This is a genomic window from Zunongwangia sp. HRR-M8, assembly GCF_027594405.1.
GTDB lineage: Bacteria > Bacteroidota > Bacteroidia > Flavobacteriales > Flavobacteriaceae > Zunongwangia.
In genome coordinates this window covers 2084050-2199392 of the sequence record NZ_CP115161.1, presented here as the reverse complement: position 1 = coordinate 2199392, position 115343 = coordinate 2084050, and the positions used below count along the sequence as shown (strand labels likewise).

Annotated in this window: 102 protein-coding genes and 2 riboswitches (2 of these 104 only partly in view); of the genes, 54 read left to right on the top strand and 48 right to left on the bottom strand. The window is 34.1% G+C overall.

Going from position 1 to position 115343, the window contains the following annotated elements; translation table 11 throughout:
- The 4 genes from PBT89_RS09545 to PBT89_RS09530 all read right to left on the bottom strand — a co-directional run.
- Positions 1–766: the start of an ABC transporter ATP-binding protein gene (locus tag PBT89_RS09545; RefSeq protein WP_270061695.1), read on the bottom strand. 1064 nt of this gene lie to the left of the window's left edge; the window shows 766 of its 1830 coding nt (coding positions 1–766); its start codon is at positions 764–766; its stop codon lies off the left edge, out of view.
- 15 nt (positions 767–781) lie between these two features.
- Complete coding sequence (locus PBT89_RS09540; protein ID WP_270061694.1) at positions 782–2512, bottom strand: phospho-sugar mutase; 1731 nt, start codon at positions 2510–2512, stop codon at positions 782–784.
- A gap of 68 nt (positions 2513–2580) precedes the next feature.
- The gene (locus PBT89_RS09535; protein ID WP_270061693.1) at positions 2581–3540 is read right to left on the bottom strand and encodes a glycosyltransferase family 2 protein; all 960 of its coding nucleotides are present in this window, start codon (positions 3538–3540) and stop codon (positions 2581–2583) included.
- A gap of 13 nt (positions 3541–3553) precedes the next feature.
- Complete coding sequence (locus PBT89_RS09530) at positions 3554–4093, bottom strand: DUF4199 domain-containing protein (protein WP_270061692.1); 540 nt, start codon at positions 4091–4093, stop codon at positions 3554–3556.
- 146 nt (positions 4094–4239) lie between these two features.
- Between PBT89_RS09530 and PBT89_RS09525 the strand changes: the two genes are divergently transcribed.
- Both PBT89_RS09525 and PBT89_RS09520 read left to right on the top strand, forming a co-directional pair.
- Positions 4240–4494, top strand: coding sequence for a type B 50S ribosomal protein L31 (locus tag PBT89_RS09525; RefSeq protein WP_270061205.1), 255 nt, complete (start codon positions 4240–4242; stop codon positions 4492–4494).
- A gap of 184 nt (positions 4495–4678) precedes the next feature.
- Complete coding sequence (locus tag PBT89_RS09520; RefSeq protein ID WP_270061691.1) at positions 4679–5851, top strand: GlmU family protein; 1173 nt, start codon at positions 4679–4681, stop codon at positions 5849–5851.
- Positions 5852–5922: 71 nt separating this feature from the next.
- Here the strand turns inward: PBT89_RS09520 and PBT89_RS09515 are convergent, their stop codons facing one another.
- The 3 genes from PBT89_RS09515 to PBT89_RS09505 form a co-directional block, all read right to left on the bottom strand.
- The gene (locus tag PBT89_RS09515) at positions 5923–6186 is read right to left on the bottom strand and encodes a hypothetical protein (protein WP_270061690.1); all 264 of its coding nucleotides are present in this window, start codon (positions 6184–6186) and stop codon (positions 5923–5925) included.
- A gap of 150 nt (positions 6187–6336) precedes the next feature.
- Positions 6337–6720, bottom strand: coding sequence for a DUF3037 domain-containing protein (locus PBT89_RS09510; RefSeq protein ID WP_270061689.1), 384 nt, complete (start codon positions 6718–6720; stop codon positions 6337–6339).
- Positions 6698–7492 carry a HipA family kinase gene (locus PBT89_RS09505; protein WP_270061688.1) on the bottom strand — a complete coding sequence of 265 codons (795 nt, stop codon included), beginning with the start codon at positions 7490–7492 and terminating at the stop codon, positions 6698–6700. Before PBT89_RS09505 ends, PBT89_RS09510 begins: the two co-directional genes overlap by 23 nt.
- A gap of 316 nt (positions 7493–7808) precedes the next feature.
- Here PBT89_RS09505 and mtaB point away from each other — a divergent pair, with 316 nt between their 5' ends.
- The gene (gene mtaB, locus PBT89_RS09500; protein WP_270061687.1) at positions 7809–9140 is read left to right on the top strand and encodes a tRNA (N(6)-L-threonylcarbamoyladenosine(37)-C(2))-methylthiotransferase MtaB; all 1332 of its coding nucleotides are present in this window, start codon (positions 7809–7811) and stop codon (positions 9138–9140) included.
- Here the strand turns inward: mtaB and PBT89_RS09495 are convergent.
- Both PBT89_RS09495 and PBT89_RS09490 read right to left on the bottom strand, forming a co-directional pair.
- Entirely contained in the window at positions 9137–9442 is a 306-nt protein-coding gene (locus PBT89_RS09495; protein ID WP_270061211.1) for an N-acetyltransferase, read from the bottom strand. The two genes, mtaB and PBT89_RS09495, sit on opposite strands and share 4 nt — an antisense overlap.
- Before the next feature lie 64 nt (positions 9443–9506).
- Positions 9507–10223, bottom strand: coding sequence for a pirin family protein (locus tag PBT89_RS09490; RefSeq protein WP_270061686.1), 717 nt, complete (start codon positions 10221–10223; stop codon positions 9507–9509).
- A gap of 193 nt (positions 10224–10416) precedes the next feature.
- Here PBT89_RS09490 and PBT89_RS09485 point away from each other — a divergent pair, with 193 nt between their 5' ends.
- The 3 genes from PBT89_RS09485 to PBT89_RS09475 are packed head-to-tail and all read left to right on the top strand — an operon-like array spanning position 10417 to position 13027.
- The gene (locus PBT89_RS09485; RefSeq protein WP_270061685.1) at positions 10417–11130 is read left to right on the top strand and encodes an alpha/beta hydrolase; all 714 of its coding nucleotides are present in this window, start codon (positions 10417–10419) and stop codon (positions 11128–11130) included.
- Position 11131: 1 nt separating this feature from the next.
- A complete protein-coding gene (locus PBT89_RS09480) occupies positions 11132–12076 on the top strand; it encodes a lytic transglycosylase domain-containing protein (RefSeq protein ID WP_270061684.1) in 945 nt (314 codons plus the stop codon).
- A gap of 27 nt (positions 12077–12103) precedes the next feature.
- Positions 12104–13027: a M28 family metallopeptidase gene (locus PBT89_RS09475; protein ID WP_270061683.1), complete on the top strand. Its 924-nt coding sequence runs from the start codon at positions 12104–12106 to the stop codon at positions 13025–13027.
- Between the two features lie 26 nt (positions 13028–13053).
- Here PBT89_RS09475 and PBT89_RS09470 read toward each other — a convergent pair whose 3' ends face one another.
- A complete protein-coding gene (locus PBT89_RS09470) occupies positions 13054–13791 on the bottom strand; it encodes a TlpA family protein disulfide reductase (RefSeq protein ID WP_270061682.1) in 738 nt (245 codons plus the stop codon).
- Positions 13792–13919: 128 nt separating this feature from the next.
- Positions 13920–14435 carry a DUF2892 domain-containing protein gene (locus tag PBT89_RS09465; protein WP_270061681.1) on the bottom strand — a complete coding sequence of 172 codons (516 nt, stop codon included), beginning with the start codon at positions 14433–14435 and terminating at the stop codon, positions 13920–13922.
- Between the two features lie 152 nt (positions 14436–14587).
- On the opposite strand from PBT89_RS09465, the gene rpmH reads away from it, so the two are divergent.
- From rpmH to PBT89_RS09445, 4 genes are all read left to right on the top strand, one after another.
- The gene (gene rpmH, locus PBT89_RS09460; RefSeq protein WP_013071475.1) at positions 14588–14746 is read left to right on the top strand and encodes a 50S ribosomal protein L34; all 159 of its coding nucleotides are present in this window, start codon (positions 14588–14590) and stop codon (positions 14744–14746) included.
- Between the two features lie 103 nt (positions 14747–14849).
- The gene (gene carB, locus PBT89_RS09455) at positions 14850–17702 is read left to right on the top strand and encodes a carbamoyl-phosphate synthase large subunit (RefSeq protein WP_270061680.1); all 2853 of its coding nucleotides are present in this window, start codon (positions 14850–14852) and stop codon (positions 17700–17702) included.
- A 118-nt stretch (positions 17703–17820) separates the two neighbouring features.
- Positions 17821–18225: a DUF423 domain-containing protein gene (locus PBT89_RS09450; protein ID WP_270061679.1), complete on the top strand. Its 405-nt coding sequence runs from the start codon at positions 17821–17823 to the stop codon at positions 18223–18225.
- Between the two features lie 178 nt (positions 18226–18403).
- Positions 18404–19195: a penicillin-binding transpeptidase domain-containing protein gene (locus PBT89_RS09445; protein WP_270061678.1), complete on the top strand. Its 792-nt coding sequence runs from the start codon at positions 18404–18406 to the stop codon at positions 19193–19195.
- Positions 19196–19245: 50 nt separating this feature from the next.
- On the opposite strand, the gene PBT89_RS09440 is transcribed toward PBT89_RS09445, so the two are convergent.
- The 8 genes from PBT89_RS09440 to PBT89_RS09405 form a co-directional block, all read right to left on the bottom strand.
- Positions 19246–19698, bottom strand: coding sequence for a hypothetical protein (locus PBT89_RS09440; RefSeq protein WP_270061677.1), 453 nt, complete (start codon positions 19696–19698; stop codon positions 19246–19248).
- A gap of 71 nt (positions 19699–19769) precedes the next feature.
- Positions 19770–20732, bottom strand: a complete 963-nt coding sequence (locus tag PBT89_RS09435) for a bile acid:sodium symporter family protein (protein WP_270061676.1) — start codon at positions 20730–20732, stop codon at positions 19770–19772.
- A gap of 2 nt (positions 20733–20734) precedes the next feature.
- A complete protein-coding gene (locus PBT89_RS09430) occupies positions 20735–21286 on the bottom strand; it encodes an acyl-CoA thioesterase (RefSeq protein ID WP_270061675.1) in 552 nt (183 codons plus the stop codon).
- The gene (locus PBT89_RS09425; protein WP_270061223.1) at positions 21283–21651 is read right to left on the bottom strand and encodes a 6-phosphogluconate dehydrogenase; all 369 of its coding nucleotides are present in this window, start codon (positions 21649–21651) and stop codon (positions 21283–21285) included. The genes PBT89_RS09430 and PBT89_RS09425 overlap by 4 nt, the downstream gene beginning before the upstream one ends.
- A 90-nt stretch (positions 21652–21741) precedes the next feature.
- A complete protein-coding gene (gene rmuC, locus PBT89_RS09420) occupies positions 21742–23181 on the bottom strand; it encodes a DNA recombination protein RmuC (RefSeq protein WP_270061674.1) in 1440 nt (479 codons plus the stop codon).
- 323 nt (positions 23182–23504) lie between these two features.
- Positions 23505–24305, bottom strand: a complete 801-nt coding sequence (locus tag PBT89_RS09415; protein ID WP_270061673.1) for an ABC transporter ATP-binding protein — start codon at positions 24303–24305, stop codon at positions 23505–23507.
- Positions 24306–25337: an iron ABC transporter permease gene (locus PBT89_RS09410; protein WP_270061672.1), complete on the bottom strand. Its 1032-nt coding sequence runs from the start codon at positions 25335–25337 to the stop codon at positions 24306–24308. It abuts the gene before it with no gap.
- Positions 25337–26476 (bottom strand): ABC transporter substrate-binding protein, encoded by a 1140-nt coding sequence (locus PBT89_RS09405; RefSeq protein ID WP_270061671.1) that lies wholly within the window; start codon positions 26474–26476, stop codon positions 25337–25339. Before PBT89_RS09405 ends, PBT89_RS09410 begins: the two co-directional genes overlap by 1 nt.
- A gap of 69 nt (positions 26477–26545) precedes the next feature.
- Positions 26546–26775, top strand: a riboswitch (cobalamin riboswitch).
- Between the two features lie 32 nt (positions 26776–26807).
- On the opposite strand from PBT89_RS09405, the gene PBT89_RS09400 reads away from it, so the two are divergent.
- Together PBT89_RS09400 and PBT89_RS09395 are read left to right on the top strand one after the other, a co-directional pair.
- Positions 26808–28643 (top strand): TonB-dependent receptor plug domain-containing protein, encoded by a 1836-nt coding sequence (locus PBT89_RS09400; RefSeq protein WP_270061670.1) that lies wholly within the window; start codon positions 26808–26810, stop codon positions 28641–28643.
- A 16-nt stretch (positions 28644–28659) separates the two neighbouring features.
- Entirely contained in the window at positions 28660–29772 is a 1113-nt protein-coding gene (locus PBT89_RS09395) for a YncE family protein (RefSeq protein ID WP_270061669.1), read from the top strand.
- Positions 29773–29948: 176 nt separating this feature from the next.
- On the opposite strand, the gene PBT89_RS09390 is transcribed toward PBT89_RS09395, so the two are convergent.
- A complete protein-coding gene (locus PBT89_RS09390; protein ID WP_270061668.1) occupies positions 29949–31391 on the bottom strand; it encodes a S41 family peptidase in 1443 nt (480 codons plus the stop codon).
- A 126-nt stretch (positions 31392–31517) separates the two neighbouring features.
- Between PBT89_RS09390 and PBT89_RS09385 the strand changes: the two genes are divergently transcribed.
- From PBT89_RS09385 to PBT89_RS09370, 4 genes are read left to right on the top strand one after another with little or no spacing between them, the layout of a single operon-like run.
- Positions 31518–32027 (top strand): RNA polymerase sigma factor, encoded by a 510-nt coding sequence (locus tag PBT89_RS09385; RefSeq protein ID WP_270061667.1) that lies wholly within the window; start codon positions 31518–31520, stop codon positions 32025–32027.
- Positions 32014–32475, top strand: coding sequence for a hypothetical protein (locus PBT89_RS09380; RefSeq protein WP_270061666.1), 462 nt, complete (start codon positions 32014–32016; stop codon positions 32473–32475). The genes PBT89_RS09385 and PBT89_RS09380 overlap by 14 nt, the downstream gene beginning before the upstream one ends.
- 10 nt (positions 32476–32485) lie before the next feature.
- Positions 32486–33016, top strand: coding sequence for a DUF4252 domain-containing protein (locus tag PBT89_RS09375; RefSeq protein ID WP_270061665.1), 531 nt, complete (start codon positions 32486–32488; stop codon positions 33014–33016).
- A gap of 11 nt (positions 33017–33027) precedes the next feature.
- A complete protein-coding gene (locus PBT89_RS09370; RefSeq protein ID WP_270061664.1) occupies positions 33028–33654 on the top strand; it encodes a DUF4252 domain-containing protein in 627 nt (208 codons plus the stop codon).
- 62 nt (positions 33655–33716) lie between these two features.
- On the opposite strand, the gene PBT89_RS09365 is transcribed toward PBT89_RS09370, so the two are convergent.
- The 4 genes from PBT89_RS09365 to PBT89_RS09350 all read right to left on the bottom strand — a co-directional run bounded on the left by PBT89_RS09365 (position 33717) and on the right by PBT89_RS09350 (position 39821).
- Positions 33717–34364, bottom strand: coding sequence for a helix-turn-helix domain-containing protein (locus PBT89_RS09365; RefSeq protein ID WP_270061663.1), 648 nt, complete (start codon positions 34362–34364; stop codon positions 33717–33719).
- A 231-nt stretch (positions 34365–34595) separates the two neighbouring features.
- Positions 34596–36467 (bottom strand): mucoidy inhibitor MuiA family protein, encoded by a 1872-nt coding sequence (locus PBT89_RS09360; RefSeq protein WP_270061662.1) that lies wholly within the window; start codon positions 36465–36467, stop codon positions 34596–34598.
- 212 nt (positions 36468–36679) lie between these two features.
- Positions 36680–38458, bottom strand: coding sequence for a Xaa-Pro dipeptidyl-peptidase (locus PBT89_RS09355; protein WP_443089616.1), 1779 nt, complete (start codon positions 38456–38458; stop codon positions 36680–36682).
- 169 nt (positions 38459–38627) lie between these two features.
- A complete protein-coding gene (locus PBT89_RS09350) occupies positions 38628–39821 on the bottom strand; it encodes an MFS transporter (protein ID WP_270061660.1) in 1194 nt (397 codons plus the stop codon).
- Positions 39822–40016: 195 nt separating this feature from the next.
- On the opposite strand from PBT89_RS09350, the gene epsC reads away from it, so the two are divergent.
- From epsC to PBT89_RS09335, 3 genes are all read left to right on the top strand, one after another.
- The gene (gene epsC, locus PBT89_RS09345; RefSeq protein ID WP_270061659.1) at positions 40017–40811 is read left to right on the top strand and encodes a serine O-acetyltransferase EpsC; all 795 of its coding nucleotides are present in this window, start codon (positions 40017–40019) and stop codon (positions 40809–40811) included.
- Entirely contained in the window at positions 40804–41691 is an 888-nt protein-coding gene (gene cysM, locus PBT89_RS09340) for a cysteine synthase CysM (RefSeq protein WP_270061658.1), read from the top strand. Before epsC ends, cysM begins: the two co-directional genes overlap by 8 nt.
- Before the next feature lie 95 nt (positions 41692–41786).
- Positions 41787–43301: a DEAD/DEAH box helicase gene (locus PBT89_RS09335; RefSeq protein ID WP_270061242.1), complete on the top strand. Its 1515-nt coding sequence runs from the start codon at positions 41787–41789 to the stop codon at positions 43299–43301.
- 66 nt (positions 43302–43367) lie between these two features.
- Here PBT89_RS09335 and PBT89_RS09330 read toward each other — a convergent pair whose 3' ends face one another.
- Positions 43368–44123: a hypothetical protein gene (locus PBT89_RS09330; protein ID WP_270061657.1), complete on the bottom strand. Its 756-nt coding sequence runs from the start codon at positions 44121–44123 to the stop codon at positions 43368–43370.
- 279 nt (positions 44124–44402) lie between these two features.
- Here PBT89_RS09330 and PBT89_RS09325 point away from each other — a divergent pair, with 279 nt between their 5' ends.
- The gene (locus tag PBT89_RS09325; protein WP_270061650.1) at positions 44403–45599 is read left to right on the top strand and encodes an IS256 family transposase; all 1197 of its coding nucleotides are present in this window, start codon (positions 44403–44405) and stop codon (positions 45597–45599) included.
- A gap of 105 nt (positions 45600–45704) precedes the next feature.
- On the opposite strand, the gene PBT89_RS09320 is transcribed toward PBT89_RS09325, so the two are convergent.
- Complete coding sequence (locus tag PBT89_RS09320) at positions 45705–46013, bottom strand: hypothetical protein (protein WP_270061656.1); 309 nt, start codon at positions 46011–46013, stop codon at positions 45705–45707.
- A 140-nt stretch (positions 46014–46153) separates the two neighbouring features.
- Entirely contained in the window at positions 46154–46990 is an 837-nt protein-coding gene (locus tag PBT89_RS09315; protein ID WP_270061442.1) for an OmpA/MotB family protein, read from the bottom strand.
- A 416-nt stretch (positions 46991–47406) separates the two neighbouring features.
- Here PBT89_RS09315 and PBT89_RS09310 point away from each other — a divergent pair, with 416 nt between their 5' ends.
- A complete protein-coding gene (locus PBT89_RS09310) occupies positions 47407–52416 on the top strand; it encodes a translocation/assembly module TamB domain-containing protein (RefSeq protein WP_270061655.1) in 5010 nt (1669 codons plus the stop codon).
- Positions 52413–54728: a translocation and assembly module lipoprotein TamL gene (gene tamL / locus PBT89_RS09305; RefSeq protein ID WP_270061654.1), complete on the top strand. Its 2316-nt coding sequence runs from the start codon at positions 52413–52415 to the stop codon at positions 54726–54728. The genes PBT89_RS09310 and tamL overlap by 4 nt, the downstream gene beginning before the upstream one ends.
- Positions 54729–54733: 5 nt before the next feature.
- Here tamL and upp read toward each other — a convergent pair whose 3' ends face one another.
- On the bottom strand, positions 54734–55393 hold the full coding sequence (upp, locus tag PBT89_RS09300) for a uracil phosphoribosyltransferase (protein ID WP_270061247.1): 660 nt from the start codon (positions 55391–55393) through the stop codon (positions 54734–54736).
- A gap of 183 nt (positions 55394–55576) precedes the next feature.
- On the opposite strand from upp, the gene PBT89_RS09295 reads away from it, so the two are divergent.
- The 3 genes from PBT89_RS09295 to PBT89_RS09285 all read left to right on the top strand — a co-directional run bounded on the left by PBT89_RS09295 (position 55577) and on the right by PBT89_RS09285 (position 58354).
- Complete coding sequence (locus tag PBT89_RS09295; RefSeq protein WP_270061653.1) at positions 55577–56197, top strand: hypothetical protein; 621 nt, start codon at positions 55577–55579, stop codon at positions 56195–56197.
- Positions 56198–56348: 151 nt separating this feature from the next.
- Entirely contained in the window at positions 56349–57878 is a 1530-nt protein-coding gene (locus tag PBT89_RS09290; RefSeq protein WP_270061652.1) for an FMN-binding glutamate synthase family protein, read from the top strand.
- Positions 57879–57895: 17 nt separating this feature from the next.
- Positions 57896–58354, top strand: a complete 459-nt coding sequence (locus PBT89_RS09285; RefSeq protein WP_270061651.1) for a universal stress protein — start codon at positions 57896–57898, stop codon at positions 58352–58354.
- A gap of 76 nt (positions 58355–58430) precedes the next feature.
- Here PBT89_RS09285 and PBT89_RS09280 read toward each other — a convergent pair whose 3' ends face one another.
- Positions 58431–59627, bottom strand: a complete 1197-nt coding sequence (locus tag PBT89_RS09280) for an IS256 family transposase (RefSeq protein ID WP_270061650.1) — start codon at positions 59625–59627, stop codon at positions 58431–58433.
- Between the two features lie 80 nt (positions 59628–59707).
- Positions 59708–60190, bottom strand: coding sequence for a ferritin-like domain-containing protein (locus PBT89_RS09275; RefSeq protein ID WP_270061649.1), 483 nt, complete (start codon positions 60188–60190; stop codon positions 59708–59710).
- Between the two features lie 112 nt (positions 60191–60302).
- Here PBT89_RS09275 and PBT89_RS09270 point away from each other — a divergent pair, with 112 nt between their 5' ends.
- Positions 60303–60845: a DUF1697 domain-containing protein gene (locus PBT89_RS09270; RefSeq protein WP_270061648.1), complete on the top strand. Its 543-nt coding sequence runs from the start codon at positions 60303–60305 to the stop codon at positions 60843–60845.
- Here PBT89_RS09270 and PBT89_RS09265 read toward each other — a convergent pair.
- A complete protein-coding gene (locus PBT89_RS09265) occupies positions 60840–61433 on the bottom strand; it encodes a DUF6134 family protein (RefSeq protein WP_270061647.1) in 594 nt (197 codons plus the stop codon). The genes PBT89_RS09270 and PBT89_RS09265 overlap by 6 nt on opposite strands.
- 45 nt (positions 61434–61478) lie before the next feature.
- On the bottom strand, positions 61479–62237 hold the full coding sequence (locus PBT89_RS09260; RefSeq protein WP_270061646.1) for a helix-turn-helix domain-containing protein: 759 nt from the start codon (positions 62235–62237) through the stop codon (positions 61479–61481).
- Between the two features lie 287 nt (positions 62238–62524).
- Here PBT89_RS09260 and PBT89_RS09255 point away from each other — a divergent pair, with 287 nt between their 5' ends.
- The 10 genes from PBT89_RS09255 to rfbD all read left to right on the top strand — a co-directional run bounded on the left by PBT89_RS09255 (position 62525) and on the right by rfbD (position 77309).
- Positions 62525–62920, top strand: a complete 396-nt coding sequence (locus tag PBT89_RS09255) for a CesT family type III secretion system chaperone (RefSeq protein ID WP_270061255.1) — start codon at positions 62525–62527, stop codon at positions 62918–62920.
- An 11-nt stretch (positions 62921–62931) separates the two neighbouring features.
- Positions 62932–63645, top strand: a complete 714-nt coding sequence (locus PBT89_RS09250; protein WP_270061256.1) for a PspA/IM30 family protein — start codon at positions 62932–62934, stop codon at positions 63643–63645.
- Positions 63646–63650: 5 nt separating this feature from the next.
- Entirely contained in the window at positions 63651–64355 is a 705-nt protein-coding gene (locus PBT89_RS09245) for a hypothetical protein (RefSeq protein ID WP_270061645.1), read from the top strand.
- 16 nt (positions 64356–64371) lie between these two features.
- Positions 64372–66450: a flotillin family protein gene (locus PBT89_RS09240; protein WP_270061644.1), complete on the top strand. Its 2079-nt coding sequence runs from the start codon at positions 64372–64374 to the stop codon at positions 66448–66450.
- 176 nt (positions 66451–66626) lie between these two features.
- On the top strand, positions 66627–71495 hold the full coding sequence (locus tag PBT89_RS09235) for a DNA repair ATPase (RefSeq protein WP_270061643.1): 4869 nt from the start codon (positions 66627–66629) through the stop codon (positions 71493–71495).
- A 402-nt stretch (positions 71496–71897) separates the two neighbouring features.
- A complete protein-coding gene (locus PBT89_RS09230; RefSeq protein ID WP_270061642.1) occupies positions 71898–73703 on the top strand; it encodes a hypothetical protein in 1806 nt (601 codons plus the stop codon).
- 272 nt (positions 73704–73975) lie between these two features.
- The gene (gene rfbB, locus PBT89_RS09225) at positions 73976–75004 is read left to right on the top strand and encodes a dTDP-glucose 4,6-dehydratase (RefSeq protein ID WP_270061641.1); all 1029 of its coding nucleotides are present in this window, start codon (positions 73976–73978) and stop codon (positions 75002–75004) included.
- Between the two features lie 23 nt (positions 75005–75027).
- Positions 75028–75885: a glucose-1-phosphate thymidylyltransferase RfbA gene (gene rfbA, locus PBT89_RS09220; RefSeq protein WP_270061640.1), complete on the top strand. Its 858-nt coding sequence runs from the start codon at positions 75028–75030 to the stop codon at positions 75883–75885.
- Positions 75885–76448: a dTDP-4-dehydrorhamnose 3,5-epimerase gene (gene rfbC, locus PBT89_RS09215; protein ID WP_270061639.1), complete on the top strand. Its 564-nt coding sequence runs from the start codon at positions 75885–75887 to the stop codon at positions 76446–76448. The genes rfbA and rfbC overlap by 1 nt, the downstream gene beginning before the upstream one ends.
- A gap of 6 nt (positions 76449–76454) precedes the next feature.
- Positions 76455–77309, top strand: a complete 855-nt coding sequence (rfbD, locus tag PBT89_RS09210; protein ID WP_270061638.1) for a dTDP-4-dehydrorhamnose reductase — start codon at positions 76455–76457, stop codon at positions 77307–77309.
- A 77-nt stretch (positions 77310–77386) separates the two neighbouring features.
- Here rfbD and PBT89_RS09205 read toward each other — a convergent pair whose 3' ends face one another.
- The 4 genes from PBT89_RS09205 to PBT89_RS09190 form a co-directional block, all read right to left on the bottom strand.
- The gene (locus PBT89_RS09205; protein ID WP_270061637.1) at positions 77387–78121 is read right to left on the bottom strand and encodes a Bax inhibitor-1/YccA family protein; all 735 of its coding nucleotides are present in this window, start codon (positions 78119–78121) and stop codon (positions 77387–77389) included.
- 90 nt (positions 78122–78211) lie between these two features.
- The gene (gene purB, locus PBT89_RS09200; protein ID WP_270061636.1) at positions 78212–79549 is read right to left on the bottom strand and encodes an adenylosuccinate lyase; all 1338 of its coding nucleotides are present in this window, start codon (positions 79547–79549) and stop codon (positions 78212–78214) included.
- 59 nt (positions 79550–79608) lie between these two features.
- Positions 79609–80142, bottom strand: a complete 534-nt coding sequence (locus PBT89_RS09195; protein WP_270061635.1) for a hypothetical protein — start codon at positions 80140–80142, stop codon at positions 79609–79611.
- Positions 80142–80828: an SIR2 family NAD-dependent protein deacylase gene (locus PBT89_RS09190; protein WP_270061634.1), complete on the bottom strand. Its 687-nt coding sequence runs from the start codon at positions 80826–80828 to the stop codon at positions 80142–80144. Before PBT89_RS09190 ends, PBT89_RS09195 begins: the two co-directional genes overlap by 1 nt.
- A 166-nt stretch (positions 80829–80994) precedes the next feature.
- Here PBT89_RS09190 and PBT89_RS09185 point away from each other — a divergent pair, with 166 nt between their 5' ends.
- Together PBT89_RS09185 and PBT89_RS09180 are read left to right on the top strand one after the other, a co-directional pair.
- Entirely contained in the window at positions 80995–81648 is a 654-nt protein-coding gene (locus PBT89_RS09185) for a TrmH family RNA methyltransferase (RefSeq protein ID WP_443089615.1), read from the top strand.
- Positions 81649–81680: 32 nt separating this feature from the next.
- Positions 81681–82208: an SRPBCC family protein gene (locus tag PBT89_RS09180; protein WP_270061632.1), complete on the top strand. Its 528-nt coding sequence runs from the start codon at positions 81681–81683 to the stop codon at positions 82206–82208.
- Between the two features lie 3 nt (positions 82209–82211).
- Here the strand turns inward: PBT89_RS09180 and PBT89_RS09175 are convergent, their stop codons facing one another.
- The 4 genes from PBT89_RS09175 to rlmH all read right to left on the bottom strand — a co-directional run bounded on the left by PBT89_RS09175 (position 82212) and on the right by rlmH (position 85970).
- On the bottom strand, positions 82212–82976 hold the full coding sequence (locus PBT89_RS09175; protein WP_270061272.1) for a carboxypeptidase-like regulatory domain-containing protein: 765 nt from the start codon (positions 82974–82976) through the stop codon (positions 82212–82214).
- Between the two features lie 66 nt (positions 82977–83042).
- Positions 83043–84845 (bottom strand): DEAD/DEAH box helicase, encoded by a 1803-nt coding sequence (locus PBT89_RS09170; RefSeq protein WP_270061631.1) that lies wholly within the window; start codon positions 84843–84845, stop codon positions 83043–83045.
- A 72-nt stretch (positions 84846–84917) separates the two neighbouring features.
- On the bottom strand, positions 84918–85490 hold the full coding sequence (locus PBT89_RS09165; RefSeq protein ID WP_270061274.1) for a non-canonical purine NTP diphosphatase: 573 nt from the start codon (positions 85488–85490) through the stop codon (positions 84918–84920).
- Positions 85491–85496: 6 nt separating this feature from the next.
- Positions 85497–85970 carry a 23S rRNA (pseudouridine(1915)-N(3))-methyltransferase RlmH gene (gene rlmH / locus PBT89_RS09160; RefSeq protein ID WP_270061275.1) on the bottom strand — a complete coding sequence of 158 codons (474 nt, stop codon included), beginning with the start codon at positions 85968–85970 and terminating at the stop codon, positions 85497–85499.
- Positions 85971–86021: 51 nt separating this feature from the next.
- Between rlmH and nadC the strand changes: the two genes are divergently transcribed.
- The 5 genes from nadC to priA all read left to right on the top strand — a co-directional run bounded on the left by nadC (position 86022) and on the right by priA (position 91376).
- A complete protein-coding gene (gene nadC / locus PBT89_RS09155) occupies positions 86022–86879 on the top strand; it encodes a carboxylating nicotinate-nucleotide diphosphorylase (RefSeq protein WP_270061630.1) in 858 nt (285 codons plus the stop codon).
- Between the two features lie 3 nt (positions 86880–86882).
- Positions 86883–87812, top strand: coding sequence for a YihY/virulence factor BrkB family protein (locus PBT89_RS09150; RefSeq protein WP_270061629.1), 930 nt, complete (start codon positions 86883–86885; stop codon positions 87810–87812).
- A 29-nt stretch (positions 87813–87841) separates the two neighbouring features.
- Positions 87842–88402 carry a chalcone isomerase family protein gene (locus PBT89_RS09145; RefSeq protein WP_270061628.1) on the top strand — a complete coding sequence of 187 codons (561 nt, stop codon included), beginning with the start codon at positions 87842–87844 and terminating at the stop codon, positions 88400–88402.
- A gap of 6 nt (positions 88403–88408) precedes the next feature.
- Entirely contained in the window at positions 88409–88840 is a 432-nt protein-coding gene (locus tag PBT89_RS09140; protein WP_270061627.1) for a DUF2147 domain-containing protein, read from the top strand.
- An 82-nt stretch (positions 88841–88922) separates the two neighbouring features.
- Positions 88923–91376 carry a replication restart helicase PriA gene (gene priA, locus PBT89_RS09135; RefSeq protein WP_270061626.1) on the top strand — a complete coding sequence of 818 codons (2454 nt, stop codon included), beginning with the start codon at positions 88923–88925 and terminating at the stop codon, positions 91374–91376.
- A 58-nt stretch (positions 91377–91434) separates the two neighbouring features.
- Here priA and PBT89_RS09130 read toward each other — a convergent pair whose 3' ends face one another.
- The gene (locus PBT89_RS09130) at positions 91435–92076 is read right to left on the bottom strand and encodes a LytR/AlgR family response regulator transcription factor (protein ID WP_443089593.1); all 642 of its coding nucleotides are present in this window, start codon (positions 92074–92076) and stop codon (positions 91435–91437) included.
- A 237-nt stretch (positions 92077–92313) separates the two neighbouring features.
- Here PBT89_RS09130 and rpsF point away from each other — a divergent pair, with 237 nt between their 5' ends.
- From rpsF to PBT89_RS09110, 4 genes are all read left to right on the top strand, one after another.
- Positions 92314–92652, top strand: coding sequence for a 30S ribosomal protein S6 (gene rpsF / locus PBT89_RS09125; protein WP_270061282.1), 339 nt, complete (start codon positions 92314–92316; stop codon positions 92650–92652).
- A gap of 2 nt (positions 92653–92654) precedes the next feature.
- Complete coding sequence (rpsR, locus tag PBT89_RS09120; RefSeq protein ID WP_270061283.1) at positions 92655–92954, top strand: 30S ribosomal protein S18; 300 nt, start codon at positions 92655–92657, stop codon at positions 92952–92954.
- Positions 92955–92966: 12 nt separating this feature from the next.
- Positions 92967–93416, top strand: a complete 450-nt coding sequence (rplI, locus tag PBT89_RS09115) for a 50S ribosomal protein L9 (protein ID WP_270061284.1) — start codon at positions 92967–92969, stop codon at positions 93414–93416.
- A gap of 67 nt (positions 93417–93483) precedes the next feature.
- Positions 93484–93957: a DUF6495 family protein gene (locus PBT89_RS09110; protein WP_270061624.1), complete on the top strand. Its 474-nt coding sequence runs from the start codon at positions 93484–93486 to the stop codon at positions 93955–93957.
- 115 nt (positions 93958–94072) lie between these two features.
- Here the strand turns inward: PBT89_RS09110 and PBT89_RS09105 are convergent, their stop codons facing one another.
- Positions 94073–95314 carry an ABC transporter permease gene (locus PBT89_RS09105; RefSeq protein ID WP_270061623.1) on the bottom strand — a complete coding sequence of 414 codons (1242 nt, stop codon included), beginning with the start codon at positions 95312–95314 and terminating at the stop codon, positions 94073–94075.
- A gap of 212 nt (positions 95315–95526) precedes the next feature.
- Between PBT89_RS09105 and hisS the strand changes: the two genes are divergently transcribed.
- On the top strand, positions 95527–96897 hold the full coding sequence (gene hisS, locus PBT89_RS09100; RefSeq protein WP_270061622.1) for a histidine--tRNA ligase: 1371 nt from the start codon (positions 95527–95529) through the stop codon (positions 96895–96897).
- Positions 96898–97062: 165 nt separating this feature from the next.
- On the opposite strand, the gene PBT89_RS09095 is transcribed toward hisS, so the two are convergent.
- Positions 97063–98010: an aldo/keto reductase gene (locus tag PBT89_RS09095; RefSeq protein ID WP_270061621.1), complete on the bottom strand. Its 948-nt coding sequence runs from the start codon at positions 98008–98010 to the stop codon at positions 97063–97065.
- 218 nt (positions 98011–98228) lie between these two features.
- Here PBT89_RS09095 and PBT89_RS09090 point away from each other — a divergent pair, with 218 nt between their 5' ends.
- Both PBT89_RS09090 and PBT89_RS09085 read left to right on the top strand, forming a co-directional pair.
- The gene (locus PBT89_RS09090; RefSeq protein ID WP_270061620.1) at positions 98229–98660 is read left to right on the top strand and encodes a hypothetical protein; all 432 of its coding nucleotides are present in this window, start codon (positions 98229–98231) and stop codon (positions 98658–98660) included.
- 29 nt (positions 98661–98689) lie between these two features.
- A complete protein-coding gene (locus tag PBT89_RS09085) occupies positions 98690–99262 on the top strand; it encodes a hypothetical protein (protein WP_270061619.1) in 573 nt (190 codons plus the stop codon).
- Between the two features lie 13 nt (positions 99263–99275).
- Here the strand turns inward: PBT89_RS09085 and PBT89_RS09080 are convergent, their stop codons facing one another.
- Both PBT89_RS09080 and PBT89_RS09075 read right to left on the bottom strand, forming a co-directional pair.
- Entirely contained in the window at positions 99276–100823 is a 1548-nt protein-coding gene (locus PBT89_RS09080) for a PepSY-associated TM helix domain-containing protein (protein ID WP_270061618.1), read from the bottom strand.
- A gap of 1 nt (position 100824) precedes the next feature.
- Positions 100825–101127 carry a hypothetical protein gene (locus tag PBT89_RS09075; protein WP_270061617.1) on the bottom strand — a complete coding sequence of 101 codons (303 nt, stop codon included), beginning with the start codon at positions 101125–101127 and terminating at the stop codon, positions 100825–100827.
- 558 nt (positions 101128–101685) lie between these two features.
- Between PBT89_RS09075 and PBT89_RS09070 the strand changes: the two genes are divergently transcribed.
- From PBT89_RS09070 to PBT89_RS09055, 4 genes are all read left to right on the top strand, one after another.
- On the top strand, positions 101686–102555 hold the full coding sequence (locus PBT89_RS09070; RefSeq protein ID WP_270061616.1) for an SDR family oxidoreductase: 870 nt from the start codon (positions 101686–101688) through the stop codon (positions 102553–102555).
- A gap of 110 nt (positions 102556–102665) precedes the next feature.
- Entirely contained in the window at positions 102666–104087 is a 1422-nt protein-coding gene (locus PBT89_RS09065) for a phytoene desaturase family protein (protein WP_270061615.1), read from the top strand.
- 297 nt (positions 104088–104384) lie between these two features.
- Complete coding sequence (locus tag PBT89_RS09060) at positions 104385–108878, top strand: ATP-binding cassette domain-containing protein (RefSeq protein ID WP_270061614.1); 4494 nt, start codon at positions 104385–104387, stop codon at positions 108876–108878.
- A 253-nt stretch (positions 108879–109131) separates the two neighbouring features.
- Positions 109132–110241, top strand: coding sequence for a GAF domain-containing protein (locus tag PBT89_RS09055; protein WP_270061613.1), 1110 nt, complete (start codon positions 109132–109134; stop codon positions 110239–110241).
- 530 nt (positions 110242–110771) lie between these two features.
- On the opposite strand, the gene PBT89_RS09050 is transcribed toward PBT89_RS09055, so the two are convergent.
- The 3 genes from PBT89_RS09050 to PBT89_RS09040 all read right to left on the bottom strand — a co-directional run bounded on the left by PBT89_RS09050 (position 110772) and on the right by PBT89_RS09040 (position 115053).
- Positions 110772–113705 carry a DEAD/DEAH box helicase gene (locus PBT89_RS09050; protein WP_270061612.1) on the bottom strand — a complete coding sequence of 978 codons (2934 nt, stop codon included), beginning with the start codon at positions 113703–113705 and terminating at the stop codon, positions 110772–110774.
- Positions 113706–113830: 125 nt separating this feature from the next.
- Positions 113831–114685 (bottom strand): IS3 family transposase, encoded by an 855-nt coding sequence (locus tag PBT89_RS09045; RefSeq protein WP_270061611.1) that lies wholly within the window; start codon positions 114683–114685, stop codon positions 113831–113833.
- Positions 114682–115053 (bottom strand): transposase, encoded by a 372-nt coding sequence (locus PBT89_RS09040; protein ID WP_270061610.1) that lies wholly within the window; start codon positions 115051–115053, stop codon positions 114682–114684. Before PBT89_RS09040 ends, PBT89_RS09045 begins: the two co-directional genes overlap by 4 nt.
- Positions 115054–115270: 217 nt before the next feature.
- Positions 115271–115343: riboswitch (TPP riboswitch) on the top strand; it runs 21 nt beyond the window's last position.

Genomic DNA, 115343 nt, shown 5'->3' with positions numbered 1-115343 from the left:
TCAATTTAAACTTTCCTTCAGCATTAAAACCTTTTATAATTTTTAGGCTGGAAAGTGTTTCTTCAACAATCGATAAAAAATGCGCATTTTCTTGTTGAGCGCTGGTTGACTTTGCTTTGAGCTTTTTCCCAATAGAAGAAATAATTAATCCAGAAATAGGTAAGAAAATAAGCACAAAAAGTGTGAGTTCCCAACTAATAATTAGCATTCCTATTAATGTAAAGAGCAATGTTAGGGGCTCTTTTACAAACATTTCTAACATACTAAGAAAAGAAGACTGAATTTCCTGTACATCGCTCGTAATTCTAGAGATAGTATCTCCTTTACGTTTTTCAGAAAAAAAAGAAATAGGAAGTTCTGTAATCTTATCGTAAATGCGATTACGTATATCACGTAACATTCCGTTTCTTAATGAGGCGATAAAGTACATCGCCATATAATTAAATAGGTTTTTGATAAAAAATAGAATAATTATCAAAATACAGATAGTAATAAGGGCAGAAATCTGCCCATATTGTTCTATCCTTTGGTTTAAAAAAAAGTTCGCATACGTTTCAGCAAAATCTTTTAATGTTCCCCAATTGCCATCCCAAATTGGTTTTTCAGTTACGGGATCATTTACTTGAAATAGCACTTGCAGCATCGGTATAAATGCCAAAAATGATAAGGTGCTAAATAGTGCATAAAAAACATTACTAATAATATTCAGAATTGCGTAACGCTTATATGGTTTCGCAAACTGAAGAACTTTTTTTAAATAACTCATAAAATTTCAAAGGTCTTACCCCAGTTGTAATTCAGCTTTAATTCGGCTGATCTTATCTTTTAATTCCTGATTCTTTTCTTCAAAATCACTCACGCTATCTAAAGAAGTATTTACGCTGAAATAGAATTTAATTTTAGGCTCAGTTCCACTTGGTCGTGCCGCAATTTTAGTTCCGTTCTCAGTGTAATAAATAAGTACATTAGATTTTGGTATACTGATTTCACTTTCGGTATGGTCGTTTTGGTTTTTCGCAATAGAAGATTGATAATCCTCAACTAAAACCACTTTTTCTCCATCAATAGTTTCCCAAGGTTTTTCTCTTAGGTCGATAAGCATTTGTTTGATTTCCTGCTCACCTGATATTCCTTTTTTAACCAAAGAAATTAATTCTTCTTTATACAAACCGTAAGTAGTATAAAGTTCTAATAGCTTTTTGTAGAACGAGCTTCCCTGAGCTTTTAGAAATGCTGAAATTTCGCAAGCAAGTAGGGTAGAGGTTACTGCATCTTTATCACGTACAAAATCTCCAACCATATAACCAAAGCTTTCTTCGCCACCGCCAATAAAATCTAATTCTGGATGATCTTTAATAAGTTTTGCGATCCATTTAAAGCCGGTTAACACTTCTTTATATTCTACGCCGTAAGCTTCAGATAAATTCTTAAGCATTGGTGTCGAAACGATGGTAGAGGCAATAAACTCATTACCATCCATTTTATCTGCTTTCTTCCATTGCTCTAATAGGAACCAGGACATCACTAACATGGTTTGGTTTCCGTTTAAAAGCTCTAGTTTATTTTCGTTATTTCTAACTGCAATTCCAAGTCTGTCGCAATCTGGATCTGTTCCTATCACGATATCAGCTCCTTTTTCTTCAGCAATATCCAAAGCCATTTTTAAAGCTTCCGGCTCCTCTGGATTCGGTGATTTTACCGTAGGAAAATTCCCGTCTGGTTCTCTTTGCTCTTCAACTATAGTAACATTAGTAAAACCAGCTTTTTCTAATACCGGCGGAACCATGGTAATCGAAGTACCGTGTAAAGAAGTAAAAACAACACCAAGATCTGCTTTAGCTTCAGCAGAAGTATTAAAACTTCCATTAGCTACGGAAGCTTCAATAAAGGCTTCATCTACATCTTTATCGATTTTATGAATCAAATCGCTTTTAGCATCAAAGCTAATCGCTTCGTACTCCAAACCATTAATTTCTTCAACTAAATCTTTATCTTGAGGCGGAACCAATTGGCCACCATCTTGCCAGTAAACCTTATAGCCATTATATTCTGGCGGGTTATGGCTAGCGGTTAAAACAATTCCGCAGTGGCAATCTAAATGCTTAACAGCAAAAGATAATTCTGGTGTAGGGCGCAAATCTGAAAATAAAAAAACTTCAATATCATTTGCAGAAAAGACATCGGCAACAACCTGTGCCAGTTCTTTACTATTGTTTCTACAATCGTAAGCAATTGCCACTTTTAGTGCCTCGCCTGAAAATTCTCTTTTAAGATAATTAGAAAGCCCTTGTGTGTTTTTTCCTAATGTATATTTATTGATTCTATTAGTACCAACGCCCATCACTCCGCGCATCCCTCCTGTACCAAAAGCTGCATTTTTATAAAAACTATCTTCTAACTCAGAAGGGTTGTTTTCTATAAGTTCATTGATTTCTTTTTTGGTATCTTCATCAAATACATCGGTAAGCCAGGTTTGGGCTTTCGCTAAAATTTCAGGTTTTACTTGTGACATAATTTTGGTTTTAGTTTTAGTAGTTCACACAAAATAGATTTCAAAAATAATATATTCTGTATTCAAACTTAATAATTCTCGGTAGTTTTAGTAATAAGATAACGTTCTTTGTCGCGCTTGCTTCTTAAGATGAGTTCTCCTACAAAGCCCGCAAGAAATAATTGCGAACCTATAATCATCACGGTAAGTGCAATGTAGAACCAAGGATTTAAGGCGACAAGGGTATTAGGCACGCCATGATACATTTTGTATAGTTTGGAGAATCCTACAAATCCAGCCGTAAAAAATCCTATGATAAACATCAAAACTCCCAGCGAACCGAATAAATGCATGGGTCTACGACCAAATTTAGATAAAAACCAAATGGTTAATAAGTCCAAGAAACCAAAAATAAAGCGTTCTGGGCCAAATTTAGTTTTGCCATATTTTCTTGCCTGGTGTTTTACTTCTTTTTCAGTTATTCTATAAAATCCGGCGTTTTTAGCTAAAACAGGGATATAGCGATGCATCTCTCCATACACATCTATATTTTTTATTACATCTTTTTTGTATGCTTTTAAACCACAATTAAAATCGTGTAATTTTAATCCTGAAGTTTTTCTTGCAGCCGCATTAAATAATTTTGAAGGCAAATTTTTAGCCAAAACCGAGTCGTATCGTTTCTTTTTCCAGCCGGAAACGAGCTCGTACCCATCTTTAGTTATTTTTGAGTATAACTCGGGAATTTCGTCTGGATTGTCCTGAAGATCGGCATCCATGGTGATTATCACATCACCTTCGGCTTTTAAAAATCCGGCGTGCAAAGCCTGAGATTTGCCATAATTGCGATTAAATTTTATGCCTTTAACCGCTTTGTCATTTTCAGCAATGGCAGCAATGGTCTTCCAGGAACCATCGGTACTGCCATCGTCAATAAAAATGATCTCATAAGAAAAGGAATTGGATCGCATTACTTTTGCGATCCAATTATATAATTCTGCTAAAGATTGCTCTTCGTTAAGAAGAGGTATTACTACGGAAATCTGCATTTAATTTTATTTTCTAATAAGCCTGAGGATCTTTTTTTCTGAAAATTAAAGCCAGAATAAGACCTATTACTGCCCAAAATGCTAATTGAAATATATACGTTTTAAGTTGATTGAGAATTGTAAATTGATTGCTGTTCATAATTTCTGCCACAGCTTTTGCTATTTCAGCTTCCGGAAGACCAAATCCTTCCATCATGTTTTTAGTCATTTCAGCAGTTAATTCGACAACTGTCTGGGCTGCTTCAGGATCTACAAAGTTAAAGATAATTATAGATACTAATGTACTTATTAATAAACCTATTGCAACTGGTATAAAGGCGGCAATAAATGCATCTTTAAAAGAAAATGCAGGATTAGCAACAGCTTTTCTTGTTTTAATTTCTGAAATTACTAAGAATACAATGATAATTATGAAATTAAAAACACCAAGGTACCAACTCGTAAAAAGTTCTAAATTAAATGCATAAGCTAAAACAGTAATTAGTGAGAGTACAATTCCTAAATAAATTCCGAACGGAGCGGCAACCGATTTAACTGAAGTAGTGTTTTCCATTTTTTGATTAATTTTGTTGTTTATCGGTTAGTAAGCAAATATAGTAATTCGTTACAAAGCTGTTAAATAAAAAATAATTTAAATTATAATTGGATTTATAAACAAATTGGTTAAATTTGCACCCTGAAAAATAAAAGATCAAAGCGATGAAACAAGGAATCCATCCAGAAAATTATAGATTGGTAGCATTTAAAGATATGTCTAACGATGATGTATTCATTACAAAATCTACCGCAAAGACAAAAGAAACTATCGAGGTAGAAGGTGCTGAATATCCATTAATCAAATTGGAAATTTCTAGAACTTCTCATCCTTATTATACTGGGCAGACTAAACTTGTGGATAGTGCTGGTAGAATTGATAAATTCAAAAACAAATACGCAAAATTCAAGAAGAAATAATTTTCTCGAATTTGAAAAATATATTAAGGCTGCATTTTTTGCAGCCTTTTTTGTTTCTAATAATTTTAGTTTGACATCTTAAGGCAAAAAACTAGTCTAGAAATAGCTATTTTAAATTGATTTTAACTTCAATTTCTTTAATCTTTCGCATTTCGCTTTAACTTTATAAAAATTTTGTGCGGAAATGAATTATATACTTTTTGATGGTTCGGTGAGAAACCAGTTGCTTCCATTTACCTTTACAAGACCTGTAGCCGATATTCGTTTTGGTATTTTGACCATGCGAGAGCGTTGGGAATATATTTTAGGTTATACCACTTCAACCATTACTGAAGATTATTTGAGTGAAAAATGGCCTTTAGTAGAATTTGAGGAAAATATAATGATCAATTCGGCTTATTTTCCTTCTGCGGAATTTATTCAGCAAATTAAAAATTTAAATAAAAAGGAAGCAATTTTTGATGGCGAAGAAATCGTTGCTTTTTATACTGAAGAGGATCAGGAAGTCGATTTTTCAGCATATAAACAATTGGAAATTAAGGGTGATGTCTTAAAATTAGAGCATACCTGGGATATATTTTCGAAAAACGGAAAAGCCATCAAATTTGATTTTCAATTAATTACAGAAGATCGCGAATCTCAGCCTATAGATTCTTCAAATTATGTAAAAAACGCTGAAAATGTTTTTATAGAAGAAGGTGCGGTAGTAGAAAATTGTTCACTAAACGCCAGTTCTGGTCCAATTTATATTGGTAAAGATGCATTGGTGATGGAAGGCTGTTTTTTTAGAGGACCTATAGCTATTGGCGAAGAAGCCATTGTAAAAATGGGAGCTAAGATCTACGGAGCAACAACGATTGGCCCTGGAAGTAGAGCAGGAGGAGAAATCAATAATTCTGTATTATTTCAAAATTCAAATAAAGGTCACGAAGGTTATTTAGGAAATTCGGTCTTAGGGGAATGGTGTAATTTGGGTGCAGATACTAATAACTCAAACCTTAAAAATAATTATGCTGAAGTCCGTTTATGGGATTACGAAACTGAAGGATTTGCGAAAACCGGACTCCAATTTTGTGGTTTAATGATGGGCGATCATAGTAAATGTGGCATTAATTCCATGTTTAATACCGGTACTGTGGTTGGTGTGAGTTGTAATATCTTCGGAACTGGATATCCACGGAATTTTATCCCAAGTTTTAGTTGGGGTGGAAGCGCTGGAATGACAACCTATCAAACGAAAAAGGTTTTTGAAGTTGCCAGGCTTGTTTTAGAACGCCGTAAAATGGAATTCACCGAGCAGGATGAAGCAATTTTAGAACATGTTTTTGAGGAAACATTAAAGTATCGTAGGTATTAGATTAAATCATAGATCGCTACGCTTTTAGATCTTATCGGTTAGTCGTTAGAATTTTTAAAAAAGCTTTATTTCTAAAACATAAAATACCAGAAAATACAAATCAAAACAATCATAATTATAGCGGTAAGGACGATTACTCTTTGCCGCTTTTTGTTGTTTTCTGCTTTAATTTTTTGGCCTAGCTTATCTAATTCTTCTTTTGGTAATTTTTTGTAATCATCTAGATTGCTTAAACCAGATCCTGTATTTTTAGCATATCGTTCTAATTGAGAAGAACGTTTTCTTTTATTATTTTTCAAGCTAATTATAGCTCCTATTGAACTTCCAAAACTCATATTTTTAATTTAGAAAATGAAAATAGAAGCTAGAGTATAGACTCAATTATTATTAATTTTTGCAATAGAAAAATATAAAGAATATTGAATTAGTTACTAAAAAAACACTTCGTCTGGTATTTATAATTTTCGCTATTCTAGTCTCTAGTCTTACAAAACCAACTCTTTAAATAAACAATCTAAGGTTTTTTCTAAATCTTTACTGAATCCGGGGTGTGTTTGTGAAGTTTGAATGACCGAACTTCTTGTTGCCGTTAACCATCTAAACCTGGAAGCGGCATCCATTTGCCCAATCGGGCCTGCATTCTTTTCAGCTTTACAAATGCGTTTAAAACTTTCTAAATTCTTCTCGATTTCCTCTAGATCACAATCAGGGCAAATTGCTTTTAATTTTTCCTTGTTAAGATGATAGCGCATATTGATAAATCGTGTGCTTTTAGAAAAAATTCCTACGCCCACATTTATAAATTCTTCACGTTCTACTTTAGGAACGATCCTAATTACGGCATACTCATATAAGTGATTCTCTTGCATCTTGCGCTTGTTTTGTGAAAATTTCAGAATGAGTTAATCGTATTTTTAAGAAGTTAAAGTAAACTTTTCTAATCTCTTCAGGAGATTCATCGGCACCCTCCCAAAGTAACCAATTTTCAGGAATTAAGTTCACGATGTTTTGTAAAACTTCGGGAGTTATTTTCTGCTTAAACTCGCTATTGGCTTTTGCAAGTTTACTGGCTTGTGGCAGTAAAACATGATCTTTTATAAAAATAAACGGAGTTTTTGCAGTTTTTTCCCAGTTGGTCCAAGAGTGATGAAAATACAAAGAAGCACCATGATCGATAAGCCATAATTCTTTATGCCAGCTTAGCATATTTGTGTTTCTAAATGTACGATCGATATTGGTTAAATAGGCATCCAACCAAACGATTTTAGAAGCCGTTTCCGCGTCAATTTCAGTAACTACAGGATCATAGTTTATTGCTCCAGATAAAAAATGAAGTCCGAGATTTAAACCCTGACTCCCTTTTAGTAAATCCTGAATTTCTTCGTCACCTTCAGTTCTACCAAAAGCCTCGTCTAATTCAGCAAAAACGATTTCAGGAACATTAAAGCCCAAAAAACGTGCAATTTCACCCCCAATCAAGTCGGCAATCAAAGCTTTACTACCATGCCCGGCGCCTCTAAATTTAATCACATATTTAAAATCGTCATCGGCATCGGCCAATGCTGGTAGAGAACCGCCTTCTCGTAAAGGCGTGATATACCGCATCACATTAACCGTACGTAATTCCAGAGCTTTGCTCATAGCTTTTATTTTCAGCAAATATAAATTATTCTGAATTTTCATATCACTAAGATTGTTCAAAAATGGCAGTAGTTTTTGTATTTCAGTCTTAGATATATCTATGCTGAAATTAGATGTTTTGAAGTCCTTTTTTTTAAGAATTCTTCAGTAATTATTCTTTCCTAATAATCGATATTGGTTAAAATATGTGGATAATTTTTAAGCGTTTGATTTACAAAGACTAAAACTAAACGGCTAATTTTAGTAAACCAATTTTAGATAGTATATTTGCACCCCAAATAAGGTAAAACGTGTTTTTGCTGAAAAGAGCAGGAAAATGATGGATAAAAAAGTTGCTTTTTATACGCTAGGATGTAAATTAAATTTCTCTGAAACTTCAACGATTGCAAGGTCTTTCCAGGATGAAGGATTTCAGAAAGTTGAATTTAACGAGCATGCAGATATCTATGTGATCAACACATGTTCGGTTACAGAAAATGCAGATAAGCGCTTTAAAACCATTGTAAAACAAGCTCAAAAAAACAACCAAGATGCTTTTATTGTGGGTGTTGGTTGTTACGCGCAATTAAAGCCAGAAGAATTGGCCGCAGTAGATGGCGTCGATTTGGTTTTGGGAGCTACAGAAAAATTCAAAATTACAGATTATCTAAACGATCTTTCTAAAAACGATTTTGGAGAAGTACATAGCTGCGAAATTCAGGAAGCCGATTTTTATGTAGGATCCTATTCTATTGGCGATCGTACTCGCGCTTTTCTAAAAGTACAGGATGGTTGTGATTATAAATGTACTTATTGCACTATTCCATTAGCAAGAGGGATTTCACGAAGCGATAAATTGGAAAATGTTTTAAAAAATGCTGCTGAAATTTCTGAACAGAACATCAAAGAAATTGTACTTACAGGCGTAAATATTGGTGACTACGGAAAAGGTGAGTTTGGAAATAAAAAACATGAGCATACTTTTCTTGATCTTGTAAAAGCCTTAGATGAAGTTGATGGTATCGAAAGACTTCGAATTTCTTCTATAGAGCCAAATTTACTTAAAAATGAGACTATCGATTTTGTTTCTGAAAGTAATACGTTTGTACCGCATTTTCATATTCCGTTACAGAGTGGGAGCAATGATATTTTAAAATTGATGCGTCGTCGTTATTTGCGAGAATTGTATGTAGATCGTGTTGCGCAGATTAAAAAAGTGATGCCAGATGCCTGTATCGGGGTAGATGTGATTGTTGGTTTTCCTGGAGAGACGGATGAGCATTTCCTGGAAACTTATAAATTTTTGACTGAACTTGATATTTCTTATTTGCACGTTTTTACGTATTCTGAACGTGATAATACTCCAGCAGCGGAAATGAGTGGAGTGGTGTCTACCAAGGTTCGTAAGAAAAGAAGTAAAATGTTACGTGGCCTTTCAGCTAAAAAACGTAGAGCATTTTACGAAAGTCAGTTAGGGACAACGCACACCGTTCTTTTTGAAGGTGAAAATAAAGAAGGATATATTCACGGATTTACAGAGAATTACGTAAAAGTAAAAGCTCCGTGGAATCCGGAGCTTGTAAATACACTTCATCAAATTCAGCTTACAGAGATTGACGAAGATGGTTTGGTGCGTTTTGAATATGCTAAAGCAGCAGTAAGCGCTTAAATATTAATTCCAACCGGTAATAGATCTTTATATCTTCTACGATTGCGCCGCATAAATTTAGCAATGTCTGGATGTGTTGGCATTACACGAGAATTGCTGTTTTCTTTAATTTCAGCTAATACAGCCTCTATAAATTTGTTGGTGTTTTCTTCATCCTCAAAATCTTTAGGCATTGTAAGTTTTGTTAGAAAAACCTTTCGATCCTGATCTGAATATTCGATAACTGCTAATTCTCCGTTTAGTGTTGTTTCGAATTGTCGTAAAAATTCATTTTTGGTAATTTTAAATTCCTCATCATTCATCTTATAAATATTTAATCCTGAATTCGGCAAATATAAACTCTACCGAATTCAGAAAATGTTATGCTTACTCCATTGGTACTTCAATAAGTAATATTTTACTGTCCTTACTGAAGGAAACATCAAAAGATGTTGCATCAGAAATTCCCATTGCATCTCTTTTGTTTAGCTTTTCGCCGTCGATGCTGGCTTCGCCTTCAATCAAAAAGGCATAAACGCCACTATTTTTTCCTTTTATAGTATAAGCAAAAGTTGTGCCTTCTTCAAAATTACCAAGCGATAGATAAGCTTGTTGATGAACCCATAGCGCATTTTCGAACTCATTTCCTTTAGGACCAACAACGGTAACCAGTTTATTGGAAATCAATAAGTCTGAAAAGTTTTTTTGGTCGTATCTTGGTTCTACATTTTCTTTTTCAGGAAAAATCCAGATTTGTAAAAGGTTAAGCGTTTCAGACTGATTTGGGTTAAATTCACTGTGCTCTACGCCGGTCCCGGCACTCATCACCTGAACTTCGCCGGTATTAATTGTTGATGCATTTCCCATAGAATCTTTATGAGCAATGGCACCCTGTAAAGGTATACTAATTATTTCCATATTTTGGTGTGGGTGCGTACCAAAACCCATTCCACCTTTTACTAAATCATCGTTTAAAACCCTTAAGAGTCCAAAATGCACATTATTCGGATTAAAATAGTTTGCAAAGCTGAAAGAATAGCGGGCATTAAGCCATCCAAAATCGGCTTTTCCTCTTAGATCTGCTGGGTAAATTGTTTTTTTCATTTTCCTTTTTCTTTTATGTAAGCCAATAATTAAGTCTTATTTTTGAAGGTAAATTTTTTCTGGGCAATCCCGAGAGACATTTACCAAAAAATAATTATTTCGAGTTATCCTGATAGCTATCGCGATCGTAACATTAAATCTCGAATTTAGAGTAAAATTACAATTTCTAAGCCTGAAAAGCCGCCTTACTAACATGAGTGATACTGCTAAAGATTTGATTCACGTATACTTTATGCCGGGAATGGCCGCCAATCCTAGTATTTTTGAATTTATAAAATTTCCAGAAGACCGGTTTGAAGTTCATTGGTTGCAATGGCTAATTCCGATTAAAAAAGAAAGTATTAAAGAATATTCGCTACGAATAATAGAAAATATTCACCACAAAAATATTGTATTAATTGGGGTTTCATTTGGCGGAGTGATTGTTCAGGAAATCGCAAAATACATTAAGGTTAGACGATTAATTATAATTTCTAGTATAAAATGTAGAGATGAGTTGCCTAAGAATATGAAATTTGCCAGTAAAACAGGTGTTTATAAATTACTGCCCATAGGTTTGATGGATTATGTTGATCAATTAGAAAAAATAGCGGTAAACGATTATCTTAAAAAACGTGCAAAATTATATAAACAATATTTGTCGGTTCGGGATAAATATTATCTTTCGTGGGCCATAGAAAATATGGTGAACTGGGATTGTAGTACGGTAAATCCAGAAATAATTCATATTCATGGTAATAAAGATGTGGTTTTTCCTATTAAATATATTAAAGATGCTATTCTTGTAGAAGGTGGAACCCATGTAATGATTATTAATCGATTTAGATGGTTTAATAAATACCTCCCAGAGTTAATTTTGAAAGGAAAAGAAGCAATAAAAAATAATCCGAAAATTATTAAAATATAATATGAAAATCTTAAAAACAGGGCTAATTGTAGTAGGCGCAGCAACAGTTTTTTTTGCCATTACAGAGGCGGTTCAAACTCCCGATATACAGGAAGAACATAAAGAAGTTTATCAGGAAACATTCGATAAAAACGTGGCTAAAGTTTATACAATTAAAGCTTTGAGTGTTCCTGAAAATATAAATTTTGCGGGAGAGTCTGTACCTTTAACAGATCCAGATGTTTACGAACGTTTAGATCGTGAATTATTAGTAAATACCTATTGGCAATCTAATGCTTTATTGCTAATGAAACGTGCGCATAAATTTTTTCCAATAATAGAACCTATTTTAAAAGAAGAGGGGGTTCCAGATGATTTTAAATATTTAGCGGTTATAGAAAGTGGCCTAACTCAGGCTGTAAGTCCTGCAAATGCGGTTGGTTTCTGGCAAATACTAAAAGGAACAGGGCGCGATCTTGGTCTTGAAATAAATAGTAATGTAGACGAACGTTATCACATTGAAAAAGCAACCAGAGCTGCTTGCCAGTATTTAAAAGATTCTAAAAAAGATTTTGGAAGCTGGACTTTAGCTGCATCAGCATATAATGCCGGTAGGGCAGGAATTGCCAGGCAGCAGGAACGTCAAAAAGTAAAAGATTATTATGATCTTTTGTTAGGAGAGGAAACTGGTCGTTATGTTTTTAGAATTTTGGCTTTAAAAGAAATTATGTCTAATCCTTACGAATATGGTTTCAAATTTGAAGAATCAGATCTTTATCAGCATATTCCAACAAAAAAGGTAAAAGTAGATAGCGTTGTAAACGATTTCCCGGATTTTGCTGCAAAATTTGGAATTACCTACAAGATCTTAAAAATTCATAATCCCTGGCTGCGCGAAGCTCATTTAAATAATTCCTCTGGAAAATCATATTATATCGATATTCCAGAAGACGGTTATTATAAATAATTTATTGATTTATCCCTACATTTTATCATGATCCCAAAATTAAATTTTTCAATAGCTTTAATCTTTTTATTCATTATAAATCCATTTAGCGATGTTTTTTCTCAGGAAGAAATAACCAAGCAAGAATTGAAAGATCATATTCAATTTTTAGCACATGATTCGCTAAAAGGACGATTTCCTGGAACTGCACAAAACAAGATTGTAGTAGACTATATAAAAAGTGATTTTATTGCAAACGGAATTACTTCTGAATTTCAGGAATTTAAAGCAAAATTGAAAGTTGATAGTTCCGAAGTAAAAACCTGGAATGTTATCGGGTTTATTGAAGGTAATGATCCTAAATTAAAAAATGAGATTATTGTTTTAGGTGCGCATTATGACCATTTAGGAGAAAGTGAAGGATCCATTTTCAATGGAGCAGATGATAATGCTAGTGGTACTGCCGCTTTGTTAGAAATAGCAGAAAAGGTAAAGACCAATCACAGATTATTAAAAAGAAGCATTTTATTTATTGCTTTTGGCGCGGAAGAACAAGGCTTGTTGGGAAGTTCTTATTTTGTGAATCATCCTACGGTATCTTTAAATGATATTAAATTGATGATTAATATGGATATGGTAGGGCATTTAAATGCAGAAAATCATGTGTATATGGGTGGCGCCGGTACTTTTCCTGGTGGCATGCAATTAATGGATAGTTTAGGTATGCCCAACCATGTTAAACCAGTTGTTCATGCAGGATCTATCGCAGGATCAGATCATGTTTCATTTTACAAAAAGGGAATATCTGTTCTTGGTATTCATACTGGTGGTCATGATAATTATCATAAGCCTACAGATGTTATTGAAAATTTAAATCTTGTGGGTGAGGTAAAAGTCGCAAATTATATTTACAGTGCTTTAATGGCAATTGCGACATCTACGCGAGAAATGAAGTTTATAGCTCAAGATTAATACAGTAGGTATTTTTAAATGAAATCTTATTCTTCTTCCTCCTCATGGGAAGCAGCTAGATCGGCTTGTGGCCTCGCTTCAACATCCTTCATCAAGAAGGAAACAATACCTTCATTAATCTGATTATAATTCTTTTTAAGAGCATTTTCAATGCTTGTATCGTATGCTACAGCTGTGTAGCGCGAAATATCCATGATTTTATGATCAGAATCTATTAAAAAACAGGTAGGTAGACCTAAAGAATGTTTCAATTGTTTTACTACATAGGAAGAATGATTTTGAGTTTCATCTACATACAAAACCTTTACATTTTTATTGAATTCTCTACTTACTCTTTTAACTTTCGCTTTGGTGTCCCAAAAAAGAACAACCAATTGAACATTATTTTTATACTTATTGGCAATATCGTTTATAGCTGGAATAGCTCCTTTACCGGGAATACACCAAGAAGCATAGGTTATTAAATAAATTGGCTTCTTTATATCGTGTAATCTTACTTCTTTGTCTCTAAGATTGAAAAGTCTAAAATCATCAATGTACGATCCAGACAGGCAGTTGTTAGTTAAGGAATCGAATAAGCGTTTTCCTTCTTTAAAATTTCTTTGCTGGTATGCCTTATTTGCTTTATCGTTATATTGAGGAAGGTGTAGGGCTAGAGCTTCCGAAAATAATAATCGATTCTCTTCTTTTTCCTGTTCTTGAGAAATTCCAGTAAAGAAGGTAAAAAGCAGTAAGGTCAATATTAAAAATAATGATCTCTGCATTGGTCGTGGTCTACATGGTTAGTGCATACCAAATTTAGTGAAAATAAACAAGCTAATTAAATATAATCGCTTAAAAGTGAATATTTTAGATAAAGAGTTTGTTGAGGCTTAAATGCTTGGAAATGAGCTTAAATCTTCTTCATTTGCTGCTTCATCATTCTAATCTGGTCATTTAGCATACCGTGTTTATCTAGTTTTTTAGCTTCGGTAAGTAAATTTGTAGCCTCGCGTTTTCTTCTTTTGGTCATTGCAATACCCGCAAGATTCAATTTAGCCATTGCTAAGTCATGATCCATGGCCAACCCTAATTTTATAGCTCTTTTAAAGAATTTTTCAGCTTGTGTAATATTGGTTTGTGAAACCATAAGTCCATGTAAATACCAGTAATAGCCCTGTTGTTTTTTGGTTAAAGCAGCTTCTGGATTTTTAATTTTATCCAACCATTTTTTCGCACCGGGAAAATCTTGTTTTCTTAATCTTAAAAATGCAAGAAGAATAATTTCATTTTTAAAATATAAAAATATAAAGATTCCTGCTAAAAGAACAAGCATAATACCATTACCAATATACCCTTCGATAAATTGCCAAACGGCCGCAGCTAAAACTAATCCTGCTAAAACTAACTTTATATTTTTATTGAACATAATGCATAGATTTTTGAGCGGCCAAAGGTAATAAAAAGATTTAAAAATAATTTAATTTTCTATTTGGAAGAGTTAAAAAGCTTTGTATATTTGCACGCAGTTTTAAAAAGAGCAATAAAAAAGATTTCACAGAAGTTTAAAGATACAGTAAAATGAAAAGAACGTTTCAACCATCTAAGAGAAAAAGAAAAAACAAGCACGGATTTAGAGAGCGTATGGCTAGTGTGAACGGTAGAAAAGTCCTTGCTAGAAGAAGAGCAAAGGGAAGAAAGAAATTATCTGTATCTTCTGAAAACAGACATAAGCACTAATGAAAATTAGTAAGTTAAAATATTAAAGGTGTTACTTTTTAAGTAACGCCTTTTTTTATATCTAATAGCTTCTTACATTTATAGCACCACAACACAATTTAAAATGCCCAAAAACAACAATCTTAAAAGTATTTTGATTATTGGTTCTGGACCGATTGTGATCGGACAGGCCTGTGAATTCGATTATTCAGGAACGCAATCCCTTAGGTCTTTGCGTGAAGACGGTATAGAGACGATTCTTATCAACTCTAATCCCGCAACAATCATGACAGATCCTTCTATGGCAGATCATGTATACCTGAAGCCACTTACCACAAAATCTATCATCGAGATTCTGGAAGCTCATCCAAATATCGACGCCGTTTTGCCAACCATGGGAGGGCAAACTGCATTAAATTTATGTATCGAGGCAGATGATAAAGGCATCTGGGAAGATTATAATGTAAAACTTATTGGTGTAGATATCGATGCCATTAATATTACTGAAGATAGAGAGCAGTTTAAACAATTAATGGGACGTATAGGCATTCCTGTAGCTCCTGCTAAAACAGTTACATCTTATTTGCAAGGAAAAGAAGTAGCACAAGAATTTGGTTTTCCTTTAGTAATTAGAGCCTCTTTTACATTAGGTGGAAGTGGAGCAGGTTTTGTTCATAAAGCCGAGGATTTTGACGAAATGCTTACTCGTGGTTTAGAAGCATCTCCAATTCACGAAGTTCTTATAGATAAAGCCTTACTTGGATGGAAAGAATACGAATTAGAATTACTGCGAGATAAAAATGATAACGTAGTAATTATCTGTACCATAGAAAATATGGATCCTATGGGAATCCATACCGGAGATTCTATTACTGTAGCTCCAGCCATGACGCTTAGTGATACTGCATTCCAGAGAATGCGAGATCTTGCTATAAAAATGATGCGTAGTATTGGTGATTTTGCCGGTGGATGTAATGTACAATTTGCAGTGAGTCCAGATGAAAAAGAAGAGATCTATGCGATTGAAATTAACCCACGTGTATCACGATCTTCCGCATTAGCCTCAAAAGCAACTGGATATCCAATTGCGAAAATTGCTACCAAATTAGCTTTGGGATATACCTTAGACGAATTAGATAATCAAATTACTCAATCTACTTCAGCTTTATTTGAACCATCTTTGGATTATGTGATCGTTAAAATTCCACGTTGGAATTTTGACAAGTTTGAAGGTTCAGATAGAACTTTGGGGCTTCAGATGAAAGCCGTTGGTGAGGTAATGGGTATTGGACGCTCTTTTCAGGAAGCTCTACATAAAGCAACTCAATCTTTAGAAATTAAGAGAAATGGGTTGGGTGCAGACGGAAAAAGTTATACGAAATATGACGAGATCATTGAGAAGCTAACTTATGCCAGCTGGGATCGTGTATTTGTAATTTATGATGCCATACAGGCTGGTATACCTTTAAGCCGTATTCACGAAATTACTAAAATCGATATGTGGTTCCTTAAGCAATACGAGGAGCTTTACATGTTAGAGAACGAGATCACTAAGTACGATATAAATTCGCTTCCTAAAGACTTGATGCTAGAGGCAAAACAAAAAGGTTTTGCAGATCGACAAATCGCTTTTATGGTGAAATGTCTAGAGAGTGAAGTGCATAAAAAACGTAGTGAGCTAAATATTAACCGTGTATATAAACTGGTTGATACCTGCGCTGCAGAGTTTAAAGCGGAAACTCCGTATTACTATTCGACTTTTGAAGCTGAAATCGAAAAGCCTAACGGAGAAAAATATACTTCTAACGAGAGTGCAGTAACCGACCGCAAAAAAATTGTGGTATTAGGTTCTGGTCCAAATAGGATTGGCCAGGGAATCGAATTTGATTATAGTTGTGTACACGGCGTTTTAGCAGCATCTGAATGTGGTTACGAAACCATTATGATTAACTGTAATCCAGAAACGGTTTCTACAGATTTTGATGTTGCAGATAAGCTTTATTTTGAACCAGTATTCTGGGAACATATCTATGATATTATTCAGCATGAAAAGCCAGAAGGTGTTATCGTTCAGCTTGGTGGGCAAACGGCTTTAAAACTTGCTGAAAAATTAGAGCGCTACGGAATCAAAATTATGGGAACCAGTTTTGAAGCTTTAGATCTTGCCGAGGATCGTGGTAGTTTCTCTACATTGCTTCAAAATAATGATATTCCTTATCCTGAATTTGGAACAGCTGAAAATGCGGAAGAAGCCCTTAAATTAGCAGATCAATTAGATTTTCCAATTCTGGTTCGTCCTTCTTATGTGCTTGGTGGGCAGGGAATGAAAATTGTGATCAATAAACAGGAATTAGAAGAAACTGTAGTAGATCTATTACGAAAGATCCCGAATAATAAATTATTACTAGACCATTATTTAGATGGAGCTATAGAAGCTGAAGCTGATGCCATCTGTGATGGTGAAGATGTTTATATCATTGGTATAATGGAGCATATTGAGCCTTGTGGTATTCACTCAGGAGACTCCAATGCGCTACTTCCTCCTTTTACTTTAGGGGATTTAGTTCTTCAGCAAATTAAAGATCATACGCGAAAAATCGCTTTAGCACTTAATACAGTTGGTCTAATTAATATTCAGTTTGCAATTAAAGATGACAAGGTATTTATTATTGAAGCAAATCCTAGAGCTTCCAGAACCGTGCCTTTTATCGCGAAAGCTTACAAAGAACCTTATGTGAATTACGCAACCAAAGTAATGCTCGGTGAGAAGAAGATTAAAGATTTCAACTTTAATCCGCAATTAGATGGATATGCGATCAAACAACCGGTATTCTCTTTCGAAAAATTCCATAAAGTTAACAAGCAATTGGGACCAGAAATGAAGAGTACAGGAGAAAGCATCCTTTTTATAAAAGATCTAAAAGATGATGATTTCTATAATCTTTATACAAGAAGAAAAATGTATTTAAGCAAATAAATTAGGTTGCTTTTAAAAGATAAATCCTCTGTAGTATTTTAGCTGAAAAACAAAATACAACAGAGGATTTTAATTTTTGATACTGAAATTAGCTAATTTAGAGTAGAATATTTAAAGAATGAAAGAACTATTTTTAGTTACAGGTGGAATTTACGGTGGCTTAGCGGTAGTCTTAGGAGCTTTTGGTGCCCATGCTTTAAAAAAGAAATTGTCTGAAGATCAACAAAAAAGTTTTGAAACCGGTGTGCGATACCAGATGTATCATGCGCTAATACTCATAATTACAGCAATTGCCTTTCCGTTTAGAGAAGTTTCGCAGCAAATTACCGGTTGGTGTTTTGTGATCGGAGTGCTGCTTTTTTCCTTCAGTATCTATGGATTGGTATTAAGTGATGCCAACGGAAAGAAAATGAAATTTCTGGGACCTGTTACCCCTCTAGGAGGAATTATTCTAATTATTGGTTGGATTCTTTTTACCATTAATATTGCTGAAATTGCTGCTTATTTAAATCCCACTCAGTAAATAATTTTTGCATTAAAATCTTTATTTAATTAACGTTTTTTGCTAAGAATTTTTTGAAACATGCTATTTTACTATCTATCAAATAGATAATATTTAAAAGAAGTATTGTAGAAATGCGCACTTAAGTTAGCAGGAATTATACCTATTTTCGCACCCCAAAAATTGACAATCTTTTCTCATGAGAATTTTAAGCGTATTTTTATTGATATGCACTTCTACTTTATTTGCGCAAAATAAATTTCAAGATATCTACAATCGTTTAGATCTTCAGGGAAGTACAACGATCTATGATTACAATAAAAAGGAATGGATCTACACCAATAAAAAAGATGCGCAGGTCACAAGCTTACCAGCATCTACTTTTAAAATTCCGAATTCGCTTATTATTCTTAGTAATGATGTTTTAGAGGATGAAAACGAGATCTATAAGTGGGACGGCGAACCTAAATTTCATTTTGGTTTCGAATTTAAAGTGTGGGAGCAAAATACAGATTTAAAAAAAGCGTACAAAAATTCAACAATTTGGTTCTACGAAAAAGCTTCCAAGCAGCTTAATAGAAAGGTGTACCAAAATACACTGAAAAAAATTGGCTACGGAAATAACGATTTAAGTGAAAAAGGTAGCGATTTTTGGAATTATGGAAGTTTTGCTATTTCACCAAAAAACCAAGTTGAATTTCTTATTAAACTCTACGAAAACAAGCTTCCTTTTTCTCAATCAACCATAGAGAAGGTGAAACAAATTATGATTTCGGAAAAAACTGATCATTATATATTTCGGGATAAAACGGGATGGACAAGACAAAACGGAAAAGATATTGGCTGGTGGGTAGGATATTTAACAACGACCGATAATATTTATTTTTTTGCCACTCGTCTTACTAAGAATATCGAAAATGAAAATCCCAACTTTTTAAGTGGTCGAAAAGAAGTAACGAAGGACATTTTAAAAGATTTGGGAGCTTTTTAAAGTAGAACTTCTAAATTACTGGCTAATCTATCGATAAAGCGTATAGGTTATTAATTTACACCACAATTGGTTCTGGTAAGCGGGAAGCTTTCATTGAAAGTATAGTGAATGCTGTCTTTAGTGGCAGTACCTTCAATTAATTGATTGTCTTTTTGCAAAAAAAAGATAGGTCTCACTGAATTTTTTCCTTCGCTCATAAAAGAATATTCTGCGAATAACGTATCTCCTTTCATCTCGCCATCGATGCGCCCACGATTTACGTCTTTTTCCTGAAGCATATATACTAAACTTCCGGTTACCGACTTGTCGAGTTTCTCTATATTTAAACTAATGGTATCTGTTTCAGAGGCGTACATATAACACATCATTACAGGAATTTCTTCTTCTGCTTGTATGGACTCTTCGACAATAGTTTCAGTAGGTTTAGCACTTTTTGTTTCATTATTTTTACATGAAAAAAATAAGATTCCGCATAAGCCTAAAATAATCGGTCGAATTTTCATTTTTTTTATTTTTTATAAAGGTAGTTTGTCTTTTTAAAAACTCAAATCGCTTAACAATTTTTTATTTGTTATTAGACTTCAGCGGTATGTAAGTTGCGTTTACGGTACTTTTCAGCAAAATATGCAATGATTACTAGCTGAGAAGAATGGAAAAGCATTATAGGGAGTAGGAGTAGACCTGTATTTGCTGCATTCCCAAAAATCACCTTTACCATTACCGAACCGTGAACAAGAGATTTTTTTGTTCCGCAGAACTGAGCCGTAATTTTATCTTCTGTAGGTAATTTTAAAAGCTTACTCACTAAAGCCGTTCCGTAATACACTACAAAGAAAAGTACTAAAACACCTAATATTAATTTTATAAATCCAACGGCATCAATGCTGCTAAATAAATTTGAGGTAAAGGAATGGCTAAAACTACTGTAAACGATAACAAGTATTATTGCTTTATCAAACAAACCTAATTGTTTACTATGTTTTCTAGCCCAATTGCCAAAATACTGTTGTAAAACCAAACCTAAAATTAAAGGAAGCATAATTTGCCATCCCAACTTAATGAGTACATCAAGAAATTGAAAATCGGCATTTTTACCTAAAATAAAACTTAGCCATATTGGTGTAGCAAAAATGCCTATAAGTCCAGATAAGCTTGCATTAAAAATAGCCGTAGGTAAATTTCCTTTGGCAAGAGCAACCATTACAATAGAACTACTTACAGTAGAAGGCAGTGTAGCCAAAAAGAATATTGCAGTCCATAGTTCAGAATCTGTTCCCTCTTCAAAAAAAGGTAAATAGGAGAGCGCTAAGAGCGGAAAAACTACAAAGGTTGTGAGTTGTACAATTATGTGCACTTTGTAATTTAAAAGCCCTTGTTTTATTTCCTTCGGTGCGAGTTTGAGTCCGTAGAAAAAGAATATGAATCCAATGCCAATATCAGTAATTGTTTTTAAAGGCAGTAAATCATTTCCCTGCGGAAATAAATAAGCCAATAAAATAATACCAAATAACGAAACAATAAAACCGTTGAATTTCACAGCTAGCGCTCTATTTTTACTTTATAATCCTCTAACATGTGCAGGTAGTTTTCTGAAGCAAAATCGGTTTCTTTAAACTCGTTTACTCGCTTTTTTTTCATTTTATTTCTTTTAAGACTCTTAGTGAATCGTCTTATATCGTGATCATTGTCGAGAATAAGTCCTGGGACGCTAACCGATTTACCTTCTTTATCTTTAGCAACCATTGTAAAGTAAGAAGAATTACAATGTTTTTTCTCTCCGGTTTGTATATTTTCGGTTTCCACACGAATACCTATAACCATAGAGCTTCTCCCAACATAGTTTACAGATGCGCGCATGGTTAATAGCTCGCCAACTTCTATAGGTGCAAGAAAATCTACCGTGTCTACACTAGCGGTAACGCAATATGTGCCAGAATGTTTAGAAGCACAGGCAAATGCAATTTGGTCTAAAAGTGATAAAACATAGCCACCATGAATTTTTCCATTGAAATTAGCTCGGTTGGGTAACATTAATTCTGAAATAGTTACCTGTGAATCTTCTACTCGTTTAAATTCTTTTGAATTGGTCATCGATCTCTAAAATGTGGGGATTTAGCTTCTTCAACTTCGGTGACAAAATATTTACTGTCACCCCAAAAAAGAAATGTGGCGTAACGCTCAATATAATACAGCTTTACGTAATTTCCTTCGTTTTCCTGAAGCGCTTTTACAACGTCTTTATCTTTATTTAAAACTGAAAACTGAAAAATCTGGGCACCACTAATACCCTGGCTTATTTCACCTTCCCAGGTTTTATACACAACTCCTTTTTTGCTGAATTTTATAAGTTCACCCGTTCGAGTTCCTTCACTATATGTAGCAAAATAGGCAAATGCATAATACAGCAAAAATAACAGGAAAATACCGCCAAGGATATAAAATAAAACTTTTTTCATATTTAATTTTTTGTAAGCTTCATAAAATCTAAACGAATTATTCAGTGAAATTTTATGAATAAAATAAATCGGTTTCAAGAAATAATTATCTTACGATTCATCCTCAGATTCTTCAAATATACCAAGATTTTTTTCAGGATGTTGTTCTATTAAGTTGTTAGAATTTTTTACCAGTTTACTATCAATCTGCTTGCTTGCTTTAGCACCTAATTTTTTCAATTTTTCTACTCTAGAAATCAAGTTCCCTTTTCCGGTAAGTTTTTTCATGGCACCATCATAACTATTTTGCACGGTTCCTAACTGTTTACCAATTTTCAGAAATTCTTCGGTAAGATTGGTAAATTGATCGTATAATTTTCCCGCTTGTGTGGCTATTTCTATAGCATTTTCTTTTTGTTTTTCGTTTTGCCACATGCTATCGATGGTTCTTAGCACCGCTAAAAGCGTTGTAGGGGTCACTAAAATGATATTTTTATCAAAGGCTTCGCTGTATAAATTTGGATATTCGTTAGAGGCCACAGCAAAGGCAGCTTCGATAGGGATAAAAAGTAAAACAAAATCTGGACTTTCAACATCATATAATTGGTGATAATTTTTTCGGCTTAGCTCAGTTATACGATTTCTTATCGCGATTAAATGATTTTTAAGATGCGTTGGTTTGTCGTTCTCCTCGGTTTCGTTTGCATATCGCTCGTAAGCATTTAGTGAAACTTTAGAATCTACGATCATTTTTTTATTACCAGGAAGATTAATAATTACATCGGGTAAAACGCGTTTACCATCATCTGTAGTAAAAGATTGCTGCACACTGTATTCTCTACCCTTTTGCAATCCGCTTTTTTCCAGTACACGTTCCAAAATCATTTCACCCCAATTCCCTTGCATTTTTGTATCGCCTTTTAAAGCTTTCGTCAAATTATTAGCTTCTTTGCTCATTTGTAAATTCAAATCTTTTAGGCCAATAATTTGCTCGCGAAGCATGGCATGTCTATCGATACTTTCTTTATTTCCTTCTTCAATTTTCTTTTCAAAAAGTTGAATTTTTTCCTGAAGTGGAGAGAGGATATTTTGAATATTTTCTTTGTTTAAATTGGTGAATTTTTCCGACTTAGTTTCGAGGATTTTATTGGCTAAATTTTCAAACTGAATACTGAATTTTTCCTGAAGGTTTTCTAGCTCTTTTTTTTGCTCGGTTTGGCGTTCTAAAAGATGCTCGTAATCTGCATTTTTTCGCGTTAATTCGTTATGGAAAAAATCTTTCTCTTTCCTAATCTCTTCTCGCTCTTGTTTTACCTCTGCTAATTTTATTAGCAATTCATGTTTGGTGTTTTCAATGTTTCTTTCGTATTCTTTTAAGTTTTTAAATTCCAGTTGTTTAAGTTTATCTATTTCAAGTGTAAGTTGATTGTTTTTTTCTTCTTGAATAGCTAATTTATTTTTGGATTTTAGTCCAGAAATTAGCTTACCAAGAACAAATCCTAAGGCTAACGCAACGATAAATACAACTAAAAAAGGCAAAATTTGGTTCATGGAATAAGCAGGTTTATTTCAAATATAATCATAAGTTTTTTAAGACTTGAAATCAGTAAAATTTAAAGCGATTTTTTAATCAAAATGACATTCATTTTAGAGAAACATTTATAGTGATAATTAGTCTAAAAATATACCAGAATTACCACTCAAAAAGATATCATCCTGAACGTGATTTTAGGGGTTTATTAAAGTAGATTACAATATGAATTTTGAATTAATTTTCGGGATGACAAGATTCTTATTTTTCGAAGCAATAAATAATTAAATAGAAAAGGATAACTTTTAATTTTCGATAAAACCAAATGTGTTTTTATCGAATTTTAGTCTTCATTTTTGATACGAAAAGCTCCTAAAATTTTATCAAATTGAATGAGATCTTGAGGAAATAGATCTTGAAAAGCACCAGACGAAATTAGATTTTCGGGTGTATCGATTTGTGTTTTTTCGGGATGCATTAAAATAATTTTATCGCAAATCTGAATCGCTAAATTAATTTCGTGAGACGCAAAAATGATTGTCTTTCCGGTCTGCTTTACAAGCTTTCTAAGCAGCTTAAAAACATTAGCTTTATAATACATATCCAGATGCGTAGTGGGTTCATCTAGAATAATAATTGGCGTATCTTGGGCAATTGCTCGTGCAATTAAAGCGCGTTGTAATTGGCCATCACTAAGCTCGTAACATTTACGATTTTTTAGCGCCTCTATAGCAGTAAGTTTAATGGCATTTGCGATTTTTTCAGTATCGTTTTTAGAGAGCTTTCCCAACCAATTTGTGTACGGTTGGCGACCCAGTGCGATCAATTCAAAAACACTAAGATTCTTTGAAATTGGTTGGTTGGTAAGCACTAAACCAATTTGCGTTGCGCGCTGTACATTGTTCAGATCCTTCAGGTTTTTGTTTTCAATTTCAATAGTTCCTGAAATAGGTTGCTGAATTCCTGAAATGCTACGCAAAAAGGTTGATTTTCCGATACCGTTTACACCAATCACCGCAATTAATTCAGATTTGTGAACCTCAATATTAATTTTTTCGGCAACCGATTTTATTCCGTGCTTATCCTGATATCCAATTTCGAGATTCGTGGTTTTTAAGGTTATATTTTCAGGATTGGATTGCATTTAAAACTGAAATTTTTGTTTTTTGATGAGTAACCATATTACTACTGGTGCACCAATAAGCGATGTTATTGCGTTAATTGGCAGTGTAAATTCTGTACCCGGTAATTGCGCCACAATATCACAAATAAGCATTAAAATGGCTCCACCTAAAACCACCGCCGGTAATAAAATAAGATGATTATTTATGGGTGAAATTTGCCTAATTAAGTGCGGAACTGCCAATCCTATAAAAGCTATTGGTCCACAAAACGCGGTTATGCTACCCGCCAGTAAGCTGGTAGCGATAATAATTAGCATTCTATTTTGGCTAATATTAACTCCCAGGCTCCTTGCATATTCTTCGCCAAGCAATAAGCTGTTTAGGTTTTTTATGCAGAAAATGGCTAGACTAATTCCTAAAAACCAGAAAACAGAAAGGATACCTACTTCTGCCCAAGAAAGATCGCCAAGACTCCCAAAAGACCAGAAAATATATTGTTGTAATTGCGCAGCCGGGCTAAAATAGCTTAAAATGCTAACTACTGCGCCAGTTAAACTTGCAAACATTAATCCTATAATCAAAATTGCCATCGTGTCTCGTAAACGAACTGAAGCTAATACAACGGCAAAAAGTACAATTAAACTGCCTATACTAGAGGCGATCACTAAACTCCATTTGGAAAGTGCTAGTGCAATAAAACTACCACCAATTAAAGTGGATCCCATTATAAGGATAGCAACGCCCAAACTCGCCCCGCTACTTAATCCTAAAACATAGGGCCCCGCAAGCGGATTTCGGAACATGGTTTGCATTAAAAGACCACTTATACCTAAGCCCGATCCGGCGATTATTGCAGTAAATGCTTTTGGAAGCCGATAATCTAAAATGATATATCGGTAGGTTTCTTTAGAAACTTCAGCATTAAAAAGTGAGGAAAAAATGTCTCTCGCAGGGATATGTACCGATCCTAAACTGATATTCAGTAAGGCTAGCGCACATAAAACAAGCACTAAAATTACCAATATCGATACATATTTTCCTGTATGTTGCATTATTTATTTAAAGCTTTAAAAAATGTAGGTTCATAACTTTCTAAAAGCTGTGGATGAAATATCGAAATTAGATCTTTAAGGATTAGATCTGGACGTTGTGGACCAAGTTCGTAAAAAATCACACCGCCGGTTTCGCCTTTGCTCATGCTTACCGAATAAACTCTTTTATCCTGAACTGCTTTAAATTGGGAGTAATGTTGCGATTGTTCTAACATACCGGAATAGGAAGTAAACTGCCCTGCACTTATCCAAAAATCGGCATTTTGTGCTTTATCTAAAACCGATTCGAACGAAAGCGAAAGACTCCCAGATCCTTCGGTATCTGCCCAAAGATAATTTGCATTTGCATCTTTGATCATTTGCGCCTGCCAGCTATTTCCGTAAGGTACATACCATTGATCGTTATACATAGAGCCGCTAAGCACCGTTGGTTTATTTTCGATACTTTCAGCTAGCTTTTTAGCTTCATTGTAATTATTCTCAATACCTCGAAAAATTGAATCTGCTGCTTTAGATTTATCGTAAAGCGCTCCAAAAAACTTAATCCACTCGGCTTTTCCAAGTGCTGAAGATTCGGTCCATTCGCCATTATAAATTACAGGAATTCCTGTTTTTTCGATCGTGCTAAAACTTTTATTATCAGCGTTAATAGCAAAGCCTATTACAACATCTGGTTGAAGGTCGATCAAAACCTCGGTATTTAAACTTTCGTTTTTCCCCACTTCTTTTATTGCTCCTGAATTTATTAATTTTCTGGTTTCTTTAGACGAGATATAATCTAACCCAGGGAATCCTTTTAAAGATTCAATTTCGTTAAGTTCTTCTAAAGCCGGAATATGAGTAGTAGAGGTCACTACAATTTTCTTTACAGGAATATTCACTTTTTGGTCGTACTCTAAATGATCTGGAAATTGCGCATTCCTTTCAGCTAATAAATATTTGAAAGTTTTATCAGCTTCCGGCCATGGAGAGTTGACTTCGATAATGCTGTAATCTTCAAATTGAGTGATCGAAAATCCGTTTGCATATTTAATTTCAATTTCCTGACCTTGCAGGTTTGTGGTTTTTTTTTCAGACTTTTCTGTGTCTTTACAGGAAAAGCTCAAAAGAAAAATTAAAAGGATTCCGAGTTTCTTCACAAGATTGGATTTTGACTTCAAAAGTAATATTATTTAGAAATTAAGATGCTTTAGAACAGGAAATGATTAAATTCGCACCGAAATTTTGGTTCGGCATTGCCGATTAAAAGGGAATCAGGAAAAGCTAAAATAGTTTTTTAAAACGCAGATTTTTAGTTAAAACCTGAGCTGTTCCCGCAACTGTAAGCTTTGTTCCTTTTAGGAATGCTTGTAATAAACTTCAAAACCACTGTCTTTTAAGATGGGAAGGTAATTTACAAGACGCTAGCCAGGAGACCTGCCAGAGCATAATAAAAAACGGATTGACTTTCGGGATAAAAGTCGCTGGTGTATGGAGAATAAACTACTTTTTTTAATTGTAGCCTTAGGGCTTTTTACGTCTAAAATTTTTTCTCAAACCGATAATATTACGGTTTTAGATACAGTTTTGTTAAGTGACGATAAACTCGAAAAATTTTCGACGGGGCAGCATATTACATCATTATCAGATTCGCTTCTTACAAGAAATAATCCATTACTTACCGAGGTTTTAAGCTTTAACACTCCAATTTATTTTAAAGAAAACGGTCTCGGGATGGTTTCATCACCATCGTTTAGAGGAACTTCAGCTTCACAAACCGCGGTGATCTGGAATGGGATTAATATTAATTCTCAGTTTAATGGTCAATTAGACTTTAATACAGTAAATAGTGGTGCTTACGATCAAATATCGGTACGTGGTGGCGGTGGTAGCGTTGTTTACGGTACGGGCGCGATTGGCGGAAGTGTACATTTAAACAATAGTTTATCCTTCAAAAAACAACAGGAACATCATCTTTTACTGCGTTACGGTAGTTTTAATACATTAGATACTCGTTATACTTTTAAAGTATCCAATCGAAAATGGAGTCTTAATCTTGCGGTTTCCAGAAATAGTAGTGATAATGACTATGATTATCCCAATGATCGCGGTAAGAATCTAAATGGAGAATTTTATAATACTTCAGCCAATGTCACGCTGGGATATCACTTCAATTCAAAAAATACATTGAAACTTATTAGTGAAGTTTACGACGGTGAACGTCATTTTTCGCTTATTCGACCTTCAGAAAACCGTACTAAATACATCGATCGTTCTTATCGAAATCTGTTAGAATGGAATAGTGAATTTTCGAATTTTACTCAGATTACTAGGTTAGCATTTATAGAGGAAAAATATCAATATTACGGAAATATCAATAGTGATAATTTTACCTTCGGAAATGCACAAAGTTATATTGCAAAATATGATCTAGCCTATGAAGCTTCAAAAAATATTCTGTTTAATACAGTGATCCAGAATACCTATACTGAAGGCGAGGGCAGTAGCATTGCAGAAAATAAACGTAATATTTTTTCAGCAGCAGTTTTAATGAAGCATAGTCTTACTAAAAAACTGAAGTACGAAATTGGCTTGCGAAAAGAAGCAACGGAAAATTATGATAGTCCGCTTTTATTTTCTTTTGGAGCCGATTATAGATTTAGTGATTTTTATACCTTAAAATTTAATGGATCCCGAAATTTTAGAATTCCAACCTATAACGACTTGTATTGGGCATCTGCTGGAAATCCAGATTTAAATCCAGAAACCTCAAATCAGGCAGAAATAGGGAATGTTTTCAGTATCAAAAATTTTGAGTTAGGGCTTACTTTATTTTACAATCAAGTAGAAAATATGATTCGTTGGTTGCCGGGAGCAGATGGAGTTTGGCGACCGATGAACGAAGATAAAGTAGAGATTTACGGAGTTGAATCATACATTAATTGGAGAAAGAAATTCTCGAGAAATCAAATCGTAGAGGTCAATTTCAATTATGCTTATAATGTTTCAGAAAATGCTGAAAACAACCGCCAGTTGATTTATGTTCCCTTTCATAAAATAAATGGAAACATAACCTACCAAATTCATCGTTTTACGCCCTCTATTCAGTTTTTACATAACGGAAAAGTTTTTACCAGAACCGATCATAGTGATGAACTCGATGGTTATTTTTTAACCAATCTCGGACTTTCTTACGCGATTGATAAAAGGCAGCATTGGCAGTTAGGCGGAAAAGTAAACAACCTATTTAATAAGGAATATCAAAATGTAGAAAACCGGTGGATGCCGGGAGTTAATTTTAATATGTATCTAAATTTTAAATTTTAATAGTCAACCAATGAAAATGAAAAAAATTTTAGTCTTTGGAGCCATTGCTGGTTCTTTATTTTTTAGCTCGTGTAGCAGTGATGATGATTTTATTGTCGGTAGCGGTAATGATAATGAAGAGCCTGTGGAAGAACCTGAAGAGCCTGTGGAAGAACCTGAAGAACCTGTGGAAGAACCTGAAGAACCAGAAACTCTCCCTTATGAAGATGGTGTAATTGTTTTAAACGAAGGGAACATGGCTGCTGGATCTGTTTCGTTCTTAAATGAAGATTTATCCACTGTTGAAAATAATATTTTTAAAACAGTAAATCCTGATTTGGAACTAGGTGGTTATTTACAGTCTATTTTTTTTGATGGAGATTTAGCCTATATTATCTCTAATGCTTCTAATATAATTACTGTAGTTAATCGCGAGACTTTTGAATATAAAGGTGTGGTGGATAGCGGTTTAAATGTTCCTTATTACGGAGCGGTATATAACGGAAAAGCCTATGTTTCTAACCTTGCAGATTTTAATACCGGTGAGGATGACTTTATTGCGGTAATCGATCTGGAGACATTAGAAGTAGAAGAAACAATTGTAGCAGGAACTTATCTTGATGGGATTGAGGAAGAAAATGGACTTATTTACGTACAGGGATCTTCTTTTGGTAATGGAAATTCAATTCATGTTTTTGATCCGGCCACTAATTCTATAAGCAATACATTTACTACTAATGCCGGTTTAAATTCTTTTGAAATTGAAGATGATCATCTTTATGCTTTATCAAAAACTGAACTTCAGGTATTTGATTTGAATACTAATGAAGAAATAAGAACTATAGATTTCCCAGAAGAAATTACAAGTGCTCAAAATCTAGTGATTGAAGATGATACGATTTATTTTACAGCGGTCGGGGCCGTTTATTCGATGGCAAAGGATGCAATCGATTTGCCTGAGACTAGTTTGTTTAGTTTAGATGGAGTAACAACTCTATACGCATTTGATGTTGAAGATGATATGATCTGGACTGGAGATGCTAAAGATTATGTTTCAGGAGGTGCAGTAAGAGTATATTCTTTATCCGGAGATATGATGCATGAATTTAATGTTGGCTTAATACCTAATAGCTTCTATTTTAACGATTAACCTTTTTTGTACCAAATATTGAGAAAACTTTAATAATCTATATAGAATTATAATAAAAAGTTTTCGTTTTAAAATAGTATCTATAATTAGCGAAAGCTGATAAGATACTATCACCTATGAAAAAGCCCCGGATATCCGGGGCTTTTATTATTATAAGAGGGAAATCTATCAGCTAATCAATTGTTGCTCCTTATACGCGGAACTTTATCGATATACATTCTTTTATAATCAGGTTTTGAAGCACCACGTTCTTTAAATTCCTGATAATTTATCTGCATTTTTTTAGCTGCAAAAGATTGCGCTTGTGAATTTCCAGTAATCTTGGCAATGGCTGCGGCTAAAAGTGGCTCAGATGGATCGCCAAGAATGCCAAAATTATCTAGTTCTTCAGCAATTTCTACATCTGGATCTATACCAGTGTATGGAACCACAATATCATTTGCATTTACAGATTCGTAAACTAAAGGTTGTATGGCATAGGTGTGATTAGGACTTGCATTTTGTCTTGAAAAATCTTCTGAATCATACAAAGTTACCGAAGCTTGCGACTTCCCTGTAGTTCTAGTGCCTATAGTTACAACATTTATGTATGGTTTTAATCCATTAATTACTAATTCGCTAGCAGAAGCTGTGCTAGAAGTTCCTATAACATATAGATTACCTAAATTCAATTTATTGATAGGTATATTATTGTCGATTTTATCTGTAAAATAATCAAACAGACGATCTGGATTAGTAGCTAAAAAGTAATTTTGATAACTGTCGTTCCATTGTTGCTTTGCAAAAATTTTACCGGTATTAGAGCCTGTTATCATACTTGCTAAACGGGTCGCCGAGCTAACGCGGCCACCGCCGTTGTATCTTAAATCTAAAACTAAATCATCAATATTCTCCGATTTAAAATAAGCGAAAGCATCATTAAGCTCATCATCAAAATCGGCAACAAAACTATTGTACATTAAATAGCCAATTTTTTTACCGTCTGTTTCTATAACCTTTTGCAGTAGAATAGGATTTTCTGTTATTTGAGAAGCAGCTATGGTCACTTCTTCTCCTGTCTCCTCAATAGTATTGCCATTAATCTTCGCTAAAGAAAATGTTACAGAAGGACTTGCCAGAAGCGATTGATAGTTACTTAGGTTTAAAGGTTCTCCATTTATCTGCATAAATAAATCTCCTCTGTCTATTCCCATATCTTCAGCATTACTACCCGGCACAATATATCGTACAATTCCAACCAGATCGTTAGAATTTAAAAGATATAGCCTATAATCTACACCAGTAGTCTTAGAAATACCGCTAAAACTATTTTCTAGCTCAATATAATCATCAGTAAGAAAACTAAATCTGTCTAAAGGAACTGTTAGGCTGTCAAATAGTTCTTCAGGACTTTTCATACTTTTTAGATAATCCTCATAATTTTTATTATTGGTAAAATAATCATCAGCCAATTGAGGAATACCGGGCTTGTAAAGGTAAATCTCATTCATACCACGATAAATGAAATCTGCGATTTCCAGATATTGTGGATCTCTAATTTCATCGTCCATATCATCAGCACAAGAGATAAATAAAATACTACAAAGTAATGATGATATAAGTAAGCTTCTTTTTTTCATATAAAATTTTTTAAGTAGGTAAAGTACTAAAATACTTTAAATTAAAGTAAATGAATTTTTTTTGTAACAAAATAAATAGTTGTCCGTCGTAAGTATGAAAGGGTAGTTAAAACCAACCATCAATTCATGAAAGAACGAACATTTTTAAATATTATCAACCCTTTTAAGGATAAGATTTATCGTTTGGCGCTAAGATTGCTTACATCTAAAGAAGCGGCACAGGATGCTACTCAGGATGTAATTATTAAACTTTGGAACCAGCAGGATAAAATAAATGATTATGCCAACATAGAGGCGTTTGCAATGACGGTTACCAAGAATTATTGTTATGATCAATTAAAGCTTAAGCAAAACAATAATCTTAGGATAGTACACACTAATTATGATAATAACGAAATCTCTGGCCAACGGCAATTAGAACTGAAAGATGAAATGCAATGGATAAACGAAATTTTAAAAAGTTTACCTGAACAACAGCAAGTGATTTTTCAACTAAGAGATGTTGAGCAATATGAGTTTGAGGAGATTTGTAAAATAATGAAAATGAAAAACACCGCTGTGAGAGTCGCACTTTCACGCGCAAGAAAAAAAATAAAAGAAAGCCTTATAAAACAACACAGCTATGGAATTGGATAGAATAGACATGCTTCTAAAAAAGTATGATGCAGCAGAAACGAGCTTGGCAGAAGAAAAAGAACTTCAGGATTATTTTGATAGTGAAGCAGTAGATGCGCGGCACCGGCCTTACAAAATAATGTTTAGTTTTTCAGCTTTTAACAGGAAGGAAACTTCAGGTGAAATACTCCAATTAAAACCGGAGAAACGGAAGACGAAACTAAGGCCACAATCATGGATGTATGCTGCGGCGATGATTGCACTTATCTTCAGTATATTTTTCTTTCAGAATAAGGATTCTGAATTGAATTCAGAAAATATGGGCCAATTATCTCAGGAAGAAATAACCTACAGGAAAACCAAACAAACGCTGCAAATGATTTCAAATTTAATGAATGAGGGTAAACAAGATTTAAAGTATTTAAAGGAGTTTAGTAACCCTACAGAAAAAATAATCAATAACAAATAACGAACAGAAAATGAAACGAATAATAGCAATTATAGCCCTTTTTATGGCTCCGTTTTTAGCACAATCACAGGATTTTGCGAAGTATGAAAACATGAAAGATGTCGATGCGATGGTTATGACCAGTAAGATGTTTAAAATGTTATCTAAAGTAGATCTTAGCGAGGGCGATCCCGAAGCTAAAAAATACATGGAAATGATCGAGAATCTTAGTGAGATAAGATTATACAAAACCAACTCATCTTCTATAAGAAGCCAGATGTCTAAAGATTTCGACTCGTATTTAACTAAAGGCTCTTTGGACGAACTTATGCGAATTAAAGATTCTGGTAAAAACATTAAATTTTACTCAAAATCAGACGGAAAGAATGATGATATTGTAAAAGAACTTTTAATGTTTATGGATGGTGATGACGAGGGTAAGCCAATTTCAGTAATCTTAAGGATTACCGGTCAAATCGATCTAACACAGCTTTCTAAATTAACTTCAGATCTTAATGTTCCCGGGGCAGATCAATTAAAAAACGCAAAATCTAAGAACTAAAATTAAAAATTATGAAAATCATCAAAACCATCAGTTTTGCGGCAATATCTCTTTTAATGTTAGCCTGCAATAACGAAAAGACACTACAGCAATATTACGTAGAAAATCAAGAAGATAGCAAGTTTATCGCTATTGATATCCCAACCAGCTTGTTTGCCAATATGGATAATTTGGACTCGGAACAGCGCGAAACTTTGGAAAGTGTGCGAAAAATAAATGTTCTGGCTTATCCTTTAAATGACGAAAATGATACGTTTGTTGCTGAAAAAGCTGAATTAGAAGAAATTTTTAGCAATGATGAATATCAATTGCTTATGAAGTACGGAAGCAATGAAAGAAAAGGGGCACTTTATTTTACAGGAAAAGACGACGCGATAGACGAAATCGTAGCATTTGGTTATGATAATGGACGTGGAATGGGAGTTGCAAGAATCTTAGGTAATAATATGAATCCCCAAAAAATCATGGAGCTCATAAAATCTTTGGATTCTGAAGATATCAATGTCGATGGATTAAAAGGAATCGCCGGAATGATGGGAGGACATTCAGATAAAATAAAAGTTTCGAAGGATTCTACAACGGTAAAATCTGGTATTTCGATCGATGTTGAAGTAGATACATTATCTACAGAAAATTAGTTTACTGTTTTAATTTAGTTGAAAAAAAGGGAATGCAACTGCATTCCCTTTTTCTATTTTGGTTATTTAATAAAGTTTATTTTTAAAAAAGATCTTAATTTTTCTTTAGAGTGAACTTTAAATGTATTGATTAATATTAGAAATACGTTTAATAAAATAATTCCTCCCCAAATATAATTATTATTGATATCTAGGCTTGAATCATAGGAATCAAACTTCAAAAATTGCATTAGGGGAGGTAGTAAGAATTTGAATAGAATATCATTAATAAAGAAATTAGCTAAAAATGCAAAAATAGTCCAGGTAAGCTGAATATTAATAATTTTTTTAGAAAGCGCATCTATTCCTTCAATCTGGTCTTTCTTCCAAACCCACATGATAGCGGGTATAAAACAACTTAAAATTAAAAAGACGGGAAATGTAGTGCCGAACCAAAAGACAAAAATCAGTGAAGATAGCGCCGAAAGATTTAAAGCTTTAAGGTATTGTAAATCGCTAAGTGACTTCGTGTTTTTAGAAAGTTTTTCAATAGGAATTTTTAAAGCCTCAGCCACTTTTTTAAGAGAATCTGCATTTGGCATACTATCATTATTTTCCATACGCTGGATCGTACGAACACTTAATCCCGAATGTTCAGCGAGTGCTTCCTGAGAAAAACCTTTTTGGATTCTGAAGTTTTTAATACGGCTTGATAAATTTTGATTTTCCATAATGCTCGATTTTGATTGATTAAAAATTAACTCGATCATGAATACAAATTTACCAGTCAAATTCACGAAACCGCTGGTCATTTTCACGACAACTAACCGTCAACTTTATGTAATCTTTATTACAAATGGCTTATTCTTAATTAGTTTATAACTTATGTTTTCTATTTTGGTGTAGTTATTTTTATTAATCTAAAAACTGATAGTTTACTAAAACCAACAACATTTAAGATCTTATTCCAAAATTAAATTTCTGTTTTTAGAGTACTTTACAGAATATTCCAGATTGAATTTTATTTCTCGGGATGGATCGAGATTAAATTCCCATTTAATTTCGCCATTTTCTTTGTTCAATTTAGCATTTGATAATTGCTCGATTTCAACTGAAATATCTTCAGTAGTAGAAACAGGAATTTGATCCAGCACAATCATATTGATAGCTTCGTTCTTATTGTTTTTTACTGTAATTTCCCATTCTTTGATCTTTTCTCGCTTGTTACCTATAAACTGCTTTTCAGTAAAATCATTTAATTTTTCACGATTAACAGATACTTTTTTATCCGTTCCCAAAGAAACTTCTAGAGTATCGGTTATATATCGTACATCCATTAGTGATTTACCAATATAAGTGCCTTCAAAAAAGATATTAGCTTCTCCTTCTAGAAGATTATATTTTTCCCAATCTGTAATATTGGCGATTAGAAAAGCTTCTTTTTTTATCTTCGGAACTGCGTAATATTGATATTGTGCCGGTAATTCGTAAGCCGTCATTTCTACCACATAGTTTTTATTATCAGATTTGATGGTATATGGTGTTTCAATTTCAAAATCTACAGTGGTTTGATTTTCTGTCTGAACGCTTGGTACGGGTAAACTTTTCTTTTTACTTTTTGAACCTATAGAAACACCATTGGCTCTTCCGACAAGTGCTTCTGCAGTGCTCTTATTTTTTCCGCCATAACCCACAACAACAACTTCCTCTAAAGCATTAGTATCTTCTTGTAAAACAACATCAATTTTGTTTCGATTAGCTCGTCGAACCTGATTTTTAAAGCCGATAAAAGAGAACTCCAAATTACTTTCCTGGTCTGGGATTGTGATTGAATAGTGACCATCAAAATCTGTAACAGTACCAATCGTAGTTCCTGCAATTACGACGTTTACTCCTGGTAGCGCTTCACCTTGCGGATCAACAACTTTACCTTCTACTGTATTGTTAGTAAGATTATAGGAGGGAGGTAAGGTATTGTAATCTAAATAATAGGTTTGTAACTTAGGAGCCATGCCTGAATTGGATGGATTAGCCGAAGAAAATTTTAATTTTACGTTATTCCAATCGATTTTGGTGTCTTGTTTTACGTTTGCTTTATAGGCAAGAGTAATTGGGTTATTAATATTTAAAGCTCTAATGTCGTAAGAAGGAAACCATCCTGCATTCCCTACAATATAGTTTAATTCGACAGGAAAAGAAGTGCTTTGTTTTGCATCGATTTTTACTAATATTTCGCCATTAGGATAATCTTTTTTGCTATTAATGCTCGTAATCTGTCTTTCAACTTTTGTTCTTTCAACCGTAAGTTCTTCAATAGTTCTTTTTCTATTGAGCTCATTTAGCATCAACTCAGTTAGCTTTTTTCCGTAGAAATCTGCCGTTTGTTGTAGATTGGCAACATTTACCTGTTCATTTTTACCAACAACATTTTTGTTTTCCTTTAGAAAGGCAATTTCTTCCTGGATTACAGTTAAATATGTTCTTTCAACTTCTATTTTTTGAACGATTTTATCGAGTTCAGCTTCTAGAGTTTTTAATTCTGAAGATTTTTCCAATTCATTTAAATAATCTTGTTGATGATTTACCGCGAGAACTGTTATGTTTCCTTCGGCTTTTACCTGAAGACTTTTTCCATCGATAAACGGAGATAGATCGGTAAATTTTAAAACTGTAATTCCACTATTTACAGAAACATTCTTTTTTCTGGTAATCTGGGCGCCATCAAGAAATACAGTGACTTCGCTAACTTCAGTAGCGATTTCTTTTTCATTGATGGTTTGTGCGTTAAATGTGGAGGTGGTTAAGACAATTAAAAGTAAAATTATTTTTCTCATAATTAAGAGCAGATTATCGATCCAAAATTAGATTTACAGGAAAGATAATTAAAAATAGATCACATAACTCTTGAAGATAAAATAGAAGTTATAAAAATATTTAAAAATGAATAGTTATTACTGAGATTGTAGTCTTATCCAATAGTTTATTCATTTTAAAGCAAAAAAAAATCGGCCAGAAAATACTAGCCGATTTTATATAATATTGATTGTTATTTTATAGCCTTTTTAATTGCTTCTTCACCGCCAACGACAGGGATACTAATCGAGGTTTCGTCTAAATCTATTGTAAGCTCGGTGCCTGGTTCTGGATGTAACGTAAAATTCTTGTCGCTAGAAAAAATCATTAAACCTATTTGCTGTCCTTTTGGAATAATTTGATCGTCTGGAATTAAATCGAACTTCAGCTTGTAGAATTTACCTGGTTTTAGAGGTTCACTTTCGCTAATCGATTTGTGATTTTGTGGATCGGCCCAACCGCGTGTAATAATGTTATCGGTTATTTTAGAATTTCGACCGTCTGTCCACGGTAAAGAAACCATCCAAACCGAAAGATTGGCTGCCGGTTTACTACTAGATAATTTTATATTTATTGTCGAAATTCCTGAAAGATGAAGATCTTCTTTTAAAGTAGGTGTAACGAAAAGCAATCGATTATTGGTATATTCAGCTTGCGCTAGTGTTTCTCCGCTAAAAGAATAATTATCAACTAAAGTTTCTTTTCCTTGATTACTTTGTTTTTCTAGAGTAAGACCGCCCGTTGTCGGCGCACCTTTAGTTAGATACATCGTAATTTTCTTAGCCTCAGGATTTGGATAATCTTTATAAGGTGTTGGATTATTCGGGGCATCATTTTCTCTTACAATCCAAGCCTTAGGATCGTCTTCAACTCCATTTTCAATTCCGAATAAAAAATGAGTAAACCAACGATTCATCATACTTATTGGTGGAGGACCACCATGCCCGTTTTGGTGATAATAAATTTGTGTTGGTAATCCCATTTCTTCCGCTTTCTTATAAATACGGTAACTATGCTCTGGCATGACATTCCAGTCATTAAATCCGTGAGACATAAGTAATGCAGCTTTCATTGGTTCCATGTCGTTTAAATAATCACGGCCGGCCCAAAATTCATTATAATCGCCGGTAGCCCTATCGATATTATTCCGCATTTCTGTATCACGAATTGTCTTATTGCTGTAGGCTCTTTTAGATTCGTCTCCGCTATGAATAAAATCATAAAGAACATCGATATCTTCCCCAAGATAACCACCTGGAGATCTTACCAATCCATTAGAGCGATAATAATGATAATACGATGTATTTGGCGCTACAGGGATTATTGCTTCTAAGCCATCAACTCCGGTTGTAGCAGCGGCAAGTGGAATAGTTCCATTATAAGAAGTCCCCGTCATCCCTACTTTTCCGGTAGACCAGTAGGCTTTTACTTCTTCGTTTCCGGTACGTTCTTTATATCCTTTTGCGCGACCATTAAGCCAATCGATTACAGCTTTTGGAGCCAAAGATTCGTTGTCGCCTCCAACGGTTGGAGAACCATCAGATAATCCCGTTCCGGGAGACGAAGAATGAACTACGATATATCCTCTTGGAACCCAAGTTTTAATTTGTGAGTTTGAAATAATTGGACGCTCACCACGTCTTTCAACTTCAGGATGTACGCGTTCTTTTGGTTCTTCGCCAAGTTCGTGATTTACATCCCAAAAAATACCTTCAGCAAAACCTGCAGTTCCAGCGTAATATGGACTAGACTCGTAGATTACTGGAAGTTTTAAACCTTGGCTTTCGGTTTGCTCTGGTCGGGTAACATCAACATGCATACGATCGGGTTTACCGTCTCCATCGGTATCAAATTCGGTTTCTACCCAAAGATCATGACGTATCCATTTAGATTCATCTTCAAATTCAGGAACAATTTGGGCTTCTCCGTCTTTAAAAATAGGGGTAACTTTGGCTGTTTCTTGGGCAAGCATCACGTTTAAAACAAAACATGCAAACAAGAAAAGCGAGTTTTTTCTTATAATCATTTTAAAATAATTAATGAAGTTTAGGGATTAAATTTCAGATTTCGATAAATATAAACATTTCTGCTTATTTGTTTTTCTGAAGTTAATTGAATGAATTAAAATCTTCTTTGCAAAATCAAATGCTATTAATTCGTTGTGAATTTATATTAACTGACATTAACAGAATACTTAGTATCAAAAGAATAGCAGAAACTGAAAAATCGTTATCGATTAAAAATCCAACTATCAATGGTCCAAGAGCAGTACTAATTACCATAAACATGGTAAAAATACTTCGTATGGCGCCAAGATTTTCGGTTCCATAAACTTCAGCAATAATAGCGGTTTTTACCGTTCCTGAAATTCCTGTGGTAATCCCCGTCAAGATTAGAAATGCAAGTGCGCCTATGATGCTGTCCATAAAAGCAAAGGGTAAAAGACCAATATTAAGTGGAATTAGATAAAATCTGAATAGTTTTTTTGCGGTGTATTTATCCACCCAAACGCCACCAAATAATGAAAATACAAGTCGGGTTATGGCATAAGCCGTAAAAAATGAAGCGTAAAGTGTCGCCGACCATTCTTTTTGTTCCACGAAAATATATTGATAAAAAAACACTGCGGTATTGATAAAGCTTACTGCTAAAACCGCCGGCATTAGTATTCCAAATTTTTTATCGAAGATGATTTCTTTATAATTTTTAACCAGTTTTTTTGTGGTATTTCCTTTTATAGAAATCAGCTTATCATCAAAATGCTTAAGATTGGTGAATTTCAGTTTAACGAGGTATAATAATAACAAGACACCACTGCCAATCGCCGCAACTCGCCAGTTATAAAAAGCGATAATTGTTGTAATTAAAATAGGGAGAATAGCTTCGCCAATAGAAAATCCTAGCGAAGAAAAACTAAGTGCTTTTCCACGATTTTCATCAAATATTTTAGAAATTAATGTCATGCTTATATGCGTAAGCAAACCCTGACCAAATAGCCGCAATATGATTATGGCAATAATCAACGGAATAAAATAATAACTAAACCCCAGCAAAATAGTCGCAATGGCGAGTCCGGTAATACTAAAAGCGGTTACGGTTTTAGCCGGTTTATGATCTACAGTGTGGCCCACAGTTAACATTATTACTGATGCGGTAACCGTACAACCGGCGTAGATGGCGCCAAATGTACCTTCAGAAATAGAGAAGGCTTTTATAATTTCTGGTACGTAAAGAGAAATAAGAAACGTTTGTCCAAAACTAGATAAAAATGTAAGAATCCAGCCGAAGCTAAGTTTTCTAAAATTAGTGATGATAAATTTATAGAAATCCTTCAAACGCAGCGTTTTTACAAATATATAATTAAGAGTGCTTTAAATAAATCGCTGTAAAATTTTATTCAATTTCATTATCAAAAACTTTTATTTTGGCATAAAACCAATAAATCCCATAGGTTATTGTGAAAGCTTTATAATATTCTTCGACTATTGTAATCTTAATCCTTATTTTTGGTTTTAAATAGCAAACAAGTAATGAATCTGGAGACAGTAATCAAAGAAATAAAAAACCATAAGAAATTACCTAATCTTAAGTTCGAGATTAAGGAAAAAACGGAAGCTTTTACCAAACATTTATTTTACACGTTGTTTGATGAAGATACCGAGGTTGAAACAAACCTTAAAGCCTTAGAAGAAGAGTTTGAGGCACTTGCCGATCTTGTTTGCTGGAAACCAAATACGCCGTGTAGAAATATTTGGAAAGAGTATATTGAAAAGTTACCCGAGATTCTTCAGAAATTAAATGCTGATGCCCGGGCAATTGCAGAGAACGATCCCGCTGCAAATTCGGTAGAAGAAGTTTGTCTTTCTTATCCAGGTTTTTTTGCTATAGCCATTTATAGATTAAGTCACGAATTTTACAAATTTGGTTTGCCGTTAGTACCACGTTTAATGACCGAATGTGCCCATAATCTCACCGGTACAGATATTAATCCCGGAGCAAAAATTGGAGTTCCGTTTTTTATAGATCATGCTACAGGTGTAGTTATAGGAGAAACAGCGGTTATTAAGGATAATGTAAAGGTTTATCAAGGGGTTACGCTTGGAGCCTTGTATGTAGATCGAAATCTTCGCAAGGTAAAAAGACACCCTACGATAGAAGATAATGTTACTATTTATGCCAATGCAACTATTCTTGGCGGTGATACTGTAGTTGGTGCGAACAGCGTAATTGGTGGGAATGTATGGTTAACAAAATCTGTTCCCGCAAATTCTATGGTTTCTCATACACCACAAATTAATATTAAAAATACAGCTCAAAATGAGTAAGTCGATATTCAGACTAATAGGAAATACACCATTAGTAGAAGCCAGAACATTAGTAAACAATCCAAACGTTAAACTGTTTTTCAAGTTAGAGGGGCAAAACCCGGGTGGAAGCGTTAAAGATCGTGCAGCTTATAATATGATTAAAAGCGCTTTGGATCGCGGTGATATAGATGAAAAAACAAAGCTGATTGAAGCAACTAGTGGAAATACCGGTATTGCCCTAGCCATGATAGCGTCGATGTTTAAGCTGAAGATTGAATTAGTGATGCCTGAAAATGCTACTAAAGAGCGTGTGCAAACCATGCGAGCTTATGGCGCCAAAGTAACTTTAACCAGTGCTGAAAAAGGAATCGAAGGAAGTAGAGATTATGCAGAAGCTAAGGTAGCAAACGAAGCCTATTTTATGTTTAATCAGTTTAGTAATGATGATAACTGGAAGGCACATTATAAAACTACCGGTCCCGAAGTTTGGGAAGATACCGATCATAAGGTAACGCATTTTGTCTCTAGTATGGGAACTACGGGAACAATTATGGGAACTTCAACTTATCTTAAGGAGAAAAATAAAGCTATACAAATTGTAGGTGTGCAGCCTACAGACGATTCTAGTATTCCTGGGATTAGAAAATGGCCAAAAGCTTATCTTCCGAAGATATTCGATGAAACTAAGGTAGATCAGGTAATTGAAGTTAGCGAAAACGAAGCTCGGGAAATGACTAAACATTTGGCAAAAGAAGAAGGAATTTTTGCGGGGATGAGTAGTGGAGGAGCGACAGCAGCAGCCCTAAAATTATGTGATACGTTAGAAGAAGGTGTAGTGGTAAGCATCATTTGCGACCGTGGTGACCGATATTTATCTTCAGATTTATTTGAAAACTAATTAATTAAGTCTTAAATGTTGATTTATGCTCAGATAATTTCTATAAACCTGAAAAATGCGCTATTTTTGCAAAATTGCAGATTAAAACAGGGTTTATGGAAGTTTCAGATTTAGGAATTAGCGAAAAGAAGGTAGATAAGCAGTTATATGGATATCAACAAAACGATATCGATAAGATTTTTAGTGTAATAGATGAAAATCCAGAGCACTATAATCTTCTATATCAGTTACCAACCGGTGGAGGGAAAACTGTAATTTTTTCTGAAATTGTAAGAGAATACATTCAGCGAACAGAAAAGAAGGTACTAATTCTAACCCATAGAATCGAGCTATGTAAGCAAACTAATAAAATGCTTTCCGATTTTGGGGTTAAGAATAAAATTATAAACAGTAAGGTTAAAGAGCTACCAGATCAGCACGATTATATGTGTTTTGTGGCTATGGTAGAAACCTTAAATAACCGTCTTCATGATGATAAATTAGATCTTGAAGATATTGGGATGGTGATTATTGATGAGGCGCATTATAATAGTTTTAGAAAATTATTTAAGTTTTTTGAAAAATGCTTCATTCTTGGTGTAACTGCAACACCGCTTAGTTCTAACATCAAATTACCGATGAAGGATAATTACCGCGAATTAATCGTTGGTGATTCGATATCTTCATTAATAGAAAAAGGTTTCCTGGCCAGAGCTAACATTTATAGCTATAATGTAGGTTTATCTGCTTTAAAAGTAGGAATGAATGGTGATTATACCGTAAAATCTTCCGAAGAGCTGTATACGAATATGTCGATGCAGGAAAAGCTTTTAAATGCTTATCTAGAACGCTCTAAAGGAAAGAAAACCCTAATATTTAATAACGGTATAAATACTTCTATAGAGGTGTATTATACTTTTAAACAAGCGGGGTATAATATTCGGCATTTAGATAATACGACAAGCAAACAGGATCGTAAGGAAATTCTAAAGTGGTTTAAACATACACCAGATGCGATTGTAACTTCAGTAAGTATTCTAACTACAGGTTTTGATGAACCTACGGTAGATACTATTATCCTGAATCGTGCAACAAAATCGTTAACCCTTTATTTCCAAATGATTGGTCGTGGATCTAGGGTGCTTCCAGGAAAAAAGGAGTTTAGTGTTATCGATCTTGGTAATAATATGGCACGTTTTGGTCACTGGAGTTCACCAATAGATTGGAGACAAATCTTCCGTTCGCCAGATTTCTATTTTGAAAATCTATTGAGCGACGAAGAAATAGAACGTGAGTTTAAATATGAAATGCCACCAGAATTACGCGAGCAATTTGCAAATTCTGAAAGTGTCGATTTTGATGTAGAGGCAGCCTATGACGATGTTATTAAACGCGGACTTAAATCGAAAGCAGTATTGGAATGGTCTATAGAACAGCATGTAAAAATGTGTGTAGAAAATAGTGAAGATGTATTTGATGCAAGAATTTTGGCTAAAGAATTAAAAGCTGATATATCTTCCAGAATCAAGCAATATTCCTATTGTATTTCTAAAAGTACCAAGAACTATCGTGATTGGTTAGAAGAAGATTATTCCAGAAAGCTAAGAATGGCTATCAATAAAGAATTCTAAATTTGGATATAAAAAAAGAAAACCTCTTGTGAAAGCAAGAGGTTTTCTTTTTTGAACCATTAGCTGCTATCTATTTTCTTCGGAAATACGCTGCTCGTGAAATTCTTTTGCGGCTCGATGAAGTATGTCTATGAAATCTAGTTTCCTATTTTCTTGAAGCACCGCTGAGGTATAATTCTTCGTTGCCAGATAGTCGATAAAAAGATAATGCTGATGCTCTGGGATATTAAGATCTCCACTCAAAAATTCAGCATTAAACAAATTATTGGTTTCAAAGAGTTGGTGATAATCTTCAGGTGCTAAAACTTTTTCTTCTTCAGTAGTAACTTTTGTTTTTCCGTTTTTCTTAGATAATAGGCCTATAATTAATCGAGGTATTTCTAATAGATTTCCGTTACTGGGACGATAATCTAATGGATTATTTTTAATGCTGTATTGTATTCCTGCATTAAGTTCATCATCTAATTGATCTGGATCGGTTTTAAAACTTTTACCACTATTTATCTTTACTTCATCTAAAGTATTAAAGTTAAGTTCTACAACAACATTCTTATTGAAATCTGTTTTTTTTACAACTAATGTATATCTATTATAAGCAATAGAATTAAATAGAATACTGTCTCCAACCTTAGCTGAGATTTCAAAAAAACCTCTCTCGTTTGTTTCCGTATAAAATCCCTGGTTTTGATTTTTTATCTTGAAATTTGAAACGATGCCTTCACTATCATATAAGTAACCACTAACTTTTTGAGCATTAACGCTCAAATAAAAAATACCGAAAACTACTAATAATAATGTTTGAAGAGGTTTAATGGTTAGCATGGTAAAGCATAATTCAGGTTTATGATCATTGAAAGCTTGGGCAATAAGTAAATTCAGATTCCACAGATTGCATAAAAACTATATCGTATTGAAGATATTAGTAATTAGATGAATATAACGCCGATTTCAATTTTTTTATTGCTGAAGGAGATTCATGAAAATGAAAACAGCAGAAGGGACTATCTCAAAAACTGTGTAAGTAGAAAATATCGGGGTTTGCAAACCCCGATATTTTTTTAATCTTGCCTGTAATTTCAGGCCTCTAATATTTACACAGTAATGAAAAAAGAAGATTTATTTGACGATGATTTTTTAAAGCAGTTCAAATCCGGAGAAGAACTCAGTAATTTCCTAAAACAACTCCAAAAGCGTGGTCTGGAAAAAATGCTGGAAGGTGAGCTTGATGGTCACCTTGATTACGAGAAAAACCAGCGATCTAAAGAAGGTAATACCCGCAACGGCTATTCCCAGAAGAAGGTTCGCAGTTCCTATGGAGAAGATTCTATAAAGGTTCCAAGAGACAGGGACGGATCCTTTAATCCCATGATTGTTCCAAAGCGGCAGAATATGGTTGATGGAATCGAGAATGTAATTGTCTCTCTTTATGCCAAAGGAATGAGCAATAGTGATATCGAAGAACAGATCTCTGAAGTCTATGGTTTTGATGTTTCTACTTCCACCATATCCCGAATAACTGACCGGATTAGCAATGATATTGTCGCCTGGCAGAACCGCCCTTTAGAGCCGGTTTATCTTATTGTCTGGATGGATGGGATTGTGTTTAAGGTACGAGAGAACTCCAAGGTAGTCAACAAAACGATTTATATCGCAGTAGGTCTTAGGAGGGATGGAAAGAAAGAGGTTCTTGGCCTATGGCTGGGTAAGAATGAATCTGCGGCTTTTTGGATGAGCGTACTTACTGATATGAAAGCCCGTGGTGTGGAGGATATTCTGATCACCGCTACAGATAACCTGAATGGATTTACCGATACCATTAGAAACGTATTCCCGGAATCCAGAACGCAAATATGTGTAGTCCACCAGATCAGGAATGCTTGCAGGTATGTGGTCTGGAAAGATAAAAAAGCCTTTACAAAGGATATGAAGCTCATCTATGATGCTCCGACCAAACAGGCCGCAGAAGCTGCCCTAGAGGATTTTGCACGCAATTGGAATGACAAGTATTCCTATGCTATTAAAAGCTGGAGAGACAACTGGGAAGATCTTACAGTTTTCTATGAATTCCCACTCGAGATCAGGCGTATCATTTACACCACCAACCTGATTGAAAATTTAAACGGTAAGATCAGGAAGTACACCAAGAATAAATTATCCTTCCCAACAGATGATGCTGTTATGAAATCAGTATATTTGGCATTAAGGGAAGCCACAAAAAAGTGGACTATGCCGGTTAGAAACTGGGGAATTATCCTCAATCAGTTCTTAACTATATATGAAGAAAGGGTTCGACTTTAAGTAATAAAGCCAAACCCCCTTATTTAAAACTTACACACTTTACGGGATAGTGTCCAGCAGAACTTTCCGGTTCTGCTGTAGCTGAAATATTCAAGACCTATAAATCTAAATCATTTTATCGGAATTTTGGTGTTCCCTTTCTTTCTGATAGTCCGGTTTAGCGCCGCGCTTATTAAACTGTTTATTTTCTTCATCAGGAATATCATTACCGGTGCTGCTTGTATCTGCATCTTCTCTTCCCGGGATGTCCAGATCTTTTGCTGCAAAATCATTATTCGTTTGCTTATCATCTATTGCTGCGTTTTGGCCCTTATTCATGCTTCTTCCTTTTTCGTTAAGGGCTTGCTGATCGTCTTTAGTGATTTCAGGGTTGTAAGGTAATTCCTGATCTTTATTTTCCTTATTTGCGCTCATAATTTTTCTTTTCAATATAAAAAAATAGAGGCATAATGTTCAAAAATCAAACTTAAGCTTGATTTAAAAAACTCTTAAAACAAGGCATAAAAAAAGCGGAACTTAGATGTTCCGCTTTATAGTTTTTATTAGGTGCGATTTTAGATTTCCCCTTCAGAATCTAACATTGCGAAAAATTTATCAAGATTTGGTATTACCACAATTCTTGTTCTTCTATTCTTCGACATGTTTTCTTTAGAAGTGTTTTCAACTAAAGGTGAATAACTACTTCTTCCGGCAGCGATTAGCTTAGAACCATCTACATTATATTTATCCTGTAATTGTCTAACTACAGCTGTTGCACGGCGTACACTTAGATCCCAGTTATCTTCTAACCAAGAATCTTCTACCATTGTGCGATCATCGGTATGACCTTCTACCATTACTTCCATTGCCGGTTCACTATTAATCACTTCAGCAAGTTTTTTAAGTAGCGGTTGCGCATCTCTAGATAATCTGTAACTACCGCTTCTAAATAGTAATTTATCAGAAACATTGATCATTACTACTGTTTTATCTACGGTGATATCTACATCGTCGCCATCTTTACCTTCGGTAATTTGACTTTTTAAATTGTAAGAAATCGCAGCATTAATCGAATCTTCAATTGTCTCAACACCTTCTAATTGAGAAGCATCCATTTTTGCAATGGTTTTTCTCATTTGCTCTTTAGTTTTGTTAGACATTGCCGTTACATCGTTCAATTCTAATTTTTCGTCATTAGAAGAACGTAGCGAATTAATTTTTGCGTTATAATCGGCAACGCGCTCCTCTATAGCGGCATATTTATCTTCAATTTCTTCTTTTTCAACTCTCGTTTTTTGTAATGTGGTTTTAGTATCATTTAGTTCTCCTTCTAAAGCGACATACTTTTTCTTAGAAACACATGAGGCTAAAAGAGCCGTTGAAAAAATTGATACTGCTAAAGTCTTTCTCATCATTTTTTAAATTTTTTAGTGGTTATAGTTTAATAAAAGAGTCTTTCTAAAATCATTTCTACTATTAAGGCATTTTAGAATTATGTCTATTTTTAGCATAATAACATCTTATCAAACTTCTTTCACAATTGGCGAGAGGAAAGTCAAAAATTCGTCCAAGATTTATCAAAATTCGATTATTATAATTTAAGTTACTGTTAATCAATAGTTAGCTTGATATTTAAAAATTAATTGAACAAAGACCATTTTTGAGTACATTTGAGAAAGTGTTGAATTTTTCTAAGCTTTTGTGGAATCTATTCCACAGTTTTGTATTTTTAATTTTAACAGAAGATTATAAGAATATAGGCAGGAATATGCCTTCTTAGTATTTAATTGCAGTCGGAATTTCCACAACTACATAAGACATCCTACATTTGAGTAAGAAGTATCCAAAACTGAAAAAAGCACTAAGAATTACCGCCAAGATCTTAGCGGGTATACTTATATTCTTAATTCTGCTTATTCTATTTATCCGAAGTCCCTGGGGACAAAATATCATTGTAAATAAGGTAGTTTCTACTATCGAGGATAAAACAAATACCGAGGTTAATATCGATCGATTATTTATCACTTTTGGTGGCGCGGTTAGTTTGGAAGGTTTATATCTTGAAGATGAAAAGGGAGATACACTAGTTTATGCTCACAATTTAGAAGCAAATATTCCCATCTGGCCAATTATAAAAGGAGGGGCGTTTGGTTTAAATGAATTAGATCTAAAAGGACTTAAGGCCAATATTTATAGAAAAGATAGTCTTAAAGGTTTCAACTACCAATTTTTGATGGATGCTTTTGCTGCTTCAGATTCTACCGGCACACAGCAACAACAGCCACAAGATACCACATCGTCTCCCATGGAAATTAGTATTGGGGATGTAAATCTTCAAAACATTATCGTAAATTATAATGATGAGGTTACAGGGATGGATGCTGAAGTTAAACTGGGGGAATTAAATGTTTCTATGCGTAATACCGACCTTCAGAATATGAAATTTGCAGTGGCAGATGCGTCGCTAAAAAATACGATGGTAGTTTATAAACAAACCAAGCCCTTACCGCCAAGCGAAGATTCTGAAGCGCCTTTACCTATTATAGAGGTAGATGAGCTTCGTTTAAATAATGTAAATGCAAAATATCAATCTGATCCAGATGGGATACTCGCTGATATTCATATTCCAGAATTTTTGGCTGAAATGCCTAATATGGATCTTGGGAAATATGAAATTAAGCTAAATAAAGTTCAGCTTAAAAAAGCCAATGCGCTTTTAAGAATGCAAACAAAGACAGCACAATCTGAAGATCAGGATTCCACGCAAACAGATACTGCTGGATTTACCTGGCCCGTTTGGAAAGTAGAAGTTAAAAATATTGACCTTGCCAAAAACAATATCGCTTACATTGTAGATAGTGCTAAGATAGAACAAGGAACTTTTAATGCGAATGCATTGAAATTGAGAAATCTGAACCTGAAGATGGGAAATCTACTACTAGCAGACCGTCAGGTAAATGCAGATATAGATAACATTACTTTCAGTGAAGCTTCAGGATTAGAGTTAAGAGATTTTTCTACTGAAATTGCTATGGATAATTCTTATTTAAATATTAAGAATTTAATGGTAGCATTAAATAATAATGAAATTAAAGGGGCAGCGAATTTGTCTTATAATTCTATAGAATCTTTGATAGAAAATCCAGAGGCTGTAACTGTGGAAGCTAATCTATCAGAAATTCAATTAGATATTAATGAAGTTTTTAGGTTTCAGCCCGCACTTCAAGAAAATCAATATGTAAAAGCTTTAAGTCGTAAATTGGTTACGGGAAGGATTAGCGCAAACGGGACACTCGCCAATATAAAAATACCTTCAGCAAATATTTCTTGGGGTAGCCAGACTTCTTTAGTACTTAATGGGCAAATTCAAAATGCAACAGATCCCGATAATATTTATTTTAATATTCCTCGTTTTAAAGCGAAATCTACTAAAAAGGATCTAAATTATTTCTTAGACGAAAAACAATTAGGCGTTTCTTTACCTAAAGATATTAGTCTTAGTGGAAGTCTTGCAGGCACGCCAAATGATATCGAAGCAGATGCCACTTTAAATTCAAGCTTAGGGGCAATTGCCGCTAAAGGAAACTTCCAGAACACCAAAGAAATAGCATTTGATGCTGATGTGAAAATCGATAGTCTTGGTTTAGGAGAATTACTTCAAAATCCGTCTCTAGGGAAATTGAACCTTACTTTACAAGCAAAAGGGAGTGGTAATTCTATGAATACCTTAGATGCGCAATTAGAAACAAACATTAGCAGCTTTACTTATAATGATTATCCTATTAAAGATTTAAAAATCACAGGTGATATAACAGATGGTATTGGTGATGTAAAAAGCTCTTATAAAGACGATAATTTAAACACAAATCTTGTCGCAAATGTTGTGTTAGATTCGGTTTCGCCAGAATTTAAATTGGATTTAGATTTAGATGGTGCAGATTTGGCAGCACTTGGTATAGCCAATCGAAATATAAGAACCGGTTTTAAACTAAATGGATCTTTTAAAGGAAACTCTAAAGAGTACGATGCATCTGCAGAAATAGAAGACGGTGTTGCTGTTTACGATAGCCAAACCTATTTACTAGGGAATTTAAATTTGTCGGCGCACGTTCGGCCAGATTCAACTTCTGTAAAAGTAGATAATAAAATGGTAGATTTAGATCTTCGATCTAATGCGAGTCCGGCAGATTTTAGTAATGCGTTGAGACGTCATTATCAAAATTATTTAACCGAAGAAGATAATACCGACACCGTAAAGAATCCCGTAAATTTATTTCTGAAGGGGAAAATTTCTCAGGCTCCTATTCTTAATGAAGTTTTCTTGGTGAATTTAGAAGAACTGGATACAATAACTATAGATGTAGATTTTAATGAAAGAAAGCACCAGCTTAATGCCGATGTTAAATTACCTTTCGTTAAATATTACGGGGCTTTAGTAGATAGTTTAGGGATTTCTGTGAAGTCTGATAGAAAAGATATGGATTTCAGTTTAGGATTTAATTCTATAAGTTATGGCCCGCTTGCGATTAAAAAAACGCAGTTAAAAGCCAATCTTGAGAATAGAATACTTTTAATGAATTTCAATTCAGTTTATGATAGCGATACACTTGTAAATGTATATTCAAGATTGTCTAAAAATGAAGATACTTTTAAATACACTGTAAGTAGCGAAAATTTAATTCTGAATAAAAACAAATGGAACATTCCAGAAAACAATGCACTACTTTATGATGGAAAGACCATCGAATTTAAGGATTTTAAAATTTCAAGAAGTGATCAGTCATTTGAATTAGTCAATCAGGAAAACGAAAGGAATTTAGAGAATATCACAATGCTTTTTAATAACTATAAATTGGCAGCGTTGCTTAATTTCTTAAATCCTGAAGTAAAATTAGCTGAAGGAAATATGAATGGAAGATTTGCCCTTGTAGAGCCTTTTGGTAAAACCGGAATTTTGGCAGACCTCAATATAGACCATTTGGAATCGATGGATGTAAAACTTGGAAAACTGTCACTACGCGGAATTGCTATAGGCGCAGAGAAGTACAAGTTTGATCTGGGAATGAAGGAAGGCGCTATAGATATGGATCTTACCGGAAACTATACCGCTGCAGATACAACCGCCAGCCTAGATATGAACTTAGATCTCAACAAAGTTGAGATGAGTGCGGTGACTGGTTTTTCTTTGGGAACCTTGAAGGATGGTAAAGGATCATTTTCAGGAAATATAAAATTAGGAGGTACGGCGGCTACTCCAGAATATCAAGGGGAGCTAAATTTTAGTGAAGCTCAGTTTACCGTGTCGATGCTAAATGCTCCTTTTCTACTTAAGAATGAAACGTTAAAATTGGACAATGAAGGCATATATTTCAATAGTTTTAAAATAGGAGATACTAAAGGAAATTCTTTTGCAGTAGATGGTACTTTAGAAACAGAAAGCTTTATAAACCCAACATTCGATTTAAGTTTCAAAGCAAATAATTTTAATATTCTTAATTCTACCGAAGAAGATAATGATTTATTTTATGGAACAGCGAGTTTTAATGCAGATGCCAGCCTAACTGGAGACCTTACTTTACCCAAGTTAGAACTCGATTTAGAAATTGGCGAAAATACAGATGTTACCTATGTAATTCCGGAAACTGAAATGCAGATGCAAAGTCGTGACGGGATTGTAAATTTTGTGAATAAACAAAACCCAGATGACATTCTTACGCAGAGTGAAGAAAAATCCTATGTTTTTAGTGGATACGATATTGATGCACATTTAAAAATAAACGATGATGCAGTAATCAACGTAGTTTTAAATGAACAGACAAATGATAATTTGCAAATTCAGGGAGAAGGAGATTTGCAACTTGGTGTCTCTCCAAATGGTAGGACAACACTTACCGGAAAGTACACGATAAGTAAAGGACATTACGAGATGAGTCTTTATAGCCTTGTTAACAGAAGATTTGAGATTGCAGAAGGAAGTTCGGTTAGTTGGAGCGGAGATCCTATGGATGCTACGGTAGATGCCAGAGCAGTTTACGACATAGAAACATCTGCCTACGCATTAATGGCGTCAAATATTTCAAATAGTAGTGGTAGCGATAAACAAAGGTTTAGACAGGAGCTACCATTTAAAGTATATTTAAATATAGATGGTGAAATTATGCAACCTCAGCTTACTTTTGGATTAGACATGCCAAAAGACTCTCAGGGAGCTATAGGTGGACAGGTGTATAGTAGAGTTCAGCAAATAAATACTCAGGAAAATCAACTTAATAAACAAGTTTTTAGTTTGTTGGTATTAAACCGTTTTTATCCAGACGCTGGTACCGACGGCAGTAATGGCGGTACAATGGCTATGGCTAGAGAAAATATAAGTCAGGCGTTATCAGATCAGCTTAATATGTTTTCAGAAAAATTGTTAGGTGATACGGGAGTGCAGCTTAATTTTGGTGTAGATAGCTATACCGACTACCAGGGTGAAAGCCCCGACCAGCGAACCGATTTAAATGTTAATGCACAAAAGAAATTATTTGACGATCGTTTGATCGTAAGTGTAGGTAGCCAGGTAAATTTAGAGGGAAGCAACTCAGGGCCAGAAGGTACCAATCCACTAATAGGAAATGTTAGTTTAGAATATCTTATTACTGAAGATGGTAGATTCCGCGTTAGAGGTTTCAGAAGAAATCAATATGAAAATGTAATCGATGGTCAACTTATCGTAAGTGGGCTTTCGCTAATATTTACCCGAGAATTTAATTACTACAACGAACTGTGGAAGAATCTTCTTAAAAGCGAGGAGCAAGAAGAACAACCGGCCAATAAAGAAGAGGAAGAAGAATGAAAATAAGGAATTACAGTCTTATAGTTATAATCGTTTTGGTATTAGTAAATGCCTGTAGTGTAGATAAATATATTCCTGAAGACGAATACCTTTATCGCGGTGCAAACATTACCATGAAACCCGATACTACCGGAATAGATGACTTAAAAAAAGTGAAGACAGAGCTTCAAAACGTATTAGTTCCTAAACCAAATACGAAGTTTTTAGGAAATTATTTTGGGTTATACTTTCATTATAAAGCGCAGCGTGAAAAACCCGGAATCATAAATAAATTTTTAAATAAAAAAATTGGTGAAGAGCCAGTGTATTTAAGCGATGTTGAAATTGGTAATACCCAGGATTTAATTTTAAATCGTCTAGAGAATCGTGGATTCTTCTACAGTAGGGTAAGTGCAGATGTAGATACCAACGAAAAGAAAAAAACGGGTACTGCAAGTTATGATGTGAGTGTAACTACACCCTACAAAATGGAATCTTATCAATTAGTAGCCGATAGCTTGTTGCTTTACCGGGATATGAAACCTTTAGTTGACGAAAGTAAATTTTTTGAAGAAATGCGTTTTGATCTGGCAAAAATGAAGCAAGAGCGAGAGCGTCTGGATATCGGGCTAAAGGAAAAAGGATATTATAACTTTAACTCTGGTTTTTTAATTTTTGAAGCAGATACTAATCAATATGATAATAAGCGTTTCGATCTTTATCTAAAAATAAAAAAGGACGTACCTAATAAAGCGATAATTCCGTATAAAATTTCAAAAGTAAATATTTATCCAAATAATACTTTAGAGAGTGATTCGATCGTTAAAGATAGTATTCGTTTTAACGAAAAAACCTACGTGCAGGACAGGGATAGTATTTTCTTTTTACCCAAACGTCTAGATCCTTTTGTTTTAATAGATGAAGGTGATTTTTATGATCCAAAAGTATCTAAAGCAACTAGCCGTCGTTTAGGATCAATAGGAGCTTACAAGTTTATAAATATAGATTATCAAGAAATAGATACACTGGCAACGGATAGTCTTGGAATTCTTGAAGCCAATATCTATTTATCCCCATTGAATAAACGTGCGATTAGAGCCGAATTGCAAGCGGTAACAAAATCAAACAATTTTGCAGGACCAAGTTTAGCGGTTTCTTTAACCAATCGTAACTTATTTAAAGGAGGCGAAATTATTAATATTCAGGGAAGATTTGGATACGAAGTACAAATAGCCAGCGGAAATAACACAGGTTTAAACAGTATTCAGTTAGGTTTGGGTAGTGATTTAATTTTCCCAAGGTTATTGTTTCCGTGGACTCCCAGAGAAAACTTCTTTAAATATGAAATTCCAAAAACTAAGATTAGTTTGAATGTTGAATATCTTAAAAGAAGTCAGCTTTTTGCTTTGGGATCGGCTTCTGCAAGTTTTGGATATATCTGGAATGCCAATAGATATATAACCCATAGTTTCGATCCTGTTTCGATTAACTATGTAGACCTTATTAATACCACTCCAGAATTTGATGAGATTTTAAACAATAATCCTTATTTAGAAAGCAGTTTTACTCAACAATTTATTGCAGGATCAATATATAATTTCACTTATAATGGAATGGTAGATCAACAAGATACACATCAGGTTTTTGTGAATACTACTTTAGATTTAGCAGGAAATGTGCTAGATCTTGTAAGTGGAAATTCTGATGAAGATCCACAAACAGTTTTCAATCTGGAATATGCACAATATGCCAAATTCGATATAGATTTAAGATATCATTTCAATTTTGGAGAAGGGAGCAAAATTGCTACAAGATTATTTGCCGGTTATGGTATGCCTTATGGAAACTCTGATATTATGCCATTTACAAAGCAATATTTCTCTGGAGGACCTTATAGTGTTAGAGCATTTAGAACTCGGCAGTTGGGTCCTGGGACTTACAATCCAAGTGATGAAGAAGAAAACAATCCAGATGATCCCAATGCTATTGATACCGATTATTTTGATCGCGCCGGTAATATTCGACTGGAAGCCAATATCGAATATCGTTTTCCTTTAATCCCGCCGTATGTAAACGGAGCTGTTTTTGCTGACGCTGGTAATGTGTGGACATCAAAGAGCGATGAAAATTTACCAGGCGGTCGCTTCAGCTCTAATTTTACTAACGAGCTCGGGATTGGTACAGGAGTCGGCGTGCGTGTAGATATCCAGGGGTTTGTTATTCGTTTTGATCTTGCTGCGCCAATGCATGATCCTTCATTAGAAGAAGGTCAACGCTGGACATACGATTTCGGCAAACCTGTATTTAATTTTGCTATTGGTTATCCATTTTAGTGAAATTAATGCTGTTTTTTATTTCCGAAGCAAAGATCACCCGCGTCCCCAAGTCCTGGAACAATATATCCGCGACTATCCAATTCTTTATCGATAGCAGCAATCCATAAATGAGTATGTGGAGGGAATTCGTCATCTAGAAGTTTCAAACCTTCTTCAGCTCCAATAACGGCTACAAGATGAATTTCCTTTGGGGTACCCATTTCTTTCAGCGCATGCATCACATTTACAAAAGATCGGCCTGTGGCTAACATAGGGTCTGCAAGCACCAAAGTTTTGCCTTCGATTGAAGGAGAAGCCAAGTATTCTACTTTAATTTCAAATTCTTTATCGTCATTTGGATGATGGCGATAGGCTGAAATAAAGGAGTTTTCAGCATCATCAAAATAATTAAGAATACCGGTGTGTAGTGGTAATCCGGCTCTTAAAATCGAGCAAATCACAATTTCGTTCTTTGGTAATGAAACTTTAGAAATCCCAAGCGGACTAGTAATTTCTTCTGAAGAATAATTCAGTTTTTTACTTAATTCATAGCTCAATATTTCACCCAATCGCTCTATATTTCTACGGAAGCGCATACGGTCATTTTGTATACTGGTATCACGAAGTTGGGCAATAAATTTATTAGCAATAGAGTTATTATTAAGTAAATGATGAACGTGCATCCTTATATGATTTTTTGTAGTTAGGAGCATAAATATACAAACTAATCAATAGCCATTCAATTTTAATAGGGCATATACATCGATAACATTTTCTCAAAATAAGGATCTTATTGAAGTTCAATTAAAATGCTTAATTTTGGTTAGATTTTTGAGTGTATTCTTTTTAGATAATTCAACTAAATAATGAAAAATATATCTTTAACGCTGTTATTTTTAATCTTAGCAACAACCTGGAGCCAGGCTCAGGTTGAAATTCCTCGTACCACCAATACTGGAGGAACTTTAAAATCTACTTCTACGGGGAGCAACAATATTTTTATGCCAAGGATTGAAGAGGAGACCGAGAATATCTTCATGAAAAAGGAGCAGCCAAAAGTAAATATGCGAATAGAAGATAATGGTCTTTTATCTGAGGGTGATCGCGTAGCAAAGGAGTGGAAAAAGGATAAAGAAGCTAAAGCGGAATACAGAAAGGATCAATACTTGGGTGATGTTAAGACCGAAGGGAAATTTGTAGAACTTTACTGCCGAGATCATCAATTTGTTGATGGCGATCGAGTGAAAATAACTGTCAATGGTGAAGTGATCTATAAGAATTTCTTATTAACCGGCGGATATAAGCCCATTTTGGTCACTTTGCAAAGCGGTTTTAATACCATAGAATTTGAAGCTTTAAATCAAGGAACTTCTGGTCCAAATACCGCTCAGTTAAAAGTATTTGGTGAAGATGGCAAGCAATTAGTAGGGCAGGAGTGGAATCTCTTAACCGGAGCCAAAGCCAGTTTAATGGTAATTAAACAATAAAAAAATAGTCAATTAAAATATCTAAAATCGACCTGCTGCGGTCGATTTTTTTATTTTACATCAAATTATAACAGGATTTTAGCACTAAAAATGTTAAATGCTCTTTAGTTTTATATTTTCTAAAAATATTCTATTCTTTAAATTAAATTTTATGCGCGAAGCCATACGTTTTACACTTATCGTAGCTGTAATAGTAGGATTAATTATTTGTACAATTATATGGCCGGCATGGGGATTTTCGATTCTCGGAGTAGTGCTTTTTGGTATCGGTATATATGATATCTTTCAGAAAGAACATACCATTTTAAGAAACTTTCCGCTTTTGGGGCATATGCGTTATTTATTAGAATTGATAAGTCCTGAAATTCACCAATATTTTATAGAAAATGATACTGATGGTAAACCAATTGATCGTAACCATAGAAGTTATATTTATCAACGTGCAAAATTAGAGAAAGAAACACATCCTTTTGGAACTCAGCTTAACGTTGAAGCAGAGAATTTTAAATGGATGCAGCATAGTATTTATCCATCTAAAGTTAAAGAAGATTATCCAAGGGTGGTTATTGGAGGACCAGATTGTAAGCAAGTCTATTCTGCTTCGCTATTTAATATTTCAGCTATGAGTTATGGTTCGCTTAGCAAAAATGCCATTGAAGCTTTAAATAAAGGAGCCAAGGCTGGCAACTTTTTTCATGATACCGGGGAAGGCGGTATATCAGATTATCATAGAAACGGCGGAGATTTGGTATGGGAAATAGGTACAGGATATTTTGGTTGTCGTGCCGATGATGGAAACTTTGATCCTAAGCTTTTTGAAGAAAAAGCCAACTGGCCGGAAGTTAAAATGATCGAAATAAAGATTTCTCAAGGTGCAAAACCGGGACATGGTGGTGTTTTACCGGCTTCAAAAAATAATAAAGAAATTGCTGAAATTAGAGGAGTAGAGCCGCATACAGATGTATTATCTCCTCCAGGACATTCCGCTTTTAGTGATGCTGAATCTTTACTGAAATTTGTAAAGCAGCTACGCGATTTATCTAATGGAAAACCAGTCGGTTTCAAATTAAGTATCGGCTCTAAAGATGAATTTCTGGAGATTTGCGAAAAAATGGTAGAGACAGGTATAAAACCAGATTTTATTACAGTAGATGGTGCTGAAGGAGGAACAGGTGCAGCACCAATAGATTTTTCTAACTATGTGGGAATGCCATGGGAAAAAGCGCTAATATTTGTAGTTGATGTGCTTAATGGCTACGACCTGAAAAAGGATATCAAGATAATTACTGCGACAAAAATCATAACTGCTTTTGATATTTTTAAAGCCTTAAGTATCGGTGCTGATGTTTGTAACTCGGCAAGAGGGATGATGCTCGCACTTGGATGCATACAAGCTTTAAGATGTGATTCTAATAAATGCCCAACGGGTGTAGCTACTAACAATACAAGATTGATGAATGGTTTAGTGGTAGAAGATAAATGGAAGCGTGTTAAAAACTATCAGGAACAAACTTTAGATGATTTTCTAGAGCTATTTGCTGCAGCAGGATGTACTGACCTTTCAGAATTAAACCGAAATTTAATTAATAAAAAGATAAATGATGAGATAAAACCTTATTCGGTATTTTATCCTTCCGTAGCTACAGGTTCTTATTTAAAAGAAGAACTAATAACGCCATAAAATAAAATTTTATAATTATGAAAAAAGTTTTGATCGCCTTGGATTATCATCCAAATTCAGAAATAGTAGCTACCGCTGGTTATGAACTTGCGAAAAAGATGAACGCAGAAGTATGTCTTCTTCATGTATTAGCCGACGTTTCTCATTACGGAGTAAATTATTCTAACTTTTTAGGATATCCTGGATACCAGAATATGGGATTCGATTTGGGAGTTACCACACAATTGCAAGAAATGGCAGAAGATTATTTGATAACGGCCAAAAAGCAATTTGATGACGACAAAGTTAGTACTGCGTTGGAAATTGGTGACAGTTATCGTGGTATCCTTAAATATTCTGAAGAATGGGGTGCAGATTTAATTGTTATGGGAACACATAGCCATTCTACCATTGAAAAAGTATTAGTGGGAACAGTGGCATCAAAAGTTTTAGAAAAAACTAATGTGCCAGTTTATATGATTCCCATAAAAAAATAAAGATCTAAATATTAGTAGGTCTGACACTATCCCGTAAAGTGTGTAAGTTTTAAATAAGGGGGTTTGGCTTTATTACTTAAAGTCGAACCCTTTCTTCATATATAGTTAAGAACTGATTGAGGATAATTCCCCAGTTTCTAACCGGCATAGTCCACTTTTTTGTGGCTTCCCTTAATGCCAAATATACTGATTTCATAACAGCATCATCTGTTGGGAAGGATAATTTATTCTTGGTGTACTTCCTGATCTTACCGTTTAAATTTTCAATCAGGTTGGTGGTGTAAATGATACGCCTGATCTCGAGTGGGAATTCATAGAAAACTGTAAGATCTTCCCAGTTGTCTCTCCAGCTTTTAATAGCATAGGAATACTTGTCATTCCAATTGCGTGCAAAATCCTCTAGGGCAGCTTCTGCGGCCTGTTTGGTCGGAGCATCATAGATGAGCTTCATATCCTTTGTAAAGGCTTTTTTATCTTTCCAGACCACATACCTGCAAGCATTCCTGATCTGGTGGACTACACATATTTGCGTTCTGGATTCCGGGAATACGTTTCTAATGGTATCGGTAAATCCATTCAGGTTATCTGTAGCGGTGATCAGAATATCCTCCACACCACGGGCTTTCATATCAGTAAGTACGCTCATCCAAAAAGCCGCAGATTCATTCTTACCCAGCCATAGGCCAAGAACCTCTTTCTTTCCATCCCTCCTAAGACCTACTGCGATATAAATCGTTTTGTTGACTACCTTGGAGTTCTCTCGTACCTTAAACACAATCCCATCCATCCAGACAATAAGATAAACCGGCTCTAAAGGGCGGTTCTGCCAGGCGACAATATCATTGCTAATCCGGTCAGTTATTCGGGATATGGTGGAAGTAGAAACATCAAAACCATAGACTTCAGAGATCTGTTCTTCGATATCACTATTGCTCATTCCTTTGGCATAAAGAGAGACAATTACATTCTCGATTCCATCAACCATATTCTGCCGCTTTGGAACAATCATGGGATTAAAGGATCCGTCCCTGTCTCTTGGAACCTTTATAGAATCTTCTCCATAGGAACTGCGAACCTTCTTCTGGGAATAGCCGTTGCGGGTATTACCTTCTTTAGATCGCTGGTTTTTCTCGTAATCAAGGTGACCATCAAGCTCACCTTCCAGCATTTTTTCCAGACCACGCTTTTGGAGTTGTTTTAGGAAATTACTGAGTTCTTCTCCGGATTTGAACTGCTTTAAAAAATCATCGTCAAATAAATCTTCTTTTTTCATTACTGTGTAAATATTAGAGGCCTGAAATTACAGGCAAGATTAAAAAAATATCGGGGTTTGCAAACCCCGATATTTTCTACTTACACAGTTTTTGAGATAGTCCCGTAGGTCTCAAGATCTTTTATTTTAGAAACTTTACTAACCGTATATTTTATTTCGTCTAATTGCCCATTTAGTGCTCGAAGTACGTCTTCACTAAAATCATATTTTTCGATAGCTCGCTCGTATTCCTCGGCACTTTCTTGTTCTCCTTTTAAGCATTCTTCTAAAATAGCTTCATCTTTATTTTCCATAAAAATGGTTCTAATATCCATCCAGGTACGCTCCAAAGTTCCCTGAAATGTTCCACAAGAAGAAGGAACTTCATCTAATTGATAAAGTTCGCGCTCTAATTCTTTAGCGAATCTAGCCCGTTGACTTGCCTGTGTTAAAATGAAATCTTTTAAAAGATCACTTTCCGCTTCCTCAATTCCATCTTTGTAAACCTCTCCTGCATCGTGATTTTTCTCCAAAAGTTCTTTTAGTGCATTAGCTATACTTTTGGGATCTTTTACTTTTACCATAGACAATTTTCTATATTTCTAGCAAAATTAGGCTAAGACTTAGAATTAGTATCTTAATTATTTTTAAATTCACCTCGATTTAGCGTTTGGTGTTAATTTTTCTAAATAGTAAATGGGAACAAGCATAGCGATTTTAAAAGGTATAAATGTTGGCGGTCATAAAAAAATACTAATGGCAGAACTTAGGGAATTGCTAAGTGAAGATGGTATACTCGAAAATATAAAAACCTATATCCAAAGCGGAAACATAATCTTTAATTCTTCTGAATATAATACCGCTACTTTAGAGCATTTTATTCAGAAAAAAATAAAAGGACATTATGGTTTTGAAGTGCAAACGATCGTGATTTCGGCTAGAAGATTAGAAAGTATTATTAACGAAAGCCCTTATTCAGAAATAGATATTAAGCGTTTGCATTGCTGTTTTTTTAAATCTGAGCCTATAATCCAAAATCGCCAAAAACTGGAAGTTTTCGATTCCGCTCCAGATGAATTTAAAATTGCCAAAGACTGTGTTTATATTTGCTGTGCTACAGAGCGGTATAGTAAATCGCAAATAAATAATAGTGTTGCTGAAAAGATTTTGAAAATAAATTGCACCACCAGGAATTGGAAAACTTGTTTAAAGTTACTAGAAATTTCTAAGTCTTTATGATCGCTGTAGCATTAGATCAAATTCTATAATTCCTGCATCAATTTCTGCTTTGTAAAGTATTCCATTTTTATAATGAAATATACTTTCTCTACCTTTTTCATTCTCTTTAGCATAAGAATGTTCGCCAATCTTTTTTAGACTGTGAAAAACGCCAGTTTCCTCACTGTAAACGGTACTTTTCCCTACGGGTTCTTCAAAAATGAGCTGTACACAACAATAAGAGACGGGAGTAGTTATACTTTTTTCCCAATCTCCCGACTCGTAAAAGTTATAACCCTTTTTGGCTTTTAGCGTTTTTGTTTTTGTTCGTTCTTTTCCATTCAAATAAATTTCAACATTAGATTTTTGAAATTGAGCTTCTTCAAAAAACACATCAAAAGTATAATTAACGCTTATTTTAGCTAAAATGCGAGTTTCAATATTTGTTTTTGTAATGTATTGCGTTTGGTCTCCTTTTCTTTCTTTAATCGCATTTAGTTCACCTATTTTATCATCTTTGTGAATTACTGAGAAAGTATATTTTTCTGTCTGAGCGTAACAATTTAGTTGAAGCAATAAAATCGTGATAAGAGTAAAAAGCGATTTCATGACAGTAGGTTTTAGTAATCTAAAATACTTAAAAATTAATAACTTTTATTTAAAATTTTCCTTCAGTTTCATGAATTCCTGTTCCAGAAAACTTAATTTTTGTTCAATCTCAACATTATTATTTTCGGGGATTCGTTTAAGAAAGCAATATTTTACACACCACATCTCTTTTATATCTTTAAGTTGAATTTTAATATCGTCGATATTCTTATTAGTCGCTCTTAAAGTGATATGTTCATCAGAATGGTAAAATTTTCGGAGAAGCAATTTATCGTGTACCATAATAAGTACAAGATTACCATTGGCTATTTTTGTGTAACTTTCTTGTTCTATTTTTTCACCTATAACCACATCCTTAGGACAATATCCTTTGTCGTTATTCGTCATTTCCAAATTAGAAATAATATAACCTCTTAATTTTTTTTCTGAATTAATTGGTAAATGAAGTTTTGGTAAATCTTCAATAAAATGGGGTTTGTCATAATATTGTTGATAATCAGCTTCACTTTTAGCAGTTACACAGGGAACTTTAGTGAATTTCTCTTTGTGGAAAGTACCGTGAAAAGCAAGGTCGTCCTTAAACTTCAATAATTTGTTTACGGTTAACTCGCTCGTTAGCAAATCATCTATAGAGATACTAAAATAATTAGCAATCCTGATAATGGTTTCAATCCTTGGTTCACTTCTTTCTTCCTCGTAAGCCCCCAGTGTACCACGTTTTAGATCAAAAAGTTCAGCAAAAGCCTGCTGACTTAATTTCTTAACATTCCTTATCTTCCTAATATTTTTACCGAAATACGACATTTTTTGCTAAAATTATTTGCAATATTGAAATTTAGTAGTATCTTTATCTAACAATATTAGCTAATACATTTGATAATTACTAATTTCTTTGGTTTTTTCTTGAATAAAATCCTTAATTCAAGAAGTTGCTAAAGCTGTTAGCGAGAACTTACTTTAACTTATAACCAATGTAACCAATGATAACTTTACTAATTACTACAGTGATAGTGTTAATAATACCTTAAAAGAAAATAGATTTTCGTATTATTATACCGTAATATTTAACACCAATCAAAAATATTGTCTAGATGAAAAATCACTATCAGATCACCAAAAATTTTCTGCTAGAATTAAACTTTGATATCGAATTCGAAAACGAAAGCGAAGGGATATTAATGATTCAAAAAGAAAGCTTTGGCATTAAAAACCTAATTCTGGGTGTCGCACCGCCTATTTTAATTATGGAGCAGTTTTTATTCAGAATTAATAACCAGTCAGAAAAGATTTTCCGAAGCCTGTTACAAAAGAACCGCGATATTATTCATGGTGCCTTTGTGCTCGACGATTCCGGAGAAAAAGTGATCTTTAGAGATACCCTTCAAATAGAAAACTTAGATCTTAATGAATTGGAAGGATCCTTAAATTCACTCAGTTTATTAATGAGTGAGTATTCAGAAAAAATTATAGAATTTTCAAAATATTAAACCTTAACGTTATGAACATTTTTAAGCGATTATTTAAAATAGGAGAAGCTGAAGCTAATTCGGCTATCGACAATATGGAAGATCCCATCAAGTTAACTGAACAGGGAATTAGAGATCTTAAACAAGATTTAGAAAAAAACATGGAAGCTTTAGCGCAAGTAAAAGCCTTAGCCATTAGAGCTAAAAATGATCAGGATGAATATCTTGATAAAAAAGAAGATTATCACAATAAAGCGATTTTAATCTTGAAGAAAGGAGAACGAGGCGAGATGGATAAAACCGAATCAGATCGTTTAGCTCGTGAAGCTTTAGTGAAAAAAGGAGAAGCTCAAAAACATGTAGAACGCTCTGAAGAAGAAGCAAAAAAGTTCAACGAAAATGTAGCGCAGTTAGAGCGAAATATTCAAACCATTAAATCGAATATTAGTAACTGGGAAAACGAACTTAAAACACTTAAAGCCCGTGTTAAAGTGAGCAATGCTACCAAGAGCCTTAACAAGCAAATGGCTGAAATTGATAGTAGTAGTACGGTTTCTATGTTAGAGCGAATGAAAGAAAAAGTAGCGCAGGAAGAAGCTTTGGCTGAAGCCTATGGCGATATCGCTGGTGCTTCTAAATCTATAGATGATGAGCTTGAAAAAGCAGCAAGCACTACAGAAGCAAAAGCGGAAGATGATCTTAGCAAACTTAAAGATCAACTTGGATTAAATGATGATAAAAAATAACGAAATTGACCAGTTTAACAGACATATTATTCTCTGAGGTAAATATCACCTTAAGTATTCTTTGTATTCTTCTAATAGTGTATTGGATATTAACCATGGTTAGCGGAATCGAATTTGAATACGATATGGATATCGATATCGACGCCGACTTGGATGTAGATATTTCGACCGACGGTTCGAATATGGAATTTCAGGATGTATCTAATGCCGAGCTGAACAAAGAAAGCGTAGTGGGTAAACGTATCCAGCCTTTAAAATGGTGGCAAATTATGTTGATCTACTTCAATTTTGTTGGCCTGCCATTTATGTTCACCTTTACTTGTTTTATTTTTATCTGGTGGTTTACCACGGCACTAACAACAGCATTAACCTATACGTATGATCACTTTTTAGGTTTCGCTATTATGATTGCCGGTTTTTTTACTTCTTTGTTTGTCACGAAAATTTTCACGACACCCTTTAAAGGTTTCTTTAAAAACCTAAATAAAGACGGCGATAAAGCCATCGATTATATTGGCAGGCAAGGTATTTTGTTATCCAGTATTTCTGGAGATAAAATGGGAAATGCCGAGATCCACGCTAATGGCGATTCGCATTCGATTTACGTAAAATCTCTAGATGGGCATCAATTAAATTACCAGGATAAAATTTTAATTATCAAGCAATCTGCTGATAAAAATTACTTCTTAGTACAATCTTATAACGACTAATCTTACTTATTAAAAAATGAATCAAATCTTACCAATTATCGGAATTGGATTAGGGGGAATACTGTTCCTAATCGTAGTATACTTCGCAATAATTGCGATGTTTTACAAGAAAGTTCCACAAGGCCGTGCGATTGTTCGTACTGGTTTCGGCGGAACCAAAGTAGCCACAGATAAAGGACTTTACGTGGTACCTGTTTTCCACAAAGTGGAAGTTATGGATATTTCTGTAAAGAAGATCCAGATCGAAAGAATGGAGCACGAAGGTCTTATTTGTAAAGACAATATGCGTGCAGATATTAAAGTAGCCTTTTTTGTTCGCGTGAATAATGATATCTCTTTTATTAAAAGAGTGGCACAAACCATTGGGGTAGATCGTGCCTCAAGAATCGAAACTTTAGAAGACCTTTTTGAAGCTAAATTTTCTGAAGCTTTAAAAACTGTAGGAAAAAAGTTCGATTTTATCGAATTATACGAAGCACGTCGCGAATTTAGAGACGAGATTGTAAACATCATTGGTACCGATCTTAATGGTTATACTTTAGAAGATTGTGCGATCGACTTTTTAGAGCAAACACCAATTACGCATTTAAAGCCGGATAATATTCTGGATGCGGAAGGGATCAAAAAGATTACCGAGCTTACCGCTGTTCAGAATATGAAAGCGAACCTTATTAAGCGTGATGAGCAAAAAACTATAAGAAAGCAGGATGTTGAAGCTCGCGAAGCTATTCTAGAATTAGATAAGCAATTAGCTGAAAAAGAAGAAGCTCAAAAACGAGAAATCGCAAACATCAAGGCACGAGAAAATGCCGAAGTTAGCAAAGTCTCTGAAGAAGAACGTTTAAAATCTGAAACGGCTAGAATTGCCACGGAAGAAAAAGTAAAAGTTGCCGAAGAGAATATGAACCGTCAGATCATTGTGGCGGCGAAAAACAAAGAACGAACTGAAGCCGTAGAAAGCGAAAGAGTAGAGAAGGACCGCATGCTAGAGGCGACAGAAAGAGAACGTATCGTTACCTTGGCTCAGATCGAAAAAGAGAAAGTGCTTGAAGTAGAGAAGAAAAACATTCAGGATGTCATAAGAGATCGAGTAATGTTAGAAAAAGGAGTGGTAGAAGAGCAGGAGAATATGAAAGATATTCAGGCATTTAAAACTGCCGACCGTGAGAAGCAAGTAAAAGTTACTATTGCTGAAGCGAATGCTCAGGAAGACTTGATTAAAACCATTAAAGCTGCGGAAGCTCAAAAAGAAGCTGCCAAGCAAAAAGCAGAAGAAATTAATATCGAAGCGCAGGCGCATAAAGAAGCTAGTGAGAAAGAAGCTGAAGCCAGAAAAACTATTGCTGAAGCTAAAGCGAAAGAAGAAGCAACAATCGGTTTATCTGAAGCTGAAGTAATGCATGCGAAAGCAGATGCCAGCGAGAGACAAGGACTTATGGAAGCGCTTATCATCGAGAAAAAAGCCAAAGCGGAAGCTGCCGGAATGGAAGCTAAAGCCGAAGCTAGTAGAAAAGAAGGAAAAGCTGCAGCCGATGTGATTAGAGATAAAGCACTTGCCGATGCTGCCGGTATCGAAGAAAAAGCTGCTGCGATGAAGAAACTTGATGGTGTTGGTAAAGAACACGAAGAATTTAAGTTGAAACTGGATAAAGAATTACAAGTAGATTTGGCACATATCAATATTCAAAAAGATATTGCCGATGCACAGGCGCATGTAATTAGTGATGCACTTAAAGCCGCGAAGATCGATATTGTTGGTGGTGAAACCATGTTCTTCGATCAGATTATTGGGCAGATTACCAGAGGTAAAGGATTTGATCGATTGGTTCAAAACAGCTCGAATATTCAGGATTTAAAAGATTCTATTTTAGGAAGTGACGATATCAAAGGAAATTTACTAACCAAAGTGCGTGAGTTTTCAGAGAAATACGGAATCTCTTCCGAAGATATCAAAAACCTAACGATCGCTAATTTGATCATGGAACTAAAAGGGCGCTCAAACGACCAAAATGAACAAACAATGCTAGGCAATTTATTCAATCTTGCTAAAGGTTTAGGATTGTCTGATAAGCGAGTTTCAACCTTAAAGGTTTAATCAAGAATTCATTAAATAGGAATGTCACCCTGAACTTGATTCAGGGTCTCATCCTGTTTTTAGCAATGAAATTTAAAGTATTGCTATTTTCAGGCTCGGCCTGCGATCTCATACTCTTTAGTTCATTCTACTTCAATAAGTATAGCATTTAAACCCTAAACTTACCACAAAACCTAATGAATACTAACGAAGAAAAGTCGGTACAAAAAGATGCTTTAGATGGCGGCACCTACGAGATTATCCGTAAACGACTTAACACCCATAAATTTGCTCTACAGGAACGTCTTAATACCTTAAATGACTCGCGAAAAACGGTTTTTGGTTCGCTAGAAACGCAATTAATTGCCAATAATCGAATTAGTACCGAAAATCATTGTGTCGCCAGAGATATAATTTCGCTAGGAAACACCTGTATTTTTGGCTATAATGTTCATTTTGGATTACGTACAGAAATTACACTTTCTGATGTTTTCAGTATTTATAAATTTGATGAGGAACATTTCGAATCGGTTTCTTTGGATTTACTGGAAGATGAAACATTTAAAACCGATTTTTCAAATCTTTATAAATATTATCGAAATACTATCTTTAGCAAGTTTGCCATCATTGGGAATTACTTGCATATGGTTTTTCAGTTGAGTGAAAGCGTTACCGATATCAAGACCTTTAAATGGCTTATAAAAGATAATTCGCTTACGTATATCGATAATCGGAGCGAACACGAATTTAAGTACCCAAAACAGCATCAATTCAACTGGCAGGAAGCCACGCGCGATATGCAACGCTATGGCGAACATCCGCATGTTGCGATCTTAGACAAGGTTTTTGTAGAAACGATTGGCGGCGATCTTACCATTAAAATTGAAGATAATACAAACGACGGAATGGGAATCTATTCTGAGCCGGTAGATTATAAAGATCAAACGCTAGACGATGGCCAGATTCGCTTTGCCGATCTTGGGAATTTAATAGTTCTTGAAATTAAACCTTTTCAGGAAGAAGCACGCTATTTTGTGTACAATCACAAAATGCAGGAAGTTCAGAAAATCGATTCAATCAAAGAAACGGCAGTTTTATTACCAGACGATCAGGGAATTATTTTTCCGAACGGCTATTATTTACAAACCGGAGAATTTCATCTGTTCTCCAACGAAGTTCAGTCTTTAAAATATCAGGGAATTATAAACTCTCCAAATGGAGAAGATTTCCTCTATATTTTCTATTCTGCTTCAAAAGGTACGTATCTGCTCATGGATTATAATATGATTGAGCAAGAAATTAAAACGCCTATTGTTTGTGGCGGTTTCACCATTTTACCCAATGGCGAGCTATGTTATTTTAAAGCTGATGACGAGCAAACCAAACATCATATGATCCAGATTTGGCAAACACCGTATTTGGAGGGCGATATTATGCCTTCTGAGCATCAGGATTCGATGTTGTATAAAATTGGGAATAAAGATATCGTAAAAGCAATGGCAGAGGCTAATGAACTCATTACATTGCTTAGTAAAGAAGATAATTACGACGGATTGTATGCCGATATTGCTAAATCTTCAAAGAATATTTTAGACGCTTATTATTGGCTAAACGAAAAAGAAACCGCTGTTTTAAGTGAGCCGTTAAAAGAGATCAATATCGCCGCAAATGCAGCGATCGATGAATTTCAGAAAGTAATTCAGCTTAAGAAAAATGCTGAAAAACAAACCAAAGAAATTCAGCAGAAAGCACAAGAGCTTTTCAGTAAAATAAAGAGCACTTCTTTTAAAAACATCAACGAATTTGTCGAATTACTCTCGCAACTTCGAGCTTTACGTGGTGAGGTGATTGGCTTATACGAAATTCGATATGTAAACGAAGAATTTATAAAATCGTTAGAATCTGAAATTGCCGAGCAAACCACTACAATTTCCAGACGCTGTGTAGAATTTTTGCTGAACGATAAAGCTTTACAACCGTATCATGATAAAGTTGAAGAAAAGCAGCAGCAACTCGATAAAATCAGCAAAGTAGTTGAAGCTAAAAAACTGGAAGATGAAGTCAACCAAATTGCGTTAGATTTGGAAATGCTTATCGATATTGTATCGAATTTAGATATCGAAGACACCTCGCATTCCACCAAAATAATCGATAATATTTCGTTGATTTTTGCGACAATTAATCAGTTAAAAGCAGCGATAAAGAATAAGAAGAAATCACTGGGAAGTAAAGAAGCTCAAGCCGATTTTGCTGCACAGTTAAAATTGATCGATCAAAGTATCATCAATTATCTGGATATTGCCTCAACGCCTGAAAAATGTGATGAATTTCAAACCAAAGTCAGCATCCAACTAGAAGAATTAGAAGGAAAATTTGCCGATTTTGAGCAATTTATTACTGAAATTATTGAAAAGCGCGAAGAAGTTTATAACGCATTTGAAAGTAAAAAAAGTGCAATCAACGAAAAGCGAAATAAAAAAGCTATTGCGCTGCAAACCGCTGCAGATCGTATTTTAAAAAGTATTGGCAAAAAGGCAGAAAGTCTGAAATCAGTTTCTGAAATTAATGGGTATTATGCTTCAGATTTAATGGTGAATAAGCTTCGCGATATTGTGGAGCAGTTGCGTGAATTAGACGATAGCGGTAATGCTGAAGAGATTGAAACCTCGCTAAAAACGAGTAGAGAAGATGCGTTGCGTAAGTTGAAAGACAAGCAGGATCTTTACGAAGATGGCGAAAATATCATCAAACTCGGCAATCATAAATTCGGGGTTAACCGACAAGAACTGGATCTTAGTATTGTTTTTAAAGACGATAAATTATTTTATCATCTAAGCGGAACCGACTTTTACCAGGAACTGGAAAATGAGATTTTAAATAATAGCCGTGAATACTGGAATCAGGAATTTATTTCTGAAAATGATTTGGTGTATCGTTCTTCATTTTTAGCTTTCAAGATTTATAAAAGTCAGGCTCCTGAAAAGCTTTACGAATGGAATGAAGATGAATTACTAAAACTCATTCAGGAAGAAAGCAGCAGTAATTATTCTGAAGGTTATATAAAAGGCGTTCATGATCTTGATGCGAGTAAAATTCTGCAAATTTTGGTGCAAAAGCATAAAGATTTGGGCATTTTAAAATATAGATCTGAAATTCGAGCTTTTGCCAGATATTTTTGGAATCAATTAGATACCGATGCTAAAAAAGGGTACAATAATTCGATAAAAGCTTCGGGGCAGGTTTTAAAATATTTCCCCAATACTCGCGAATATGATTTTTTAATCCAGGAATTAGAGCAGGTAATAAGCGAATTTGGGCAAAATTCGGGCTTATTTTCTGCGGAAGTTAGTATAGAAACTGCACAATATCTATTTGAAGAACTGCAAAGCGACGATCAATTTGTGGTGAGCGGATTGGCAAAAAAATTAGCAGATGATTTTCAGCAAATGCTGAAGAAAGAGAAAGCCGAATCTCAATTTAAAAATAGCCTTGACAGTTTACACTCGTATTCAGCAAAAATAAGGTTGGTTAAACAATGGCTTCAGGCGTTTGCTAAGGCGAAATTGTTAGAAAATCAATCAAATTATATTGATGAAGCGACCTGTTGCATTTTATTTCCGCAACAAAATCCGGAGGTGAATCATATCGATCCTTCCTCAGTAATTTCAGGATTAAAAGGAGATCATAAAAACATCGAAAATGGACAGTTTCAGTTCAATTTTCATGAGTTTACGCAAAAACTTCAATTGTATTTTAATTATAGTGTACCGGCCTTTCAGGCGTTTAGAAAAGCAAGACATCAGGTCACTGAAGATTTAAAAGAGCAGCTGAAATTAGACGAATTTAAGCCAAGAGTTTTGACTTCTTTTGTTCGGAATAAATTGATCGATCAGGTTTATTTTCCATTATTCGGAGAAAATTTAGCGAAACAATTGGGAAGTGTAGGGGAGAACCGCCGTACCGACCGGATGGGAATGCTTTTATTGGTATCGCCACCGGGTTATGGTAAAACTACCTTAATGGAGTACATAGCCAACCGCTTAGGACTGGTTTTTATGAAGATTAACGGCCCTGCGATTGGTCACGATATTACTTCGGTAGATCCTGGAGCTGCGACAAATTCAGCTTCCAGAGAAGAATTAAAAAAGCTGAATCTGGCTTTTGAAATGGGTAATAATGTGATGTTGTATTTAGACGATATTCAGCATTGTAATCCTGAATTTTTGCAGAAGTTTATTTCGCTGGCAGATGGAACCCGAAAAATTGAAGGAATTTTTAACGGCAAACCCAAAACTTATGATTTGCGCGGAAAGAAATTTTGCGTGATCATGGCGGGAAATCCGTATACCGAAAGTGGTGAAAAATTCAGGATTCCTGATATGCTTTCTAACCGTGCTGATATTTATAATTTGGGAGATATTATTGGCGATACCGAAAGTTTATTCAAATTAAGTCTGTTAGAAAACTCATTGACTTCCAATCCGGTATTACATCAGCTAAGTTCACGGAATTTTGATGATGTATACACGTTAATCGATCGCGTAGAAAATGATTCGGATGCGGGTGAATTAAAAGGAAATCATACACAGCAGGAAATTAGCGATTATAAATCGGTTTTAGCAAAAGTGTTAAGTATTCGAAATATCGTTTTAAAAGTGAATGCTACTTATATAAAATCGGCCGGAATGGAAGACGAATATCGAACCGAACCTGCTTTTAAGTTGCAAGGATCATATCGAGATATGAATAAATTGGTCTCGAAAGTAGTCCCGATAATGAATGAAAAAGAATTAAATAGTTTAATATTATCTCATTACGAAAACGAATCGCAAACCCTAACAGCCGCTGCTGAAGCAAATTTATTAAAGTTTAAAGAACTTCGAGGAAGTATTTCTGAAGAAGAACAAAAACGCTGGAATGCTATTAAAGAAACTTTTGTGAAGAACAATAAGCTGAAAGGCTTTGGGGACAAAAATGAAATGGCACAAGTGCTATCGCAAATGATGGCGTTTAGTGAAAATCTGGAAGGGATTAAAGAGGTGCTACAACGCGGACTCGAAAAGTAAAAACTTCTTAAAGCTGCCTGAACAACTTGAACATCTTTAAATTTTTGTTTGGGCAGTTTTAATTAATTTTATCTAATTTCAATAACATAAAATATAGTGTATTTTTTGATTGATTGTTGAAAATTATTTAGAGTTCAAAATATATCTTTTTCAAACTTATCTTACTTATTTTTTATTGCTATTACATTTATATTTGCTGTTTTATAGAAACATATTTACTTACTTTTTCAAATCAACCTTTGCTAATTTCCTATAATTTAAACCTTAGATAATGTTAAAAAAACGTTTTTAAACGAATATATACGTGCCTTATCGTAAACTTTTATTTTAGGTAGTTTTTCACTTTATATTCGCGCTGTTTATTAAAAATAAACAGGTTATAAAAGTATAAAGCGATATATAATGGAGAAATTTTACCCTGCTGAAAAGAATTTATTTTTTTCTGTTTTTTTGATTTTTATTCTAACAATTTTCACAAATACATCTGTAAATGCTCAGGTTGGTATAGGTACCACTAAACCTCACCCTTCAGCTGTTCTCGATATTCATAGTGAAAACGCTGGAGTTCTACTTCCGCAAATTTCATTAAAAGATTTGCAAGATCGCAATACAATTAATAATCCTGCAGAAGGATTGTTAATATACAATAAGCAAAAAAATGCTCAGAAGCATTTAAATAATAGTTTCTACATCTGGGATGGCGAAAAATGGGATCAAATTCAATCGCAGCGCGATGCAGATGAAATCAATAAAAGAATAGATAGTTTAAAATCGTCTTTTGGTGATGGATCTGGCGAAAGTTGGACTTTAAAAGGAAACGACTTAGGTTATGGAGGTACTTCAGATAAATTTTTGGGAAGCACTACTTATGCAGAACTCAATTTTAAAGTAAATAATGAGCCTATAGGAAAGTTTCACCCTAATGGAGGCGTGAGTTTGGGGCGGAAATCAATTATTGATGATGCTCAACGATCTTTTGCTTTAGGAGAAGAATCTGATGCCAGTGGTAATCAGGATGCTTTTGCTATAGGAACAAAGGCTAAGGCTAATACTAACAGATCTGTAGCATTAGGGTACAATTCTGAAACCAATCAAACTAATGCTTTTGCCCTAGGTGTAAACTCTAAAGCTGATGGAACTAGTTCTTACGCTATAGGAAATAATTCTTATGCTAGTGCGACCGATGCCTTTGCCGTAGGTACAGATGCTGTTGCAAGTGCAAGTGCTTCAATCGCGATTGGACAAAATAGTAAATCTTCCGATGTTTTTGCTTCTGCTTTCGGTGTAGGAGCTATTGCTTCCAATCAATTTAGTACCGCGATTGGTAATGAAGCCAATTCTTCAGGAATGCATGCCATGGCTGTTGGAGACAATTCAAGTGCTCAGGGAAGCAACTCCATTTCTTATGGTTATAAAGCCATTTCTAAAGGAACAAATTCAATCGCAATAGGATCTGAAGCAAAGGCAACTCAGCAATATTCTGTAGCTATTGGTTATGGTGCTCAAACTAAAAAGCAACATACAGTGGTAATAGGGAATGCGGGGTACGACGCTAACGGAAGTAAAAATGACTGGTATAAATCTAAAGTGGGAATAGGAACTTATGATCCTGCAGCAACCTTAGATGTAGATGGAAGTTTTAAATTAACTGATGGAAGCCAGGGGGCTGGTAAGGTACTTACTTCCGATGCTAATGGAAATGCAACATGGAAAGATCTAAACTCTAGTGGGGGAAATTCGGGAAGTTCAGGTAAAGTATATGCAGATTTATATAATAATAGTTCAGCAAGGCTTAATAATACAGGTCAACCATCTGTCGTGAAATTTGGCGTTAACTCACTTTCAAAAAATATTAAAATAGAACAAGACGGTATTCAGGTTAGTCAAGGTGGTATTTTTAAAGTAAATGCAACAATTACTTTAAATACAGAGGATGACGATGCCGAAGATACTGTATATGAATTTTATTTAGCAAAGTGGGGTAATAAAATAGCGGGGTCTTCTGTATATATTACGATCGATAGTGCAATTGATGATAATGAAAAATATACGGTAACCTTAAATAAACTAATAAAGTTACAACAGTGGGAACAAGTAGCTGTGTACGGTAGACAGGTAAATGTTGGTGGTCACGATCGTGATGCTTCAAAACTTTCATTAGTAAATGGCGCTTGTTCATTTACCTTAGAGAAGATAGATGAAATTTAAATTTTTCTAAGTTTTATAATAAATTCGAGCTCATTTCTATTAAGATTTGAGCTTTTTTATTAAATAATGTTTTTTAGTTTATAATTTTGACATTTAAGATTTTATTGAATTGAATAATAAATGAGAAGAATTAAAGGGACGTAAATAGATTATAGTGGTTTTTTGTCGCTTTTTTTTGTTTAATAGTCTAATTGTCAAAGTTTTTTAAACTTCATTAGAAATTTTTTGTTTAATTCAGTATAATTTTTAGCTACCATTAAAAACAGCAAACTATGGATAATATTTTAGTTACAGGTGGTTGTGGCTTTATAGGTTCAAATTTTATAATTCATTATCTAAAAAATAATTTAGATAGCGCTATCGTTAATTTAGATGCGTTAACCTATGCTGGGACTATTGATAATTTGAGTGAATTAAAAAATAACGATAGATATACATTTATTGAAGGCGATATATGCGATAGAGATTTAATAGAAAAAATCTTTCATCAATATAATATCAAAAATGTTATTCATTTAGCTGCCGAATCCCATGTAGATAATAGTATAGCAAATCCAGATGCATTTATGCAAACTAATATACTTGGTACATTTAATTTATTAGATGTTGCTAAAAATTACTGGATGATTTCTCCTGGAGTTTATAAAGAAGATTACAAAAATTCTAGATTTCATCATGTTTCTACAGATGAGGTTTATGGTACTTTAGGAGAAGAGGGATTATTCCATGAAACTACTGCCTATGCACCTAATAGTCCATATAGCGCTTCTAAAGCATCTTCAGACTTTATAGTAAGAAGTTATCATCATACTTATGGGATGAATGTGGTAACCACTAATTGTTCCAACAATTATGGGCCAAAGCAACACGACGAAAAACTTATACCTGTAATTATTAGAAAAGCCTTGGCGGGAGAAGAAATTCCCATATACGGTAATGGTAAGAATATAAGAGATTGGCTTTATGTTTTAGATCATTGTAAAGGGATTGAACTTGCTTTTAAAAAAGGTATCACTGGAGAAACCTACAACATAGGTGGTAGAAACGAACGAACAAATATTTATATTGCAGAGAAAATTTGTGAATTTTTAGATCATGAAATTCCGTGTGAATCTGGAAAAAGTTACAAAGATCAAATTTCGTACGTTACTGATCGCGCTGGGCATGATTACCGTTATGCAATAGATGCATCTAAAATTGAAAATGAGCTAGGTTGGATAGCAGATGAAAATTTTGAAAGTGGAATTGAATTAACCATAAATTGGTACTTAAATAAATATAGAAATATTCTCTCTAATTAATTCAATCAATATAATTATAATTTATGAAAGGAATAATATTAGCGGGGGGATCTGGAACAAGATTGCATCCTTGCACTATAGCCGTAAGTAAGCAATTAATGCCTATATATGACAAACCAATGATCTATTATCCACTTTCTACTTTAATGGAAGCTGGTATTCGTGAAATATTAATAATAAGCACACCGCACGATATGCCATTATTTAAAAAGTTACTGGGAGATGGAACTAAATATGGTTGTGTTTTTGAATATGCCGTCCAACCTAAACCAGAAGGTCTAGCTCAGGCTTTTTTAATTGGCGAAGATTTTATAGGTAAAGATAAAGTAGCATTGGTATTGGGCGATAATATATTCTATGGTTCAGGATTATCCAATTTATTACAAGCAAATAATGAACCCGATGGAGGAATCATTTATGCCTATCATGTAACAGATCCTGAAAGATACGGAGTTGTAGAATTTGATGATAATCAAATGGCAATTTCTATTGAAGAAAAGCCATCAATACCAAAATCGAATTATGCAGTACCTGGTATTTACTTTTACGACAATAATGTTATCGATATAGCTAAAAATATTAAACCTAGTAAGAGAGGGGAATTAGAAATAACTGATATAAATAAGGAATATCTTAATCGAGGAAAACTTAATGTTAGTATATTGGACCGCGGAACGGCCTGGCTAGATACAGGAACATTTAATTCTTTAATGCAGGCATCCCAATTTGTTCAAGTAATTGAAGAAAGACAAGGGTTAAAAGTTGGTGCTATCGAGGCTTCAGCTTTAAAAATGGGATATATCACAAAAGAGCAATTTGTGAGTTTAACTGAGCCCTTTCTTAAAAGTGGATACAGTAAAAATTTATTAGCGACAATTTAATGGAAGTAAAAAGAACTAGCATAGAAGGCTGTTTTGAAATCGAACCAAAAATAATTAAAGATGAAAGAGGATATTTCTATGAAAGTTTCAATAAAAATCTTTTTCAAAAAAAGACAGATGTAAATACAGAGTTTGTTCAAGATAACCAGTCTTTTTCTCAAAAAGGGGTTTTAAGAGGTTTACACATGCAAACCGGTAAATATGCTCAGGCAAAACTTGTTAGTGTTTTAAAAGGGAAAGTGTTAGATGTAGCAGTAGATTTACGTCCTAATAGCCCTACTTTTAGTAAAATATTTTCTTCAATCTTATCAGAGGAAAATAAAAAGCAACTATTTGTTCCACGTGGTTGTGCACATGGATTTGTGGTCCTCAGTGAAACCGCTCTTTTTTATTATAAATGTGATAACTTTTATAATAAGGAATCTGAAACTGGAATTATCTACAACGATCCGCAGTTGAGTATAGATTGGCAATTAGAGGATGATGAGCTTATTATTTCTGAAAAAGATAAAATGTTGCCAAGTTTCAATGAGTTTTTGGAACAGCTAAAAGCGACTATGTAAATTGGTATGGTAAGTATTTTAGTAACAGGCGCATCTGGCCAGTTAGGGCAGAGTATTAAAAAAATAAGCCTACGATTCCCTGAATTTCAATTTTATTTTAAAAGTTCAGCTGAGTTAAACATTACAGATGCTGAAAATGTTAAAAATACTTTTGCTGAAAACCGTTTTGATTACTGCATAAACTGTGCAGCTTATACAAAGGTAGATTTGGCAGAATCGGAAATGAAAAGCGCTAATTTGATAAATAATGAGGCAACTTCAATTTTGAGTGAATGGTGTAGGGAATTTAGAGTTACCTTAATTCATATTTCTACAGATTTTGTATTTCAAGGCATTCAAAACATTCCCTACAAAGAAGAAGATCAAACCAAGCCTCAGAGTGTTTATGGTACTACTAAATTAGCTGGAGAAGAAACTATTCAGAAGAAATTAGAGCAATATTTCATTATTCGCACTTCGTGGTTATATTCCGAATTTGGTCATAATTTCGTAAAATCTATGCTGAAGTACGGAAAAGAAAGAGAAAGCTTATCTGTAGTCTACGATCAACTAGGAACTCCTACTTATGCTGGAGATTTAGCCGAATTTATATTGAAAATAATAAGCTCTAAATCTAACCAATATGGACATTATCATTACAGCAATGAAGGTGTGGCTAGCTGGTATGATTTTGCATTCAATATTTTTAAAATTTCAGGAATTAACATAGGTTTAAAACCAATTCGATCTGAAGATTATCCAACTGCAGCAAAACGACCTTGCTATAGCGTTTTAGATAAGCGTAAAGCAAAGTCAACTTTCCAAATTCAAATTCCGCATTGGCAGGATTCTCTTATTAAAGCTTTGGAAGAACTCAACTAAAAGCTTCTAATCTGAGATTAAAATATAAAAAAAGCGCTTCGTAAATGAAGCGCTTTTTTATTGAATATAGAATTATTTTATCTTCTGTTTCCAAAAATACGAAGCATAAATAAAAACATATTTATAAAATCTAAATACAATGTAATTGCTCCCATTAAAGCAAGATTATGACCGATATCAGAATCTTCCATACCAGCACGATACATCCTTTTAATTTTTTGAGTATCATAGGCTGTTAAGCCAACAAAGATAAGGACACCAGCATAAGTTATTACCCAATATAGTATTTCGCTAAAAAAGAAAATATTTACAATCGAGGCGATAATAATACCAATCAAAGCCATAAAGCAAAGATTACCGATACTTGTAAGATCTCTTTTGGTGAAATAGCCATAAGCACTCATTGCACCAAAAGTTCCTGCAGTAACAAAAAATGTGGTAGCAATAGAGGCAGAGGTAAATAGCAATAGAATAAATGATAATGTTATTCCGTTTAAAACTGAGTATAAAATAAATAATGAAGTTGCCGTTGTGGTAGATAGTTTTTGAATATTAGAGCCTATGTAACCTACCAATACAACCTCACCTATTAACAACCCGTAAAATACCAGTTTATTAGAGAAAATTAAGTTCATCAATTGTTCGCTACTTGCAGCGAAATAAGCAGTAACACCAGTTATTAGGAGTGCTAGGGCCATCCAATTGAATACCTTATTGATATAGGCTGTTCTTCCTTGTTTTAACTGAGAATCAGAATGAATTGCTTGATCTTCAGAGTGTATTGTGTTTGTGATTTGAGAATCTGAACTCATAAATTTAAATTTCTATTTTGTTGTAAAATTATAGATTTCCATTACTCAAAAATTGAGTATTTCACTTTTTATTCAATCTTTTTTTAAAGATTAAATTCCGGTATAATTTTGCGGAGTTATTTTTTTAAGTTCCTCCTTAATATGTGGTTCTACTTCCAGAGTTTCAATAAAATTTGCGATGCTTGTTTTGTTTATTTTCTCGTTAGTTCTGGTAAGCCCTTTTAAAGTTTCATAAGGATTCTTGAAACCTTCACGTCTTAAAATGGTTTGAATTGCTTCAGCTACAACGGCCCAATTTGCTTCAAGATCGGCGTTCAGCTTTTCTTCATTCAGCAATAATTTATTTAAACCTTTTAGAGTAGATTTAAAAGCAATAATCGTATGTCCTATAGGAACCCCAATATTTCTTAAAACAGTACTATCTGTAAGGTCTCTTTGCAATCTGCTAACCGGTAATTTAGAAGATAAATGTTCGAATAATACATTTGCAATTCCTAAATTGCCTTCGCTATTTTCAAAATCTATAGGGTTTACTTTATGTGGCATAGCAGAACTTCCAATTTCTCCTGCTTTGATTTTTTGCTTAAAATAATCCATGGAAACATACGTCCAAATGTCTTTATCAAGATCCAATAAAATCGTATTTATACGTTTTAAAGCATCGAAAATAGCGGCCATATGGTCGTAATGTTCAATTTGTGTAGTTGGGAAAGAATGCTTTAAAGACAACGTATTTTCTACGAAACCGGTACCAAACTTTTTCCAGTCAACTTCAGGGTAAGCAACAAAATGTGCATTATAATTTCCGGTAGCACCACCAAATTTGGCTGCATGGCTACACGCTTCTAAAAGTTGCTTTTGTTCTTTTAAGCGAACAGTGAAAACTTCTATTTCTTTACCAAGACGAGTAGGGGATGCGGGCTGCCCGTGTGTACGAGCTAATAATGGAATATCTTTCCACTCTTTGCTAAGCGATTTTAATTTACCCAAAATTTCATCTAATTCTGGAATATAGGTTTCTTCGATTGCATCTTTTAAAGAAAGTGGTACCGCGGTATTATTAATATCTTGAGAAGTAAGCCCAAAATGTATAAATTCTTTTGAATTTTCTAATCCTAATTTTTCAAATTCTTCTTTCAGAAAATATTCGACAGCTTTTACATCGTGATTGGTCGTATTTTCTATTTCTTTGATGGCTTGCGCATCTTGAGAAGAAAAGTTTTCGTACAAAGCTCTAAGCTCAGGAAAAATTGCCTCATCTACGTCTTTTAACTGCGGAAGCGGTAATTTGCATAGCGCAATAAAATATTCAACCTCTACTTTTACACGATATTTTATAAGCGCTTCTTCACTAAAATAAGCCGATAAAGCTTTAGTTTTAGAATGATATCTTCCATCTATAGGAGAAATTGCGTTTAGCGATGTCATTTTCTGAATTTAAAAAGTTAAAGTGTAAAGATAGTGCTTCAAAATTATCTGTGAAGCGACTATTTTAATTTCTTTAAAATTTTTGCACCACAAGACTTAAATCCAGCTGAGCCTTGATGTAAATGCTGCTCCAAATAGGCTTTTAATTCGGGATGAATCCAATCAATTTCAAAACCTAATAAGAACAAAGCCTGCATCGCAAAAATCTTTGTGACGGTTTTACTATTGCCCAGTAACCAATCGAATGATACTTCACAAGCGCTTTCTAAATATTGCTGCGGAAGTGAGAAATCATTATTCAAATACTGAAATTCGAAAATTTTGACGAATAATTTTGAAATATATCGCTTTTCGGTTTCAGAGCTAATTTTGGTGGAAACTTCAATAATCTCTTCGGAAAAATTTAAAATTTCAGCTAAATGATTTCTCGAATAAAATTCTAATAAAGCTATTCCTTTTGGACGATATTTATTCGAATATTGAATTACCTGAATTAATTGAAATAGTGAATTATCAATAGCAATCTTTTTGCATAAAGCTGATCGACTCTCAACACTTAGTGTCATGTGTTCAAGTTCAGCTTTAATATTCATCAATTAAATTTTTCTCGAAGTTCTTTTGCCAGCTTCGGCACCCCAGTAACGGCTTTTTCAGCGAATATAGTTAGATGGTTATTTTCCTGAATACTAGGCTTAGGATCGATAAAATACACAGGTGTTTTTGGTTGAGCAAAATCGACAAGACCTGCAGCTGGATAGACCTGCATCGAAGTTCCGATTATTGCAATAATATCGGCATGGGAAACTTTTTGTATTGCTTTTTCCATCATTGGGACCGCCTCTCCAAACCATACTACATGCGGTCGTAACTGAAAATTATGTTCGCAGAAATCACCAATATTAAGATCTCCCTTCCAATCTAATAGCAGATCTTCATCAAAAGTACTTCTTACTTTCAATAATTCGCCATGTAGATGCAAAACATTAGAACTGCCGGCTCTTTCATGAAGATCATCAATATTCTGCGTTATAATTTCAACATTAAAATCCTTCTCTAATTCAGCTAATACAAGATGAGCTTCATTTGGTTGAACGCTAAGTAATTGCCTTCTTCGCTTATTATAAAAATCGAGAACCAATTCTTTATTTTTTTTCCAACCCATTGGCGAGGCTACTTGCATCACATCGTGGCCTTCCCAAAGGCCATCTTCGTCTCTAAAAGTTTTTATACCGCTTTCGGCGCTAATTCCTGCTCCCGTAAGCACAACTAGATTTTTCATGAAATAAAAATAAAAAAAGTAATCAAATTAGCGGTTATAAAATGTTGATCGCTAAAAAGGATATAATTGTTTGTTTTATAGATAATTGCCGCCTTAACAAAACAAACTATATTTTTAAATATTTATGTCATTCTTTTATAAGCCCAAATTTTATATTTTTGGAGTGATGGAAAACCCTGCTCTGCTTACGTATTTAGAAGATTTTCTTACCGATCGTAGAAAATCTCTTATGAAAAAAGTTATTGATCAACGAACTAATCATATAACAGTAGCCACTCAAGATGTTTTTCAATTGCATAATACAAGCGCGGTAATTAGAAGTTGTGATGTTTTTGGGATACAAAACGCGCATGTTATAGAAGAAAAATTTCCCAAGCGTATCGATCGTGAAATTGCAATGGGAGCGCAAAAATGGGTAACAATAAATCGTCATTCTTCAGCAAAAGAATGTATTTCGCATCTACGCGCTAATGGTTATCAGATCGTTGCTACCAGTCCGCATTCTGATTCCTTCCATTTAAAAGATTTTGATATTAGTAAAAAATCGGCTTTATTTTTTGGAACTGAGCGGCATGGATTGTCTGATGAAATTATGGCAGCTGCAGATTGTACTTTGAAAATACCAATGTATGGTTTTACGGAAAGTTTGAATATTTCGGTTTCCGCAGCTATTATTCTACAAACTTTAGCTGAAAGAATGAGAGCGGAAGGCGTAAAATGGGAATTAACAGAAGAAGAAAAAAGCGATTTGAAGCTAGAATGGCTAAAAAATAATTTGAAGAACAGTGCCGAGCTAATTTCTCATTTTTATTCGAAATAACTTTAAAGTTTAATAAATAGCAACCTATAAGAATGACGCTTTTTTTCTACGTCGCCATTGCTTTGATCACCTTTGTGGCCTTTTTGCACGCTTGGTCTAAGAAAGATTATGATGTAAGTAGAACCATTGTTATTAATCGACCTAAGGCAAATGTTTATGCTTTTATACGCCATTTGGAAAATCAAAAACTCTGGAACTCCTGGTATCTAAAATCAGAAAATATTACAACTAAATTTAAAGGTACAGACGGAAAATTAAATGCTATCTGTTACTGGAAAGGGAACGATAAAATAGGAGAGGGTACACAAAAAATTACAAAGATAAAGCCCGGAAAAGTTTTAGAAACTAAAATTTTGCTTTTAAAACCCACAAAAGCTGTGGCGCTGGGTTATTTTGCCACCAAAGAAATTCAACCAGAAAGAACTAAAATAATTTTCGGGATAAGAGGATATTTAGCTTTTCCGTATTCTGTTATATCAATATTCTACAGTATGGAAAATCGCTTAGGTAAAGAATGTGAAGAAAGTTTACAAAACTTAAAACGAGAATTAGAAAAATAATATCTAATTTTTATTTCGCTGAAGTAATTTATACTCTTCCCAACAACCACTTATTGCATCAAGAATCTGCAAATCTGTAGCGGTTCTTACAAAATCTTCAGAGTAACTACATCTACTTAATACCTCTTCAATTTCAGCTCTGCTCATTTGTAGCATTGCGGTGAGCGTTTCACGGTTGTACTTAGATCCTAAAAGTTCACGAATACTTTCGTCATCCTTCATTTTTCTAAGTTTGCGCATCTGGCGCTCTTTTCGGCTAAACAGATTATTTAAAGCATCAGCAGGATTAAAGATAGATCCTATAACTTTATTAAATGCACTAGGAGAAGAATCCCCGGCCTCGTATCCACTGTTAAGGCCGGAAATGCTATATCTCTTATTTTCGTAAATAGGTATGTTCTTAGCATCAATTTCAAGATAGCCTGTAAGTTTTACATCACTCACAGTAACTTCTTCTAAAGCGATACCTACTTCAGTCATTTTTACTTTTACATTGCCGTATTTCAACCAATCGTTTGTAACTCTAACTTTGATTGATTTAAAACCAATATAGGTAAAATATAAAGTATCATTTACAGTTGCCGCAATCTCAAAAGATCCATTTTCATCTGAAATATTTCCTTTAACCTGGTTTAAGTTCACCACATGAACATTCTCCAAAGCCACATCGTTAGCGGCATTCATCACGGTTCCTGAAATAACATCCTGAGCACTTGCAATTTGGCAAGTGAAAATAACTGTAAATAATAATGTAACTAAATGCTTCATAGAAATTGACGCCTAAAATATGAAAATCATTATAAAAAATGATGCCAAATCAAAGATTAGGAATTCTTATTTTTTAGATTTTCTTCTTTTAATTGAACTTTCTATATTATTACCACGACTTCCTGATCGTTTACTTTTCTTTCCTTTAAAACCAGAGTCTTTAGAGTCATTTGATCTTGATCTGCCTTTTCCGCCAGATTTAAAATCTCGTTTTCCAAAACTACCGTCACCGCCTTTACGACCTTTACGACCGCGACCGCCTTTACCGCCACCACTATTGGAGTTTTTGGTAATTTCAACATTAATTCTTCTTCCCTGATATTCGAAATCGCTAAAAGCATTGATAACTTTATCAGTTTCAGAATTTTCAGTATTAAAGAAAGAGAAGCTGTCTTTTACATCTACTTTAAAAACACCATCTTTACCTAACTGCAAGGCATCTTTAAGAAAATCCTTAAGACTCATCCAATCAAATCCATCTTTCTTACCAACATTCATAAAATATCGGGTGGAGTTTGGATCTAGATCTACGTTGGATCCACCACTAACAGGAGCAAGATCATTCGCCTTTTTATAGTAATTAGAGAATCTTGTAAATTCTACTGAAAAGAATTTTTTAATAAGTTCTTCTTTACTGAAATCTTCCAGTACTTTATTGATATTAGGCAGATATTCATCAATATCATGATTAATTTCTGTATTCTTAATATCATTTGCAAGATGAAGAAGCTGTACTTTACAAATATCTTTACCATCTGGTAGTTGCTTTTCATCAAAAGATTGTTTGATGATACGCTCGATACTTTTAATTTTTCTAAGCTCACTTTTAGAAACAATCACCATCGATGTTCCTGTTTTACCAGCACGTCCTGTACGACCACTACGGTGCGTATAGGTTTCAACCTCGTCTGGTAACTGGTAATTTATAACGTGAGTAATGTCGTCTACATCAATCCCTCGTGCAGCTACATCTGTAGCAACTAACATTTGGATTTGGCGAGTTCTAAAAGATTTCATTACCAAATCACGTTGATTCTGACTCAAATCTCCGTGTAGTGCAGCAGCGCTATAACCGTCTTCGATTAATCGTTCGGCTACTTTTTGCGTGTCACGTTTGGTACGACAAAATATTACTGAAAAAATCTCTGGATTAGCATCTGCTAATCTTTTAAGTGCCGCGTAACGATCTCTGGCATTTACCAAATAAAACTCATGAGATACATTTGTTGCTCCCATATTTTTACTACCAACGGTAACTTCGATAGGAGAACGCATAAACTTTTTTGCAATTGTAGCCACTTCCTTTGGCATCGTTGCAGAGAATAACCAGGTGTTTTTCTCTTTTGGAGTATGAGATAAGATAGAAGTTATATCTTCATAAAATCCCATATTCAACATTTCATCTGCTTCATCTAAAACGCAATACTCGATTTTAGAAATATCGGTAAGCTTACGTCTAATCATATCTTGCATTCTCCCGGGAGTTGCAACGATAATTTGGGCTCCGCGCTCTATTTGCCTCGCTTGGTCTGTAATACTAGCACCTCCATAAACGGCTACCGGATGTAGCGAAGGCTCGTATTTAGAATAATTTTTTAATTCGTTCGTAATTTGCAAGCATAATTCTCTTGTAGGAGATAAAATTAATGCCTGTGTGTGCTTTGATTTTGGATTGATTTTCTGAATCAAAGGGAAACCAAAAGCTGCCGTCTTTCCTGTCCCGGTCTGGGCTAAGGCAACCATATCGGTCTCTTCGTCTAATAAAATGGGGATGGTTTTTTCCTGTACTTCACTTGGACTTTCAAAGCCCATGTCTTCAATTGCTTTTAAAATAGAGGAATTTAAACCTAATTCTTGGAATTTATTCATTATAAAATTTAATAAGCTGCAAATGTACGTATTAGTTTACAGCTTATCACATTAATCTTTTTAATTCATACTTTATTTTGATAGGTAGTCTATTAACTCGCTAAAAGCTTTTCCACGATGACTAATTTTAGCTTTTTCTTGCATTTCCATTTCTGCAAATGTGCGATCATAGCCTTCGGGTCTAAAAACTGGATCATATCCAAATCCTTTTGCACCGCTAGCAGTTTCTGTAATGTGTCCTTTACAAATGCCTGTAAAAAGATTTTCGTTATCTTTTAAATTTAAAGCAATAACTGTTTTAAAACGTGCCTTTCTAGATTCTTTGTTTTCAAGTTGCTCTAACAATTTCTTTATGTTAGCTTTATCGTCTTTTTGTTCACCGGCATATCTTGCCGAATATACTCCTGGCGCACCAGCCAACGCTTCAACTTCTAGACCTGTATCATCGGCAAAGCAGTTGTAACCGTAACGATGCCTAACATATTCAGCTTTCAAAATGGCATTTCCATCTATGGTATCGGCAGTTTCAGCAATATCTTCAGTACATCCTATATCATCTAAAGATAATAATGTGATATGCTCAGGAAGCATGGCTTCAATTTCTTTAAATTTATTCTTATTGTGCGTTGCAAATACTAATTCCATTGTTAATTATCTATGATGATAAGGTTCGTTTTTAAGTATGGTAAATCCTCGGTAAATTTGTTCAGTAATAAAAAGTCGTACCATTTGGTGGGAAAATGTCATTTTCGATAAAGAGATTTTACCATTGGCGCGTTGGTATATTGCTTCAGAGAATCCATAAGGCCCGCCAATAACAAAAATGAGTTGTTTAAGACCGCTATTCATTCTTTTCTGAAGATATTCTGAAAAAGCTTCCGAAGAAAATTGTTTTCCGTTTTCATCCAATAATACTAAAAAATCTGAAGTTTGAACTCTATTCAGAATCAATTCTCCTTCTTTTACTTTTTGCTGATTTTCGTCAAGATTCTTTGCTTTTTTGAGATCGGGAATAATATCGATGTCAAACTTCGTATAAAACTGAAGCCGTTTTAGATAGACCTCTATAAGGTTTTGTAATTCCTTACTATCGGTTTTTCCTATGCAGAGTAATTTTATCGTCATTCGGTATATTTAGCGCAGACTTTCCTACATTTACAAAAATAAGTATTGCAAATGATCTCAGCAGCACAATTTGAAAAAGAAATTGAATTAATAATTAGCAATGCCATTCGTGAAGATGTTGGCGATGGCGATCATAGTTCTCTTGCTTGCATTCCGGCAGAAGCACAAGGAAAAGCGAAACTACTGGTTAAAGATAATGGCATTCTTGCCGGTGTAGATTTTGCCAAAAAAGTCTTTGCTTATGTTGATGCTGAAGCGAAATTAGATATTAAAATAAAGGATGGTGAGAAAGTAAAAAAGGGAGATATTGCATTTTATGTTGAAGCAAGTTCGCAGTCTATTTTGAAAGCGGAGCGGCTTATTTTAAATGCGATGCAACGAATGAGTGCTATTGCAACCAAAACGAAAGAATTTGTAGATAAGCTGGAAGGTACCGGAACAAAAATTTTGGATACCAGAAAGACAACACCGGGCATTAGAGCTTTAGAAAAATGGGCGGTTAAAATAGGCGGAGGTGAAAACCACCGTTTTGCGTTGTACGACATGATTATGCTTAAAGATAATCATATTGATTTTGCAGGAGGAATTGCAAAAGCCATACAGAAAACAAAAAGGTATCTGGAAACGAACAATCTTGACCTTAAAATTATCGTAGAAGCCAGAGATATGCAGGAAATTGAAGAAATTTTAAATGAAGGCGGAGTTTATCGAATTTTGATTGATAATTTTAATTATGATGAGACCAAAAAAGCAGTCAATTTTATAAGTAATCAATGCTTAACAGAATCTAGTGGCGGAATTACTTTGGAAACTGCAAGAAAATATGCTGAATGTGGCGTAGATTATATTTCTAGTGGTGCTTTAACACATTCGGTTTATAATATGGATCTTAGCTTAAAAGCTATGTAATGTATGTCTATAGGAGAGCAGATTACAGCTAAAGTAGATGATATTTCAAATTGGTGGGAGAGAAAATCGAGTAAAATCATTTTGCCGGGTACAGATGGTTTATCGCTTTATCACCTTTGGGATATTTATTCTAGCGGAATTGTACAGGGCACGTTTTCAACACGAGCTAGTGCTATTGCTTTTAGTTTTTTTATGGCTCTTTTCCCTTTCTTATTGTTTATTTTTAACCTTATTCCTTATGTAGAAGAAATTAATCTAATAGATGATTTTAGGATTAAGTTTTTACTATTTATGGATTCTTTATTGCCGCCAGAAACTCAAGACTATGTTGGTGATATTTTTGCAGATATAGCTAATAATCCGCGTGGTGGATTGTTGTCATTTTCATTTATATTATCGATTTTTTTAATGACAAATGGCGTAAATGCAATTTTTACGGGATTCGAATTTTCGTATCATACCAAACTAAAAAGATCTTTAGTTAAGCAATATATAGTTGCGATTGGGGTGTCATTAATTTTGGCATTTCTTTTGCTAATTACTGTTATAGTAATGGTATACGCTACTTATGCGATAGAAGATTTAAGCGAATATGGATTAATTGCAAACAATGAGTCGGGCACTGTCGTTGTAAAATATTTGGCTTTTGTAGTGCTTATTTATATTGCGGTCGCCACTTTATATTACTTCGGAACTAAAGAAGCAAGGCAGGCAAGATTTTTTTCAGTAGGAGCATTTTTTACTACAATTCTAATTATGTTAACCTCATTTTTATTTGGATTATACATTGAAAATTTTTCAAATTATAACGAATTGTACGGTTCTATTGGAGCATTGTTAATATTAATGGTGTATATTTGGTTAAATGCTAATATTCTTCTATTGGGGTTCGAGCTTAATGCCTCTTTACTAAAATTGAAGAAAAAATTTTAAAATATTATTTAACTTAATAATACAGAAAAATGAAAAAGTACGTTTTACTTTTGGTTGCCGTATGCTCATTAACAGTAATGAGTGCACAAAAAAAAGTGGGTGGTGTAGAATTACCGGCTAAGGTTGAATTTAAAGGAGAAACTCTTAATTTAAATGGAGCGGGAGTTCGAGAAAAATTTTGGATCGATTTATATGCGGGTGGACTTTATTTAACAGATAAAAATAGTGATGCCGAAAAAATAACGAATGCAGATAAGCCGATGGCTATAAAACTGCATATCGTATCCAAATTAATTACAAGTGATAAAATGATCGACGCGGTAAACGAAGGTTTTGAAAATGCCACCGAAGGAAAAACAGCGCCCATCGAAGCTGAAATAAAAAGATTTCAAGGCTTTTTTAGTGATGAGATTAAGAAAAACGATGTGTTTGACTTAGTTTACATTCCTGGTGAAGGTGTGATCTCTTACAAAAACGGCAAAGAAAAAGGAACTATTAAAGGAATTGCTTTCAAAAAAGCGTTGTTCGGAATCTGGCTTTCTAAAAAACCAGCAGAAGACGATCTTAAAGAAGCAATGTTAGGACAATAAAAAAACATGAAGAAATATATTCTATTTTCCGTATTAATTTGGGCTTTTGGAGCCAATCTAAACGCACAAGAAGGCATTTTTGGAAAATGGAAATGTACTAATCATGATGGTAAAGTGAATTCTATTGTAAGAATTTATCAGAAAGATGATGGTGAAGTCTGCGGCAAGGTAGTGAGAATACTCAAAGAAGAAGATCGCGATAAGATTTGTACCGAATGCGAAGGAGATCTAAAAGACAAACCAATTGAAGGCTTACAGCTTATGCATGGTCTGCACAAGGACGGCGATGAATATTCTGGAGGAGAAATTATAAATCCCAAATCAGGTAAAGTTTATAAAGTAAAAATTTGGGTTGATGAAGACCAACCAGATAAACTTAATGTTCGCGGTTATGTAGCTTTCTTTTTTAAAACAATGACTTGGGATCGGGCAGAATAACTCAAAAAATTAAAAAAACTTTAAAACCATTCTTTAATCGAGAATGGTTTTTATTTTTACCTTTTTTAGATAAGTATAGCGTATGCCAAACTTTGTAGACGTCATTTTACCTTTACCCTTAGATAATAGGTTTACCTACAGCATTTCTAATGAAGAAGCTTTTTTTTTACAGGAAGGAATTCGAGTAGCCGTACCATTTGGGAAATCTAAAATCTACACAGGAATTATTGCCGAAGTGCATGATCGAGACCCTAAAGTTTACGAGGCAAAACCTATTAGTCAGATTTTGGATGAGCAACCACTCTCAACTCAGCAACAGTTGAAATTTTGGAGTTGGATAGCGTCTTATTATATGTGTACTGAAGGCGAAGTTATGCGAGCTGCCCTTCCTGGAGCTTTTATTTTAGAAAGTGAAAGTATAGTTCAGCTTAAAAAAGACGCTATAATTGACGATTCTGAGCTTAAGGATGATGAATTTTTGGTGGTCGAAGCATTGCAAAATCAGTCTTCTTTAAAGATTAAAGAGGTTGAAGCCTTGTTAGATAAGAAAACGGTGTTGCCCGTTCTTAACCGCTTAATGGCTAAAGATATCGTAGTGCTTAGTCAGGAAATCTATGAGCAATATAAACCGAAACGAGTTCGATATATAAAACTACACGAAAATCACGAATCTGAAGATGCTATGCACGCGCTGTTAGATGAATTATCTAGAGCGCACAAACAACGAGAAGTCGTTTTAAGTTATTTTAGCCTAAAAGCGAAAAGCACTAAACCAATTAAGGCAAAAGAATTGCTGAAAATTTCAGGAACAACTTCTTCAGTTTTAAAAAGTCTATTGAAGAAAAATATTTTTCAGGAATATTACATCAACGAAGATCGTGTAGGTTTTGGTGGTGAAATTACTAGAAATCACATTCAATTTAACGAATTTCAGGAGAAAGCTTTTGGGCAAATCAAGGCATCATTTGAAGAAAAGACTGTTTGTTTATTGCACGGAGTAACCTCTAGCGGAAAAACAGAAATTTATTTTAAATTAATAGAAGAAGTTCTTAATAAAGGACAACAGGCACTTTATTTGTTGCCAGAGATTGCACTTACCACACAACTTATAAATCGTTTACAAGCATACTTTGGTGATAAAGTTTTGGTTTATCACAGTAAATATTCGATGAACGAGAGGGTAGAGGTTTACCAAAATGTATTGAATGCAACAGATGATGCTAAAGTAGTAATTGGTGCGAGATCGGCTATTTTTCTTCCGTTTCAAAAATTGGGCATAATTGTAGTAGATGAAGAACATGAAGCTACTTTTAAGCAATATGATCCCGCTCCTCGTTATCATGCAAGAGATGCTGCTATAGTTTTAGCCAATCAGTTCAAGGCAAAAACTTTGTTGGGCTCTGCTACGCCATCATTAGAATCTTATTTTAATGCTGAGCATGATAAATATGGTTTTGCTGAATTATCAAGACGATTTGGAAATGTGATGATGCCGGAAATTGAGATCGTTGATATTAAAGAGAAACATCGAAAAAAACGGATGACCGGGCATTTCTCTGATCGCCTACTCAAAGAAATAGAAGCGTCCCTGGCTGAAGGAGAGCAAGTAATTTTATTTCAGAATAGAAGGGGTTTTTCACCAATATTAGAATGCAATACCTGCGGACATTCGCCGCAATGCCCAAATTGTGATGTAAGCTTAACGTATCATAGTCACACCAATCAATTAAGATGCCATTATTGTGGTTATCACATCGCCATGCAGCAGCGTTGTATGGCCTGTCACAGTGATGATGTTTCCACTAAAGGTTTTGGAACGGAACAGATCGAAACAGAATTGAAAGCTTTGTTCCCTGATCATAAGATAGGTAGAATGGATCAGGATTCTACCAGCGGAAAATACGGTTATGAAAAAATTATTACTGCCTTCGAAGATTTAGAGATCGATATTTTGGTTGGAACACAAATGCTTACCAAGGGATTAGATTTTAGAAATGTAAATCTGGTAGGAGTGATGAATGCCGATAATCTTCTTAATTTTCCTGATTTTAGAGCTCACGAGCGGAGTTTTCAATTAATGCTTCAGGTCTCGGGAAGGGCAGGTAGAACAAAAAAACGTGGGAAGGTATTAATACAAAGTTATAATCCTCATCATCAAATTATACAGCAAGTTTCTACAAACGATTATACGAGCATGTATAAAGAACAGTTGCAGGAGCGTTATAATTACAAATATCCACCTTATTATAGATTAGTGCGTTTAAGTTTAAAGTCTCGTGATTTTAGCAAAACCAATGATGCTGCCGATTGGATTGCAAAAGCTATGCAAAATGTGTTTAAACAACATGTATTAGGCCCCGAGTTTCCACCAGTAGCAAGAATTCGAAATGAATATTATAAAAATATCATGCTTAAAATTCCACAAAATCAATCTTTGGGAAAAACGAAAGCAGTTTTAAATAAGATCCTTGTAAGCTTTAATTCAATAGGTGCGTATCGAAGCGTGAGAGTTATTGTAAATGTTGACCCAGTTTAAGTGTCGAATTGTATGAGCTTTCAACAATATCTAAAAAAAAAGAGAAGAGTTAAAATTACTAAGCTTTACTAGCTAAAGCTTCTACCAAGTTATTTTTCTTATGGCGGCTTAATGGTAATTTTTCACCAGCAATTTCTATGGTCTTGCTATTATAACGTTCTACTTTTTCTAAGTTCACAATATAGGATTTGTGCGTTCTTAAAAATTTCTCTGAAGGTAATTCTTTCTCAAAAGACTTCATTGTAGCCAGTACTACAAAATTATCTTCTTCGGTAACAAATTTTACATAGTCACCAAGAGCCTGTATATATTTTAAACGATTTAGAAATACTTTACGATTTTTAAGATTGCTTTTTACAAAAATATAGTCATCATCCTCAGGGAGTACAGCCTGTGTTTTTAGCTTATACATATTTAAAGCTTTCATAGTGGCGTTTTTAAAGCGCTCCTTACTAACAGGCTTTTGTAAGTAGTCTACTGCACTATAATCAAAAGCTTTATAGGCGTATTTGGTTTTGCCGGTAACAAAAACAATTTGTGGTTTATTAGGGAGGTCGTCAAGAAGCTCAAAACCAGACAAGATTGGCATTTCTATATCTAAAAATATTAGATCGATCTCATTGTCTAAAAGGCCATTCTTAGTTTCGATAGCATTATTGTACTCTGCCACCAAAGTAAGGTTAGGGTGATCCTTTATCATCTTAACAATAGATAATCTTTGAAGACTTGAATCATCCACCACTGCACACTTTAACAAAATATCTTCCACAGTTCTTTGTTGCTATTACTTTTAACAATATTATGGATTAAAATTGAAATAGACAAGATTGGATTAAATTTCATCGATGAAAAGCCTATTTTTAACTAGTTAAATTTTGCTTGTGAATTATAAAAAATAGTTCTATTTTTGCAGCCAATTTTAATAAAATATATTTTTATGAATCATTATGAAACTGTTTTCATCTTGAATCCCGTTTTATCTGATGAGCAGATAAAGGAAACAGTTAAGAAATACGAAGAATTTCTTGTTTCTAAAGGAGCTGAGATGGTATCAAAAGAGGATTGGGGGCTAAAAAAATTAGCTTACGCAATTCAGCACAAAAAAAGTGGTTTTTATCACTTATTTGAATTTAAAGCACCAGGAGAGGTAATCGAACCTTTAGAGCTTGCTTTTAGAAGAGATGAGCGTATGATGCGTTATTTAACTGTGAAGTTGGATAAGCATGCTATTGCCTGGGCTGAGAAAAGAAGAAAAAGAATCCAAGAAAAAGCGTAAGTATGGCTACATCTATTGAACAACAAGCAAAAGGAAAAAAAGACGGTGAGATTAGATATCTTACTCCTCTTAATATAGAAACTACTAAAACTAAAAAGTACTGTAGATTTAAAAGATCGGGTATTAAATACATCGATTATAAAGATCCAAACTTTTTAATGAGTTTTGTAAACGAACAAGGTAAATTACTTCCTCGTCGTTTAACAGGTACTTCTTTAAAATACCAAAGAAAAGTGGCTGTTGCTGTTAAACGTGCACGTCATTTAGCATTAATGCCATACGTTGGTGATTTATTAAAATAAAAAGAAGCAATTATGGAATTGATACTTAAAAAAGACGTAGATAATTTAGGGTTTAAAGACGATGTCGTAGCTGTGAAAAATGGTTATGGTCGTAACTTTTTAATCCCACAAGGCTTCGCAGAATTAGCAACTCCATCAGCTAAGAAAGTTTTAGCTGAAACTCTTAAACAAAGAGCTTATAAAGAGCAAAAACATATCGACGAAGCTAAGAAACAAGCTGAGAAGCTTAACGGAGTTGATATCAAAATTACTGCTAAATCTGGTGCTGGAGACAAATTGTTTGGATCTATCACTAATGCAGATTTAGCTGATGCTTTAGCTAAAGAAGGTGTTGAGATCGACAAAAAATACATCAGTATTGCTGGTGGAAATATTAAAAGATTAGGACAATACGATGCAACTTTACGTTTTCATCGTGAGGTAATTTCTACACTATCATTTGATGTTGTAGGAGAAGCTTAAGAAACCTATATAATTTTTAAAAAGCCTACTCTGTGAGTGGGCTTTTTTTATAGTTACATTTTTTATTATGAAATACGCAAGACTTACAAAAGAGCAGCTGGAAGAAATGCACCAAGAATTTATCAATTTTCTTGCTACGCAATCTATCACAGCCGATGAGTGGAAAGATATAAAAACTAATAAACCTGATGTTGCTGAAAAAGAAATTGATGTTTTTAGTGACCTTATCTGGGAAGGCGTTTTAAATAAAGTTGAGTTTTTAGAGCATTTTTCAAAACAGCAATTGTTTTTATTTCATATAACTACAGCTACCATTAACTTAATAGCGGTCAAAATTGAAAATGAAGCAATTGATATTACCACGCGAGAGGGATACAATTGGCTTAGAGCTAATTTGATGGATGATGCTGTAAATATTTATACTTCAACTAAAGCGATGAGTGATGATCGTAATAAGGATATTTTTGCATTAATAAAACAAGGAGCGAGTATTACAAAAGGTGAATTATACCAATATTTTGCTGGTATCGTAAAAGGTTAATTTTGATTTTTCGGAAAAATAGTGCGTGTAATGTCAAGCGTTAATAGGGCTTGACTATACTTGATATTTGAATGTATTCTTTTCCGAAGAAAGATTAAGATATTTTATTTTCTCTCTATTCGTATCTAAGCGATTCTATAGGATCTTGTTTCGATGCTTTGATCGCTGGATACAAACCAGAAAATAATGCGGTAAGAAGCGTTACCACCACTGCCCATAGCATCGCCAACCACGGCGTTGTAAAATCGAAACCTACTCCGGCTGAAACTGCCATACCAATCAAGATTCCTAAGATTATGCCCAAAACACCACCAAACTGACCAATAATTAAAGTCTCCATAAAAAATTGGGCGGCAATTGTATTTTTCTTTGCGCCAAGTGCTTTACGAACACCAATTTCGCGAGTTCTTTCGGTAACACTAACCAGCATTATGTTCATTAGCGCGATAGAAGATCCAAATATGGTTACCAGGCTAATAATCCATGCTGCCATGTTTAAATAGCCAGACATTTCTGCGATTTCGTTTAGCAGGCTATCGCTTCTTTCTAGCCCAAAATTATTTGGTTCTATTGGATTTAATTTTCTAATATTTCTAAAGGTTAAGATAGCTTCATCCTGTGCAGCATCTAAAACTTGTTTGTCTTCAACTTTAATACTAAGGTTATAATTAATCCCGGGATTAGTGAATATAGATCTAGCATGCTGAATGGGTATAAGTACTCTTAAATCTTCATTATTACCAAATGTAGATCCTTTAGATTCTAATATCCCAATAATTTTAAATTTTGCACCTCTAACGCTTATGGTTTTGTCGATAGGATCTGCACCATTAAAAAGTCCGTTATCTTTAGCAAAATCTGCTCCTACTACGGCTACATTACTATTATTCTGAATATCAAAATAGTTAAATTCTCGCCCTTTTTCGACTGAAAGCCCCGAATTGATTATGTAATTTTCGTTAACTCCCAGTACATTTATTTCAGGATCTGTTTTTTCGTTTTCCCATTTAATTTCCGCAGCAGTGGTTCCGGTGAAGCTAATCGCAGTAGTGGTAAGAGGAAATTGGTAATTATCCTTAAAGCTTTTAACTTCCCTATAGGTAATCACTGGATTTATTTTATTTACTTCGTCGCCGCGTTGCGAAGTATAATTATAGCGCTGAATATTAAATGTATTAGCGCCCATAGAGGCAAAATTTCCACTAATGGTATTCTCTAAAGCACCAACGGCACTAAGTATTCCTACCAAAGCCGTTATCCCTATGGCGATAATGAGTACAGTTAGAATGGTTCTTAAAAGTTGACCCTTAATCGAATCGAAAGCGATATTGATGTTCTCGCGTATGAGTGCAAACATATTTTGAAATTTCAGTCACTATAAGTTAGACTCAATTTTAGGAATAATGTTACTTAAAATTTGAAAATTGTTTAGGTTCGAACAAAATTTAAGATATTTGCAGCCGATAAAATGGTCTGCAAAGCAAATATAGCAGCCTATTTTAACTAATTTGAATAATATATTTTTGAACTGAAAGAATACAGGATTTCTCCTGAAGATAGATTGATTTTATGGCACAAAAACCTTCAATACCAAAAGGAACTAGAGATTTTACTCCGCAGGAAGTGGCAAAACGAAATTTTATTTTCGATACCATAAAAAGAGAATTTAAAAAATTTGGATTTCGAGCGATCGAAACACCAAGTTTTGAGAACTCTGAAACCCTGATGGGAAAGTATGGAGATGAAGGCGATCGTCTTATTTTTAAAATTCTTAACTCTGGCGACTTTTTAAAGAAAGCAGATAAAAGTGCTTTAACCAATCAAGACAGTTTAAAGCTAACACCCTCTATTTCAGAAAAAGCATTAAGATACGATTTAACCGTACCATTTGCGCGTTTCGTTGTACAGCATCAAAATGAAATTGATTTTCCGTTTAAACGCTATCAAATTCAGCCTGTTTGGCGAGCCGATCGTCCACAAAAAGGCAGGTTTAGAGAATTTTATCAATGTGATGCAGATGTTGTAGGAAGCGATAGTTTATGGCAAGAAGTGGAGTTTGTGCAATTGTACGATGCCGTTTTTTCAGGGTTAAAATTAGAGGGAGTCACTATAAAAATTAATAATCGTAAAATTTTATCTGGTTTTGCTGAAGTAATAGGTGAGCAGGATAAATTGATTGACTTTACAGTTGCGCTAGACAAGCTGGACAAGATAGGTGAAGATGGTGTGGTAAAAGAAATGCTCTCTAAAGGTATTGCTGAAAATGCCATCGAGAAAATTAAGCCTATTTTCGGCTTAAACGGAAGCTTCGCTGAAAAGATTGCAGCACTAAAATTAATATTAACAACTTCTGAAGTTGGTCTTAAAGGAATCGAAGAGCTAGAATTTATTCAAAATGCGATCTCAGAAATCCCTTTAAAAACTGCGAATCTCGATTTAGATGTTACTTTGGCGCGTGGTTTAAATTATTATACCGGAGCGATTTTTGAAGTTGCGGCACCTAAAAATGTTAAAATGGGATCGATTGGTGGCGGTGGTCGTTATGATGATCTTACGGGAATTTTTGGTCTAAAAAATATAAGTGGTGTAGGGATCTCATTTGGTTTAGATAGAATTTATTTGGTTTTAGAAGAATTAGATTTATTTCCAGATGCTGTTGTTGATGATGTAAAAGCCTTGTTTATAAACTTCGGAACAAAAGAAGCACTTTATTCCTTTAAAGGAGTTAATAAATTACGTGCGAACGGAGTTAACGCCGAAGTATTTCCGGATGCTGCTAAAATGAAAAAGCAGATGAATTATGCCAACAAGCGCAATATTCCGTTTGTTATTTTAGCCGGAGATGAAGAAATGAATGAAGGAAAATACACGCTTAAAAATATGAAAACCGGTGAGCAGGATCGTCTTACTTTGGAAGAAATTATTTCTAAAATACAATGATAAAAGCCCCAATTTCGGGGCTTTTATTTTTATTCTAGGAGGGTAAATACCCCGAGACTTGTCTCGTTAGTAAATTTTTAAAGTTTGAAAACGCGTTCAGCTAAAATGCTCCGTGGGCTTGCCCCGGAGAAATTTACTGCTCTGTAATCTTTAATTTAATAATTATTAGGAACTCGCTTTATTCAGTTTATTCATATCCTCTTCAGTTAAATTTACTGAAGTAGCTTCTTCAAAAGCTTTTAGATGTGAAGATTTTGTAGCGCTGGCAATAGCGGCGGTAATTCCAGGTCTGTTAATTATCCATGCTAAAGCCACGCCGGCGTTAGAAATTCCGTGTTCTTCAGAAACTTCGTCTAAAGATTTCAAAATATTTTTGCCGCGATCGTCAAGATAGTTTTTTACAAAATCTTTTCTATTCTGCCCTTCAAGATCATCTTCGCTACGATACTTTCCGGTTAAAAATCCACTTGCTAAAGAAAAGTAAGTTGTAATGCTTACATTATTTTGCTGACATAATTCAAGAATATCGCCTTCAACCTTATCACGATTCATCAAATTATATTCTTGCTGAAATACTTGATATTTGGGTAGATTTTTATTTTTTGAAGCATTTAAGGAATCTCGTAATCGCGCCGGACTCAAATTTGAAGCTCCAGTGTACTTTACGTCTCCTTTTTTAATTAGCTTTTGATAGGCTCCCAAAGTTTCTTCAACGGGTGTACGATCGTCGTCCCAATGGGTATAGTACAAGTCGATATAATCGGTTTGTAATCTTTTTAAGGAATCTTGAGCTGCTTTTAGTATATATTCTTCAGAAATATCTTTTTGGCCTTGTCCCATATCAGAGCCTACTTTGGTTGCCAGTGTAATTTTATCTCTAACGCCGCGATCTTTCATCCATTTACCAATGATTTTTTCAGATTCACCACCAGAATTGCCTTCTGCCCATCTAGAATATACATCGGCAGTATCTATACATGTATATCCTTTTTCAAGAAGCTCGTCGAGCATTGCGAAGGATTCTTTTTCATTTAACGTCCAACCAAATACATTTCCTCCGAAGATAATTTTTGGCGTCACTAAATCTGTATTTCCTAAATTATTTAAGTTCATAATTTTTTAGACAAAATTAATTACTTCCTTAAAGCCATAAAAGTCGGTCTTAGCTTTTAAGTTATGATTAACGTACAGAAAATTTTATAGCATTTTAAGATCCCTATATTTAATAACATATTCCTAAAATCGTTAAAACCTCTTTAAATTAATTTTTAAAGATTTAAAATCATGTAAGTTTGCTTCGAAATTATATAAAAATTATCTAAAGCGAATTTATGATGGCTTCAATTTTACTAGCGATATATGTTTTAATTCATATGGCGATACTTTTTATTGCTTGGAATTATTTAAATTCTTCTGAGGAAAATATAAAGCAACCAGTAAATAATGCGAAGCATAATAATTTTGAAGGTAAGAAAGTAGTTTTTGATGGTCATTTAGATAAAGATCGAGAATTCAGAATTAAAAATGAGCTGAAAACTAGTAATGCCATTATCGAAAATAAAATGACTGAAGATACCGATTTGTTAGTTACAGGAAAGAATCCTGATTGGTTGGTAGTAGATGAGGCTAAAACTATAGGCGTTACGATAGTTAATGAAATGGATTGGCAAAATTTAAATAAGGCTAAGCAACAAATTAAATTGAAACGTAATATAGTCTTGATACCGAAAAAAAAGCAAGCGGATTCTGCCGAAATTATTTAAATTTATAGCTCTTAATTAACAATTTCGATTTGAAAATTACTTTTATATTGATAAGTCTTTTTGTAAGCTTTCATTCCTTTTCCCAATGTTATGATTTAGGCCCAAAAAGAAAAAATAATGACTCTTATTTCTTTGCGGCGGTGGGAGCAGATCCTATTCCTAATCAAAAATGGATAAATGTTGAAGATCCCGATTTTACTACAGATGGCTTAGATTTAGTTTTTAAGGCTGGTTATGGTACCAACAAATTATTGTTTGTTCCAATTGAGTTAAATCTTTTTTACGAACGATTTAGTGATGTGAACTATCAACAGTTTGGAATTGGTGGAAGTATATATACTGTTTTTCTTAACGATAAGATACAAGCCCTCGCAGGAGGGGATTTAGGATTGGTAAGTCGAGATTATCCATTTGATGATGATCTTGATTCAGATCAATTTGTGAATCTGGCGATGGATCTAGAATTGAGGTATATTTTGAATACCAATTTTCGATTTGGTGTACAATTTAATTTTGAAAAGAGAGATGATATTAAACCTCAATTTGAAGCTAGAAATTATTATGTAGGTAGCTCTTACGTCTTTTTATACTACACTTTTTAATCTTTTTCTAAGATTATACTGGCTTTTTCATTCTAATAAGAATACCAAAACTTATCAAAGAAATTGCAATCCAGAATATATCTACAAATAGTATCGCGGTTTGATTTTCTTGATACATCATCCACAACCAGTTTCCAGAAGTTATTCCGTTTATTATAGGAACGAAAATTCCGAAGATGCTTCCAAGTAATAACGTATGTTTTGTTGTTAAGTAATTATTCTTTCTTAAACTGAAGAATAGCGTAAAAATTAACCAACCAATAAAAAATACGGCATAAAGGATAGATTGTCGATTAGTATCTAAACTTCTTGGTAAATATTTAGCCACAAGCATGCTGAAAGCGGTAATAGGGTATAGACTCATACAAATTGAAATGTAGAAATAGCCCAATCCTCTATTAAACTTTCGCTTCTTTTCTGATATATGTTTTTTATCTCTCGCTTCCAACCAAATTAAAACACCGCTTAAAATCACAAAGCAGGTAATAATTGCTAAAACAAAATAGATTATTTTAAGGGATAGGCCGCCAAAATCTCCAAAATGAAGTTTTCTAATTGCTACTTCTACAACTTCAGCATACCCAGGATCTTCTGGATTTTTTTCTTCAGTAATTGTATTTGTCATTACATCGTACACTATCCTTCCGTGACCTAGAAAAGCTTTTTTAGAATTTAAAAGTCCGTCAATTTGAAACTTCATATTAGTACCACCATAGTTTTTGATATAAACCTGGGAAGGTTCAAAATCTGGCCATTTTTCGTTGGTTTTTTCAACAAAATCATTAAGGCTTGGTATTTCTTTAGTATCCTCTGCTTTCCACTCATACGTCTTTTGCATGGGACGAAGCTCAGCTAAAGCCGCATCTTGATCGCCATTATAAACATAATTAATAGGTAAAAGTACCAATGCCGATAAGCAAAGAAAACAACTTGTAATGGCGAACATGAACTGAAACGGTAATCCTATAACGCCTAAGGCCGTATGAGCATCTGTCCAAATAGTTTTCAGTTTTGTGGTAGGTCTAAAAATATAAAAATTAGAGACTATTTTTTTCCAATGAACTATAATTCCGCTTATAATCGCTAACAAGAAAAAGAAAGCGATTAAGCCAGCAATATAAATACCATAGATTGGAACTTGATGGAAAAAATGTAATCGATATATAAGCTCACCAATACTATAAAATTCGTAATAAGTGGATAATCTATATTTCCTAGTGTGTAGGTTGTAATAAGTAGCAATCTTGTCTTCGTCACTAGCGTTCTTTGCTTTAGAGCCGGTAATCCCTACAAACATTTTCTGCTTAACGTCTGGAGGAATCATTCTTATATCTCTCCCGGTTAAGTGTAGGCCTTCGTTCTCTAAAGTTTGCATGGCGCGATCATAATCTATATTTGATGCGATTTCCATGTCAACATTTTCACCTTTTTCCCATGCGGTAATTTCATCTTTAATCAGTGCAAAAGCTCCGCAGAAAAAAATGATAAATAAAGCAGCACTAATTATGATACCACTTATAGTATGTAAATGAAAAAATACGTTGTAATTTCTTTTTGCCATATTAGATTATCGGGTAGTATAGTTTACCAAAATAAACGCCAACATATAAAATAAGTGTAATTAGAAGATATATTCCCCATATTTTCCATCCATTTTCAAATAAATATGGTATGATAAATAGAACCATCCAAAATAAAAATATGGTGAAAATTGATGTAATTAGAACTAATTTATGATCGGGAAGCCAAAAGGCTAACAAGACATGAAGCAATGCTGAAATTGCATAGCCACCAAAAAATCCTGCCGTCAACTTTGCAAATTTCTGATGAAAAGATTTAGTAAGATATTTTTTATTTGCTGGCATAATTAGAATAAAATTTCAGAAAATAAGCAGAAAATAAATAATAAGCTAAGTATAGCAAGATTTGGAGTTCTTAATGGCCTACCTAAGATTAATAAGCTAAGGATTAACGTAAAAATGCAAATAAAAATTAATAATCCGGTTACCAGGCCGAATACCTTATAAATGAGAAAATAAGATATTAAAAAAGATATAAGGCTAGTGATTTTTGATAACCAAACGCGATCTGCCATGCTTTTTTCAAATGCAACTTTTTTGATCTTGGTTTTTTGAGACAAATTGTAGTGACACCAGCATCCCAACAAACAAAAAACAATGGCTAAGCTTATCATGTTTATTTAGATTAAATCTATTTAGGCAAATATATACTGCTAAAATTAGCTTTCAAAAATTTTTTGGACTAAAATTTTTGAACTAATTCTAGAGAAAATTTAATTCAAGTTTTTAAGAATAGATTTCGATACTTTTATAAATGATTTGGGAAGAATACTATAGACTGCATCGTTGCTTTGTATATCTTGTGTCGATTTTTAAGCGCACTTTCTTAAGAATCACTATAATATGGCAACAACAATTTTAATAGTGGGAGCTTCCGGAGAACTAGGAATGCAATTAGTAAAAGAATCTATAAAGAGAGGATTTGTAGTAAGAGCACTTACACGCTCTGAGCAGGGGTTTGAAAAATTAAAAGAATATACAGATGATATTTGGCGTTTAGATGCCAGTTCAGAAACAAATAAGCTTCATGACATTACAAGTGGTATTGATTACGTAGTTTCAGCCTTAGGTAAGTCTATAAGCTTGTTCAATCCAACTCCAAATTCATTTTACGATAACGATTATAAAGCGAATAAAAACATTATAAATGATGCCAAAAACCACAATGTAAAAAGGTTTTTTTATGTATCGATGAAGGGAGCTGATAGTGCTTCAGAGTTTACCATTCCCAGAACGCACAAAAAGGTTGAAGAAGAATTAGAAAAATCGGGTTTAGCCTATTCTATTATACGTCCGGTAGGTTTTTTTTCAGGTTTAAATGATTTAATTATTATGGCGAAACGAAAAATTATTCCGCTAATAGGTGATGGGCAGGCTAAAACTAATAGTATTTATCATGGGGATTTAGCAAAATATATAATGACAACTTTTTTAGATCTTCCTAAGCTTATAGAAATAGGTGGTCCATCTATTCATACGCGAGAGGAAATGGCAGAAATGATAAAGAAACACATTGGAGGTAAAATAATAAAAATGCCTACAGCACTTGCCAAAGTAGGTAGTGGATTTTCAGATTTAATTAGTAAAGATCAATTTGGGCACAAATTATCGTATTTTACTTATATCATGACTCATGATATGATTGCCGAAAAAAGAGGATTTTTGCATTTTGATGATTATCTACAGGGTATAGATTTAAGCAAAATTAAATAAGAACTTCAGAAAATTTTCATGAGAGATTTATCAGAAAATAATATCTTATTTTGAGGTAAACCTGGGGAATTTAAATCTGGATTATCCAGTAAAGCAGAAAAAGAAACATTATGCAGGATTATGATGCTGTAATTATAGGAAGCGGCCCTAATGGCATAGCTGCTGCTATATATCTTCAGCAAAAGGGATTAAAAACACAATTAATAGAAGCCAAACCGCAACCTGGCGGAGCTACTAAAACTGGAGAATTAACCTTACCCGGTTTTCAGCACGATATAGGCGCTGCGGTATTACCAATGGCATATAGCTCGCCTTTTTTTGAACAATTACCATTAGAAAAATACGGGTTAAAATGGATATTTCCGGATATTCCTTTTGTACAAACGCTTGGAAACGGTGATGCCGTAGCTTGTTATAAAGAGGTTGAAAAAACGGCAAAAGGTCTTGAAGAAGATGAATTGGCATATACTAAATTGATGGGCACTTTAGTAACAGATTGGCCAAAAATAGCAAATGATATTTTAGGCCCGTTAGGTATTCCATCGCATCCTTTAAAATTTATGAATTTTGGCAGGTATGCATTGCTTCCGGCAAAAACATTAGCGAATCATTATTTTAAAAATTTAAAGAGTAAATCACTGTTTTACGGTGCAGCAGCACATTCCACATTACCGCTTACTAATTTAGTATCAGCATCTTTCGGATTGGTATTAACAATTATGGCGCACCAAAATGGATGGCCTTTTCCAGAGAAAGGAGTTTCATCTTTAATTAATGCTTTGCTAGCATATTATAAAGATTTGGGAGGAGAGCTGATTTTAAATAAAACTATCACCAGTTCTAAACAGCTTCCATCTTCAAAAATTCAGTTATTCGATCTTACGCCTAAACAGCTTTTAGATATTGAAGGTTTGAATTTTAGTAAAACTTATCGTAAACGATTATCTAATTATAATTATGGTTCTGGTGTGTTTAAAATCGATTGGGCTTTAAATGAACCTATTCCTTTTTTGAATGAAAAATGCAGAAAAGCAGGAACGATACATATTGGTTTTAGTCCTGAAGAAATAGAAATTTCAGAACAGGTGATTTCTGAAGGGAAAATTGCTGAACATCCCTATGTTCTTTTGGTACAGCCTACAGTTTTCGACAAAACCAGAGCACCGGAAGATAAACATATTGCCTGGGCGTATTGCCATGTTCCCAATGGAAGTAAAAAAGATTGTACCGAGATAATAGAGCAACAAATTGAAAAAGCCGCTCCGGGTTTTAAAAAAACAATTTTGAAACGTTCGGTTATGAATACAAAACAACTCGAATTGTTTAACCCTAATTTGGTTGGGGGCGATATTAATGGAGGCCGGCAAGATATTACACAACTTTTTACAAGACCTGTAGTAAAAATTTCTCCGTATAAAACCTCGAATGATTCCGTTTATATTTGCTCTTCCTCAACACCACCCGGAGGAGGTGTTCATGGAATGGGGGGCGTAAATGCTGCTAAACAAGCACTAAAAGATCATTTTAATTGATTTTTAGCAGTACAATCTGAGAGCAAGCCCTTGAAGTCATTTATTAGAAATTCTTCTGATGTAAAGGCGAACCTCAAAACATTGGATTTCGATTAATAACTTTACTAATTACTTGTTTTACGAGAATAAACTAAAGATACAGGAGATTTATATAAGCCTTTAAAATCTTTATATATTTGAGTTTATCGAAGTCAATTACCTCAAGGAAATTCCATGAGGCATTTATCAAAGAATAATTTCAAATTTCGAGGTAAGCCTCAAACCAATTAAACTCGATTATCGAATAAATACCCCTATATGCGCATACAAAACGCCTACCAAAATAATTTAAAAAATATATCTTTAGAAATACCTGAAAACCGATTAATCGTGGTAACAGGTTTATCGGGTTCCGGAAAATCTTCATTAGCAATGGATGTTATCGGGAACGAAGGCTACCGGTATTTTTTAGAAAGTTTACCGGCGTATAATCAACAAAACGCAGCGGCAATTCCCACCGCTGAAGTAGATCGTATATCGGAACTTCCACCGGTTATTAAAGTGGAACAATCAAAAAGATTTCAGTCGATTAACGCTACTTTCGGGACACTTTCAGAATTAACCCCAATTTTCAGGATTTTGTTTGCTCGTTATTCCGCAGCAGAAAAAATGAGCAAATCGCTGTTTTCTTTTAATCATCCAAAAGGTGCCTGTGAATATTGTCGAGGTATAGGTGAAGCGGAGTATATCGATTTAAATAAATTAATTGGAGATGAGAAGAAGACACTGCGGGAGGGCGCTATTGTAACTACATTGCCGGGTGGTTATATTGTGTATTCGCAAATTACCGTTGAAGAACTGAACAAAGTATGCAATGCACATGGGTTTAGCGTTGATATTCCGTGGAAAGATTTAAGTGCCGAGCAGCAAGATGTTATTTTAAATGGGAGCGATCGTATTCAGGTTTATTATGGGAAGCATAGTTTAGAATCTCGCCTGCGTTGGGAAGGTTTTAAAGCGAAACCTCGTGAAGTAGGCTATTACAAAGGAATGCTTCCTATCATGAATAACATACTTCGGTTAGATCGGAACAAAAGTATTTTACGTTTTGTAAGTTCGAAAGTTTGCCCAAGTTGCCATGGCGCTAGGATAAAAGCAGCACATCTAAAATTTAAATGGAAAGGGTTACATTTTCAAGAATGGATGGATTTGCCGCTTCAGGAACTGTATGATAGGTTGAAAAATCTAAAATTAAAAGGAGGAGAAAAAGTATTAGTCGAAAAATTAGGTACGCAACTGCATGATTTAATTCGGTTAGGAATGGATCATTACCAGTTAAGCACACCGAGTACGGAAATTTCTTCTGGCGATGGCCAGCGGATTAAACTGATAAAACAGGTAAACAGTAGTTTACAAGGGATTTTGTATGTTTTTGATGAACCTTCTATTGGTTTGTCACCAGTCTATCAAAAGCATTTGTATCATATTTTACGCCGATTAATTAGCCGTGGGAATACGGTGATGGTGGTGGAACATGATCTGAATTTGATAAAAAAATCGGACTGGATTGTGGAATTAGGGCCAAAAGCCGGAATTGAAGGAGGAGAAATTATCTTCAATGGTTCTACTGAACAATTTTTTCAATCTACCCCTACAGCAAGCCCTACTTTAGAAGTTTTGAAAAACCAATCAACTGAAGCAAAATCTAGCCGGGAAGTTGTTGATGAAGCTCATTTTCAACCTAAAAAAAACGGATTATCTGTAATTAGCAGAAAAACGAAAACAATTATACAGCATCTACAAACGTATTGCGATAATGAAGCTGTAAAGCTACAAATGGTATCTGATCAGCCTATCGGGAAAACACCACGAAGTAACCCGGCTACATATACCGGAATTGCAGATAAAATACGCGATATATTAGCGAAAACTACAGAAGCAAAATCGTTACAACTCACTAAAAGTTCTTTTTCATTCAACAATAAAGCAGGGCGATGTGAGCGTTGCGAAGGCGCGGGTGTTATTACTTTATCGATGAGTGTAATGGGAACTATCAATCAAACTTGCCCAACTTGTAATGGTAAACGGTTTAAACCCGAAGTTCTGAAAGTAACATGGCATCAAAAAAACATTGCTGAAATTTATAATTTGAGTATTTCAGAAGCCTACAGTTTTTTTAAAGAAGAAAAAAAATTAGCTGAGGTATTATCGTTAATGATAAGTTTAGGATTAGGTTATATTAAATTAGGGCAACCCTCTAATACCCTATCGGGTGGTGAAGCTCAACGAATTAAATTAACCAAGCATTTTTCGAAAACCGCTAAAAATACCATGTTGCTGCTAGAAGAGCCCAGCATTGGTTTGCATCAGTTAAATGTACAGCAATTGTTAGATGCTTTACATCAATTAAAAAAACAAACAGCCGGAATTGTATGTTTCGAGAATCATGAATTATTTCAGTTAACTAGTGATGTTTGGGTTGCTAATTCCGAAGAAATTCAAGAGAAAGAAGCAGTGATTCCAGAACAAGAAGAAACAACTACTATTGCTATCCAAGGTGCCAGAACCCACGCGTTAAAAGATATTAGTATTAATCTACCAAAAGAAAAATTAAGCGTTGTAACCGGGATTTCGGGTTCTGGAAAATCTTCTTTAGTGATTGATACCCTGCATGGTTACGGAATGCAAGAAATGAGTAAGCAATTTTCGAGCTATCAGCAAAATCGAGTAGGGGTTAATTATCAATTTGAAGTTTCTCATATTAACGGATTAACGCCAAGTATTTGTATTACGCGTAAAGAAAAGAATTTTTCAGACCGATCAGACATTGCCAAGCAAACCGATATTGATAAAAGTTTACGTTTCGCATTTTCTCGTAAGGCACAATATCAAGATAAAGAATGGTCGGCGAGTCATTTTTCTAATCATCATGAATTAGGAAAATGCCCTGTTTGCGACGGAATTGGGGAAGAACTTCTTCCGGATCTATCTAAAATTGTGACAGATGACAATTTAAATATTGCCGAAGGAGTATTTGAGCATAATAAAGCCTTGTACTATTACGGGCAAGCAGGAGGGCAGTATATGGCAATTGTTGGAGAAATTGGAAAAGAATACGGATTCAATTTACAAACTCCTTTTAAAGATTTAAATAAAAAGCAAAAAGCCATCATTTTTGAAGGAATACCTGATAAAGAATGGGAAGCCCAGTGGCATTTTAAAACAAAATCTCGCGAAGGTACACAGCAGGTAAAAATGCTTTGGAAAGGGCTGTTTACGTATTTAATGGATGAATATTTTCTGACTCGAAAAAATAAAAACATTCATCATTTACGCGCTTTATTGTCGACCGCCACTTGTAGCCATTGTGACGGTAGTGGTTTAAAACCTGAGCGTTTAGAAATTCAGTTAGATCAAAAATCCATCTTTGAAATAAAGAAGATGGATTTTAATGAATTTGAAAAATGGATTAAAACTGCTCAACCGAATGATGAAATTGATAGGCAATTGATCGAGAAACTTCAAGAATATCTTATCCATACCTTAGAGCGAGCTAGGCAGCTGCATATCGATCATTTACAGCTTAATCGAAAATCGAAAACGCTTAGTGGCGGAGAGCAACAACGAATTGTGCTAATCAAACAACTTAATAGTCCGCTAAAAGGAATTACGTATTTATTAGATGAACCTTCTGCCGGATTATCAGAACAAAACATTCCGGATTTAATTAATCTGCTTAATGGTTTAGTCGCTAAAGGAAATACGGTTATTGTAATCGAACATCATAAAGATTTGGTTTTAGCCGCCGATCATTTAGTGAAAATTGGCCCGGGTGCGGGGATACATGGAGGCGATATAACTTTTGAAGGTAGCCCAAAAGCCTTTTTAGAAACTGCTGAATGTCATCCGAATTTAAAAGCATCAAAAAAGAGTCTACAACTTCGTTCTTCTAAATCAAGAATTTCAATTCAGCAATTAAAAAAGCATACGCTGGAAAAAGATTCATTAACTATTCCGGTTGGTGGAATTACTGCTATAACCGGAAAATCCGGAATTGGAAAAACCACATTAGTAAAAGATATTTTAATTCCGAGTATTGTGCAAAGTAAACCGGTAAATTGTAAAACAATTAATTATCCAAAATCGTACAAAAGTGCACAATATTTTGAGCCTAAAAAACTACAAGCTCATAATGCTACATTACTCGTTTCATACCTAGATATTTTAAAAATAATCAGTACGCTTTTTGCTAAAGAAAGCGGGTTGAAGCCGAAAGATTTTTCGTATAAAACAAAAACGAGTCAGTGCCCTAATTGTAAAGGAACAGGATATGTAGAAACCAGTTTAGATGTGGCTGCTAATTACATTGAAACCTGCGATGTTTGCGACGGAAAGCGTTACCAAGATCATATCTTAAAACATACCTTATATTCGAAAACTATAGCTGAGGTTTTAGCAATGACTATTGCTGAAGCAAAAAACTGGTTAAATACTGCAAATGCTTCAGAAAAAACACTGTATGTATTAGAAGAATTAATAGCAATTGGCTTAGCCCATTTACGATTAGAGCAACCTGTTAAATCCTTATCATCAGGAGAAAAACAGCGATTATTATTGTTCAATTGGTTTCAAAATAAAACCGAAAATGAATTGCTGATTTTAGATGAACCCAGCATTGGTTTACATTATGCCGATATTGATTTGCTATTTGCAATGCTTTCCAAACTCAGCCAAAAAAATGATTTATTGGTGATTGATCATAACCAATATTTGTTACAGAAAATTGGAGTGGGGATGGAGTTGAAAAATTAATGATGACTTCGGAATTCTTTTGAAGTTAGTTTATTCTTCAACTAATAAATAATGAATAGCAAAAGTAAAGATTACCTTTTCTATAAATTACGCAATTACACTTCAATTTAAATTATACACGAAAGTTCAGTAAATAGTTCGATTTTATAAATTCATACGAACTGAAAATGATCCTTTTCTAAAAAGTTCACGATTTTTTTATATTTTGGAAATTTCATAGAGTTTGTAGAAATAAGCTTATAATATTTTTGCTATGGATGAATTTGCTCGCCTTGAAGATTTGGATAGTTATGAAATTTTGGGGACAGATCCCGAAAAACAATTTGATGAGATTACCCATTTGGCTTCTGTAATTTGTAACACTCCCATTTCTCTTATTAGCCTTATAGATAAAGATCGCCAGTGGTTTAAATCTGTTTACGGCATCGATCTTAAGGAAACTCCGAAAGAGGATGGCTTTTGCCATTATTTGCTAGATGGAATATCTCCGCTATTTGAAGTTGAAAATGCAGTTGAAGATTCACGCTTTAAAAACAGTCCATTAGTAGAAAATTTTCCGCATATCGGTTTTTATGCAGGAGCTCCTATCAAAAGTTCTTCAGGACATGTTCTAGGGGCTTTATGCGTTATAGATCAAAAGCCAAATAAATTAAATAATAACCAGAAGAAAGCATTGGAGATTTTGGCGAAGAAGACAACTGACTATTTAAATATAAGGAAAGCTCTAATTAATCAAAGAAGATCTATTGAATTTAGCGCTATTAGATTAAAGGAAATACTGGATAATACGCCTGGTGTCATATTTCAATTTACAATTAATAAGAATTTTGAAATCAACTTTGATTTTATTAGTAAGGGAATTAGAGAGGTACATACCGATCTTAGTTTAGAACAAATGAAAAAAGAACCTAAGATCTTTTTAAATTATATTCATCCGGAAGATGTTGTGGAATTTAGAAAAAGTATGAGAAAATCTGCATCTAATTTAAGTTCTTATAAATTTAATTTTCGTGTGGTTTCGAATTCGGAAAAAATAAAATGGTATAAGCTGCGTGCCACACCAAAAAAAATTGAAGGGAGAAAGATGGCTTGGTTTGGTACGTTGACAAATATTTCAGGGATTATGGAGTATGAAACTATTCTAGAACAGATAACTTATGATATTTCTCACGTGATTAGAAAACCGCTAACAACTTTACTTGGTTTGAATGAGCATTTAAGAAATAATTCTAAATTAACCGAGGATGATCTGAGAGAATATGCTGATATGTTTAACATAGTTATTGATGAACTTGATATTTTTACTAGAAAAATAGATCAATTTTATCAATTAAAAGTGGTAGACCATCAAAACCGCATTTGAAATTAAATGATACTCCAAGAATTAAACATGTATTTTACTTGAGATTTTAAAGATACATTCCTTAGTCCCATTTAATGATCGGTTTAATATATCATTTAGAGGTTTGTGAAAAAGTCCTGATTTAAGGTAAGAAATAAATGAAGAAAAAGCATTTACCGAATCATTCACTGAATAGAACCATAACCTTTGGTTTTAGATGGTATGCCGTAAAACAAAAAAAACACCGAAAATACTTGATTTTCAGTGTTTTTTCTAAATTTTGATACTTAGTTCGTCGGGGTGGCAGAACGCTTATAACATTCTAAAACCCGCAGTATTTAATAGGTTTCCCATGGTTTCCAATTTCGGAACTCACGATTAACTCACATTATAATTAGAACATATTGAAGTTTTTTGGTACTTCATTTGGATAAAGATATAGAAAAAGTATTATTTAAGAAAATAAGTAAAGATTAGAATTTTAAACTTTCGATTATTTGGGAGGAGGTTCAACTTAGTTCTTTGTTGTACGCTGTTTTGTTACGTGAATTTTAAATAGATCCAATTACAGCTAATTCTGCTCCTGCTTGTTGAACAGAACTATCTAAGTGAGCCAGTACATTACTAACTTTTCTACCTTCTTTATTTGGGTTCTCTAATAATTTCCCTGAGATTCCTGGTTGAACCAGAACGATTGTATAGTTGAACATGTAATCATTATTTAATAATTCCATAAGTTCTTTATATTTCCCTTTAACAAATTTATCTTCTTTGCCATTTAAGCGTTTTTTTAATTTTTCTATCAGTATTTTCTTATTTGATAGCCAATTAGTGCATCGAATACATTGGGATAAAACTTCATCAACATCTCCAACACGAAGAGAAGGTTTTCCACCTGCTTTTTTAATGTGATAAAGGATAAAATTTATTTTACCATTATCATTTTTTACAGCTATATAATCGGCCAACTCAAAAGCGCCATGGTCATATAAGATAAAATCTAAGGAATTATCTTTCTGCAGCTGTGATTTTATACCGTCGTGAATAGATAAAGATTTAGATGCCTTCATATCTTTTTCATTACTGAAGAACTCTGTGTAAATGTCGATATTTTCTTTCTCCCAATTTAGAGACCGAAAAATTTTCATATCAATATTGAAAACATTTGCATCAGGTATTCTATATAGTTCATGATCAATTATATTAGAAAAATCACCTAAGATAAACTGTATCGAATTGTTATTTAAGTAATCTTCAAAAGATTCACCATCACCAGTATAAACTTGTATGTTATCTGGTATAATTAGTTCAAAATGTTCCTTGAAATTGTAAGAGATTTCAAAAGAAAATTTTTCTGAGCAGAAATTAATCTTCGCATTACTTTTGTCCTTTGACAAGTTTTTAGGTTCAATATAACATTCAAAAAAACTAATCTCATGAATTAATTCTTCGTTTTCTAAAATCTTAAGTTCAAATGGATCAGCATAGGTGTCTTTGTGCCATGAGGCATATATTATTTCCTCTGGGAATTTAGAAATAATTTTACCATTTGCCAGATAATCATAGCCAGAGTTAGTTCGAACTTCTCTTTCGCTATTAATTTTAGTTCCTAAACTTTTACACCAATTAATTAAAGTTGGGATTTGTTCATATTGGTGTGACCACACTTTTGAATTACTGCTATATCCAATAGTTTTTTCTTTATTGTTTTCTATAGCTTTAGTAAAAATGTGCCCGGCAAAGTGTAATTTGGCATCACTTGGTTTTACTTTACTTCCAGTATTTTTACCTGAGAACTGTCGGTACGATTCTCCATCTTGAGGACTACGGTTTCCCATTCCTAAACTGAAAATTTCTAAACCTGACATATCTAATAATATTTTATTAATTTCAGATTTGGATAATTTTTCAAAATCATCTCCTGTAAATACTTCTCCTATCAACTTATAAGTACCTTCTGATCTAATTGAAGATGAAGTAATAAATAGTAAGTTTTGAGTTTGATCATAAAATATTATGAACATATGATGTTTATGATCGTCTAAATCGTGGGTTCTAACCCATTTTGGTTTTATATCTTCCCTTGTTACAAAAATTACTGCTTGTAAATCCTCACTAATTTTATGATATAGAATTTGATGCCCGTTAATTGGTAAATCTTCATTAATCAAAAATGTATTGGCTCTATAAATTTTTATGTGGAAATAGGGATAGAGATTGAACATTGAAAAATCAGTTTCACCTTCTTGCTCTTCTACTGTTTCAAATGTATCTAAAGATTGTTTAATTTCGTCAATTTGATCAATTGCTTCATCACTTATTTCATGAATGATTTTTTGCCAAATATTTTCTTCATGATATAGGTTACGTTTTGTAATTTGTATATCACTTATTGGAGCAATGAATTTCGCATCACCAATGCTTTTAGAATTTGTTCTAGCAAAGCGACCAATAAATTGTAAAGTTATCGGTAACGAACCGTGTGGTTTATGTATTGCTGCAATTTTTAAATTGGGAAAATCAAAACCCTCACCAAGCATATTGTTACAGATTATGCCATCCAGCTTATCTTCTCTTAAATCCTTGATAGCCTTTTTTATAGTCTTATATGTATAAGAGCTATTTACAATTTTTAAATTAAGGTTAGTTTTTGCCTTATACAGCCCCAGAAGTTCTTTAGCGTGATCTTTACCTTCTGTCCTAATCATTAATTTATGATTGATTTTAGGTTTAGAATTGTCATCATTAAAAACTTTTTCAGCTTCTTTAGCAATTGCTAAATCTATTGAAGAGTTTCCCTTACTATTGACAGGGATATAACCGATATCTCCAAATATTCCATCTTTATAAGCCTGTGAAAGTGAATATTTGTAAATAATTTTTCCTTCCACTTCAAGTTTGTCATTTCTAAAAGGAGTTGCAGTAAAAAAGATTTTCTTCGCATTCTTAAAATATTTGATTGTCTTATTCCAAGTTTCAGCTGTAGAATGATGAGCTTCGTCAACAATTACCAAATCAAATAATTCTTCAGGAGGGGGATTATTATTTTTTATAGAATTGGAAATATTTATAGGTATTGTCACTACCACATCAAAATTCCTCATTTTTTCCCATTCATTTTTCTGTTTTAAACTCCCTCTAAGTTCCATTACTTCAGGAGTTTTGACATCTTTAGAAAAGACTTTAATATTCTTTAAAGTTTTTAAAGTGTCAAATTCTTCAAATATTTGACCACGAACAAGAACGCTTGAACTTAATACTAATACTCGTTTCGATCTTAAAACGAACGGAGCCATATTAATTACTCCTGTCTTTCCAGATCCAGTTGGCATTACAATTAAACCAATAGTTTCTTGATAAATTGTGAAGTGTGCCGCAATTGAATGAATAGCTCCAAGCTGAGCATTTCTAAGACCTTTTGAACCTTTTAACTTGTTGTTTACTGGATAAGATATTACTGGATAGAGGTTTTCGAAATAAGACATTTAAATTGGGTTGATCTATTTAAGACCCAAAAGTTAGTTAAATTATCTTTATAAAGACCTTATTTCTAAACTATTGCATCAAAAAAATGTCTAGTCCTAAAATATGGCTACAGGTTAAAATTGATTTAAGCTGTTAATTTATAAACCATATTTGGTGTTCTATAGTCTAAAGATAAATGTAATCTTATTTGATTATACAAATTAATTGCATTTTTTGTAGCCCTTTTTGCATGTTGCAGGCTATCCAAGGTCTGATCGAGATAGAATTCGTCTTTTAATATGCCATTTAGACGTTCTGCCATGGCGTTTTCATAGCAATGGTTTTCCTCGGTCATACTGATTCCTATGTTATTTCTTTTAAGGATTTGTGTGTATACATTGCTGCAATACTGAATACCTCTGTCAGAATGGTGTATTAGCCCGGTAGTATCTTTAGCTTGATATAAGGCTTTGTTCAAAGCTCTCTGACAGCCTTTAAGTTCTAGGCTATTGCTGATGTCATAACCAACTATTTTACGACTGTGCATATCTGTAATTAGCGCCAGGTAACAAAAGCCCTTTATGGTCCTTATATAGGTAATATCACTTACCCAAACTTGGTTGGGTTTTGTTACTTTAAGGTCTTTGATATTGTTTTTGTATTTGCGGAACCTGTGCAATGAGTTGGTGGTTCTGGAACTGTATTTTTTTCTAAGTGTAAGCATATTATGTTTTCTAAGAATGTTGAATAAGGTATCCCTGCCTATTTTTAAATCGGCATTTGTAAACTCTTTGCTCAGTGATCTGGTCAGTTTTCTAACCCCTTCTCTGGGAAGGGATCTGCGCCTTTTCTTGACAATGTCAACAACCTTATTTTCTAGTTCTGAACGTTTGTTTTCTCTACGTTTGTATTTATAGTAGGCGTCACGTTTAAGACCAAAATAGGCTGTTATGGCTGAGAGGGATGCAGATCCTCTGGATTTCTGCTTGGCCTTGATCAAGGCTTGATACTTAGTTTTTTTTTAAGTTCAAGCACTGATTTATAGCCCAGCTGTTCTGCTGCCACTTCAAGATAAGAATCTTCTATAAGGGCGTCCATATCCTTTTTCAAAAGAAGTTTCTTCAGCTGTTCAATTTCTTTTTGAAGCTGTTTGATACGTGTAATCTCATCTTTTGTTTTCACAGTCACTCTGGTGTTCATAAGGTCTTTACGGTTATATTTTCTGACCCACTCATTGATGGTTGTTGGAGCAATGCCGTAAGCTTTCCCTAGTTGATACTTGTTTAGTTTTCCTGCCGTAAGTTCGTCTAAAATTTTTAGTTTGAACGATTCGGAATACCGTCTGATTACTCTGTCATTTTTATACATAATGTTTGAAATTATGTAGCCTTTATTCAGGACGGGTCAGTATGAAGCACAACGGTATTGTATACCCGTCAGTTGCGGGAATTAGACAACTAAGATAGAAAAAATCCCCGACTTTTATGCTTGCGCGGTTGTGTCCGCAGGACACAAAGCCGCAATTGCTGGTATACGGTGTTGTACACAGTATTTCTATTCAATTTACTTAATAAATACTATATTTGTCAAGCTTTAGGGGTATTCTATATAAGAATTGAGAGAGTCCCTTTGAACCTGATATGGTTAACACTATCGTA

Coding starts and splice junctions, on each gene's coding strand:
- PBT89_RS09540 (WP_270061694.1), bottom strand. CDS start 2,512: ATGTCACAAGTAAAACCTGAAATTTTAGCGAAAGCCCAAACCTGGCTT.
- PBT89_RS09535 (WP_270061693.1), bottom strand. CDS start 3,540: ATGCAGATTTCCGTAGTAATACCTCTTCTTAACGAAGAGCAATCTTTA.
- PBT89_RS09530 (WP_270061692.1), bottom strand. CDS start 4,093: ATGGAAAACACTACTTCAGTTAAATCGGTTGCCGCTCCGTTCGGAATT.
- PBT89_RS09525 (WP_270061205.1), top strand. CDS start 4,240: ATGAAACAAGGAATCCATCCAGAAAATTATAGATTGGTAGCATTTAAA.
- PBT89_RS09520 (WP_270061691.1), top strand. CDS start 4,679: ATGAATTATATACTTTTTGATGGTTCGGTGAGAAACCAGTTGCTTCCA.
- PBT89_RS09515 (WP_270061690.1), bottom strand. CDS start 6,186: ATGAGTTTTGGAAGTTCAATAGGAGCTATAATTAGCTTGAAAAATAAT.
- PBT89_RS09510 (WP_270061689.1), bottom strand. CDS start 6,720: ATGCAAGAGAATCACTTATATGAGTATGCCGTAATTAGGATCGTTCCT.
- PBT89_RS09505 (WP_270061688.1), bottom strand. CDS start 7,492: ATGAGCAAAGCTCTGGAATTACGTACGGTTAATGTGATGCGGTATATC.
- mtaB (WP_270061687.1), top strand. CDS start 7,809: ATGATGGATAAAAAAGTTGCTTTTTATACGCTAGGATGTAAATTAAAT.
- PBT89_RS09495 (WP_270061211.1), bottom strand. CDS start 9,442: ATGAATGATGAGGAATTTAAAATTACCAAAAATGAATTTTTACGACAA.
- PBT89_RS09490 (WP_270061686.1), bottom strand. CDS start 10,223: ATGAAAAAAACAATTTACCCAGCAGATCTAAGAGGAAAAGCCGATTTT.
- PBT89_RS09485 (WP_270061685.1), top strand. CDS start 10,417: ATGAGTGATACTGCTAAAGATTTGATTCACGTATACTTTATGCCGGGA.
- PBT89_RS09480 (WP_270061684.1), top strand. CDS start 11,132: ATGAAAATCTTAAAAACAGGGCTAATTGTAGTAGGCGCAGCAACAGTT.
- PBT89_RS09475 (WP_270061683.1), top strand. CDS start 12,104: ATGATCCCAAAATTAAATTTTTCAATAGCTTTAATCTTTTTATTCATT.
- PBT89_RS09470 (WP_270061682.1), bottom strand. CDS start 13,791: ATGCAGAGATCATTATTTTTAATATTGACCTTACTGCTTTTTACCTTC.
- PBT89_RS09465 (WP_270061681.1), bottom strand. CDS start 14,435: ATGTTCAATAAAAATATAAAGTTAGTTTTAGCAGGATTAGTTTTAGCT.
- rpmH (WP_013071475.1), top strand. CDS start 14,588: ATGAAAAGAACGTTTCAACCATCTAAGAGAAAAAGAAAAAACAAGCAC.
- carB (WP_270061680.1), top strand. CDS start 14,850: ATGCCCAAAAACAACAATCTTAAAAGTATTTTGATTATTGGTTCTGGA.
- PBT89_RS09450 (WP_270061679.1), top strand. CDS start 17,821: ATGAAAGAACTATTTTTAGTTACAGGTGGAATTTACGGTGGCTTAGCG.
- PBT89_RS09445 (WP_270061678.1), top strand. CDS start 18,404: ATGAGAATTTTAAGCGTATTTTTATTGATATGCACTTCTACTTTATTT.
- PBT89_RS09440 (WP_270061677.1), bottom strand. CDS start 19,698: ATGAAAATTCGACCGATTATTTTAGGCTTATGCGGAATCTTATTTTTT.
- PBT89_RS09430 (WP_270061675.1), bottom strand. CDS start 21,286: ATGACCAATTCAAAAGAATTTAAACGAGTAGAAGATTCACAGGTAACT.
- PBT89_RS09425 (WP_270061223.1), bottom strand. CDS start 21,651: ATGAAAAAAGTTTTATTTTATATCCTTGGCGGTATTTTCCTGTTATTT.
- rmuC (WP_270061674.1), bottom strand. CDS start 23,181: ATGAACCAAATTTTGCCTTTTTTAGTTGTATTTATCGTTGCGTTAGCC.
- PBT89_RS09415 (WP_270061673.1), bottom strand. CDS start 24,305: ATGCAATCCAATCCTGAAAATATAACCTTAAAAACCACGAATCTCGAA.
- PBT89_RS09410 (WP_270061672.1), bottom strand. CDS start 25,337: ATGCAACATACAGGAAAATATGTATCGATATTGGTAATTTTAGTGCTT.
- PBT89_RS09400 (WP_270061670.1), top strand. CDS start 26,808: ATGGAGAATAAACTACTTTTTTTAATTGTAGCCTTAGGGCTTTTTACG.
- PBT89_RS09395 (WP_270061669.1), top strand. CDS start 28,660: ATGAAAAAAATTTTAGTCTTTGGAGCCATTGCTGGTTCTTTATTTTTT.
- PBT89_RS09390 (WP_270061668.1), bottom strand. CDS start 31,391: ATGAAAAAAAGAAGCTTACTTATATCATCATTACTTTGTAGTATTTTA.
- PBT89_RS09385 (WP_270061667.1), top strand. CDS start 31,518: ATGAAAGAACGAACATTTTTAAATATTATCAACCCTTTTAAGGATAAG.
- PBT89_RS09380 (WP_270061666.1), top strand. CDS start 32,014: ATGGAATTGGATAGAATAGACATGCTTCTAAAAAAGTATGATGCAGCA.
- PBT89_RS09375 (WP_270061665.1), top strand. CDS start 32,486: ATGAAACGAATAATAGCAATTATAGCCCTTTTTATGGCTCCGTTTTTA.
- PBT89_RS09370 (WP_270061664.1), top strand. CDS start 33,028: ATGAAAATCATCAAAACCATCAGTTTTGCGGCAATATCTCTTTTAATG.
- PBT89_RS09365 (WP_270061663.1), bottom strand. CDS start 34,364: ATGGAAAATCAAAATTTATCAAGCCGTATTAAAAACTTCAGAATCCAA.
- PBT89_RS09360 (WP_270061662.1), bottom strand. CDS start 36,467: ATGAGAAAAATAATTTTACTTTTAATTGTCTTAACCACCTCCACATTT.
- PBT89_RS09355 (WP_443089616.1), bottom strand. CDS start 38,458: ATGCTTGCCCAAGAAACAGCCAAAGTTACCCCTATTTTTAAAGACGGA.
- epsC (WP_270061659.1), top strand. CDS start 40,017: ATGAATCTGGAGACAGTAATCAAAGAAATAAAAAACCATAAGAAATTA.
- cysM (WP_270061658.1), top strand. CDS start 40,804: ATGAGTAAGTCGATATTCAGACTAATAGGAAATACACCATTAGTAGAA.
- PBT89_RS09335 (WP_270061242.1), top strand. CDS start 41,787: ATGGAAGTTTCAGATTTAGGAATTAGCGAAAAGAAGGTAGATAAGCAG.
- PBT89_RS09330 (WP_270061657.1), bottom strand. CDS start 44,123: ATGCTAACCATTAAACCTCTTCAAACATTATTATTAGTAGTTTTCGGT.
- PBT89_RS09325 (WP_270061650.1), top strand. CDS start 44,403: ATGAAAAAAGAAGATTTATTTGACGATGATTTTTTAAAGCAGTTCAAA.
- PBT89_RS09320 (WP_270061656.1), bottom strand. CDS start 46,013: ATGAGCGCAAATAAGGAAAATAAAGATCAGGAATTACCTTACAACCCT.
- PBT89_RS09315 (WP_270061442.1), bottom strand. CDS start 46,990: ATGAGAAAGACTTTAGCAGTATCAATTTTTTCAACGGCTCTTTTAGCC.
- tamL (WP_270061654.1), top strand. CDS start 52,413: ATGAAAATAAGGAATTACAGTCTTATAGTTATAATCGTTTTGGTATTA.
- upp (WP_270061247.1), bottom strand. CDS start 55,393: ATGCACGTTCATCATTTACTTAATAATAACTCTATTGCTAATAAATTT.
- PBT89_RS09295 (WP_270061653.1), top strand. CDS start 55,577: ATGAAAAATATATCTTTAACGCTGTTATTTTTAATCTTAGCAACAACC.
- PBT89_RS09290 (WP_270061652.1), top strand. CDS start 56,349: ATGCGCGAAGCCATACGTTTTACACTTATCGTAGCTGTAATAGTAGGA.
- PBT89_RS09285 (WP_270061651.1), top strand. CDS start 57,896: ATGAAAAAAGTTTTGATCGCCTTGGATTATCATCCAAATTCAGAAATA.
- PBT89_RS09280 (WP_270061650.1), bottom strand. CDS start 59,627: ATGAAAAAAGAAGATTTATTTGACGATGATTTTTTAAAGCAGTTCAAA.
- PBT89_RS09275 (WP_270061649.1), bottom strand. CDS start 60,190: ATGGTAAAAGTAAAAGATCCCAAAAGTATAGCTAATGCACTAAAAGAA.
- PBT89_RS09270 (WP_270061648.1), top strand. CDS start 60,303: ATGGGAACAAGCATAGCGATTTTAAAAGGTATAAATGTTGGCGGTCAT.
- PBT89_RS09265 (WP_270061647.1), bottom strand. CDS start 61,433: ATGAAATCGCTTTTTACTCTTATCACGATTTTATTGCTTCAACTAAAT.
- PBT89_RS09260 (WP_270061646.1), bottom strand. CDS start 62,237: ATGTCGTATTTCGGTAAAAATATTAGGAAGATAAGGAATGTTAAGAAA.
- PBT89_RS09255 (WP_270061255.1), top strand. CDS start 62,525: ATGAAAAATCACTATCAGATCACCAAAAATTTTCTGCTAGAATTAAAC.
- PBT89_RS09250 (WP_270061256.1), top strand. CDS start 62,932: ATGAACATTTTTAAGCGATTATTTAAAATAGGAGAAGCTGAAGCTAAT.
- PBT89_RS09240 (WP_270061644.1), top strand. CDS start 64,372: ATGAATCAAATCTTACCAATTATCGGAATTGGATTAGGGGGAATACTG.
- PBT89_RS09235 (WP_270061643.1), top strand. CDS start 66,627: ATGAATACTAACGAAGAAAAGTCGGTACAAAAAGATGCTTTAGATGGC.
- PBT89_RS09230 (WP_270061642.1), top strand. CDS start 71,898: ATGGAGAAATTTTACCCTGCTGAAAAGAATTTATTTTTTTCTGTTTTT.
- rfbB (WP_270061641.1), top strand. CDS start 73,976: ATGGATAATATTTTAGTTACAGGTGGTTGTGGCTTTATAGGTTCAAAT.
- rfbA (WP_270061640.1), top strand. CDS start 75,028: ATGAAAGGAATAATATTAGCGGGGGGATCTGGAACAAGATTGCATCCT.
- rfbC (WP_270061639.1), top strand. CDS start 75,885: ATGGAAGTAAAAAGAACTAGCATAGAAGGCTGTTTTGAAATCGAACCA.
- rfbD (WP_270061638.1), top strand. CDS start 76,455: ATGGTAAGTATTTTAGTAACAGGCGCATCTGGCCAGTTAGGGCAGAGT.
- PBT89_RS09205 (WP_270061637.1), bottom strand. CDS start 78,121: ATGAGTTCAGATTCTCAAATCACAAACACAATACACTCTGAAGATCAA.
- purB (WP_270061636.1), bottom strand. CDS start 79,549: ATGACATCGCTAAACGCAATTTCTCCTATAGATGGAAGATATCATTCT.
- PBT89_RS09195 (WP_270061635.1), bottom strand. CDS start 80,142: ATGAATATTAAAGCTGAACTTGAACACATGACACTAAGTGTTGAGAGT.
- PBT89_RS09190 (WP_270061634.1), bottom strand. CDS start 80,828: ATGAAAAATCTAGTTGTGCTTACGGGAGCAGGAATTAGCGCCGAAAGC.
- PBT89_RS09185 (WP_443089615.1), top strand. CDS start 80,995: ATGGAAAACCCTGCTCTGCTTACGTATTTAGAAGATTTTCTTACCGAT.
- PBT89_RS09180 (WP_270061632.1), top strand. CDS start 81,681: ATGACGCTTTTTTTCTACGTCGCCATTGCTTTGATCACCTTTGTGGCC.
- PBT89_RS09175 (WP_270061272.1), bottom strand. CDS start 82,976: ATGAAGCATTTAGTTACATTATTATTTACAGTTATTTTCACTTGCCAA.
- PBT89_RS09170 (WP_270061631.1), bottom strand. CDS start 84,845: ATGAATAAATTCCAAGAATTAGGTTTAAATTCCTCTATTTTAAAAGCA.
- PBT89_RS09165 (WP_270061274.1), bottom strand. CDS start 85,490: ATGGAATTAGTATTTGCAACGCACAATAAGAATAAATTTAAAGAAATT.
- rlmH (WP_270061275.1), bottom strand. CDS start 85,970: ATGACGATAAAATTACTCTGCATAGGAAAAACCGATAGTAAGGAATTA.
- nadC (WP_270061630.1), top strand. CDS start 86,022: ATGATCTCAGCAGCACAATTTGAAAAAGAAATTGAATTAATAATTAGC.
- PBT89_RS09150 (WP_270061629.1), top strand. CDS start 86,883: ATGTCTATAGGAGAGCAGATTACAGCTAAAGTAGATGATATTTCAAAT.
- PBT89_RS09145 (WP_270061628.1), top strand. CDS start 87,842: ATGAAAAAGTACGTTTTACTTTTGGTTGCCGTATGCTCATTAACAGTA.
- PBT89_RS09140 (WP_270061627.1), top strand. CDS start 88,409: ATGAAGAAATATATTCTATTTTCCGTATTAATTTGGGCTTTTGGAGCC.
- priA (WP_270061626.1), top strand. CDS start 88,923: ATGCCAAACTTTGTAGACGTCATTTTACCTTTACCCTTAGATAATAGG.
- PBT89_RS09130 (WP_443089593.1), bottom strand. CDS start 92,076: ATGATAAAGGATCACCCTAACCTTACTTTGGTGGCAGAGTACAATAAT.
- rpsF (WP_270061282.1), top strand. CDS start 92,314: ATGAATCATTATGAAACTGTTTTCATCTTGAATCCCGTTTTATCTGAT.
- rpsR (WP_270061283.1), top strand. CDS start 92,655: ATGGCTACATCTATTGAACAACAAGCAAAAGGAAAAAAAGACGGTGAG.
- rplI (WP_270061284.1), top strand. CDS start 92,967: ATGGAATTGATACTTAAAAAAGACGTAGATAATTTAGGGTTTAAAGAC.
- PBT89_RS09110 (WP_270061624.1), top strand. CDS start 93,484: ATGAAATACGCAAGACTTACAAAAGAGCAGCTGGAAGAAATGCACCAA.
- PBT89_RS09105 (WP_270061623.1), bottom strand. CDS start 95,314: ATGTTTGCACTCATACGCGAGAACATCAATATCGCTTTCGATTCGATT.
- hisS (WP_270061622.1), top strand. CDS start 95,527: ATGGCACAAAAACCTTCAATACCAAAAGGAACTAGAGATTTTACTCCG.
- PBT89_RS09095 (WP_270061621.1), bottom strand. CDS start 98,010: ATGAACTTAAATAATTTAGGAAATACAGATTTAGTGACGCCAAAAATT.
- PBT89_RS09090 (WP_270061620.1), top strand. CDS start 98,229: ATGATGGCTTCAATTTTACTAGCGATATATGTTTTAATTCATATGGCG.
- PBT89_RS09080 (WP_270061618.1), bottom strand. CDS start 100,823: ATGGCAAAAAGAAATTACAACGTATTTTTTCATTTACATACTATAAGT.
- PBT89_RS09075 (WP_270061617.1), bottom strand. CDS start 101,127: ATGCCAGCAAATAAAAAATATCTTACTAAATCTTTTCATCAGAAATTT.
- PBT89_RS09070 (WP_270061616.1), top strand. CDS start 101,686: ATGGCAACAACAATTTTAATAGTGGGAGCTTCCGGAGAACTAGGAATG.
- PBT89_RS09065 (WP_270061615.1), top strand. CDS start 102,666: ATGCAGGATTATGATGCTGTAATTATAGGAAGCGGCCCTAATGGCATA.
- PBT89_RS09060 (WP_270061614.1), top strand. CDS start 104,385: ATGCGCATACAAAACGCCTACCAAAATAATTTAAAAAATATATCTTTA.
- PBT89_RS09055 (WP_270061613.1), top strand. CDS start 109,132: ATGGATGAATTTGCTCGCCTTGAAGATTTGGATAGTTATGAAATTTTG.
- PBT89_RS09050 (WP_270061612.1), bottom strand. CDS start 113,705: ATGTCTTATTTCGAAAACCTCTATCCAGTAATATCTTATCCAGTAAAC.
- PBT89_RS09040 (WP_270061610.1), bottom strand. CDS start 115,053: ATGTATAAAAATGACAGAGTAATCAGACGGTATTCCGAATCGTTCAAA.